Source organism: Micromonospora sp. NPDC049301 (genome assembly GCF_040678715.1).
Taxonomy (GTDB): domain Bacteria; phylum Actinomycetota; class Actinomycetes; order Mycobacteriales; family Micromonosporaceae; genus Micromonospora.
The window spans coordinates 56,712-171,260 of the sequence record NZ_JBFAQO010000008.1 but is presented as its reverse complement, the minus strand read 5'-3'; the positions used below and the strand labels follow the sequence as shown (position 1 = coordinate 171,260).

The 114,549-nt window shown below is 73.2% G+C and carries 101 protein-coding genes, 1 tRNA gene and 1 pseudogene (2 of these 103 running past the window's edge); 46 read left to right on the top strand and 57 right to left on the bottom strand.

From position 1 onward, the window contains the following. Both radA and disA read left to right on the top strand, forming a co-directional pair. Positions 1-198: the 3' end of a DNA repair protein RadA gene (radA, locus tag AB0K07_RS23805; RefSeq protein ID WP_363757649.1), read on the top strand. Its footprint begins 1,260 nt before the window's first position; only the last 198 of its 1,458 coding nucleotides appear in the window; its start codon lies off the left edge, out of view; the stop codon is at positions 196-198. 131 nt (positions 199-329) lie between these two features. Further along, positions 330-1,514, top strand: a complete 1,185-nt coding sequence (gene disA / locus AB0K07_RS23800) for a DNA integrity scanning diadenylate cyclase DisA (RefSeq protein WP_363757647.1) — start codon at positions 330-332, stop codon at positions 1,512-1,514. A gap of 6 nt (positions 1,515-1,520) precedes the next feature. Here disA and AB0K07_RS23795 read toward each other — a convergent pair whose 3' ends face one another. The 3 genes from AB0K07_RS23795 to AB0K07_RS23785 all read right to left on the bottom strand — a co-directional run bounded on the left by AB0K07_RS23795 (position 1,521) and on the right by AB0K07_RS23785 (position 3,461). Continuing rightward, positions 1,521-2,237 carry a hypothetical protein gene (locus AB0K07_RS23795; RefSeq protein WP_363757645.1) on the bottom strand — a complete coding sequence of 239 codons (717 nt, stop codon included), beginning with the start codon at positions 2,235-2,237 and terminating at the stop codon, positions 1,521-1,523. 118 nt (positions 2,238-2,355) lie between these two features. Then, complete coding sequence (locus AB0K07_RS23790; protein WP_363757643.1) at positions 2,356-2,952, bottom strand: peptide deformylase; 597 nt, start codon at positions 2,950-2,952, stop codon at positions 2,356-2,358. Next, positions 2,949-3,461 (bottom strand): ACT domain-containing protein, encoded by a 513-nt coding sequence (locus AB0K07_RS23785; RefSeq protein ID WP_363757641.1) that lies wholly within the window; start codon positions 3,459-3,461, stop codon positions 2,949-2,951. The genes AB0K07_RS23790 and AB0K07_RS23785 overlap by 4 nt, the downstream gene beginning before the upstream one ends. A 96-nt stretch (positions 3,462-3,557) precedes the next feature. On the opposite strand from AB0K07_RS23785, the gene AB0K07_RS23780 reads away from it, so the two are divergent. Continuing rightward, positions 3,558-4,469, top strand: coding sequence for an A/G-specific adenine glycosylase (locus AB0K07_RS23780; protein WP_363757639.1), 912 nt, complete (start codon positions 3,558-3,560; stop codon positions 4,467-4,469). A 254-nt stretch (positions 4,470-4,723) separates the two neighbouring features. Here AB0K07_RS23780 and AB0K07_RS23775 read toward each other — a convergent pair whose 3' ends face one another. The 3 genes from AB0K07_RS23775 to lysS form a co-directional block, all read right to left on the bottom strand. Further along, positions 4,724-7,255, bottom strand: coding sequence for an ATP-dependent Clp protease ATP-binding subunit (locus AB0K07_RS23775; protein WP_363757637.1), 2,532 nt, complete (start codon positions 7,253-7,255; stop codon positions 4,724-4,726). 517 nt (positions 7,256-7,772) lie between these two features. Next, complete coding sequence (locus tag AB0K07_RS23770; RefSeq protein ID WP_363757635.1) at positions 7,773-8,117, bottom strand: Lsr2 family protein; 345 nt, start codon at positions 8,115-8,117, stop codon at positions 7,773-7,775. Positions 8,118-8,226: 109 nt separating this feature from the next. Then, complete coding sequence (lysS, locus tag AB0K07_RS23765; RefSeq protein ID WP_363757633.1) at positions 8,227-9,735, bottom strand: lysine--tRNA ligase; 1,509 nt, start codon at positions 9,733-9,735, stop codon at positions 8,227-8,229. An 88-nt stretch (positions 9,736-9,823) separates the two neighbouring features. Between lysS and AB0K07_RS23760 the strand changes: the two genes are divergently transcribed. Beyond that, on the top strand, positions 9,824-10,567 hold the full coding sequence (locus tag AB0K07_RS23760; protein ID WP_363757631.1) for a class I SAM-dependent methyltransferase: 744 nt from the start codon (positions 9,824-9,826) through the stop codon (positions 10,565-10,567). Between the two features lie 10 nt (positions 10,568-10,577). On the opposite strand, the gene AB0K07_RS23755 is transcribed toward AB0K07_RS23760, so the two are convergent. Further along, positions 10,578-11,336 carry a type III pantothenate kinase gene (locus AB0K07_RS23755; protein ID WP_109820370.1) on the bottom strand — a complete coding sequence of 253 codons (759 nt, stop codon included), beginning with the start codon at positions 11,334-11,336 and terminating at the stop codon, positions 10,578-10,580. A 118-nt stretch (positions 11,337-11,454) separates the two neighbouring features. On the opposite strand from AB0K07_RS23755, the gene AB0K07_RS23750 reads away from it, so the two are divergent. After that, entirely contained in the window at positions 11,455-12,546 is a 1,092-nt protein-coding gene (locus AB0K07_RS23750; protein ID WP_363757628.1) for a DUF5919 domain-containing protein, read from the top strand. 16 nt (positions 12,547-12,562) lie between these two features. Here the strand turns inward: AB0K07_RS23750 and nadC are convergent, their stop codons facing one another. The 6 genes from nadC to AB0K07_RS23720 form a co-directional block, all read right to left on the bottom strand. Next, complete coding sequence (nadC, locus tag AB0K07_RS23745; protein ID WP_363757626.1) at positions 12,563-13,459, bottom strand: carboxylating nicotinate-nucleotide diphosphorylase; 897 nt, start codon at positions 13,457-13,459, stop codon at positions 12,563-12,565. Further along, entirely contained in the window at positions 13,456-15,150 is a 1,695-nt protein-coding gene (locus AB0K07_RS23740; protein ID WP_363757624.1) for an L-aspartate oxidase, read from the bottom strand. Before AB0K07_RS23740 ends, nadC begins: the two co-directional genes overlap by 4 nt. A gap of 108 nt (positions 15,151-15,258) precedes the next feature. Beyond that, positions 15,259-16,152 carry a septum formation family protein gene (locus AB0K07_RS23735; RefSeq protein WP_363757622.1) on the bottom strand — a complete coding sequence of 298 codons (894 nt, stop codon included), beginning with the start codon at positions 16,150-16,152 and terminating at the stop codon, positions 15,259-15,261. A 96-nt stretch (positions 16,153-16,248) separates the two neighbouring features. After that, on the bottom strand, positions 16,249-16,677 hold the full coding sequence (panD, locus tag AB0K07_RS23730; RefSeq protein WP_363757620.1) for an aspartate 1-decarboxylase: 429 nt from the start codon (positions 16,675-16,677) through the stop codon (positions 16,249-16,251). Positions 16,678-16,719: 42 nt separating this feature from the next. Next, positions 16,720-17,568: a pantoate--beta-alanine ligase gene (gene panC, locus AB0K07_RS23725; RefSeq protein ID WP_363757618.1), complete on the bottom strand. Its 849-nt coding sequence runs from the start codon at positions 17,566-17,568 to the stop codon at positions 16,720-16,722. Further along, positions 17,565-18,545: a Rossmann-like and DUF2520 domain-containing protein gene (locus AB0K07_RS23720; protein ID WP_363757616.1), complete on the bottom strand. Its 981-nt coding sequence runs from the start codon at positions 18,543-18,545 to the stop codon at positions 17,565-17,567. The genes panC and AB0K07_RS23720 overlap by 4 nt, the downstream gene beginning before the upstream one ends. A gap of 297 nt (positions 18,546-18,842) precedes the next feature. Between AB0K07_RS23720 and AB0K07_RS23715 the strand changes: the two genes are divergently transcribed. Together AB0K07_RS23715 and AB0K07_RS23710 are read left to right on the top strand one after the other, a co-directional pair. Continuing rightward, positions 18,843-19,955, top strand: a complete 1,113-nt coding sequence (locus AB0K07_RS23715; protein ID WP_363757613.1) for an SAM-dependent methyltransferase — start codon at positions 18,843-18,845, stop codon at positions 19,953-19,955. Beyond that, the gene (locus tag AB0K07_RS23710) at positions 19,952-21,139 is read left to right on the top strand and encodes an NADH-quinone oxidoreductase subunit D (RefSeq protein WP_363757611.1); all 1,188 of its coding nucleotides are present in this window, start codon (positions 19,952-19,954) and stop codon (positions 21,137-21,139) included. Before AB0K07_RS23715 ends, AB0K07_RS23710 begins: the two co-directional genes overlap by 4 nt. Before the next feature lie 15 nt (positions 21,140-21,154). Here the strand turns inward: AB0K07_RS23710 and AB0K07_RS23705 are convergent, their stop codons facing one another. The 4 genes from AB0K07_RS23705 to AB0K07_RS23690 form a co-directional block, all read right to left on the bottom strand. Further along, positions 21,155-22,933, bottom strand: coding sequence for a hypothetical protein (locus tag AB0K07_RS23705; protein ID WP_363757609.1), 1,779 nt, complete (start codon positions 22,931-22,933; stop codon positions 21,155-21,157). Between the two features lie 111 nt (positions 22,934-23,044). Beyond that, positions 23,045-24,049, bottom strand: a complete 1,005-nt coding sequence (locus tag AB0K07_RS23700) for a glycine betaine ABC transporter substrate-binding protein (RefSeq protein WP_363757607.1) — start codon at positions 24,047-24,049, stop codon at positions 23,045-23,047. 225 nt (positions 24,050-24,274) lie between these two features. After that, complete coding sequence (locus AB0K07_RS23695; RefSeq protein ID WP_363757605.1) at positions 24,275-25,012, bottom strand: ABC transporter permease; 738 nt, start codon at positions 25,010-25,012, stop codon at positions 24,275-24,277. Beyond that, the gene (locus tag AB0K07_RS23690; RefSeq protein WP_363757603.1) at positions 25,009-25,695 is read right to left on the bottom strand and encodes an ABC transporter permease; all 687 of its coding nucleotides are present in this window, start codon (positions 25,693-25,695) and stop codon (positions 25,009-25,011) included. The genes AB0K07_RS23695 and AB0K07_RS23690 overlap by 4 nt, the downstream gene beginning before the upstream one ends. 2 nt (positions 25,696-25,697) lie before the next feature. On the opposite strand from AB0K07_RS23690, the gene AB0K07_RS23685 reads away from it, so the two are divergent. Beyond that, positions 25,698-26,702, top strand: a complete 1,005-nt coding sequence (locus AB0K07_RS23685) for an ABC transporter ATP-binding protein (RefSeq protein ID WP_363757601.1) — start codon at positions 25,698-25,700, stop codon at positions 26,700-26,702. Between the two features lie 23 nt (positions 26,703-26,725). On the opposite strand, the gene AB0K07_RS23680 is transcribed toward AB0K07_RS23685, so the two are convergent. The 7 genes from AB0K07_RS23680 to folP form a co-directional block, all read right to left on the bottom strand. After that, the gene (locus AB0K07_RS23680) at positions 26,726-27,226 is read right to left on the bottom strand and encodes a hypothetical protein (protein ID WP_363757599.1); all 501 of its coding nucleotides are present in this window, start codon (positions 27,224-27,226) and stop codon (positions 26,726-26,728) included. Positions 27,227-27,282: 56 nt separating this feature from the next. After that, the gene (locus AB0K07_RS23675; RefSeq protein ID WP_363757597.1) at positions 27,283-27,591 is read right to left on the bottom strand and encodes a hypothetical protein; all 309 of its coding nucleotides are present in this window, start codon (positions 27,589-27,591) and stop codon (positions 27,283-27,285) included. A gap of 53 nt (positions 27,592-27,644) precedes the next feature. Further along, positions 27,645-28,859 carry an ABC transporter permease gene (locus AB0K07_RS23670; protein ID WP_363757595.1) on the bottom strand — a complete coding sequence of 405 codons (1,215 nt, stop codon included), beginning with the start codon at positions 28,857-28,859 and terminating at the stop codon, positions 27,645-27,647. A 117-nt stretch (positions 28,860-28,976) separates the two neighbouring features. Further along, positions 28,977-29,516, bottom strand: a complete 540-nt coding sequence (locus AB0K07_RS23665; RefSeq protein ID WP_363757593.1) for a DUF3180 domain-containing protein — start codon at positions 29,514-29,516, stop codon at positions 28,977-28,979. Positions 29,517-29,535: 19 nt separating this feature from the next. Then, positions 29,536-30,063, bottom strand: coding sequence for a 2-amino-4-hydroxy-6-hydroxymethyldihydropteridine diphosphokinase (gene folK / locus AB0K07_RS23660; protein ID WP_363757592.1), 528 nt, complete (start codon positions 30,061-30,063; stop codon positions 29,536-29,538). Then, a complete protein-coding gene (gene folB / locus AB0K07_RS23655; protein ID WP_363757590.1) occupies positions 30,060-30,425 on the bottom strand; it encodes a dihydroneopterin aldolase in 366 nt (121 codons plus the stop codon). The genes folK and folB overlap by 4 nt, the downstream gene beginning before the upstream one ends. Then, on the bottom strand, positions 30,422-31,297 hold the full coding sequence (gene folP, locus AB0K07_RS23650; protein WP_363757588.1) for a dihydropteroate synthase: 876 nt from the start codon (positions 31,295-31,297) through the stop codon (positions 30,422-30,424). The genes folB and folP overlap by 4 nt, the downstream gene beginning before the upstream one ends. A 355-nt stretch (positions 31,298-31,652) precedes the next feature. On the opposite strand from folP, the gene AB0K07_RS23645 reads away from it, so the two are divergent. The 7 genes from AB0K07_RS23645 to AB0K07_RS23615 all read left to right on the top strand — a co-directional run bounded on the left by AB0K07_RS23645 (position 31,653) and on the right by AB0K07_RS23615 (position 40,240). Then, complete coding sequence (locus tag AB0K07_RS23645) at positions 31,653-31,967, top strand: hypothetical protein (RefSeq protein WP_030327982.1); 315 nt, start codon at positions 31,653-31,655, stop codon at positions 31,965-31,967. A 12-nt stretch (positions 31,968-31,979) separates the two neighbouring features. Then, positions 31,980-32,342 carry a hypothetical protein gene (locus tag AB0K07_RS23640; RefSeq protein WP_007466101.1) on the top strand — a complete coding sequence of 121 codons (363 nt, stop codon included), beginning with the start codon at positions 31,980-31,982 and terminating at the stop codon, positions 32,340-32,342. Between the two features lie 49 nt (positions 32,343-32,391). Continuing rightward, entirely contained in the window at positions 32,392-35,793 is a 3,402-nt protein-coding gene (locus tag AB0K07_RS23635; protein ID WP_363757586.1) for an ATP-binding protein, read from the top strand. Positions 35,794-35,983: 190 nt separating this feature from the next. Then, positions 35,984-37,903, top strand: a complete 1,920-nt coding sequence (locus AB0K07_RS23630) for an MFS transporter (RefSeq protein ID WP_363757584.1) — start codon at positions 35,984-35,986, stop codon at positions 37,901-37,903. Beyond that, positions 37,900-38,457: a hypothetical protein gene (locus AB0K07_RS23625; protein ID WP_363757582.1), complete on the top strand. Its 558-nt coding sequence runs from the start codon at positions 37,900-37,902 to the stop codon at positions 38,455-38,457. Before AB0K07_RS23630 ends, AB0K07_RS23625 begins: the two co-directional genes overlap by 4 nt. Then, positions 38,454-39,641, top strand: a complete 1,188-nt coding sequence (locus AB0K07_RS23620; RefSeq protein ID WP_363757580.1) for a M23 family metallopeptidase — start codon at positions 38,454-38,456, stop codon at positions 39,639-39,641. The genes AB0K07_RS23625 and AB0K07_RS23620 overlap by 4 nt, the downstream gene beginning before the upstream one ends. Further along, a complete protein-coding gene (locus AB0K07_RS23615; RefSeq protein WP_363757578.1) occupies positions 39,638-40,240 on the top strand; it encodes a hypothetical protein in 603 nt (200 codons plus the stop codon). The genes AB0K07_RS23620 and AB0K07_RS23615 overlap by 4 nt, the downstream gene beginning before the upstream one ends. A gap of 2 nt (positions 40,241-40,242) precedes the next feature. Here AB0K07_RS23615 and AB0K07_RS23610 read toward each other — a convergent pair whose 3' ends face one another. Continuing rightward, on the bottom strand, positions 40,243-40,803 hold the full coding sequence (locus tag AB0K07_RS23610; protein ID WP_363757965.1) for a hypothetical protein: 561 nt from the start codon (positions 40,801-40,803) through the stop codon (positions 40,243-40,245). A gap of 194 nt (positions 40,804-40,997) precedes the next feature. Here AB0K07_RS23610 and AB0K07_RS23605 point away from each other — a divergent pair, with 194 nt between their 5' ends. Together AB0K07_RS23605 and AB0K07_RS23600 are read left to right on the top strand one after the other, a co-directional pair. Next, the gene (locus AB0K07_RS23605; RefSeq protein WP_363757576.1) at positions 40,998-43,559 is read left to right on the top strand and encodes an FtsK/SpoIIIE domain-containing protein; all 2,562 of its coding nucleotides are present in this window, start codon (positions 40,998-41,000) and stop codon (positions 43,557-43,559) included. Positions 43,560-43,587: 28 nt separating this feature from the next. Beyond that, positions 43,588-44,307, top strand: a complete 720-nt coding sequence (locus AB0K07_RS23600) for a hypothetical protein (RefSeq protein ID WP_363757574.1) — start codon at positions 43,588-43,590, stop codon at positions 44,305-44,307. A 55-nt stretch (positions 44,308-44,362) separates the two neighbouring features. Here the strand turns inward: AB0K07_RS23600 and folE are convergent, their stop codons facing one another. The 4 genes from folE to AB0K07_RS23580 form a co-directional block, all read right to left on the bottom strand. Beyond that, on the bottom strand, positions 44,363-45,028 hold the full coding sequence (folE, locus tag AB0K07_RS23595; protein ID WP_363757963.1) for a GTP cyclohydrolase I FolE: 666 nt from the start codon (positions 45,026-45,028) through the stop codon (positions 44,363-44,365). 35 nt (positions 45,029-45,063) lie between these two features. Next, positions 45,064-47,079, bottom strand: a complete 2,016-nt coding sequence (ftsH, locus tag AB0K07_RS23590; RefSeq protein WP_363757572.1) for an ATP-dependent zinc metalloprotease FtsH — start codon at positions 47,077-47,079, stop codon at positions 45,064-45,066. A 476-nt stretch (positions 47,080-47,555) separates the two neighbouring features. Further along, positions 47,556-48,131, bottom strand: coding sequence for a hypoxanthine phosphoribosyltransferase (gene hpt / locus AB0K07_RS23585; protein WP_074315138.1), 576 nt, complete (start codon positions 48,129-48,131; stop codon positions 47,556-47,558). A gap of 100 nt (positions 48,132-48,231) precedes the next feature. Further along, positions 48,232-48,420, bottom strand: coding sequence for a hypothetical protein (locus AB0K07_RS23580; protein WP_363757984.1), 189 nt, complete (start codon positions 48,418-48,420; stop codon positions 48,232-48,234). Positions 48,421-48,519: 99 nt separating this feature from the next. On the opposite strand from AB0K07_RS23580, the gene AB0K07_RS23575 reads away from it, so the two are divergent. Then, the gene (locus tag AB0K07_RS23575) at positions 48,520-49,482 is read left to right on the top strand and encodes a helix-turn-helix domain-containing protein (RefSeq protein ID WP_363757570.1); all 963 of its coding nucleotides are present in this window, start codon (positions 48,520-48,522) and stop codon (positions 49,480-49,482) included. Between the two features lie 105 nt (positions 49,483-49,587). Here AB0K07_RS23575 and tilS read toward each other — a convergent pair whose 3' ends face one another. The 3 genes from tilS to dacB form a co-directional block, all read right to left on the bottom strand. Next, a complete protein-coding gene (gene tilS / locus AB0K07_RS23570; protein ID WP_363757568.1) occupies positions 49,588-50,583 on the bottom strand; it encodes a tRNA lysidine(34) synthetase TilS in 996 nt (331 codons plus the stop codon). 10 nt (positions 50,584-50,593) lie between these two features. Continuing rightward, positions 50,594-51,664, bottom strand: coding sequence for a zinc-dependent metalloprotease (locus AB0K07_RS23565; RefSeq protein WP_363757566.1), 1,071 nt, complete (start codon positions 51,662-51,664; stop codon positions 50,594-50,596). An 81-nt stretch (positions 51,665-51,745) separates the two neighbouring features. Next, positions 51,746-53,152 (bottom strand): D-alanyl-D-alanine carboxypeptidase/D-alanyl-D-alanine-endopeptidase, encoded by a 1,407-nt coding sequence (gene dacB, locus AB0K07_RS23560; RefSeq protein WP_363757961.1) that lies wholly within the window; start codon positions 53,150-53,152, stop codon positions 51,746-51,748. Between the two features lie 618 nt (positions 53,153-53,770). Between dacB and AB0K07_RS23555 the strand changes: the two genes are divergently transcribed. Continuing rightward, positions 53,771-54,277 carry an inorganic diphosphatase gene (locus AB0K07_RS23555; RefSeq protein ID WP_328421261.1) on the top strand — a complete coding sequence of 169 codons (507 nt, stop codon included), beginning with the start codon at positions 53,771-53,773 and terminating at the stop codon, positions 54,275-54,277. Positions 54,278-54,308: 31 nt separating this feature from the next. Here AB0K07_RS23555 and eccD read toward each other — a convergent pair whose 3' ends face one another. Beyond that, a complete protein-coding gene (gene eccD, locus AB0K07_RS23550) occupies positions 54,309-55,712 on the bottom strand; it encodes a type VII secretion integral membrane protein EccD (RefSeq protein ID WP_363757564.1) in 1,404 nt (467 codons plus the stop codon). A 101-nt stretch (positions 55,713-55,813) separates the two neighbouring features. On the opposite strand from eccD, the gene eccCa reads away from it, so the two are divergent. From eccCa to AB0K07_RS23530, 4 genes are all read left to right on the top strand, one after another. Beyond that, complete coding sequence (eccCa, locus tag AB0K07_RS23545; RefSeq protein ID WP_363757563.1) at positions 55,814-59,785, top strand: type VII secretion protein EccCa; 3,972 nt, start codon at positions 55,814-55,816, stop codon at positions 59,783-59,785. 74 nt (positions 59,786-59,859) lie between these two features. Further along, positions 59,860-61,200 carry a type VII secretion-associated serine protease mycosin gene (gene mycP, locus AB0K07_RS23540; protein ID WP_363757562.1) on the top strand — a complete coding sequence of 447 codons (1,341 nt, stop codon included), beginning with the start codon at positions 59,860-59,862 and terminating at the stop codon, positions 61,198-61,200. Between the two features lie 52 nt (positions 61,201-61,252). Beyond that, a complete protein-coding gene (locus AB0K07_RS23535) occupies positions 61,253-62,038 on the top strand; it encodes a phosphatase PAP2 family protein (protein WP_363757561.1) in 786 nt (261 codons plus the stop codon). A gap of 37 nt (positions 62,039-62,075) precedes the next feature. Next, a complete protein-coding gene (locus AB0K07_RS23530) occupies positions 62,076-62,783 on the top strand; it encodes a phosphatase PAP2 family protein (protein WP_363757560.1) in 708 nt (235 codons plus the stop codon). A 12-nt stretch (positions 62,784-62,795) separates the two neighbouring features. Here AB0K07_RS23530 and AB0K07_RS23525 read toward each other — a convergent pair whose 3' ends face one another. The 6 genes from AB0K07_RS23525 to AB0K07_RS23500 form a co-directional block, all read right to left on the bottom strand. After that, on the bottom strand, positions 62,796-63,974 hold the full coding sequence (locus tag AB0K07_RS23525) for a MarP family serine protease (RefSeq protein ID WP_363757559.1): 1,179 nt from the start codon (positions 63,972-63,974) through the stop codon (positions 62,796-62,798). Between the two features lie 64 nt (positions 63,975-64,038). Continuing rightward, entirely contained in the window at positions 64,039-64,731 is a 693-nt protein-coding gene (locus tag AB0K07_RS23520) for a CoA pyrophosphatase (protein WP_363757558.1), read from the bottom strand. After that, on the bottom strand, positions 64,728-65,339 hold the full coding sequence (locus tag AB0K07_RS23515) for a TlpA disulfide reductase family protein (protein WP_363757557.1): 612 nt from the start codon (positions 65,337-65,339) through the stop codon (positions 64,728-64,730). The genes AB0K07_RS23520 and AB0K07_RS23515 overlap by 4 nt, the downstream gene beginning before the upstream one ends. Beyond that, positions 65,336-66,124, bottom strand: coding sequence for an endonuclease III (nth, locus tag AB0K07_RS23510; RefSeq protein ID WP_363757556.1), 789 nt, complete (start codon positions 66,122-66,124; stop codon positions 65,336-65,338). Before nth ends, AB0K07_RS23515 begins: the two co-directional genes overlap by 4 nt. A 40-nt stretch (positions 66,125-66,164) precedes the next feature. Then, positions 66,165-67,343: a CapA family protein gene (locus AB0K07_RS23505; protein WP_363757555.1), complete on the bottom strand. Its 1,179-nt coding sequence runs from the start codon at positions 67,341-67,343 to the stop codon at positions 66,165-66,167. Positions 67,344-67,399: 56 nt separating this feature from the next. After that, positions 67,400-68,062, bottom strand: a complete 663-nt coding sequence (locus AB0K07_RS23500; protein ID WP_363757554.1) for an adenosylcobinamide amidohydrolase — start codon at positions 68,060-68,062, stop codon at positions 67,400-67,402. A 143-nt stretch (positions 68,063-68,205) separates the two neighbouring features. On the opposite strand from AB0K07_RS23500, the gene AB0K07_RS23495 reads away from it, so the two are divergent. From AB0K07_RS23495 to AB0K07_RS23455, 9 genes are all read left to right on the top strand, one after another. Continuing rightward, a complete protein-coding gene (locus tag AB0K07_RS23495) occupies positions 68,206-68,883 on the top strand; it encodes a Crp/Fnr family transcriptional regulator (protein WP_007466162.1) in 678 nt (225 codons plus the stop codon). Positions 68,884-69,017: 134 nt separating this feature from the next. Further along, positions 69,018-69,761 (top strand): metallophosphoesterase family protein, encoded by a 744-nt coding sequence (locus tag AB0K07_RS23490; protein WP_363757553.1) that lies wholly within the window; start codon positions 69,018-69,020, stop codon positions 69,759-69,761. Between the two features lie 549 nt (positions 69,762-70,310). After that, positions 70,311-70,916 carry a TetR/AcrR family transcriptional regulator gene (locus tag AB0K07_RS23485; RefSeq protein WP_363757552.1) on the top strand — a complete coding sequence of 202 codons (606 nt, stop codon included), beginning with the start codon at positions 70,311-70,313 and terminating at the stop codon, positions 70,914-70,916. 39 nt (positions 70,917-70,955) lie between these two features. After that, complete coding sequence (locus AB0K07_RS23480) at positions 70,956-71,756, top strand: TIGR03084 family metal-binding protein (RefSeq protein ID WP_363757551.1); 801 nt, start codon at positions 70,956-70,958, stop codon at positions 71,754-71,756. After that, complete coding sequence (locus tag AB0K07_RS23475; RefSeq protein WP_363757550.1) at positions 71,753-73,432, top strand: acyclic terpene utilization AtuA family protein; 1,680 nt, start codon at positions 71,753-71,755, stop codon at positions 73,430-73,432. The genes AB0K07_RS23480 and AB0K07_RS23475 overlap by 4 nt, the downstream gene beginning before the upstream one ends. Continuing rightward, complete coding sequence (locus AB0K07_RS23470; protein WP_363757549.1) at positions 73,429-74,625, top strand: acyl-CoA dehydrogenase family protein; 1,197 nt, start codon at positions 73,429-73,431, stop codon at positions 74,623-74,625. Before AB0K07_RS23475 ends, AB0K07_RS23470 begins: the two co-directional genes overlap by 4 nt. A gap of 114 nt (positions 74,626-74,739) precedes the next feature. Beyond that, positions 74,740-76,341: a carboxyl transferase domain-containing protein gene (locus tag AB0K07_RS23465; protein ID WP_363757548.1), complete on the top strand. Its 1,602-nt coding sequence runs from the start codon at positions 74,740-74,742 to the stop codon at positions 76,339-76,341. 13 nt (positions 76,342-76,354) lie between these two features. Then, positions 76,355-78,367, top strand: a complete 2,013-nt coding sequence (locus tag AB0K07_RS23460) for a biotin carboxylase N-terminal domain-containing protein (protein WP_363757547.1) — start codon at positions 76,355-76,357, stop codon at positions 78,365-78,367. Next, complete coding sequence (locus AB0K07_RS23455) at positions 78,364-79,527, top strand: acyl-CoA dehydrogenase (RefSeq protein ID WP_363757546.1); 1,164 nt, start codon at positions 78,364-78,366, stop codon at positions 79,525-79,527. The genes AB0K07_RS23460 and AB0K07_RS23455 overlap by 4 nt, the downstream gene beginning before the upstream one ends. A 22-nt stretch (positions 79,528-79,549) precedes the next feature. Here the strand turns inward: AB0K07_RS23455 and AB0K07_RS23450 are convergent, their stop codons facing one another. Both AB0K07_RS23450 and AB0K07_RS23445 read right to left on the bottom strand, forming a co-directional pair. Continuing rightward, entirely contained in the window at positions 79,550-80,641 is a 1,092-nt protein-coding gene (locus AB0K07_RS23450; protein WP_363757545.1) for a hypothetical protein, read from the bottom strand. A gap of 95 nt (positions 80,642-80,736) precedes the next feature. Continuing rightward, complete coding sequence (locus AB0K07_RS23445) at positions 80,737-81,678, bottom strand: transporter substrate-binding domain-containing protein (RefSeq protein ID WP_363757544.1); 942 nt, start codon at positions 81,676-81,678, stop codon at positions 80,737-80,739. 221 nt (positions 81,679-81,899) lie between these two features. Here AB0K07_RS23445 and AB0K07_RS23440 point away from each other — a divergent pair, with 221 nt between their 5' ends. Further along, positions 81,900-82,190 (top strand): hypothetical protein, encoded by a 291-nt coding sequence (locus tag AB0K07_RS23440; protein ID WP_363757543.1) that lies wholly within the window; start codon positions 81,900-81,902, stop codon positions 82,188-82,190. On the opposite strand, the gene AB0K07_RS23435 is transcribed toward AB0K07_RS23440, so the two are convergent. The 7 genes from AB0K07_RS23435 to AB0K07_RS23405 form a co-directional block, all read right to left on the bottom strand. Further along, positions 82,177-83,703 (bottom strand): serine/threonine-protein kinase, encoded by a 1,527-nt coding sequence (locus AB0K07_RS23435; protein WP_363757542.1) that lies wholly within the window; start codon positions 83,701-83,703, stop codon positions 82,177-82,179. The two genes, AB0K07_RS23440 and AB0K07_RS23435, sit on opposite strands and share 14 nt — an antisense overlap. Positions 83,704-83,733: 30 nt before the next feature. Next, a complete protein-coding gene (locus tag AB0K07_RS23430; RefSeq protein WP_363757541.1) occupies positions 83,734-84,258 on the bottom strand; it encodes a hypothetical protein in 525 nt (174 codons plus the stop codon). A 138-nt stretch (positions 84,259-84,396) separates the two neighbouring features. Next, positions 84,397-88,017, bottom strand: a complete 3,621-nt coding sequence (locus AB0K07_RS23425) for an adenylate/guanylate cyclase domain-containing protein (protein ID WP_363757540.1) — start codon at positions 88,015-88,017, stop codon at positions 84,397-84,399. Continuing rightward, a complete protein-coding gene (locus AB0K07_RS23420; RefSeq protein ID WP_363757538.1) occupies positions 88,014-88,850 on the bottom strand; it encodes an MBL fold metallo-hydrolase in 837 nt (278 codons plus the stop codon). The genes AB0K07_RS23425 and AB0K07_RS23420 overlap by 4 nt, the downstream gene beginning before the upstream one ends. Positions 88,851-88,971: 121 nt before the next feature. After that, positions 88,972-89,433, bottom strand: coding sequence for a RidA family protein (locus AB0K07_RS23415; RefSeq protein WP_363757537.1), 462 nt, complete (start codon positions 89,431-89,433; stop codon positions 88,972-88,974). Beyond that, positions 89,430-89,585: a DUF4177 domain-containing protein gene (locus AB0K07_RS23410; RefSeq protein WP_007466198.1), complete on the bottom strand. Its 156-nt coding sequence runs from the start codon at positions 89,583-89,585 to the stop codon at positions 89,430-89,432. Before AB0K07_RS23410 ends, AB0K07_RS23415 begins: the two co-directional genes overlap by 4 nt. A 44-nt stretch (positions 89,586-89,629) precedes the next feature. Beyond that, the gene (locus AB0K07_RS23405; RefSeq protein WP_363757536.1) at positions 89,630-90,112 is read right to left on the bottom strand and encodes a hypothetical protein; all 483 of its coding nucleotides are present in this window, start codon (positions 90,110-90,112) and stop codon (positions 89,630-89,632) included. A gap of 698 nt (positions 90,113-90,810) precedes the next feature. Here AB0K07_RS23405 and AB0K07_RS23400 point away from each other — a divergent pair. The 3 genes and pseudogenes from AB0K07_RS23400 to AB0K07_RS23390 all read left to right on the top strand — a co-directional run. Then, positions 90,811-91,263, top strand: a pseudogene (locus AB0K07_RS23400) (hypothetical protein); the annotation flags it as partial. A 26-nt stretch (positions 91,264-91,289) separates the two neighbouring features. Further along, positions 91,290-92,267 (top strand): ArsA-related P-loop ATPase, encoded by a 978-nt coding sequence (locus tag AB0K07_RS23395; protein ID WP_363757535.1) that lies wholly within the window; start codon positions 91,290-91,292, stop codon positions 92,265-92,267. Positions 92,268-92,321: 54 nt separating this feature from the next. Next, positions 92,322-93,473, top strand: coding sequence for an ArsA-related P-loop ATPase (locus AB0K07_RS23390; RefSeq protein WP_363757534.1), 1,152 nt, complete (start codon positions 92,322-92,324; stop codon positions 93,471-93,473). A gap of 6 nt (positions 93,474-93,479) precedes the next feature. Here the strand turns inward: AB0K07_RS23390 and AB0K07_RS23385 are convergent, their stop codons facing one another. Further along, positions 93,480-93,800, bottom strand: a complete 321-nt coding sequence (locus tag AB0K07_RS23385) for a WhiB family transcriptional regulator (RefSeq protein WP_030328078.1) — start codon at positions 93,798-93,800, stop codon at positions 93,480-93,482. 405 nt (positions 93,801-94,205) lie between these two features. On the opposite strand from AB0K07_RS23385, the gene AB0K07_RS23380 reads away from it, so the two are divergent. Further along, on the top strand, positions 94,206-96,650 hold the full coding sequence (locus tag AB0K07_RS23380; protein ID WP_363757533.1) for a transglycosylase domain-containing protein: 2,445 nt from the start codon (positions 94,206-94,208) through the stop codon (positions 96,648-96,650). 145 nt (positions 96,651-96,795) lie between these two features. Here the strand turns inward: AB0K07_RS23380 and AB0K07_RS23375 are convergent, their stop codons facing one another. Beyond that, positions 96,796-97,251, bottom strand: a complete 456-nt coding sequence (locus tag AB0K07_RS23375) for a GatB/YqeY domain-containing protein (RefSeq protein WP_074315185.1) — start codon at positions 97,249-97,251, stop codon at positions 96,796-96,798. Between the two features lie 25 nt (positions 97,252-97,276). On the opposite strand from AB0K07_RS23375, the gene AB0K07_RS23370 reads away from it, so the two are divergent. From AB0K07_RS23370 to AB0K07_RS23355, 4 genes are all read left to right on the top strand, one after another. Then, the gene (locus AB0K07_RS23370; protein ID WP_363757532.1) at positions 97,277-98,170 is read left to right on the top strand and encodes a metallophosphoesterase; all 894 of its coding nucleotides are present in this window, start codon (positions 97,277-97,279) and stop codon (positions 98,168-98,170) included. 107 nt (positions 98,171-98,277) lie between these two features. Further along, positions 98,278-98,354: transfer RNA gene (locus AB0K07_RS23365), tRNA-Pro, on the top strand. Between the two features lie 115 nt (positions 98,355-98,469). Then, positions 98,470-101,061, top strand: a complete 2,592-nt coding sequence (locus AB0K07_RS23360) for an AAA family ATPase (RefSeq protein ID WP_363757531.1) — start codon at positions 98,470-98,472, stop codon at positions 101,059-101,061. A 75-nt stretch (positions 101,062-101,136) separates the two neighbouring features. Further along, positions 101,137-101,961, top strand: coding sequence for a class I SAM-dependent methyltransferase (locus AB0K07_RS23355; protein ID WP_363757530.1), 825 nt, complete (start codon positions 101,137-101,139; stop codon positions 101,959-101,961). A 27-nt stretch (positions 101,962-101,988) separates the two neighbouring features. Here the strand turns inward: AB0K07_RS23355 and AB0K07_RS23350 are convergent, their stop codons facing one another. Beyond that, entirely contained in the window at positions 101,989-102,462 is a 474-nt protein-coding gene (locus AB0K07_RS23350) for a hypothetical protein (protein WP_363757529.1), read from the bottom strand. 167 nt (positions 102,463-102,629) lie between these two features. Between AB0K07_RS23350 and AB0K07_RS23345 the strand changes: the two genes are divergently transcribed. Beyond that, positions 102,630-103,913, top strand: coding sequence for an MFS transporter (locus tag AB0K07_RS23345; RefSeq protein WP_363757528.1), 1,284 nt, complete (start codon positions 102,630-102,632; stop codon positions 103,911-103,913). A gap of 233 nt (positions 103,914-104,146) precedes the next feature. Here AB0K07_RS23345 and AB0K07_RS23340 read toward each other — a convergent pair whose 3' ends face one another. The 3 genes from AB0K07_RS23340 to AB0K07_RS23330 all read right to left on the bottom strand — a co-directional run bounded on the left by AB0K07_RS23340 (position 104,147) and on the right by AB0K07_RS23330 (position 107,600). Beyond that, complete coding sequence (locus AB0K07_RS23340; protein ID WP_363757527.1) at positions 104,147-105,853, bottom strand: bifunctional metallophosphatase/5'-nucleotidase; 1,707 nt, start codon at positions 105,851-105,853, stop codon at positions 104,147-104,149. A gap of 287 nt (positions 105,854-106,140) precedes the next feature. Continuing rightward, positions 106,141-106,809, bottom strand: coding sequence for a histone deacetylase (locus tag AB0K07_RS23335; protein WP_363757526.1), 669 nt, complete (start codon positions 106,807-106,809; stop codon positions 106,141-106,143). 11 nt (positions 106,810-106,820) lie between these two features. Then, positions 106,821-107,600, bottom strand: a complete 780-nt coding sequence (locus tag AB0K07_RS23330) for a phosphodiesterase (RefSeq protein WP_363757525.1) — start codon at positions 107,598-107,600, stop codon at positions 106,821-106,823. 199 nt (positions 107,601-107,799) lie between these two features. Between AB0K07_RS23330 and AB0K07_RS23325 the strand changes: the two genes are divergently transcribed. Beyond that, complete coding sequence (locus AB0K07_RS23325) at positions 107,800-109,221, top strand: sensor domain-containing diguanylate cyclase (protein WP_363757524.1); 1,422 nt, start codon at positions 107,800-107,802, stop codon at positions 109,219-109,221. Between the two features lie 42 nt (positions 109,222-109,263). Here AB0K07_RS23325 and AB0K07_RS23320 read toward each other — a convergent pair whose 3' ends face one another. Beyond that, positions 109,264-110,322 (bottom strand): aspartate-semialdehyde dehydrogenase, encoded by a 1,059-nt coding sequence (locus AB0K07_RS23320; protein WP_363757523.1) that lies wholly within the window; start codon positions 110,320-110,322, stop codon positions 109,264-109,266. 5 nt (positions 110,323-110,327) lie between these two features. Next, positions 110,328-111,593: an aspartate kinase gene (locus tag AB0K07_RS23315; RefSeq protein WP_363757522.1), complete on the bottom strand. Its 1,266-nt coding sequence runs from the start codon at positions 111,591-111,593 to the stop codon at positions 110,328-110,330. Positions 111,594-111,859: 266 nt separating this feature from the next. Here AB0K07_RS23315 and AB0K07_RS23310 point away from each other — a divergent pair, with 266 nt between their 5' ends. Together AB0K07_RS23310 and AB0K07_RS23305 are read left to right on the top strand one after the other, a co-directional pair. Continuing rightward, positions 111,860-112,639: a hypothetical protein gene (locus AB0K07_RS23310; RefSeq protein WP_363757521.1), complete on the top strand. Its 780-nt coding sequence runs from the start codon at positions 111,860-111,862 to the stop codon at positions 112,637-112,639. A 93-nt stretch (positions 112,640-112,732) separates the two neighbouring features. Then, positions 112,733-113,263, top strand: a complete 531-nt coding sequence (locus tag AB0K07_RS23305) for a nitroreductase family protein (protein ID WP_363757519.1) — start codon at positions 112,733-112,735, stop codon at positions 113,261-113,263. 13 nt (positions 113,264-113,276) lie between these two features. On the opposite strand, the gene AB0K07_RS23300 is transcribed toward AB0K07_RS23305, so the two are convergent. Further along, positions 113,277-114,266, bottom strand: coding sequence for a DUF5937 family protein (locus AB0K07_RS23300; protein WP_363757518.1), 990 nt, complete (start codon positions 114,264-114,266; stop codon positions 113,277-113,279). A 77-nt stretch (positions 114,267-114,343) separates the two neighbouring features. On the opposite strand from AB0K07_RS23300, the gene AB0K07_RS23295 reads away from it, so the two are divergent. Continuing rightward, a protein-coding gene (locus tag AB0K07_RS23295) for an MFS transporter (RefSeq protein ID WP_363757517.1) crosses the window boundary here: on the top strand, positions 114,344-114,549 show its 5' end (the start). The gene runs 1,066 nt beyond the window's last position; the window shows 206 of its 1,272 coding nt (coding positions 1-206); the start codon lies at positions 114,344-114,346; its stop codon lies off the right edge, out of view.

Below are 114,549 nucleotides of genomic sequence, written 5' to 3'. Positions count from 1 at the left end.
CTGACCGGCGAGGTGCGCCGGGTGGGTGCGGTGCCGCGCCGGCTCGCCGAGGCGGCCCGGCTCGGGTTCAAGGTGGCCCTGGTCCCGCCGGGCTGCGGCCCGGCCAGCACCGGCGCCGGCCCTGAGCAGATGCGGGTGACCGAGGTCACGGACGTCCGCTCCGCGCTGCACCATGCGGCCCGTGCGTCCGCGGAGTGACCGAGCGTGCCGACGGCGATGGCGATACCGGACAGCCCACCGCAAGCGGGAAACGGGTGGAGGGGCGGCATCGTGACACATCACAGTAACCACGACAGCACCCACCGCACGGCAGTCCGTAGACTGTGCCCGTGCCGATCGACCGCGATACCACCAAGCCTGCCGGCGCGCCGCCCCACGCCCGCACCGGCGGCGTGGGCTCGCCCGCGCGCCCGATCAGCGTGAGCGTGACCACGGGAGCCGCCGGGAGCGCCGGGGACCCGCTGCGGGCGAACCTCGCCCTGATGGCACCCGGCACCGCTCTGCGGGACGGGTTGGAGCGCATTCTGCGCGGCCGCACGGGCGCGCTCATCGTGCTCGGCTACGACAAGGTCGTCGAGGGCCTGTGCACCGGCGGCTTCCCCCTGGACGTGGAGTTCTCCGCGACCCGGGTGCGGGAGCTCTGCAAGATGGACGGCGCGGTCGTGCTCTCCAGCGACGGCACCCGGATCGTCCGGGCGGCCGTGCACCTGATGCCCGACCCGTCCATCCCGACGGAGGAGTCCGGCACCCGGCACCGCACGGCCGAGCGGGTGGCCCGGCAGACCGGCTATCCGGTCATCTCGGTCAGCCAGTCGATGCGGATCATCAGCCTCTACGTCAACGGTCAGCGGCACGTGCTCGACGACTCGGCGGCCATTCTGTCCCGGGCCAACCAGGCACTGGCCACCCTTGAGCGCTACAAGCTCCGGCTGGACGAGGTCTCCGGGACGCTCTCCGCCCTGGAGATCGAGGATCTGGTCACCGTGCGCGACGCGGTGGCCGTCGTCCAGCGGCTCGAGATGGTCCGCCGGATCGCCGACGAGATCGCCGGCTACGTGGTGGAGCTGGGCACCGACGGCCGCCTGCTCGCCCTCCAACTCGACGAGCTGATGGCCGGCGTGGACGCCGACCGCACCCTGGTCATCCGGGACTACCTCCCGGTCGGCCGCAAGTCCCGCACCCTGGACGAGGCGCTCGTCGAGCTGGACCTGCTCGGCGCCACCGAGCTGATCGACCTGGTGTCGGTGGCCAAGGCGATCGGTTACCCGGCCGCTTCGGACGCGCTGGACGCCGCGGTCAGCCCGCGGGGCTTCCGGCTGCTGGCCAAGGTGCCCCGGCTACCGGTGCCGGTGGTCGACCGGCTGGTGGTGCACTTCGGCAGCCTCCAGCGGCTGCTGGGCGCGACAGTGGAGGACCTGCAGGCCGTCGAGGGGGTCGGCGACGCCCGGGCCCGGGGCGTCCGCGAGGGGCTGTCCCGGCTCGCCGAGGCATCCATCCTGGAGCGGTACGTCTGACCCGGCTCAGCCGGTGATGGTGATCTTCACCGGTGCGCTGTGCTTGGTGCCGACCCGGGCGAACACCTGGTACGTCCCGGCCGGCGGGAAGGGACCGGCGGCCAGCCCGCTGCCGTCGCACCGGCTGGTGTCCCGTCCGTTCCAACCCACCTGGTAGGCGCGCTCGAAGCCAGGGGTGAACGACTGCACGTCCGAACCCTGGACCTTGCCGCAGGTGTCCGACGACCACACCTTCTCGGCCCCGGACTTGATGAAGATCTCCTGGAGGTCGGCGCCGACGTTCCGGCTGCACGTCCGGTCCGAGGTGTTTCGGATCTTGAGCTGGAGATCGACCACCGCCCCGCGCTGCACCGAGGTCGGCCGCGCCACCGACGTCACGCTGATCTCCGCATCGGTGCAGGTGCCGTCGTCGACCGACCCGGCAGCCGAGCCGGGTGGCGGCTCGTTGCTGGTGATCTCGGGACTCGGACTGCTGGTGTCCGGATCGGCGGAGGCCGGCGGAGCGCCCGTCTGCGGAGTCAGCACCGGCCCGCCGGGAGCCGGGGTCGCGGCGGACGTCGGAGTCGCCGTTGCGGACCCCCCCGCCTGCGGTCGGCCGCCGGAGCGACCTGACCCGGTGCAGGAGTAGAGCAGGACAATCAGGAAGAGAAGCCCCGCTCCGAGTACGACGACGCGACGCCGCCAGTACACAGCGGGTGGCAGGGGGCCGACCGTCAGACGCATGATGCCCCCCACCGTAGCGGCGCTGTGCCCGCCAGCCCGCCGCGACGCGCCGGAGCGCCATCCGGGCTACCCATGGTCCGTCCACTAAGGACAACGGAGCCGATCGCCCGGCGCATCGTCAGAGGTAGGTCTTGCGCTGGTAGACGGCGTGCGCGCCGGCCACCCGGTCGAGGAAGAGCAGCCCGGCGCAGTGGTCGATCTCGTGCTGCAACGCCCGCGCCTCGAAGCCGTCGGTCACCAGGCGGACCGGCTCCCCGCTGCCCGGCAGGTCGCCCTCCACCACCAACCGACTGGCCCGCTTCACATCCCCGGTCAGGTCCGGCACCGACATGCACCCCTCCCGGCCCGGCTTCCACCGGGTCGCCTCGACCAGCCGGGCGTTGCAGAGCACGAAGGTGCCGTGCACGGTGACCGCCTTCGGATGCCCGGTCACGTCGACGGCGAAGACCTGAGCGGCCACGCCGATCTGCGGTGCGGCCAGACCGACGCAGCCCGGCGAGACCCGCATCGTGGCGACCAGGTCGGCGGCCAGCCGCACCGTCTCCGCGGCGGTCGGATCGACCTCGCCCCCCGCCCGGCTCAGCACCGGGTGCGGGGCAGACACCACCGCCCGCACCTCGCCCGGCACCGCCAGCGACTCGGGCGTCCAGTCGCCCACGCCGACGTACGTCCCGGCGTTCCGGCCGGTGTCGGGGCCGCTCCGCTCGCCGGTCACAGCAGATCCGGATCCGCCGGCCGGAGGGTGACCTCGACACCCAGCTCGCCAGCCGTCCGGTGCAACCGGTCGGTCAGCCCGTCGATGACGCCCGCCGGCAACTCGACCTCGGCCAGCACCACGTAGAGCGAGCCGGCCAGCCGGGTGCTCAGGTCGGTGACGTTCCCACCCGCGTCCACCAGCACCCGGGTCATCGCCGCGACGATGCCCATCCGGTCCGACCCGTGCACCGCCAGCACGTACGGCTCCCCCACCGGGGCCACCTCACCGTCCGGGGTGACCGCGCGTACCGTCGCCAGCAGCTGGCCCTCGGCGGCCAGCGGCGCCAGCGCGGCCTCGACCTCGGCAGCGGCCGGACCGGTGCAGATCAGGGTCATCGCGAAATGCCCCCGCAGCCGGGTCATCGTGCTGTCGGTGAGGTTGGCGCCCAGTCGGGCCAGCACCTCGGCGACGTCGGCCACGATGCCCGGCCGGTCCCGGCCGATGACGGTGATCGCGAGCTCGTTCATCCGGGCATTCTGCCCGATCCGCCGGCTGCTGCCGTGACACCCCGCCCGAGCCGCCCATCCAGCGGGACTGCGCCCCGTGACATCATCGACGGCGCCATGACTCAGCCCGATTTCGCCACCCTGGTCAGCCGGTGGTACCGACAGCACGCCCGTGACCTGCCGTGGCGCGAGCCCGGGGTCAGCCCGTGGGCCATCCTGGTCAGCGAGGTCATGCTCCAGCAGACGCCGGTGGTCCGGGTGGTTCCCTCCTGGCAGGCGTGGTTGGCCCGCTGGCCGGACCCGGCCGCGCTGGCCGCGGACAGCCCGGCGGAGGCGATCCGGATGTGGGGACGCCTCGGCTACCCCCGCCGGGCGGTCCGGCTGCGGGAGTGCGCCGTCGCGATCGTGGAACGGCACGGCGGCCAGGTGCCGGACCGGCTGGAGCAGCTGCTGGCACTGCCGGGAGTCGGCACGTACACGGCGCGGGCCGTGGCCGCGTTCGCGTACGGGCAGCGGCACCCGGTGGTCGACACCAACGTGCGCCGGGTGGTCTGCCGGGCGGTGGCCGGCGAACCGGACGCGGGGCCGGTCACCCGGCCGGCCGACCTGGTCGCGACCGAGGAGCTGCTGCCGGCGGAGCCGGCCGCCGCCGCGCTGGCCAGCGCCGCGTTCATGGAGCTGGGCGCGGTGATCTGCACGGCCCGGTCACCGCGCTGCACGGCCTGCCCGGTCGAGTCGGTCTGCGCGTGGCGGGCCTCCGGCCAGGAGGCGCCGGCGGGGCCGACCCGCCGCCCCCAGCGGTACGCGGGCACCGACCGGCAGGTACGCGGGCTGCTGCTCGGGGTGCTCCGTGAGGCCACCGGACCGGTCCCACAGCAGCGGCTGGACCAGGTCTGGACCGACGACGTGCAGCGCGCCCGGGCCCTGGCGGGCCTGGTGCAGGACGGGCTGGTGGAACCGGTCGGGGCCGACGCCTTCCGCCTCGCCGGCGACGGACCGTCCCTGCCCGCCCCCGACCTGACCGCCTGACCCGCGCCGAACGCGGCCCAGGGCGGCATTGGCAACGAGCGTTATACCTCAGAGTCATATCTATGCCTCAGAGGTATAGCGCCCAGGACAGTGACCGCTATCGGCCGGGGGCTTGCACGCGGCCCAGAGCCGCTTCGGGGCGGAACACCGGCCACCGACGGTGGCAGCCACCCGCACTGCGGGGCACGGGACAGCGAAAAGGCGGGGCCCCGGTGGCTTTCGCCACCGGGGCCCCGCCCCTGTTGCTGCTGGTGCTACTCGTCCGCGCCCGCGGCGGCGGTGCCGCCGAGGTCGGCCGGCACGGCGTCCGGAACCTCGACCGGCTTGTCCGCGCCCCGGAAGACGAGCTTGGACTTGTCGATGTCGTTCGGGTCGCCCTCGCAGTCCACCACAACGATCTGACCCGGGGTCAGCTCGTTGAACAGGATCCGCTCGGAGAGGTTGTCCTCGATGTCGCGCTGGATCGTGCGACGCAGAGGACGGGCACCGAGCACCGGGTCGAAGCCCTTCGCCGCCAGGTACTTCTTGGCGTTGTCGGTCAGCTCCAGACCCATGTCCTTGTTGCGCAGCTGCGTCTCGATCCGCTGGATCATGATGTCCACGATCGAGAGGATCTCGCCCTGGCGCAGCTGGTGGAAGACGATGGTGTCGTCGATCCGGTTGAGGAACTCAGGCCGGAAGTGCTGCTTGAGCTCGTCGTTGACCTTCTGCTTCATCCGGTCGTAGTTGGACTCGGAGTCCTCCGACGCCTGGAAGCCGAGCGACACCGCCTTGGCGACGTCCCTGGTGCCCAGGTTGGTCGTCAGGATGATGACCGTGTTCTTGAAGTCCACGATCCGACCCTGACCGTCGGTGAGCCGACCGTCCTCCAGGATCTGGAGCAGCGTGTTGAACACGTCCGGGTGGGCCTTCTCGATCTCGTCGAAGAGAACCACCGAGAACGGCCGACGCCGCACCTTCTCGGTCAGCTGCCCGCCCTCGTCGTAGCCGACGTAGCCGGGAGGGGCACCCACCAGCCGGGAGACCGTGTAGCGGTCGTGGAACTCGGACATGTCCAGCTGGATGAGGGCATCCTCGCTGCCGAAGAGGAACTCGGCGAGCGCCTTGGACAGCTCGGTCTTACCCACGCCGGACGGGCCGGCGAAGATGAACGAGCCCGACGGGCGCTTCGGGTCCTTCAGGCCGGCCCGGGTACGCCGGATCGCCTTCGAGACCGCCTTGACCGCGTCCTCCTGGCCGATGACGCGCTTGTGCAGCTCGTCCTCCATGCGCAGCAGGCGCGAGGTCTCCTCCTCGGTCAGCTTGTAGACCGGGATGCCGGTCCAGTTGCCGAGCACCTCGGCGATCTGCTCGTCGTCAACCTCGCTGACGACGTCCAGGTCACCCGCCTTCCACTCCTTCTCCCGCTGCGCCTTCTGGCCAAGGAGCTGCTTCTCCTTGTCGCGCAGCTGGGCGGCGCGCTCGAAGTCCTGCGCGTCGATCGCGGACTCCTTGTCGCGACGCACCTGGGCGATGCGCTCGTCGAAGTCGCGCAGGTCTGGCGGCGCGGTCATCCGGCGGATCCGCATCCGGGCACCGGCCTCGTCGATCAGGTCGATCGCCTTGTCCGGCAGGAAGCGGTCGGAGATGTACCGGTCAGCCAGGGTGGCGGCTGCCACGAGAGCGGCGTCGGTGATGCTCACCCGGTGGTGCGCCTCGTAGCGGTCGCGCAGGCCCTTGAGGATCTCGATGGTGTGCGCCAGCGACGGCTCACCCACCTGGATCGGCTGGAACCGGCGCTCGAGAGCCGCGTCCTTCTCCAGGTGCTTGCGGTACTCGTCGAGCGTGGTGGCGCCGATGGTCTGCAGCTCACCGCGGGCCAGCATCGGCTTGAGAATGCTCGCCGCGTCGATCGCGCCCTCGGCGGCACCCGCACCCACCAGGGTGTGGATCTCGTCGATGAACAGGATGATGTCGCCGCGGGTGCGGATCTCCTTGAGCACCTTCTTGAGGCGCTCCTCGAAGTCACCGCGGTAGCGGGAACCGGCGACCAGCGCACCGAGGTCGAGCGTGTAGAGCTGCTTGTCCTTGAGCGTCTCGGGCACCTCGCCCTTGATGATCTTCTGGGACAGGCCCTCCACCACGGCGGTCTTACCGACGCCGGGCTCACCGATCAGGACCGGGTTGTTCTTGGTACGGCGGGAGAGCACCTGCATGACCCGCTCGATTTCCTTCTCGCGCCCGATGACCGGGTCGAGCTTGCCCTCACGAGCGGCCTGGGTCAGGTTGCGGCCGAACTGGTCCAGCACGAGGCTGGTGGACGGCGCGGCCTCACCCGGCGCGGCGCCAGCGGCAGCCGGCTCCTTGCCCTGGTAGCCGGAGAGCAGCTGGATCACCTGCTGGCGGACCCGGTTGAGGTCGGCGCCGAGCTTGACCAGCACCTGGGCGGCGACGCCCTCACCCTCGCGGATCAGACCGAGCAGGATGTGCTCCGTGCCGATGTAGTTGTGGCCGAGCTGCAGCGCCTCGCGCAGCGACAGCTCCAGCACCTTTTTGGCCCGCGGCGTGAACGGGATGTGCCCGCTCGGCGCCTGCTGGCCCTGGCCGATGATCTCCTCGACCTGCTGGCGGACGCCCTCCAGGGAGATGCCGAGGCTCTCCAGGGCCTTTGCCGCGACGCCTTCACCTTCGTGGATCAGGCCCAGCAGGATGTGTTCCGTACCGATGTAGTTGTGGTTGAGCATCCGGGCCTCTTCTTGGGCCAGGACGACAACCCGTCGCGCTCGGTCGGTGAACCGCTCGAACATGCCCTCGTGCTCCTCACGTGCCGTGCGCCTTGATGGTCAAGATCTTGGCGGGGCCGGTGCACGAACGTCCGGGACGGGCGTCCGTGCCTCCTTACTCTATCGTCGCTGACCGACTCAGCTGAGGTCGTGTGTCTCGGGTGCGGGTCGGTTCCACGTCGTTTTGCACAACCGTCCGCGCTCAGGAGGTGTTCCGGTAGCCCTGTCGCTACGCGCAGAGCGAAATCCGACCGGCGCGACGGAAGCCCTCTCCCGGCTCCTGAAGGCTCCGGGGAGGCTGGACCGGCGCTGGCGACTGACGCGCGCCCGGCCCTGGGGAAGGTTGTCCACAGGCTGTGGACAGCTGCTCCACTGGTTGTGGACAACGTCGGTCTCGCCCGAATGCTTCCCCGCCCCGGTGCCCGGCCTCCCGCGCCCGGCCGGCGGGCGGCGGGAATACGGCGACGCCGGCCCGGAGAGTGCTCCGGCCCGGCGTCGGTGTCGCCCTGCGGCGGCCGCTGGCCACCAGGCTGCTGACGGATCAGCGCTTCGCGTGGTACTCGTCGACGATCTCCTGCGGGATGCGTCCCCGATCCGAGATGTCCTTGCCGGCCTTCTTGGCCCACTCCCGGATCGCCTTGTTCTGCTCCCGGTCGGCGGTCGCGCCGCCCCGACCGCGGGCAGCCCGTCCGCCGATCACCACGCCGCCCCGGCCCACCTTCGTGCCGGCGCCCACGTACGGCGCGAATACGTCGCGCAATTTCGCGGCGTTGGAAGCCGACAGGTCGATCTCGTACTGAACGCCGTCGAGGGCGAACTTGACGGTCTCGTCCGCGTCCCCGCCGTCCAGGTCATCGACCAGCTTGTGAATGATCTGCTTGGCCACGTCCCACATTCCTTTCGAGCAGGGTGCTCCTGCTAACGAGAGCACAATAACCCGCGCGCCGCTCGCCCCGTCAATAGGATGCGGTATCGACGTGGCACGGGCCGCCGGACTACTCGGGGCGGACCAACGGGAAGAGGATCGTTTCCCGAATTCCGAGCCCGGTCAGGGCCATCAAGAGCCGGTCGATTCCCATTCCCATACCGCCGGCCGGCGGCATTCCGTACTCCATCGCGCGGAGAAAGTCCTCGTCGAGACGCATCGCCTCGTCGTCACCACGGGCGCCGAGCTGCGCCTGGGCCACCAGCCGCTCCCGCTGCACGACCGGGTCGACCAGCTCGGAGTACGCGGTGCCCAGCTCGAACCCGAGCACGTAGAGGTCCCACTTCTCGGCCAGCCCCGGCTCGCTGCGGTGTGCCCGGGTGAGCGGGCTGGTCTCCTCCGGGTAGTCCCGGACGAAGGTGGGCGCCACCAGGCCGGGGACGACCAGTTCCTCGAACAGTTCCTCGGCCAGCTTGCCCGGACCCCACTTCGGGTCCACGGCCAATCCCACCTTGTCGGCGTACTCCACCAGGCGGGACCGTTCGGTGCGAACCGTGACCTCCTCGCCGAGTGCCTCGGAAAGCGCCCCGAACAGGGTCACCGACCGCCACTCGCCACCCAGGTCGAACTCCTGCCCGTCGGCGTGGGTCACCACGGTCGAGCCGCTGACCGCGACCGCAGCCTGTTGCACGAGATTGCGGGTCAACTCGGCCATCGTGTCGTAGTCGCCGTACGCCTGGTACGTCTCCAGCATCGCGAACTCCGGCGAGTGCGAAGAGTCGACACCCTCATTACGGAAGTTGCGGTTGATCTCGAAGACACGGTCGACACCACCGACCACGGCGCGCTTGAGAAACAGTTCCGGAGCGATTCGCAGATACAGATCGGTGTTCAATGCATTGCTGTGGGTCACGAACGGTCGGGCCGCCGCGCCGCCGTGCAGCAGTTGCAGCATCGGAGTTTCCACCTCGATGAAGCCCTGCCCGTGCAGCGAATCGCGAAGGCTGCGCACCGCAGCGGCCCGGGTACGGACCATCTGCCGGGCCTGCGGCCGGACGATCAGGTCGACGTAGCGCTGCCGGACCCGCGCCTCCTCAGAGAGCGGCTTGTGCGCCACCGGCAGCGGCCGCAGCGCCTTGGCGGTCATGTCCCACCGCTCGGCCAGCACCGACAGCTCACCTCGGCGGCTGGTGATCACCTCACCGGTGACGCCGACGTGGTCGCCGAGGTCGACCAGGCGCTTCCAGTCCTCCAGTCGCTCCGGCCCGACCCGGTCCAGCGAGAGCATCGCCTGCAACTCGGTGCCGTCGCCGTCGCGCAGGGTCGCGAAGCAGAGCTTGCCCGTGTTGCGTACGAAGATCACCCGGCCGGTGACCGAGACCTGGTCGCCGGTGGCCGTATCGGTCGGCAGGTCGGCGTAGCGCTCCCGGACCTCGGACAGGGTGCTGGTGCGGGGGTACCCGACCGGGTAGGGCTCGATGCCGTCGGCCAGCATCCGGTCCCGCTTCTCCCGGCGGACCTTCATCTGCTCGGGAAGGTCGTCGGCGGGGTCCACTGGCACGGCGTTCTGCTCGCTCACGGCACGCTTCCTCGTCATGGAGATACGGGGGGTCAGGCCCGAGCGTACTCAAGCGTTCTGGGGGCCGTTACCGGATAACCTGCGCGTCATGGTCGATCACACTCACGCCCTCTCCTTCGGGGCCGCAGCGAGCGATTACGACCGGTTTCGACCGACCTACCCGGAAGAGGCCGTCCGGTGGGCGCTCGACGGGCTGAGCGACGCCGCGCAGGTCGTCGACCTCGGTGCGGGCACCGGCATCCTGACCCGCGTCGTACGGGCCCTCGGCCACCGGGTGCTCCCGGTGGAGCCCGACCCCGGCATGCGGGCCCAGCTGGACGCCGCCACCCCCGGCGTGACCGCCCTGACGGGCAGCGCCGAGGCGGTGCCGCTGCCGGCCGGCGCCGCCGACGCCGTGCTGGTCGGCCAGGCGTACCACTGGTTCGACAAGGAGCGCGCGCACGCCGAGATCGCGCGCGTACTCCGGCCGGGTGGGACGTTCGCCCCGATCTGGAACGTTCGGGACGACCAGGCGGCCGGCTGGGTGAGCGACCTGACCCGGATCGCTCACCTCGGGGACAACTCGGCCGACCTGCTCGAGCAGGTGACCGGCTTCGGCCCGGCCTTCGGGCCGGTGGAGATGGCCGAGTTCGCGCACCGGACGCTGCTCACCCCGGACGAGCTGCTCGGCATGCTGCACACCCGCTCCCACTGGCTCACCGCGCCGGCAAAGCAGCGCGAGGAGATCGACCGCGAGGTGGGGGAACTCCTCGCCAGCCATCCGGACCTCGCCGGGCGGCAGACGTTCGAGCTGCCGTACCGGACGCTGACCTTCCGCGCCCGGCGGCGCTGAGCCACCGGCGTCAGAGATTGCGGTCGTAGACCATCCGCAGACCGATCAGCGTGATCATCGGCTCGTGGTGGGTGATGCTGCGGCACTCGTTGATCACCAGCGAGGCGAGGCCACCGGTGGCGATCACGGCCTTCACCTCGCCCAGCTCCTCGGTCATCCGCTCGACGATCCGGTCCACCTGCCCGGCGAAGCCGAAGTACAGGCCGGACTGGAGGCACTCCACGGTGTTCTTGCCGATCACCGAGCGGGGCTTGGTGGCCTCGACCTTGCGCAGCTGGGCGGCGCGGGCGGCGAGCGCGTCGAAGGAGATCTCGATGCCCGGGGCGAACGCCCCGCCGAGGAACTCGCCCCGACCGCTGATCACGTCGAAGTTGGTGGTCGTGCCGAAGTCCACCACGATCGACGGCCCGCCGTAGAGGGTGTACGCGGCCAGGGTGTTCACCACCCGGTCGGCGCCCACCTCCTTCGGGTTGTCGATCGCGAGCTGAACCCCGGTCCGTACCCCGGGCTCGACGATCACGCTCGGCAGGTCGGCGTAGTAGCGGCCGAGCATGGTGCGCAGCGAGCGCAGCGCGGCCGGCACGGTGGAGCAGGCGGCCACGCCGGTGATCTCGACGTTGTCCCCGGCGAGCAGACCGCGGAACATCAGACCCAGCTCGTCCGCCGTCGAACGGGCATCGGTCTTGATCCGCCAGGAGTGCACCAGCTTGTCGCCGTCGAAGGTCGCCAGCACGGTGTTGGTGTTTCCGATGTCGATGCAGAGCAGCACGCACGCAGCCTAGACAACGACCGTCCGGGCGGGCGCGGACCGGCCGGCGGACCGTATCCTGGTCCCATCGCGACATGAACATAGGTCAATCCACGGCGCGGCCGGACGGGGAGCGGACATGTCGGGGACGTGGTGGGCGCGGGGGCGCAACACACTGCGCCGACGACGGCGGCACGTGCTGGTGCTGGTCGCGCTGGCCGGCGGCGCGATCTGGATGATCGTGCAGGCGTGGCAGGCGTCCCGGCGCGAGACCGGCAGCTTCGCCGGCGACCTCTACCTCAACATCGGCGCCGCGCTGATCATGACACTGCTGACGTACGTGGTGCTCAACCCGCTCTTCCGTGAGCTCCAGACCGTCAGCATCATCGAGCACCCCCGACTGGACCGGGACGCGCTGATCGAACGGGTCGCCCAGTGCCGGGAGGTCGTGGCCATCCTGGAGACCTGGACCAGCATGCTCGAGGGCCCGTACGCGGCCCGCTTCGTGGCCGCGCTGCGCTCCGCGCTCGCCAACGGCGCCACCGTCAAGGTGCTGCTGCTCGACCCGGACTCACCGGCGGTCCGGCTGCGCGGCGAGGAGCTGCGCCGACGGGACGCCTCGGTCGCCATCCTCAACAACCTGTGGCACCTGGCCCGGCTGCGCGAGGAGCTGCCGGAGGCGGCCCGGGCCCGGCTCCAGGTCCGCGTCTACAGCGCCGCCCCCTCGGTGCAGATGTACCGCTGGGACGGCAAGGCGTTCATCTCGTTCTTCCCGGTGCAGGGGAGCACCTTCGACACCCAGCAGATCGAGGCGTTCGTCTCCACCCCGCTGGGCGAGTTCGTCGACGACCGGTTCGCCGAGCTGTGGGAGACCGCGCCCCTGGAGGACCTGGAGGCCTGCCTGACCCTGCGGCTCTGCCTACGCCAGGCCGGCCGTGACCTGGAGACCTGCGAGGCGCTCTACGTACGCTCCGACGGCGACTGGTACATCGCCGGCACCGACCTGGTGCGCAACGTGGCCCGACACGGGCTGGCCGGGCTGAGCGTGGTGCTGGACCGGCCCGAGGCGGCCGGCGAGGTCTTCGCCATCGGCGAGGCCGACGAGCTGGCGCCCGAGGTCTACAACCGGGTGCTGGAGCTGTTCCGGGCCAAGTACGGCCTGGACGGCCGGCAGGACACCGAGAACCGGGTGATCTTCAACCTGGCCGCCACCTCGCTGACCACCGTCTGAGGGCCACCGGCATCCGTCATTCGACCCGCAGGTCCATCGCGATGTCCAGGATGGGCGAGGAGTGGGTCAGCCCGCCCACCGAGAGGAAGTCCACGCCGGTGGCCGCGTACCGGGCGGCGACCTCCAGGGTGAGCCCGCCGGTCGCCTCCAGCTCCGCCCGGTCACCCACGACGGCCACCACCTCGGCCAACGTCTCCGGGGTCATGTTGTCGCAGAGCAGGAAGGCAGCACCGGCCTCCACCGCCTCCACCGCCTCGTCGACCGTGGTCACCTCGACCTGCACCGGCACCTCCGGGAACGCCTCCCGGACCCGCCGGTACGCCGCCGTGATGCCTCCGGCCGCGAGCTTGTGGTTGTCCTTGATCATGGCCACGTCGTAGAGGCCCATCCGCTTGTTGGTGCCGCCCCCCGCCCGCACCGCGTACTTCTCCAGCGCCCGCAGGCCCGGCGTGGTCTTGCGGGTGTCCAGCACCATCGCCTTGGTGCCGGCCAGCGCGTCCGCCCAGGCCCGGGTGTGGGTGGCCACCCCGGACATCCGGCAGAGCAGGTTCAGCGCCGTCCGCTCGGCGGTGAGCAGGAGCCGGGTCGGCCCGGTGACCGTCGCCAGCACATCGCCGCGGGCCACCCGCTCGCCGTCGCGGGCCACCGGCGACACCTCGACGGTACGGCCGAACCCGGTCACCTCGCCGACCAGCTCGAACACGGCGGCGGCCACTGCCAGCCCGGCGACCACGCCGTCCGCGCGGGCCACCAGGTCGGCCGTGTCGGTCTGCTCGGCAGGGATGGTGGCCACGCTTGTGACGTCGACGAAGTCCGGCCCCAGATCCTCGACCAGCGCGTTCTCGATCACCCGCCGCACCTGCGCCGGGTCCAGTCCGACCGCCTGCAACGCCTGCTGCGTGGACTCCGTCATCGCCCTGCCTCCCACTGCTGCGTCAACCGACCCTGCGCCCCGACCGACCCGACCAGGTGGCCCAGCCACCGCTCGTCGGCCGTGGGGAAATCCTCCCGCCAGTGGCAACCCCGGGTCTCACCGCGCGCGTACGCGGCGGCCACCAGCGTCGACGCCACGGTGAGCAGGTTCGTCGCCTCCCAGTCGGCCGTGCGCGGCCGCCCGCGGGCGGCGCCCAGGTCGGTCAGCGTCCCGGCCGTCTCGGCCAGCGTGGCAGCCGAGCGGAGCACCCCGGCGCCCCGGGTCATGGCCCGTTGCAGGGCCGGCGTCGCCTCGGCCGGCAGCACCCAGCCCGCACCGCCGCGCCAGGCGCCGGTGTCCGCCGGTCGGGCCTGCTCGGGCAGGCCGGCCGCGATGTCGTCGGCGATCCGCCGGGAGAAGACCAGGCCCTCCAGCAGCGAGTTGCTGGCCAGGCGGTTCGCACCGTGCACGCCCGTGCAGGCGACCTCACCGCACGCGTACAGGCCGGGGATCGAGGTGCGGCCGCGCAGATCGGTACGGACACCGCCGGACGCGTAGTGCGCGGCCGGTGCGACCGGGATCAGGTCGGTGGCCGGGTCCACGCCGATCGCCAGGCAGGACGCCACGATGGTCGGGAACCGCCCGGCCAGGAACTCCCCGCCCAGGTGCCGGGCGTCGAGGAAGACGTGATCCGCGCCGGTGGCGAGCAGCACCCGGTGGATGCCCTTGGCCACCACGTCCCGGGGAGCCAGCTCGGCCAGCTCGTGCTGACCCACCATGAACCGCTTGCCGTCCGCGTCCACCAGGTACGCGCCCTCCCCGCGCAGCGCCTCGGAGACCAGCGGCTGCTGCGCGTGCCCCGCGCCGGGCACACCGGCGCCGGGCGGTGTGATCAGGGCGGTCGGGTGGAACTGGACGAATTCCACGTCGGTCACCGCCGCGCCGGCCCGCATCGCCAGCGCCACCCCGTCGCCGGTGGAGACCGCCGGGTTGGTGGTGGCCGCGAAGATCTGGCCCATCCCGCCGGTGGCCAGCACGACCGCGCGGGCCAGCAGTGCGCCGACACCGTCCTCGCTGCCCTCGCCGAGCACGTGCAGGGTGATCCCGCAGGCCGGGCCGAGCCCGTCCGGGCCGTCGCCGGGCGCCCGCAGCAGGTCCAGCACCAGGGCGTGTTCGACCAGCCGGATCCAGGGGTCACGCCGTACCGCCGCGTGCAGGGCCCGCTGCACCTCCGCCCCGGTGGCGTCCCCACCGGCGTGCACGATCCGGTCCGCCCGGTGCCCGCCCTCCCGGGTGAGCATCAGCGACCCGTCCGGGTTGCGGTCGAACTCGGCGCCGATCCGGATCAGCTCCCGCAGCCGGATCGGGCCCTCCTCGACCAGCACCTGGACCGCCGCCGGGTCGCAGAGCCCGACGCCGGCGATCTCGGTGTCCGTGGCGTGCGCCGCCGGCGTGTCCTTCGGGTCGAGCACCGCCGCGATGCCGCCCTGCGCCCACCGGGTCGACCCGTCGTCGATATTGACCTTGGTGACCACCGTGACGTGCAGACCCGCCTCACGCAGGTGCAGCGCCGCGGTCAACCCGGCCACCCCGGAACCCACCACGATCACGTCGGTGGTCTCCACCCAGCCGGGAGCGGGCGCGGCCAGCAACGGGGGCAGGGCCGGCAGGTCGACGGTCGGAAGGTCCATCCCCCCAGTCAACCCGAACCGTCCTCGTCCGGGGTGGCGGGGGCGGGACGAGTGGTATGGGCTACCCCGTCCGGCGCCGACCGTGCCGCGCCGACCGGCGGCCCGTGGTCACTTCGTCCGGACCGGCAGCCCCGCCGGGCCCGCGGCCCGCAGTGAGGCGGTCACCGTACGGTCGCTGAGCCACAGGTAACAGCGGACTCCCCGGTCACCGACCCGCCAGCGCCCCGCACCCGGCGGGCGGACCACCACCCCGCTGCGGAACGGCAGCTCCGCGTCGTCGGGCACCCCCACGTACCGGCCGAGGACACTGCGACAACCCGTGTAGAGCGGAGCCCAGTCGGCATCCCGGGTCGGGTACGGCCGGTCCGGAGCCCGCCACACCCCGACGAACTCGGCGTCGTGCCGAACGCCGCACTCCACCGGGACCAGCGTCTGCACACCCCGACCGGCCCCGCCACGGGTCTGCTGGCAACCCAGCCGCAGCCCGGCGGGCCCCTTCAACGCGTCCCGCAGGCTGCCCGACCGGACCACCACCGTGGCCGCCGCCTCCACCGTGGTCAGCTCGCTGACATCGCACCGGTACCAGCGGGACCCGGCAGCCCAGCCCGGCCCCGAGGGCAACGCCACCGACAGCCGCAGCCGGCCGGCCCGCCAGTCGTCGCCCACGTACCCGCTGACTCGGGTGTCGCACTCGGCGAACGCGCCCCGAAGCTCCGCCGAGCCGCCGGCCGGGGCGGTGGCCCACTCGGCGGGGAACGCCCCCACGTGCACGGTCTCCACCCGGTGCGGCCCGGCGCAGTCCATCGGCTGGTAGCTCGCCAGGGTCACCACGTCGGTGAAGTCGGCGGCCTGACACACCCCGGCCGCCGGGGTGAACGCCACCGGCGGCGGCAGCGCCGCCCAGTCGTCGGTCAGATCACCGTCCAGGTCGCCGGAGGCGCAGCCGACCAGCAGAACTGCCGTGACGGCAGCGGCGAGCAGGGTCGTCATCGCACGGCGCATCGCGGCCTCCCCCAGCCACCGACCAGCTTCCGACGGCGTGCCAAGGGTAACCGGAAATGACCTTCCGGTGACAGACCGGAATCGCCGCGCCTGGGGTCAGACGCTCGCCACGGCCAGCGGGCTGGGCACCGGGTCGCCGGCCGTGCCCGGTGCCGCCGCGGCCGGATCGGCGCCCAGCTCGACCACCCGGTTGTCGGCGTCCACGTGCACCACCCGCGGCCGGTACGACCGGGCCTCGGCGTCGTCCATCTGCCCGTACGAGATCAGGATGACCAGGTCACCGGGGTGGACCAGGTGCGCCGCCGCGCCGTTGATGCCGATCACGCCGCTGCCCCGCTGGCCTGGGATGACGTACGTCTCCAGCCGGGCCCCGTTGGTGATGTCCACGATCGCCACCTGCTCGCCGGGGAGCAGGTCGGCGGCGTCGAGCAGATCCTCGTCCACCGTCACCGAACCGACGTAATGCAGGTCGGCCTGGGTCACCGTGGCCCGGTGGATCTTCGACTTGAGCATGGTCCGCAGCATCGGGGTGGCCTTTCGCGAAAGTGGTGGAGGAGTGCGGCCGGATCAGGGGCGGGGGGCGAGGTGGATCGCCGCGTTGTCGATCAGCCGGGTGGCGCCCACCCAGGCGGCGATCACCAGCCGGGCCGGCCCGGACACCGGCCCCGGCTCCAGCTCGGGATCGGTGAGCACCAGGTAGTCGAGCCGGGCGCCGGGCGTACCCGCGCCGAACTCGGCGTGCGCGGCGGTCAGCACCGCCCCCGCGTCCAGGCCGGCGTCGGCGGCCTCCGCACCGGCTCGCAGCGCGGCGGACAGGCTCAGCGCGGCCGCCCGCTCCGGCTCACTCAGGTAGCGGTTGCGGCTGGACAGCGCCAGCCCGTCCGGCTCGCGGACGGTCGGCACGCCGACCACCTCGACCGGCACGTCCAGGTCCCGGGTCATCCGCCGGACCAGGGTGAGCTGCTGGTAGTCCTTCTCGCCGAAGAACGCCAGGTCAGGCCGGGTGAGCTGGAGCAGCTTCAGGACCACGGTGAGCACCCCGTGGAAGAAGCCGGGGCGGCTCGCGCCCTCCAGCTCCGCGCCGAGCGGGCCCGGGTCGAGCCGCACCCGGGGCTGGCCGTCCGGGTACATCTCGGTCACCGACGGGGCGAAGACCAGGTCGGCGCCCGCCCGCCGGGCCACCTCCAGGTCCGCGTCCAGCGTCCGCGGGTAGCGGTCGAAGTCCTCGTTCGGCCCGAACTGCAACGGGTTCACGAAGATCGTCACCAGCACGTGGTCGGCCTGCTCCCGGGCCGCGCGCACCAGCGTCTCGTGCCCGGAGTGCAGGGCACCCATGGTCATCACCACGCCGACCGTGCCCTTCAGGGCGGCCCGGGCCTCGGCCAGGTCGGCGCGGGTGTGCACGAGCTGCGTCATGCCGCCACCTCTCTCCCGCTGTCGGCGAGCACCCCGAGCAGCGACTGCGCGTCCACCGGCCGCAGCCGGCCGGCGGCGATCGCCCGGTCGGCGGTACGCCGGGCCAGCGCCAGGTAGGCGGGGACGGACTCCGGGGCGGTGGCCGCCAACCGGGCCAGGTGCCGCTGGACGGTGCCCGCGTCGCCCCGGGAGACCGGACCGGTCAGCGCGTCGTCGCCGAGCCGCAGCGCGTTCTCCAGCGCGGCCCGCAGCAGCGGGGCGAGCACCTTCTCCGGCCGGGCCACCCCGGCGTCACGCAGCCGGTCGGTCGCCTCGTTCACCAGGGTCACCAGGTGGTTCGCGCCGTGCGCCAGCGCGGCGTGGTACAGCGGGCGGTCCGTCTCGCCCACCCACTCGGGCACGCCGCCCAGGTCGGCGACCAGTCGGGCGGCCAGCGGACGCAGCTCCGTCGGGGCGGTCACGCCGTACGAGATGCCGGCCAGCCGGGCGAGGTCGTCCGGCGTACCGGTGAAGGTCATGGCGGGGTGCAGGGCGAGCGGCCGGGCGCCCACCGCGGCGGCGGGCGCCAGCACGGCCAGCCCGTGCGCGCCGGAGGTGTGCGCGACCACCTGGCCCGGGTGCAACGCGCCCCGGTCGGCGAGGTCGGCGACCACTCCGGCCAGCGCGTCGTCCGGCACCGCGATCACCAGCAGATCGGCGGCGGCCTGGGCGACGGCGGCGGCCGGGCGGCGGGGCACCTCGGGCAGCAGCAGGGCGAGCCGGGCCCGGCTGGCTCCGGAGCCGCCGGCGACGGCGACCACCTGGTGGCCAGCGGCGGCGAGTGCGGCGCCCAGCACGGCGCCGACCCGGCCGGCGCCGACGACACCGACGGTGAGCACGCGGGGGGTGACGGCAGCCGGGGCGCCGGTGACGGCGCGATCCCGCGGTGCGGCGGGCCCGTACGGGGCGGCCGGACGCGGGCGCAACGGTGCGCTCATGACGACGATCCAGTCCTCGAGAAGGGGTACCGGTCGATCGCAAGTATGCGCCCGGCCCGCCGAACCGGGACAAGCATTGTGAAAACCTTCACCACCGAAGGAAGACCCCCTGGCACCACGGCGGCCCGGCAACCTCCCCGGGCCGCTCCAGGCGCTCCCGCCTTGATCAAATGACGAAAAGTAGGTGCCGGGATCGTTTCTGACCTACTTTTCATCAATCGATCACCGCGCACCCCTCCGGTGCCGAGCGAGATGCCGCAGATGATCGTGACGCACCCTGGACTCGGAGTGAACCGAATGTCGATCGCCTGGCGGGACGCCATGGCCAGAGCCCTTTACGGGCCGGGCGGCTTCTTCGTCGCCGGCACCGGGCCAGCCGACCACTTCCGCACCAGCGTGCACGCCTCGCCCGCGTTCACCAGCGCACTGCTGCGCCTTCTCGCGCAGGTCGACTCGGCTCTCGACCATCCGGACCGGCTCGACGTGGTCGACGTCGGCGCTGGACGCGGGGAACTCCTGCACGGCCTGATGCGCGGCGGGCTCGCGATGGGGGACGCCCGCCGCTCGCCCGACGAGCCGTCGCCGGTCGCCGTTGGCCCCACGCTTGCCGAACGGGTGCGATTCACGGCAGTCGAGTTGGCACCCCGACCCGAGCATCTGCCCGAGGAGATCGGCTGGGTGTCCGAGATCCCGGCGGGGATCAACGGACTGTTGATCGGCACCGAGTGGTTGGACAACGTCCCGCTGGACGTGGCGGTGCACACCGAGGACGGCTGGCGGTACGTGCTGGTCGACCCCGAGAGCGGCGCGGAAACGATCGGTAAGCTGGTCCGCCCCGATGATCTCGACTGGCTGACGACGTGGTGGCCCACAGCCCGGCCGGCGCAGGGATCGAGCCTGACCGCCCGGAGCCGGCCGGGCTGCCCGGAAACCCCCCACAGCGACCACGTGCGAGCCGAGATCGGGCGGACCAGGGACGACGCCTGGGCGCGCGCGGTGAGCAGCATCGAGCGCGGCATGGCGCTGGCCGTCGACTACGGGCACCTGCGGGAGGCGCGACCGGTGGACGGGACGTTGACCGGGTACCGGGCTGGGCGGCAGGTGCCGCCGGTGCCGGACGGGTCGGCCGACGTGACCGTGCACGTGGCCATGGACTCCGTCGCCTCCGCCGGTGCGGCGGTCGCCCGGTGTGCGTACTCCCTGGTCTCGCAGCGGGAGGCGCTGCGGGCGCTCGGGGCCGACGGCGGCCGACCGCCGCTGAGCCTGGCCGGCACCGACCCGGCGGGGTACGTGCGGGCGCTGGCCGCCGCGTCGGCGGCGGCGGAGCTGACCGACCCGGCCGGGCTCGGCGGGCACTGGTGGCTGCGGCAACCGGTCGGCATCCCGCTCGGGCCGGCCGTGGCACGATGACGGGCATGACCACCGACGCCGGGGACCTCCGTGAACTGACCGTCGGCACCGGGGCCGGCCTGGTCGCCGGCACCGGCGGTCAGCAGCTCGGCACCGACATGGTGCTGAACATCGGCCCGCAGCACCCCTCCACGCACGGCGTGCTGCGGCTGAAGCTGGTGCTCGACGGCGAGCGCGTGATCGCCTGCGAACCGATCGTCGGCTACATGCACCGGGGCGCGGAGAAGCTCTTCGAGGTGCGCGACTACCGGCAGATCATCGTGCTGGCCAACCGGCACGACTGGCTCTCGGCGTTCTCCAACGAGCTGGGTGTCGTGCTCGCGGTGGAGCGGCTGATGGGCATGGAGGTGCCGGAGCGGGCCACCTGGCTGCGGATGGCCCTCGCGGAGCTCAACCGGGTGCTCAACCACCTGATGTTCCTCGGCTCCTACCCGCTGGAGATCGGCGCGATCACGCCGGTCTTCTACGCCTTCCGGGAGCGGGAGACCATCCAGGCGGTGATGGAGGAGGTCTCCGGCGGCCGCATCCACTACATGTTCAACCGCGTGGGCGGGCTCAAGGAGGAGGTGCCCTACGGCTGGACCGGCCGGGCCCGTGCGGCGATCGGCGAGGTACGCCGGCGGCTCCCCGACCTGGATCACCTGATCCGGCGCAACGAGATCTTCCTGGCCCGGACGGTGGGCGTCGGGGTGCTCTCCGCCGCGGACGCCGCCGCGTTCGGCGCGTCCGGGCCGGTGGCCCGGGCCTCCGGGCTCGACCTGGACCTGCGCCGCGACGATCCCTACCTGGCCTACGACCAGCTGGACGTGCCGGTGGTCACCCGCACCGCCGGCGACTGCCACGCCCGCTTCGAGGTGCTGCTCGACCAGGTGTACGCCTCGCTGGACCTCGCGGAGCAATGCCTGGACCGGGTGGACCGGCTGACCGGGCCGATCAACACCCGGCTGCCGAAGGTGCTCAAGGCGCCGGAGGGGCACACCTACGCCTGGACCGAGAACCCGCTCGGCATCAACGGCTACTACCTGGTGTCCCGCGGTGAGAAGACGCCCTGGCGGTTGAAGTTGCGCACCGCCTCGTACGCCAACGTGCAGGCGCTGGCCACCCTGCTTCCCGGCTGTCTGGTGCCGGACCTGATCGCCATCCTCGGCTCGATGTTCTTCGTGGTGGGCGACATCGACAAGTGAGCCGGACGGGCAGGGTCAACGCCACCGGTCGGTGACCGGGGCGCCGCCGGCGCGCGGCACGTCGTCCTGCGGCGGGTAGCCGTACCGCTCGTCGACCCGGCGCCGGCCGGCCCGCTCCGGTGCGGGCTCCGCCTGGTGGCCGCGCTGGCGTGGCGGGCGCCACTCCTCCGGCACCGGCACGCCGCCCACCGGCAGCGCCGGCCGGCCCGCCGGTTCGTCCCGCCACCCGCCGTCGCGGTCGTGCCGGCGCGCCGGCTCGTCCCGGTGGTACGGCTCCCGCTCGTCGTGCCGCCGCGACTCGTCGTAGCGGCGCGCATCCTCGTGCCGGCGCGCATCCTCGTGCCGGCGGGGCTCCTCGTGCCGGACGGAGGCCCAGCGGTCGGCCACCCGGTACTCGGTGCCCGTGGCGTCGGCGTGCACCTCCGCGCGGCGCTCCCCGACCCGCAACTCCCGACCGTTGTCGTCGTCGCGTACGGCCGCCCACCGGTCACCGGCCCGCAGCTGCGACCAGTACTCACCGGTGTCGTCCGCCCGCAGGGCCGGCCCCGGTGTGGCGGTCGCCCGGTCGGGTTCCCGCTGCTCGGACCAGCCGCGGTCGTCGGGGTCCTCCCACGAATCCGGCTGCGGCCGATCCGCGACGTGCTGCGGCCGGGCCCCCCAGCCGGGCTCGTCGGGCTGGGCGTACGCGTCGCGTGGATCGGTCCACTCCGGCTCGTCGCGGCGGGCCGTCCAGCCGGGCTCACCCCGGGTCGCGGGCTGCGCGCCCCGGAAGCGGTCGTCGGTGGGGCGGGCACGGTCGTCGGCGTACCCCGGCTCCTCCGGCTCACCCCAGGAGCGGTCCGCCGGGCGGGAACGCTCCTCCGCGCCACCGCCCCGGGTCCACTCCTGCGCCGGCGCGGTCCACTGGCCGGCGTACCCGCCGCCGTACCGCCCACCCGGCTCGGCCGGACCGCCGTCCACGACGGTGTGCCGGGTGGTGACGTGCACCGTCTCGGTGTGCCGCACCACGCCGACCGGGCGGTGCACCGACTCGGGTCGGTCGTGCTCACGAGGGCGGGGCACGGAGCCGTACCCGGCGGCGGCCGGTCGTTCCGCGCCGTACCCGGCGGCCGGTCGCTCACCGCCGTACCCGGCGGCCGGTGGCTCCGCGCCGTAGAGCCCGCCGCTGGCCGGCGGCTCGGTGCCGGCGTCGGGGGCAGCCCGGTGGTACGCCGGCTCGTCGTCGTCCGCGCGCTCGGGGCGGCTCCACCGGGCGGCGGCGTCCTCCGGGCCCGACACCCGGCTTCGGCCGGCAGGAGCGTCGCCGGGCACCGACACGCGGCTCCGGGCGACCGGAGCATCGCCCACCGGCTCGCCGGCCGACACCCGCGCCCGGCCGGCGCCCGCCGGTTCGGCGGCGGGGGCGGCACCAGCGAGCGCGGCGCCGCTGGCGTCGAGGCGGCGGCGGACGGCGACGACGCCCTCCTGGGCCCGCTGTGCCTGGTCGAGCGCCTGGTTACCGCGCTGGGCGGCGGCGACGATCTCGGCGCGCAACTCCCGGCGGAGCTCCTCGATCTCGTCCAGCAGCTCATCGGCCCGCGCCGAGGCGTCCTCGCCGTCGGGCCGCAACGCGATGGAGAGACCGATCAGCACCACCGCCAGGATGGCGAGCACCGCCGCGAAGCGCAGCGGGCCGTTACCGTCCGCGACCAGCAGGATCAGCGCCGCCACCGGCGCGAGAGCCACGCCGGCCCAGAAGAGCATGGTCAGCAGCGGCGGTTGACGCCGGGCATCGGGGGCGACCGGGGCTGGCATGGCTCTGCAGCCTACCGAGGATCCCCAGCCGAGGGAACGGGGTCCCGGGACGCGCGGACGCCCCCGCCCCCGGGTGGGGGCGAGGGCGTCGTCAGCACGCCACGAGGTGGCTCAGCTGGTGGCGAAGGCGCCGTCCGACGAGAAGATCAGGCCGACGCTGATGGTGCCGGTGCGCAGCCCGTTCTTGGTCAGCGGCCCGCCCTGGTCCAGGGAGGAGAACGAGCCCACCGAGAGCCCGTACGTCTTCTCGAGGCCCGGCTTGCAGAACGCACGCTGCTGGCACTCCGGCGGGCCACCCAGCACGGTCGCCTTGCCGGAGCACTTCGCGGCCAGCTCGGACAGGGTCCGCACGCCGTACTTGTCGGCGAACGCCTGCGTGACCGCGAAGGCGTTCTGGTCCTGCGCGGCGGCCGGGGTGCCGAAGGTGATGCCCACCTTGTCGCCCTCGGCCTTGAGCGCGGTCACCGTGGTGTTGATGTCGGGCGAGGAGACCGGCGGGGGGTTGGCGCCGTTGGCCTTCGTGTTGAGGAACTCCGCCATCGTCGCCGCGTACTCCGGGACGACCTGGATCTCGCCCTTCTCCAGCGCCGGCTCGTAGAGCTCGCGGTTGCCGATCTGCTGCACCTTGACCTGGTAGCCGGCGGCGGTGAGCGCGATCCGGTACAGCTCGCCCAGCGTCTGGCTCTCGGCGAAGTTCGCGGCACCCACCACGATCTCGCCGCCCGGACCCTTGGCGATGCCCGCGGTGAGGTTGTTGGCGGAAGCGAACTCCTCCGCCGCCACCTTGGGGGTCTTGCGGTCGTCGTTGACGGCCTTGTTGAGCTGGATCAGCTTCGGCGTGTCGAGCGCGGCCGAGACCTTGTCCAGTGCGGCGATCAGCTGCGGGTTGGCCGCCTTGCTGTTGACCGCCGGAATGACGTTGTCGGAGTTCTGGAGCTTCTTGTCGTCCTGGAGAGCGATGAGCTGCTGCCCGGCGACCGGGGCGCACCCGGCGCCCGAGGCGCCCTGCTGGGGCGCGTCGGTGCCGGACGAGCCGGCGTCCCCGCACCCGGTCAGGAGCCCTGCCGCGGCGACGGCGCCGATCGCACCGATCGCCAGACGTGTACGTGCGCGCATGTGCCCGCCTTCCGTGTCCCGGCGCGACCCGTCCCGGGCCGGCCGCGTGTCCGACGGGCGATCCTGACTGTCGGACGCCCGCGAATGTCCACCCAACATCCTCCGCAACCGACCGACAACCTGAGATGGACTTCGTCACCCCATCGTCACCGAACGACCCGCCGCCGATCGGTGCTTCCGCGACGGCTCACCCGGACGGATCACCCGCCGAACGGGCGGGGCGGGTCAGGCTCGGCCGGTGGCGTCGGCGGGCCGGGGCCGCCCGGTGTGCTGCCGGCCGCGCCGCAGCGGACGGGGGGTGACCAGCCGTTCGACGCTGCCGAGAAGGACCTCGGCCAGCAGCGCGAGCCCGGCCACCAGCACGCCGCCGGCCAGGATCTGACCGCCGCCCGCGGCGATGCTCAGGCCGAACCCGGTGCGGATGATCTCGCCGAGCCCGCCGCCGTTGACGAACGAGGCCAACGCAGTGGTGGCGATCACCTGCACGGCGGCGGTCCGGAATCCGGCGGCCAGGTAGGGCACCGCGAGCGGCAGCTCCACCCGCCGCAGCACCTGCCCGCCGGACAGGCCCATCCCGCGGGCCGCGTCGAGCGCCTCCAGGTCCGCCTGGCGTACACCGGTGTACGCGTTCGCCAGCAGCGGCGGGACGGCGAAGACGGCCAGCGCCACCACCACCGGCGTACGGCCGAAACCGAGGAAGGTCAGCGGCAGGATGGTCAGCAGCGCGAGGGTGGGGATGGCCAGTGTGGCGTTGGACACCAGCACCACCAGGCCACCACCCCGGCCGGTGTGCCCCAGCCAGAGCCCGAGCGGCCAGGCCACCAGGCAGCCGAGCGCCACCGCCGCGGCGGAGATCGTCAGGTGCTCGCCGAGCCGGTCCAGGATGCCGCCGGGGTTGGTCCAGTTCAGCGGGTCGTTGAGCCACTGCACCGCCTGCTGGACCGGGCTCGCCGCGACGCTCATCGGGCACCCCGGGCGGACCAGGGGGTGACCAGCCGGCCGACCAGGACGAGCAGCAGGTCCAGCAGCACGGCGAGCGCCACGCTGAGCACCGTGCCGGTCATGATCTCGGCCTTGTAGAGGTTGTTCTGGAAGCCCGCGAAGATCAGCTGACCGAGCCCGCCGTGCCCCACCAGCACACCCACGGTGACCAGGGCGACCGTCGACACGGTGGCCAGTCGCACCCCGGTCATGATGCCCGGGATCGCCAGCGGCAGGTCGATCCGGAACAGCCGGCCCCACCGGCCGTAGCCCATGCCCTCGGCGGCCTCGCGGACCTCGGGCGGCACCTGGTTCAGCCCCGCCACCACGTTGCGGACGATCAGCAGCAGCGCGTACAGGACCAGGCCGACCAGCACGGTGGTGGCGCCGGTGCCCAGGTAGGGCGCGATGAACGCGAACAGCGCCAGCGACGGGATGGTGTAGATCACGCCGGTGACGCCGAGGATCGGCCCGGCCAGCGGGCGGAACCAGTACGCGACCACGGACAACGGCAGGGCGATCAGCACCGCGATCAGCACCGCGCGCCCGGTGAGGGAGGCGTGTTCACGCACCGCCGCGAGGATCGTGTCAGAGTTGTCCCGCACGTACTGCCAGGAGAACCAGGGGTTACCCGGGTCGGCCCGGTAGCTCAGGCGGAAGGACATACGTGGACGTTACCCCGGAGGCTGCCAGCGGGGCCCAGGCCCCTCGCGCGGCGTCGATCTCCCTTCAGGGCATCCAGAAGCGCTACCCGAACGGCACCGAGGCCGTCCGGGATCTCAGCCTGGAGGTGAAGGCCGGCGAGCTGGTGGTGCTGATCGGCCCGTCCGGCTGCGGCAAGTCGACGGTGCTGCGCATGGTCAACCGGCTGATCGAGCCGACCGCCGGGCGGATCATGCTCGGCGACGAGGACGTCACCGACGTCGACCCGGTGCGGCTGCGCCGCCGGATCGGCTACGTGATCCAGAACGTCGGGCTGTTTCCACACCAGACCGTCCGGGCGAACGTGGCCACCGTGCCCGGGTTGCTGGGCTGGTCCCGGGAGAAGACCCGGGCCCGGGTCGACGAGCTGCTCGACCTGGTCGGGCTGGATCCGGCCCAGTTCGGCCGCCGCTACCCGCACGAACTGTCGGGCGGGCAGCGACAGCGGGTCGGAGTGGCCCGTGCGCTCGCCGCCGACCCGGTGGTGCTCCTGATGGACGAGCCGTTCTCGGCCGTCGACCCGATCGTCCGGGCCCGCCTCCAGGAGGAGTTCCTCCGCCTCCAGGCCGAGGTCCGCAAGACGATCCTGCTGGTCACGCACGACCTCGACGAGGCGGTCCGGCTCGGCGACCGGATCGCGGTGCTCTCCCAGGGCGGTCACCTGGAGCAGTACGACACGCCGGCCGCCCTGCTCGGCGCGCCCGCCACCCCGTTCGTGCGTGAGTTCGTCGGCGCCGACCGGGGCATCCGCCGGCTGGCCGTCACCCAACTCGACCGGGACGCCCTGGAGCCGGTGCCCGGCGACGCGGCGGCGGACCTGCCCACCGTGCCGCTGGACGGCTCCGCGTACGACGCGCTGGCGGTCCTGCTCACCTCGGGACGGGACCGGCTCGTGGTGACCGACGGCGGTCGACCCGTGGGCGCGCTCAGCCGGCAGAGCCTGCTCGACCTCGGCCGCGTGCCGAGCTGACCCACCCGGCCAACGCGGTCGGGTCAGGCCCGGCCGCCGAGGCTCGCGGTCCCGATGATCCAACCGGAGAGGAAGCCGTAGCTGGCGCCCGCGCTGGCGTCCTGCAATGCGCCCAGCAGCGACGGGTCCGGGCCGAACGGCGTCGCCAGCACGGCGGCGAGCCCACCGGCCAGCACGTACGCGGCCCAGCCGGAGAAGAACTGGCTGACCGGGCTGGGCACCCGGGCCACCTGGGCGGCCGGCAGCAGATAGAGCAGCGCCACCGCGAGGACCACCAGCATGACGGCCCGCAGGTCGCCGGCGAGCAACCCGCCGGGCTGCCCGTCCGCGTCCAGCCGCCAGGCGGGCCAGGCGAGCAGGCGCAGGTAGTAACCACCGGCCGAGTCCGGGGTGGCCGGCGTGCCGGCCCAACCGGTGTACGCCGGGCTGCCACAGATGCCGACCAGCAGCAGTACGGCGAGCGCGCCGGTGCCGGCGGCCGTCCCGTAGCGGCTGACCGGGCCGGTGCGGTGGAAGAGCCCCATGACCCGCCCAGGGCGCGAGCCGACCGATCGGGCGGACCTGGGCTGCCTCGACCGGCTCAGTGTTTCACCAGGTAGTCGATGAAGGCGGCCCGCAGCAGCGGCGCCGACTCCTCGTAGCCGTGACCGGTCAGCTCCCGCCACAGCGCGTTGGCCTCGTCGATGATCGGACCGATCGAGTTCGGCGCGCCGTCCAGCACCGCGGCCTCGTCCGCGTTCGGCAGGTGTCGCAGCACCGACCAGTAGAACTCCACGTCACGGCGCTCCCGGGCCAGGGCGAACGCCCGCTCCCGCAGTTCCTCGGTGGACAGCGCGTCGAGCTCCTCGAACGAGGATCCGCCGGGGGTGGCGGCAGGTGTGTCGGTCATGCCGCCGAGCCTAACGGTCGAGATCAGCTCCGGCCCGGCGGACGCGGCACGGCTCACCGCTCGCCGTCGTCCCACCGGCGCGGGCTGTCCTCCCAGCGCGGATCCCGCCACGGTTCGACCGGTTGCGGCGCGGCCGGCGTCGGCAGGGTGGAAGGCCAGTTGTCGACCGGCTGCGAACGTGGCACCGCCCAGCCCGTGCTGATCGCGCCGTCGCCGACCGGCTCGGGCGTCTCGGTGCTGCCCGCCCGGGGCCGTCCGAACGTCTCGACCAACCGGGTGACGAGCAGGCCGACGCCGAGCGCGACCCCGCCGACCGTCCAGTGGTCGAACGACCAGCCGCGCACCCTCGCGTACGCCTGGAAGACGCTGACCAGGCCCACCGCCAGCAGGGTGCCGAACAGTCCGCCCCGACGGCCGTACGCGCTGGTGCCGGCGAGCAGGGCCACCCCGATCGCCAGCACCGTCCAGTCCAGCCCGGGGTCGGGTGCGACCGGGTCGGGGCCGTTGGCGGCGAGCAGCACGCCGGCGAGCGCGGCGAGCACCGTGGAGCCGACCAGCGCGAACGCGGTGACCACGGCGGCCACCACGCCCCGGCGACGGGCCGGATCGGCGATCGGCCGGTACCGGCCGACCAGCCGGCGGATCGCCCGGATTGCCCCGAACAGCCCGCCGAGGACCGCCACCGCGGCGAACCCGGCGAACAGGTAACCAGCGCTCCGCCCGGGGTCGAAGTCGCCCTGCACCAGCACGGGCGCCGACCGGCGTTCGATGTACACCACCACCCCGGCCGCACCGGCGAGACTGGCCGCCCAGCCCGGCACGTGCAGCACCACCACGACCAGCGCCAGCGCCAGCCCGCCCAGCGCGGCGACCGCGACGGCCGGCCCGACGGACGCCGCCAGCCCCTGGTCGCCCTGCTCCGCGTAGTGCAGGGCGGCGGCGACCGCGACCGGCCCGACAGCCAGGTTCGGCGCGGCGGTACGCAGGCTCAGCCCGGCGGCGAGGGCGAGCAGCCCGAGCCCGACCACGTCGACCAGCAGGGTGCGCAGGTTGTCGCCGCGCAGCACGTCCGAGTCGGCCCGCCAGAGCAGCCAGCCCAGGGTGGCGAGGCCGGCCAGCAGCAGGATCTCCCATCCCAGGTGCACGCCGACCCGGTCCCGGCCGGGCTCGCCCTGACTGGGGTCGTCGAAGACGTTCTCGAGAACGGCGGCGGGCACCCCGGACGAGGGCTCGAGGAGCCCGTCCCGGCCCGCTTCTTCGTACCCCATGACGCCGCCTCCCCAGTGGCCGGCCGTCCCCGGTCCCGTGCGGGGACGGACCGGGGCGGCCGTTGCTCTCCGATCGCAGGCACCGTACCCGCGCCCGGAGCCGGGCGTAACCCCCTGTCAGCGCTGGCCGGGGTGGCTCTCGCGCTGGTCGGGCTCGCGCTCGTCGTCCGGGCGCTCCGGCACCCGGCAGGAACGCTCGAGCCAGAGCGCGGCGCCCACCAACGCCAGCGAGGCGAGGAGGCCGAACCCGGCGGCCGGTCGATCCTCCGTGGCGGCCCGGGTGGTCTCGACGAAGAGCCAGCCGGTGAGCCCGGCATAGAAGCCGGCGAAGATGGCCGCGGCCAGGGCCGACGCCTTGGCCAGCACCACGAGCCGGGCGACCAGCAGCGGGTTGACCGGATCGCGGCCGGGCTTGCGCTCGATCCGCCCCCGCGTGTTGATCGCGGCGTACGCCTCCAGCACGGCGAGCGCGGCGAGCGTCACCACCGGCAGCCAGGGCAGCCGCGGGATGCCGCTGTAGTAGAGGGTGCTGATCAGCAGCCAGGCCACCGCCGCCGCGGCCAGGGCGGCCACGACCAGGGTGGAGATCCGGGTGGGGCCCATCCGTGACCGGTCGGGGCCCGGCCCGCCCGGTCGTGGGGACTTCGCCTGCGTCATGCCGGCCGGCTCCGCTCGGTCATGCCGTCGACTCTAACGCCAGTTCCGGTCGGGGGCGCAGATCCAGCGCGTCGTCCGCGGCCGGACCGGTGGTGAGCAGGTCGGTCAGCCAGCCGTGACCGGGCAGCCGTCCGTACGGCTGGATGTCGATCCACGGTCGCAGCACGAACGCGCGCAGGTGCGCCCGGGGGTGCGGCAGGGTCAGCTCGGGATCGTCGCTGAGCACCGGCTCGTCGTCGTCACCCCAGACCGCGATCACGTCCACGTCGAGGGTGCGCGGCCCGAACCGCCGCTGCGGGTCGCGGACCCGGCCGGCCGCGCGCTCCGCGGCCCGCGCCCGCTCCAGCCAGTCGCGTGGGGTGGCGGCGTCGTCCTGGGCCAGCAGCACCGCGTTGAGGTACGCGGGCTGATCGGCGTCACCCCACGGTGGAGTCTCGTACACGCCGGATAGGACCAGCACGCTGTCACCGAGCGTGGCGACGGCGGTACGCAGGTGGCCCAGCCGGTCGCCCAGGTTGCTGCCGAGCGAGAGCACGGCCCGGGTCACCGGGCACGCGCCCGGGTCATGGTGACGGCCACGTCGGTGAAGGTGTGCGGCACCGGCGCCTCCGGCTTGTGCACGGTGACGGTGGCGCTGGCGACCCGCTCGTCGGCCAGGCACACCGCGAGCAGCCGGTCGGCGAGGGTCTCGATCAGGTTGACCGGCTCGCCGGTCACCACCGCGACCAGGCGTTCGGCCAACTCGCCGTAGTGGACGGTGAAGGTGACGTCGTCGGTGGTGGCGGCCGGGGCGAGGTCCATCTCCAGCACGGCGTCGACGACGAAGTCCTGTCCCTGGACCCGTTCGAAGTCGTACACCCCGTGCCGCCCCCGGGCCCGCAGGCCGGTCAGCTGGATCCGGTCGGTCATCGCTTCCCCTCTCGCTCGTGACCAGCACAGGCGGCGGCCATCCGCGGTCTGCCGGTGGCGACCCAGACGGCGAGCGCGTCGGCGGTGGCCCGCACGTCGTGCACGCGTACCCCCCAGGCGCCCGCCGCGACCGCGAGCACGCTGGTGGCGACGGTCGCCGCCTCCCGCTGCGCGGTGGATCGCGGCGTCCCGTCCGGTGCGGCGAGCAAGCGGCCGAGGTAGGACTTGCGGCTGGCGCCGAAGAGCAGCGGATACCCGAGGTCGAGCAGCTCCGGCAGCCGGGCGCTGAGCTCCCAGTTGTGCGCCGCGGTCTTGGCGAAGCCGAGGCCGGGGTCGATGACGATGCGGTCGGCGGCCACCCCGGCGGCCAGCGCCGCGTCGATCCGCTGGGCCAGTTCGGCCCGGACGTCGGCCACCACGTCGGTGTAGCTGGCCAGGTCGCGCATCTCGCGGGAGTGTCCACGCCAGTGCATCAGCACCCAGGGGCAGCCGGCGTCGCGGACCACCCGCGCCATGTCGGGGTCGGCCAGTCCGCCGGAGACGTCGTTGACGACGACCGCGCCAGCGCCCAGCGCGGCCTCGGCCACCCGGGCGCGGCTGGTGTCAATGCTGACCGGCACGCCGGCGGCGGTCAGCTCGCGGATGACCGGCAGCACCCGGTCGGCCTCGGTCGCCGCGTCGATCCGTTCGGCGCCCGGGCGGGTCGACTCACCGCCGACATCGACCAGGTGCGCACCGGCGTCGCGCAGACGGACGCCATGTCCGACGGCAGAGCCGAGGTCGGCGTACCGTCCGCCGTCGGAGAAGGAGTCCGGCGTGACGTTGAGGACGCCCATCACCACCGGGCCCGGGGCCCGCACCAGATCGGTCACGACTAGACGGTACCGGTGGTCGCGGCGGACCCGACCAGCCCGGGTCGACCCTCGATCACCATCCCTGACGTGCGCATTGGAACAGGTGTACGATCGGTCGTCCAGGCAGTATCAGGCAGTCCCTTCGCGGCTTGTCGCAATCCGGGGCGGCCCGTACGCTTTGGAATTGGCCAGCATCGAGATGGCGAAGCCTGGAGGGAGGGCCGAAGCGGGGAAAAACCGCCCAAAGCTCACCACTCTCCGTGGTGAGTAACGAACACAGGGTCGAGAACGCTGCGCCCTGTGAGCACATTTCCCGCCAGGCTTGCCTACTGCACCGCCGCGGCACCGCCGGCCGCGATATGGGGAGGTTCCAGTGATCGCCTTCGAGCTCATGGAGACGGCGTCGTCCGGCGTCGCCCACGCGCTCTCCACCCTGGCGTCAGCTCCGCTCGCCGAGCCGGCACCGAAGGGGATCGACACCAACAGTGTGGTCACCTTCTTCGCCAGCAAGATCGCGCCAATCCTGCTCGCCGTCCTGGGTGTCATCTTCATCGGGCGGGCCAGCCGGGGCGAGATCTCCAAGGTGCTGACCAGCTCCGCGATCGCCATCGTCGGGCTGGCCTTCATCGCCGGCGCGGCCACACTCTTCTTCGTCGGCGATTACCTGATCGATCTGATCTTCGAGTAGGCGCGTTCCCAGATGCGGCTGCGCACCGACGACGACATCTACCGGGCCCGCCTGGTCTACCTCGGGCCGCCCGGCTACACCCTTCCGGTCCACCTGCCGTACGCCCAGTACGGGCTCTTCATGCTGCTCGTCCCCCTCTACATGTTCATCCACTGGCTGTTCACGCTGACGGTCGAGCTCTTCCCCGCCTGGGAGATCGCGCTCGCCATCGTGACCACGTCTTTCATCTTCCGGCACGTCGACCCGGACCGGCCTGCGCGGGTGGTCATCCGCACCGCGCTGACCGACTGGCGACGCACCCGGGAGCCGGCGATCGAGCAGCGCGATCCGCGGCTGGTCGGCAGCCGGATCAGGATCCGGGAGGAGCTGGCATGACCGGGCGTACGCCGATCGGTCCGTCGCACGACGCGGGTGAGGCGGTCGCATGAGTCGCTCTTCCACGCCGGGTTCCCCGGCCGGCCGTCCGGCCGCGCCGGCTGGTCACCGTGCGCAGTCAGTCGACTACACCGACCCCGAGGACGAGGTGGCGCTCGATCCCGCGCTGGTGACCTCGCCCGGGCACGGTTCGGTCGGCGTCTTCCAGGCCCCCCGACCGGTGCCCCGCCGCACGCCGCCCGCCGAGCCCAGCGCGGTGTCGGCCGGCGAGAACGCGGACATCGACTCCCCGTTCCTGGATCTCTTCGGCGCGTCCCGGCCCGGCACGACGCGGGCCGTGCCGGCGGGCCCGCCCCGCGAGCAGCCGGCGATCCCGCAGCAGCAGCCGTCCGCTGCCGCCCCGCCCCGGCCGGCCCGCCGCGCACCGGACCGGGCACCCGAGCTGGAACCACCATGGACCTCCGACGACGCGCCGGCCAGCGGTGCACGGCCCGTCGAGCCGAGGCGCGCCGGCGGCAATCCGCCCAGCGAGTCCCGGGTGCCGCACCAGGCCGGCGACCGGCTGCCGATGCTGCTCCCGGCGAACGAGCCGGCCCCGTCCACCGGCGCGCCGACCGCCTCGAATGGTCCGGCGGCCCAACCGGCCGGCGGCGCACCGCTCTCCCGACCGACGGCCGGGGGGCCGGCGGCCCCGGCAGGTCGGCCGGCCAGCGCCGCACCGACGGACCGGCCGGCTCTGGAGCGTGCTCCGCGCCGCGGCACCGGCGCGGACCGGTCCGCGCCGGGCGGCGCCCCGCCGGCCGGGCGCGACGTCGTCGCACCCCGGCAGCGCGCCGCGAGTCGGCAGGACCGGCCGACCCGCCCGACCCGGGTCCGCGCCCCGAAGATCAAATTTGGGGACCGGGACCCGTCGGTCGAACTGGCCATCACCGAGATCGCCGGCCACCTCACCTTCACCCCGAACACGGTCACAGCCTGGTACTGGCTGCCCGAGGTGCGCTGGGCCTTCCGGCCGGACGCCGAACGCGAGGCGCTGCTCTCGGCGATCTCCGAGCAGTACGCCGGCCTGGCCGGCTTCCGGCTGCACCTGCGCCGCACCACCCGGCCGTTCCCAGCCGACGAGTGGGCGCGCACCATCGACGCGCACACCCCGGCACCGCTGCCCGACGTGCCCGGCACCACCGGCTGGGCCGACCACCTGGTCGCCGCCCAGCGGCACCTGATGGCGGTCAACCACGCCGAGGGGCAGACCTACCTCGGTGTCACCTTCGCCCGCCGTTCCCTCGGCGACTCGCTCACCGAGCGGCTGCTGCGCACCTTCGGGCGGGGCACCGCCGACGGCGAGCGCCGCAAGCTGGGCCGCACCGTGGAACAGTTCGACGAGGTGCTCGGCGCGTTCGGCATGCGGGGCCGACGGGTCACCGCACAGGAGCTGGAGTGGTTGCTCTACCGCTCGGTGGCGCTGTGCATGGCACCTCCGGGCACGCTCTCCCCGGTGACCAACGGGCAGTGGGAGCGCGGTGACCTGCTCGCCCTGACCGAGCAGGTCGAGCGCTACCGCACCCCGTACGGCTCGACCGTGAAGCTGGTCAACCGGATGACCGGCGAGGAACGGCACGTCGCCGTGCTCGCCGTCGGTCGGATGGAGCCACTGGAGATCCCGGAACGGCACGAGCCGTGGCTGCACTTCCACGAGCGGCTGCCCTGGCCGATGGAGATCTCCACCCGGGTCGACATCCTCGGCTCCGGCGACTCGTTCCGCAATCTCGAACACCGGCTGCGGATGATCCGCTCCCAGCAGCTCGACTACGCCGAGCACGGCATCGACGCGCCGCCCGAGCTGGAGCGGCTGGCCAAGCGGGCACTGGTGATCGGCGACGAGATGACCACCGGGCTGCCGGTCGACTCGGCCCGCGCCCACGGCTGGCACCGCATCGCGGTCGGCGGCCGGACCAGGGAGGAGTGCCTGGAGCGGGCCCGCCGGCTCATCCAGCTCTACTCCCGGGAACTGCGCATCTCGCTCCAGCACCCCAAGAACCAGGACTGGCTGGCCCGCGAGTTCATCCCCGGCGAGCCGATCGCCAACACCGGCTACGTCCGCCGGATGCCGGTGCCGCTGCTCGCCGCCGCGCTCCCTCAGGCCGCCTCCAACGTGGGCGACCGGCGGGGCGACCTGATCGGTCGGACCGCCGGCACCTGCCGCCGCCCGGTCTTCCTCGACCTGCACTTCCCCATGGAGGTACGCGAACGCTCTGGGCTCGCGGTCTTCGTGGCGGAGCCGGGCGGCGGCAAGTCGACCCTGCTCGGCGCGCTGGGCTACCTGGCCGCCCGACGAGGGGTCCAGGTGACCCTGCTCGACCCGTCCGGTCCGCTGGCCCGGCTCTGCGCCATGCCGGAGCTGCGGCCGTACTCCCGGGTGCTGAACCTGACCGGCTCCGAGCACGGCACCCTGGCTCCCTACTCGCTCATCCCGACGCCGCTGCGCACTGAGTTCGGCGCCGGCGCGTCCGGTGACCGGGAGTTCGAGATCGCGGTCTCCAACGCCCGGGCCGAGCGGCGGATGCTCGTCCAGGACATCTGCATGATGCTGGTGCCGCCGCAGGTGGCCCGGGAGGCGTCCACGGCCACCCTGTTCCGGCACGCGGTCCGTCAGGTTTCCGCCGAGGAGACCTCCACACTGGACGACGTGGTGAGCTGCCTCGGGCAGCTCGACGACGACGCCGGCAAGGAGCTGGCCAACCTCCTGCTGGACACCGCCGAGATGCCGCTGGCCATGCTCTTCTTCGGTCGGCCGCCGGAGGGTCTGCTCGGCGCCGACGCGGCGCTCACCGTGATCACCATGGCCGGTCTGCGGCTGCCCGACCTCAAGATCGAACGGGAATACTGGTCCGCCGAGGAGGCACTCGCCCTGCCGATGCTGCACACGGCGCACCGGCTCGCCGTCCGCCGCTGCTACGGCGGGTCGATGTCGTCACGCAAACTCGTCGGCCTGGACGAGGCGCACTTCATGGAGGGCTGGCGGTCCGGGCGATCGTTCCTCGTCCGGCTCGCCCGGGACTCCCGCAAGTGGAACCTGGCCGCGCTGGTCGCCTCCCAGAACCCGCGCGACATCCTCGGCCTCGACGTACAGAATCTCGTCTCCACCGTCTTCGTCGGCCGGATCGCCGAAGACGCCGAGATCGCCTCCGAAGCGCTGCGGCTGCTGCGGGTGCCGGTCAACGACGGGTACGAAGCGACCCTGGCCTCGCTCTCCGCCGCCGACACCAGCTCGGCCGCCCGCCTCGGCTTCCGCGAGTTCGTGATGCGCGACGTCGACGGGCGGGTGCAGAAGGTCCGGGTCGACGTCTCGTACGTCGAAGGGCTGCTGGACCACCTCGACACGACGCCCGCCGCGATCGCCGCGGCGGCCGGAGTGCTCCCGAGCATCCCCCTGCCGGATCTGGAGGCGTGACATGGCTAGGGCCTGGGTCAGGGTCCTCGGTCGAGCCGAGGCGAAGTCCAGGCCGCGTCCGGCAAGGCGGAGACTCGGCCGGATACCGGTGTTGTATCCGGCCGGATCTCCAACGCAGCCGGTCGTCGCCTGGGCCCGCCCCAGGCCGACTAGGGGCCCTGACCCAGGCCCTTGGGCACGGGCACGGATCATGGCGTTCCTGCTCGCCCTCGGCGTACTGGCCGGGGCCACCCTCACCTGGCCGCTGATCGGCGCGGAGGCGGCGGCCGCCGCCCCGCCCGCCGCCCAGGCTCGCGCCGACCTGTGCACGACCCAGGAGTGGCAGGCCGACTTCCGGGCCTGCGTCAAGAAACTTCAGCAAGTTGCCGAGTCAGAGGCGAACTGCTGGCGGCCACCAACTCCCACCGCGCCAGATTCCGGGCTCGCTGGATGGTTTGCCTCGCGACCGGAGTCCTCGAAGCAGCCCGGCCCGAAGGGCTACTACAGCGATTACGGCTACGCTGGCTATGGCTACACGACTTACCGTGTCGAGGGCGGATGTGCGTCCTCGGTGCTTCACCCGGACTACAAGTTCAGCAACACCGTCGCCAATGGAGAGTTCATGGTCGCCACTGCGATTGTGGGCGCTTCGAATGCGCTACGCGAACGTGCTTGGGACCCACGTTCAATGTGGAGTTGGGCCGACCCCCTAGTCGATCAGGCGACCAAGGCCGTCTATCAGAAGGTATTCAGCGTCTTCGGAATCATCACACTCTGCGTGGTCGGCCTCTACCTGCTCTGGCGATCGCGCCAGTCGGACATGAGCAACGCCATGACCACAGCCGGCTGGGCGTTGCTGGTAATGGTGGCAGTGACCGCGTTGGCCGCGTGGCCCGTTAAGTCAGCGAACCTCGCCGACGGCACACTTATCACAACTCTCGGCGTGGTACACGATGCAGTCGGCCCCGCATCCAAGGACATTCCCGCCGACAAGTGTGCGGTTCCGAACCCGGATGCTTGCATCGACAAGCGCGCACCCGCCGTGCGAGCCAGCGATACGGCCACCGAGGCGATGCTCTACCGGAACTGGCTGCGGGGCGCCCTCGGCTCGGCGGACAGCGAGACTGCAAAGAAGTACGGTCCGGCGCTCTACGACGCGAAATCGCTGACTTGGGACGAAGCGGAGTCCATCCGAAAGAATCCCGCCACTCGCGACGTGATCATTAAGGCCAAGCAGCAGCAGTGGATGACCGTCGCCGCGCAGGTCGAGCGGGAGGATCCGGAGGCCTACGAGTATCTCCAAGGGGTCCGAGACATGGACCGAGTCGGCGCCGGCTTCATCGCGGTGCTGGCGTCTCTGCTCTTCGCGATGTTCGACCTCACTGCATCGGTCCTGGTGCTGCTCGGGTTCCTGATCTTCCGATGGGCAGTGATCGCCGCGCCGATTCTCGGAACGGTGGGCCTGATGCGCCCGGCCAGTGCCGGGTTGCGCCGACTGGCGAACGCAGTGGTGGCGGCCGTCTTCAATATCGCCATCTTCGGCACCGGTGCTGCAATCTACCTGTTTGCAGTCGATCTGATCATGAGCACGGCCACGTTGCCCGGCTGGCTCCAAGTGGTGCTGGTCTGGCTCTGTGGCGTGGTCGGCTGGCTGCTGCTCCGCCCCTACCGGCGGATCACCCAACTCGGCGGAAAGGACAGCAGCGAGGCGGTCAGCTCGGCGGGCTCCTGGCATCGTCGATTTTTCCGTGACATGCGCGCCGCGGCCCGCCTAGACGTGGCCGAACCGGGTGGGACCGCTGAGCCCGCCATGGATCGTCGGAGAGCGATCATGGCCGAGCAGACCAGACTCCGTCCGGAGGCACGGCATGAGGACCCGACGCACGCCAATAGCAGCGATACCTTGCGGCAGCGGCCCGGAGGTCGCGAGCGGGCGGAGGAGGCGCCAGCGACTGAGGAACAGAGCGGCGCCGCCCGCCCGGTCGCACCTCAACCCCGCCGCCGCCAACCGGCTACCTGGACCGAGCCGGACTTGCCGGACGAGAAGCCGTCGTTCGTCGTCTACCGGCCAGGCTCGGTAGAGAGCACACCGGAGAGGTCCACTCCACGAATGCGCACCGAGGCGCGGTGAGTGCGATGCGTCGGGCACTGGAGTTCCTGGTCACCCGAGTGCTGAAATCACGGCTCGGGATTGCGCTTGCCCTGGCGGTGGTGGTGTTCGGCATCATCGGGGCGGCACGGCTGGTCGCCGGGTCCGACGACTCGATGTCAGGACTGAGTAACCGGCCGAACGAACCCATCACCACCGTCGACCCCCGGACGGGCGATGACGGTGCCATCTCCACTCCCACACCCCCGTCCCCGAATACTCGCGCAGGTGCCCTGCCCCCGGAGCGAATCGCTGACAGATTCGTCAAAGCGTGGCTTGGTGAACCAGATATGTCCACAGAGCAATGGCATGCTGGCCTGCGTCCGCTCTCCACCGAGGCACTGACGGAAAAGCTAACCGGAGCCAACCCTGCCGAAGTACCAGCAGGGCGAGTGACTGACAAGCCCACCCTTCGGCCACGTACGGAAGCGTTTGTCGAGGTGCTCATTCCGTTCGACACTGGTCGCCTCCGGTTGGAACTGGTGTCGCCTGATGGGCAGTGGCTGGTTGACGCAGTGGACTGGGAGCAGCAATGAGCGATGGGAGCCGTCCACGGCGGTGGCAGCTACGCCGCAACGCCGTGGCTGGCGCACTCACCACAGTGCTAGTCCTCGTGTGCTGCACCGGGGGTACGGCTGCCTTCTTCCTCACCGAGCTGGGTGGGGAGTCGGCGGAGGTGATGAGTCCGATGGGGCTGACCTGCGGAAAGGACCACACCGTCAAGGTGATGGGCGACATGCCCCGGTTGGCCAGGTATGGAGAACGCCAGCTACGCAATGCGGCTGTGATCATCAGAGCCGGCCAGGACATGGAGGTCCCGCCGCGCGGCTGGGTCATCGCCGTAGCAACCGCCATGCAGGAATCCGGACTACGGAACCTCGCAAATAGCACGGTCCCACAATCGCAAGGGTTGCCTAATGAGGGCGTCGGCGCCGACCACGACTCCTTGGGTTTGTTCCAGCAGCGAGCCTCGTGGGGCAGCGTCTCGCAGCGGATGAGCCCGGATTACACAGCGCGCAAGTTCTACGAGAAGCTTCTCACGGTCGAGGACTGGGAGCGCATGCCGCTCACCCTGGCGGCGCAGAGGGTTCAGGTGAGCGCCTTCCCGGACGCGTACGCCAAGCATGAGGGCGTAGCCACCCAGATCGTCGATGCCCTCGCTGGCGGAGCGGCCCGGACGGTGCAGATCGAGAATCGGTCGGTCTGCAACGCTGCGGCGGACGGCAAGATCGCCGCCTCGGGCTTCACTGCCCCGATTCCGGGCGGCGTCGGCTCCGGCTTCCGGACCGCCAGTCGCCCTTCCCACAACGGGGTGGACATCGGAGCCGCGAAAGGCACCCTGATCCGAGCCGCCGCGGCTGGTCGGGTACTGGTTTCCCGCTGCGACCCCGACAGCAGTGGGCGACTCAACTGCGACGTGGACGGGTATCCAGGCAAAGGTGGCTGCGGATGGTTCGTTGACATCCTGCATGCCGGAGGAATCATCACCCGCTACTGCCACATGATCACCAAGCCGAGGGTCGCCGTCGGACAGGTGGTACTGGCTGGCGAGGTGATTGGCGAGGTTGGCAGTAGCGGCAACTCGTCGGGTCCGCATCTTCACTTTGAGGTTCATCAGGATGCCGACCGGAGCAGCGCAGGCGCCATTGACCCTGTGACCTTCATGCAGCAACGTGGCGCCCCCTTGAACGGGGCGGGGGCAAGGCATCCTGCACGATGACGGACCCGCTTCCTGATCCCTTTGCCGAACAGCCAGACTGGGCGCCGCTTCCACCCCGCCCCATTGAGTTCGTGCCGGCCACCAGCCGCGTGGACCTTCGCGGGCAGCGAGTAATTATCGGACTACCCGGGCTCGGCTGGCGGAGCGAGCTGCGCGCCGATGAGAAAGTGGTACAGGGCAGTCGCACCTACGTTCCGGTCATCCCGGAGCATGAGTGGTACCGCGCCGAGTCAGAGCAGATGGAGGTCTTCGCTCCCCTGGTCCCCGTCGAACGAGTATGGGTGGAGACGATTGGGCCCCGTTCATCCGCTGGCTCAAAACCCCGCGGGAGCATAGTCCGGCTTGTTTCGCTCGACGGCCCCGCGCATCCAATCCCGACGCCGGTGTTCGAGGCTGATGCTGTGACAGGACGGCGGGTGGTCCAGATGGTTGACGGAGTTGAGCGACGGGACCTGCGGGCGGTGACTGAGACCTACTCGGGCGCTGACGGGGACATCTGCGTTCGAGTCACGCCAGAGATGGAGTGGTACCGGTGGGCCTGGGGCGGACAAGCGCCCACCACCTTGGAAGTACCCGTGCATCTGTTGTGGATCGAGTGACATCACCTGCCCACGCGTGCTCCATCGCAGAGCCTCCAGTCCGCGCCCCGCTGCGCAACGAAACTCCACAGTTGCCGATCGCTCTGGGTGATTCCGTCCACTATCGCGGAAATAATCAGCTCAACTTGGACCACTGCTCTGTTGCCCTCGGCCTGTACGTCCAGAGGGCCCCAGCTCACGGAAATCGAGACGCCGAACCGCTCTTCGCGAGCAACAAGGTCATCTCGCAGTGCTCGAAGCTGCTCGAGCTTCGCAACGCCCTCGCAGGTGAACTGGTCGGCTCGCACGTCGTTCCGGTCGACGAGGAAGGCTTGGATGTAACTAGCCACCACCACGTCGGGGGCGCTGCGGTCCGGGGTGGAGGCGCGGTCGTACAGCACGTATGCCGTGGCCGCGGCGCCCAGGATAAGCAGAGCGAGCACCCCACCGACCACGGTGAGCACGGTCCGCGCCCGGCGGCGTGGCCGCTGCGGTGCTGGCGCGGGCGGGGCCGGCGGCAGCTGCTCGGACGGCGTCCGCTGGGCCGGTACGCGGGAGACCTGGGAACCGGCGGGGGGCTGCACTGATTCCACCCCCTGAAGTTAACGGCTGGGGGCCCCGGAGCCAATGCCTCAGATCCAGCGGATCGTGACGGACCCCTCCCCACCGGTGAGATCCACGACAACACCGGCGCACCGCCGCGGCACCTCCCGGAGGAGCGGCCCCGGCTGGGATACCGTCTCTGCTCGGGAGGGGTTGCCAACCTCGGGCAGAGGGGGTGGACGCGGTGGCCGGTCCGAAGGCACGAACGAACCGCGCCGCAGCCCTGCACCGTCGGGCCGCGGCCGTCGCGACCGCTGCCGCCGGCATCCTCGACGAGACTCGGCCGGCCCCCGCTGACCAGCGCCGTCAGTACGAGGCGGCCGACCGTCTGCGGACGGTCGCGGCGCGGCTCGCCCCGGGTTGGGCAGGGGCGCCCCTGGATTCGCTCACCGTGGACTCACCGGCTGGCGACGGTCCACCGGCCTTCGTCCGGGTCGGCACCGCGGCGCCCCTGGACGACGCCCGGTTCCCCGCGCTGGTGCCCCTGGTCGGCACCGGGCACCTGAGTGTGGACGCCGACGCCCGGGAGCCTCGGGTGGCCGGGTTGCTCCGGGCCGTACTGCTGCGGTCGCTGGGCGCGGCGCCGGCGGGTGCCCTGCTGGTGCGTGCCGTGGACGCCACGGCCGGGGTGCTCACGCCGTTCGGGGCGCTGGCCGACGCCGGCCTGCTGCCGCCACCGGCGGTGGACGTGGCGGGTCTGCGCGCGGTGCTGACCGAGGCGGAGCAGTGGGTCACCCCGGGGGCGAGCGGGCGGCGCCGACATGACCGGACGCTGCTGCTGGTGGTCGCCGCGCTGCCGGAGTTGACCGGTCCGACCGACCTGGCGCGGATCGAGGCGCTGGCCGAGCAGGGGCCGGCGGCCGGGCTGCACCTGGTGGTGGCCGGTTGGCCGCCCGCCGGCCCGTACGCGGCCCGGGGGCCACTGCCGCGCGCGACCCCGCTGGTGCTGCGCAACGCGTACGCCCTGCTCGGCGATCCACCGGGGGCGTCCTTCGCCAGCCCGGGCGCGGATCCGCCGGGCGGGCTGAACTCGCCGGTCTTCGTCGAGGCGGACCCGCCGGCCGATCTGGTCGACGCGGTCTGCCGGCGGCTTGCCGCGCAGGTGGAGGCGGGTTCCCGGTTGGCCCTGGCGGATCTGCTGCCGGCGACGGGTGAGCGGCTGTGGGAGTCGGATTCCGTGGACGGGTTGACCACAACGGTCGGTGACGCCGGGGGGCGGCCGGTGCCGCTGGGCTTCACCGAGCTGACCCCGCACTGGCTGGTCAGCGGCCGGTCCGGTGCCGGTCGCGCGGCGTTCCTGACCACTGCGCTGCTCGGGCTCGCCGCGCGGTACGGCCCGGACGAGCTGGCGCTCTATCTGGTGGATCTGGGCGACGGCGAGTCCTTCGTGGAGTTTCTCCAGACCGAGCGGGACCGGTCGTGGATCCCGCAGGTGCGGGCGGCGGCGATGGCCGCTGATCGGGAGTACGTGCGGGACCTGCTCGATCAGTTGACGGTCGAGGTGCAGCGCCGGGCCGAGGCCGGCGGGCGGGCCGGTGGGCAACGTTTCGCGGAGCTGCGTCAGCACCGGTCGCTGCCCCGGATCGTGTGCGTGCTGGACAATCTGCCGCTGATCTTCGCCGAGCGGGACCGGCTGGCCGCCGAGATGGCCGCCCAACTGGACGGGCTGGCCCGCGCCGGTCGGGCGTACGGCGTACACCTGGTGCTGGCCGGCGCTGGTGAGCTGGGGCTGAGCGGCCGGTCGGACAGCGGGCACCGGGATTCGGTGCTCGGCCAGTTTCCGGTGCGGGTGGCGCTGCCGGGCGGCGGCCCGGTGCTGGAACCGACCAACGACTCGGCCGCCGGTCTGCCGGTGGGCAGCGCGGTGGTGAACACCGCCGGCGGGCTCGGTGGCCCCCGGGGCGCGATCCGCGGTCACGAACGGCTGATCCGCCACCCCGATCCGCAGGACCACCCGGCGGTGGTGGAGCGGCTGCGGCATGAGCTGTGGTCCGCCCGGCCGGCCGGCTCGGTGCCGCCGGTGGTCTTCGCCGGGTACGCCCGTCCGTTGCTCGGCAACGACCCCCGGCACCGGGCGGCGTTGGCCGGACAGGCGCACGGCCCGGCGGCTCTGCTCGGCCGTGCGGTGGACGTGGCCCGCTCGACGGTCGCCGTACCGCTGGGGCCGGCGGCGGGGCGCAACCTCGCGGTGCTGGGATCCGGCCCGGCGGCGGGCGGCCTGCTGGCGACGGCGGCCCGGAGCACCGCGGACCACCATCAGCCGGGCACGGCCCGCTTCCTGGTGGCTGCGCCGGACCCGGGTTCCCGCCCGCTGGCCGAGGCGTTGACGGCCGAGCTGGCCGCCCGCCATCGGGCCGAGATGGTGGACCTGCCGACGCTGCTCGCGGACACGGACGGGGAGCTGCCGACCTACCTGGTCGTCTTCGGGCTGGACCGGCCGGGGCCGCGCGAGCTGCCGGTGGAGCGACTGCGGGCGCTGCTGCGGGACGGGCCGCCGTCGGGTCGGCACCTGCTGGGCTGGTGGCGGGCCGTGCCGCCGTTCGCCGCGCTGCTGGAGCCGGAGGGCGAGGTGGACAAGCTCGCGGCCGTGGCCGTGCTCGACGTGCCGGCCGCGCAGCTCGCCGCGGTCTTCGGGCGACCGGTGGAGTGGCGGGCCCGGCCGGACCGGGCGGTGCTCTGGGATGGTCCGGACGAGCGGGGCACGGTCCTGGTGCCGTTCGCCGACGAGGCCGGGTGATCCGGCGGTGCGCGCGGGAGGTGTCGGGATGGGTCCGGACGCGACGGTGACCGGGCCGGGACGGCAGCGGGCCGCCGAGCCGGACGGGGAGGTCGCCCCCGTTGGCGTGGAGCCCACCACGGCCTGGTCGGAGTACCTCGCCGCGGCCCGTCAGCTGGATGGGGTACGCCGCAGCGCGGCGGCCGCCGCCGGTGAGCAGGCCCGCTCGGCGGAGGCCGCCCGCGAGGAGCTGACGGTGGTCCGCACCGGGCTGGCGAGCCAGCAGGAGCGGCTGCGTGAGCTGGGCGTACCGGCGATCTCGCTGGTGCCGTCCCCGCCCGAGCTGACCGAGGCGGCCCGGTCGATGGCGGGCGGCCCTGCGGCCGTGCTGGCAGCGCTGCGAGCCGCGCGGGGGCGGGCCGAGGCGGCGGACGATGCGCTGGCCGCGCGCGGCCGGTTCCGCCCGGGGTCGTGGCCGGCGTGGGTACGCAATTTTCTGGTGTACGGGCCCCTGGCGCTGCTGGTGCCGCTGATCCAGGTCGGGGTGTTCGTGGCGACCGGGGTAGGCCCGGCCAGTGTGGCGGCGTTGATCTGCGGGCTGCCGATGCCGGCGGTCGCCTTCGTCGCCGGCTGGGTGGGCATCGGCCGGGTGTTCCGCGCCGACCAGGGCGAGCGACTGGACCGGACGGTGCGTTTCGGCGCGTTGGTCTGCCTGGTGCCGGCTGTGCTGGTCACAGCCGGCCTGTTGCTGGCCCTGCTGGCCGGCTGACGCAACGACCGGCCGTCCCGTGAGCGGGTCGGCCGGCCGTTGAGGCGTACGGAGGTCAGCGGGGGATGATCAGCGCCATCGCCTCGGCCCGCGACTTGGAGTCCGATTGCAGGATGCCGCGTACGGCCGACGTGATCGTCTTAGCACCCGACTTCTGGATGCCGCGCATCGCCATGCACATGTGCTCGCACTCCAGCACGACGACGACGCCGCGCGGCGCGAGTTTGCTCATCAGCAGGTCGGCGACCTGCGAGGTGAGCCGCTCCTGCACCTGGGGCCGACGGGCGAAGACCTCGACCAGTCGGGCCAGCTTGGACAGGCCGGTGATCCGCCCGTCCGGGCCGGGGATGTAGCCGATGTGCGCGCTGCCGCGGAACGGCAGCAGGTGGTGCTCACAGAGGCTCATCACGTCGATGTCCCGGACGATCACCAGCTCTTCGTGGTTGGCCTCGAAGGTGGTGCTGAGCACCTGGGCCGGGTCGACCCGCAGGCCGGCGAAGAGTTCGGCGTATGCGCGGGCGACCCGGGCAGGGGTCTGCTGGAGCCCGTCGCGGTCCGGGTCCTCGCCGACCGCGATCAGGATCTCGCGGACGGCCTTCTCGATCCGGCCCAGGTCGACCGCGTCCTCGACCGGGCGGCCGGTCAGCCTGCCGCTGATCAGCCGCGCGGCCACGTAGTCCAGGACGTCGTCGCCGTCGGGCTCGGTCGCGGAGACGGCCAGCTCCCGGTGGGGGGAGCTGGCCGTCGGGTCGCTACTCAGTGTGTGCCGTCCGAGTTGTTGGACGAGGCGCCGCCAACCGACGCCTGCGCGCCGTCGGCCTCGGCCTGCGCCTTCAGCTTGTCCTTCTCGGCCGGGGTGAGCACGGGCGGCTCGGTCGACGGCTGGCGCTTGCCGAAGCCGTTGTACGGAGCCAGCGGCGGGCGCTTGACCACCCGCGCGCAGATCCGGGCCATGTCGGCGGTGGAGAGGGTCTCCTTCTCCATCAGCTCGAGCACGATGTTGTCCAGGACGTCCCGGTACTCGACCAGGATCTCCCAGGCCTCGTCGTGCGCCAGCTCGACCAGCGCCCGCATCTCGCCGTCGATCTCGGCGGCCACCGAGTCCGAGTAGTCCCGCTCGTGGCCCATGTTGCGGCCGAGGAACGGCTCGTCCCCGCTGGTGCCGTACTTGATCGCACCGAGCTTCGAGCTCATGCCGTACTGGGTGATCATCGCGCGGGCCAGTTGGGTGGCCTTCTCGATGTCGTTCCCGGCGCCGGTGGTCGGCTCGTGGAAGACCAGCTCCTCGGCGGCCCGACCACCCAGCGCGTACGCCAGGGTGTCGATCATCTCGGCGCGGGTCTGGGTGTACTTGTCCTCCGTGGGGAGCACCAGGGTGTGGCCCAGCGAGCGGCCACGGGACAGGATCGTCACCTTGTGCACCGGCGCGGCGTGCGGCAGCGCCCAGGCGACCAGCGCGTGCCCACCCTCGTGGTACGCGGTGATCTTCTTTTCCTGGTCGCTCATGACCCGCGTGCGTCGCTGCGGACCGGCGATCACCCGGTCGATCGACTCTTCCAGCGAGTCGTTGGTGATCGCCCGCTGGTCCTTGCGGGCGGTGAGCAGGGCCGACTCGTTGATCACGTTGGCCAGGTCGGCGCCGCTGAAGCCCGGGGTACGCCGGGCCACCGAGTCGAGGTCGACGTCGGGCGTGAACGGCTTGCCCTTGGCGTGCACCCGCAGGATGGCCTTGCGGCCCTCCATGTCGGGGGCGTCCACCGGGATCTGCCGGTCGAACCGGCCCGGGCGCAGCAGCGCCGGGTCGAGGATGTCCGGCCGGTTGGTGGCCGCGATCAGGATGACCCCGCCCTTGGTGTCGAAGCCGTCCATCTCGACGAGCAGCTGGTTGAGCGTCTGCTCGCGCTCGTCGTGACCGCCGCCCATGCCGGCGCCACGGTGCCGGCCGACGGCGTCGATCTCGTCGACGAAGACGATCGCTGGGGCGTTCGCCTTGGCCTGCTCGAAGAGGTCACGGACCCGGCTGGCGCCGACACCGACGAACATCTCCACGAAGTCGGAGCCGGAGATGGAGTAGAAGGGCACCCCGGCCTCGCCGGCGACCGCGCGGGCCAGCAGCGTCTTACCCGTGCCGGGCGGGCCGAACAGCAGCACGCCCTTCGGGATCTTGGCGCCCAGGGCCTGGTACTTCGCCGGGTTCTGCAGGAAGTCCTTGATCTCGTGCAGCTCCTCGACGGCCTCCTCGGCACCCGCGACGTCCGCGAAGGTCGTCTTCGGAGTGTCCTTGGTGATCATCTTCGCCTTGGACTTGCCGAAGTTGAGCACCCGGGAGCCGCCGCCCTGCATCTGCGACATGAAGAACAGCAGCAGGAGCACGAGCAGCGCGATCGGCAGCAGGTTGACCAGCAGGCTCACCCAGATGCTGTCCGACGAGACCTTGGCGTCGGCCGGGCCGGTGACCCGGTTGGCCGCCTTGGCGTCCAGCACCTCGTTCCAGACCTGGTCGCCAGCCTGGTACGGGAACTGGGCCTCGATCTTGTTGGTGCTGGTCTCGCCGAACTTCGTCTTCTGGGCCAGGTCGAGCTGGAGCGTCTGCTCCTTGTCCTGGAAGACGACCTTATTGATCTTGGCGGTGTGGAGCTGGTCGAGCGCAACGGAAGTGTCCACGCGGTGGTAGCTGGGACCAGCGGTGAACAGCTGACTGAGCACAACGGCGCCGAGGATGACCAGGATGATCCAGACCACCGGTCGGCGGAAGAAACGCGTACGTTCCATACTGTTGTCGAGCGCCGGAGCGCCCGCATCCTCCTGATCGACGTCCTGACCGTCTGATGGTGTCGCCGCGGTTGAGCGGCGGCCGGAGCCGCCGTGCGGGCCGGCCTCGACCCCGAGGCGCGAAACTGCCGCGCCGCGGTCATTCGACGGTACACCGTGTACGCGAGGAGTGAGCTTGCGAGCCCCGCACTCGGCACACCTTCGCCATCGACGAGGCGCACCGTGGGCAGGCTCGCCAGCCCCGCACCGGAACGTACGGCGGGTCCGGGCTGAAGCCGGCGTGGCGAGGAGTCCGGCCCGACCACCCGAACGCCCGGTCACGCGGTCGAGGGGGTCGGGTGCGGAGCAGCCTCCGCGCCACCGGGCTCCACGGTAGCCCGAACAGCTGAGAGCGCGCTGAACGTCGGCTTGACGGATGCCGATGTGAGTTGATCTCACACGGCCGCCGAACCAGGCGGGTGTGGCTGCGGCCGGCGTCAGGACCGGGCGTAGACCTCCGGCTTGAGCACCCCGACGTACGGCAGCTCGCGGTAGCGCTCACCGAAGTCCAGGCCGTACCCGACCACGAACTCGGTCGGGATGTCGAAGCCGACGTACTTCACCGGGACCGGCACCCGGACGGCGTCCGGCTTGCGGAACAGCGCGACCACCTCGACGCTCGCCGCGGAGCGGGACTCCAGGTAGCGCAGCAGCCAGGAGAGCGTCAGCCCGGAGTCGACGATGTCCTCGACGACCACCACGTGCCGGCCGGCGATGTCCCGGTCCAGGTCCTTGAGGATGCGGACCACTCCGGAGGAGGTGGTGCCCTGGCCGTAGGAGGAGATGGCCATGAAGTCGAGCTCGGCCGGTGGGCCGTTGCGGCCCAGTGCCCGGGCGAAGTCCGCCATGAACATCACCGCACCCTTGAGCACGCAGACCAGCAGCAGTCCGTCACCCACGTGGGCGTAGTCGGCGGAGACCTGTTTGGCCAGTTCCGCCGTCTTCTCGCGGATCTGCGCCTCGGAGATGATCACGTGGTCGATGTCGGCGTCGTACCAGGAGCCGTCAGCCATGACTCCTAGCCTGCCGTACGTCTGATGGCCCTCGTCGGCGGGGCCGCACCTTTTGGCGCGGTCCCGCCTGGGATTTTCATCGCAAAGGCCACCAAACACATCAGCTGGTACGGGACCGCCAGCGGCGGCCGTCGTCGCTCGGCTTCCAGTCGGCCGAATCGCGGCTGTCCGTGGTGAGGCCGGCCGCCGAGGCGCCGGCGAGCAGGACGAGGAACAGAAGGAAGAGCAGGAACTCCATGGCGGCGCTCACTTTCGCGTGGTTGCTGTCGGTTTCGCCGCCGGTGCGCACCGGACTGAGACCAGTCTGCGACGACTCGCGCCGACCGGACAGTGGCAGTGATGCCACTGGGCATCGATTTCCTGCCACCTGTCGGGTTACCCTCGTCACATGCTTCGTTCCGTGGCCGTCCTCGCCCTCGATCAGGTCGCACCGTTCGAGCTCGGCGTGCTCGCCGAGGTGTTCGGCACCGACCGGACGGCCGACGGGTTCCCCGGGTACCGCTTCCACGTGTGCAGCCCGGACGGGGCGCCCGTACGCACCTCGTCCGGCTTCCACCTCACCCCGCACGCCGACCTCGGCCCGGTCGAGGACGCCGACCTGGTGGCCGTGCCCGCGCACACCCAGGGCACCACCGTTCCCGGCCCGGTGCTCGACGCCCTGCGCCGGGCCGACGCGCGCGGCGCACACCTGTTCAGCGTCTGCTCCGGCGCCTTCCTTCTCGGCGCCGCCGGGCTGCTCGACGACCGGGAGTGCACGACCCACTGGCGGTACGTGGACGAGCTGCAACACCGGCACCCGCGCGCCCGGGTGCGCTGCAACTCGCTCTACGTCCAGGACGGTCGGCTGCTCACCAGCGCCGGCACGGCGGCCGGCATCGACGCCTGCCTGCACCTGATCCGTCAGGAACACGGCTCGGCCACCGCGACCCGGCTGGCCCGGCGGATGGTCGTCCCGCCGCACCGCGACGGCGGCCAGTCGCAGTACGTCGAGGCGCCCATTCCGAAGGCGCCCGAGGCGCCCACCCTGGAGCCGGTGCTGGAGTGGCTGATGGGGCACCTGGACCAGACGATCACGGTCGAGGAGCTTGCGGCGCGGGCCGGCATGGCACCGCGCACGTTCGCCCGCCGGTTCCGCGCCGAGACCGGCACCACACCGCACGACTGGCTCACCAACCAGCGGGTGCTGCTCGCCCGGCGGCTGCTGGAGGAGACCCCGTTGAGCGTGGAGGCGGTCGCCGACCAGGCCGGCTTCAGCGACGCTGCGGCGCTACGGCACCACTTCAGTCGCCGGGTCGGTGCCACCCCGCACGGCTACCGGACCACCTTCCGGGATCGCGTGCACGCCGACTGAGAAGGGCCGGCCCGATGCACCACTCGGAGAGCCTTTGCTCTGCTTCACTCCACGCAACACCCGACCAGCCGCTGTGTTGCGCCGGTTGAAGCAGAGCAAAGGGGCTCAGTCGGGTGGGTCCACGGGCACCAGCCGGTCGGCGCGGCGCAGCACGCGCTGACCACCCGGCAGATCGGCCGGGCCCTGACCGTGCCACCGGGTGACCAGGGCGTCCAGCGCGTCGACGTGCCGGTACGAGAGGGCACCGGCAACCGCACCCAGCTCACGCGCCCAGGCATGCAGCACCCGGCCGCGTACCGCGGGGGCCAGATCGGCCAGCGCCGGCACCGAGAGCCCACCCGCGGGGTGCCGGGCCACCACCAGGGCCGTCTCCGCCAGGTCGTCGAGGGCGGCGTTGTCGGCCGCCACCAGCCGGGCGGTACGCGCCAGGTTGTCCACCACGCCCGGGCCGAGTGCCCGCACCAGCGCCGGCAGCACGTCGGCCCGCACCCGGGACCGGGCGTACGACGGGTCGGTGTTGTGCGGGTCCTGCCACGGGCTCAACCCGAGCGCCGCACACGCGGCGCGGGTCTGCTCCCGACCGATCTCCAGCAGCGGGCGCAGCAGCGGCACCCCGGCCAGGTCCCGCCGGGCGGGCATCCCGGCCAGCCCACGCGGGCCGGCACCCCGGGCGAGCGCGAGCAGCACGGTCTCCGCCTGGTCGTCGCGCGTGTGCCCGGTGAGCACCGCGACCGCGCCGTGCCGCCCGGCGACCTGGGTCAACGCCTCATAGCGGGCCTCCCGGGCGGCCGCCTCGGGTCCACCCGGCCGCCCGGCCACCTCGACCCGGACCACCGTCGCCCGCGTGAACCCGGCCTCCCGGGCCCACGCGGCCACCGCCTCGGCACGCTGCGCCGAGCCGGCCTGCAGGCCGTGGTCGACGGTCACCAGACTGGCGGGCCGACCCAGCCGGGGTGCCACGAAGACGGTGGCCGCCGCCAGGGCGAGCGAGTCGGCGCCGCCGGAGCAGGCGACCAGCACCGGCCCACCGGACGGCAGGCCGGTCAGCGCGCGGCGGACGGCCACCCGGATCGCGGCCACCGGCGGGGCGAGCGCGGCCACCGGCGGACGGTCAGCCGGCGGCCGGGAAGGTGCCGGCCGGACCATGCACCCGGGCCACCCAGGCGTCCGGATCGCCCAGCTCGGAGAGCCGGGGCAGGGTCAGCGGCGAGTTGAAGATCGAGTTGAACCCCTCCATGCCGACCCGCTCGACGACGCCGTGCACGAACTTGCGCCCCTCGGCGTACTGGCGCATCTTGACGTCCACCCCGAGCAGCCGGCGGATCGCCTTCTCCAGCGGATTGCCCGCCTCGCGGCGCCGGTTGAACGACGCCCGGATCCGTTCCACGCTCGGGATCACCTGCGGGCCGACGCCGTCCATGACGAACTCGGCGTGGCCCTCCAGCAGCGTCATCAGCGCGGTGAGCCGGTCCAGCACCGCGCGCTGCGCCGGGGTCTGCACGATGTCCAGCACGCTGGTCCGGCTCTCCGGGTCGCGGATCGCCTCGGACAGGGTGGCCACCCCACGCCGCAGCCGCTCGACCAGGTGCTCGCCGCCGCTGGACGAGGCGTCCACGAACGCCTGCACCTCGCTCAGGAAGTAGGCCCGCATCCACGGCACGGCGGTGAACTGGGTCCGGTGGGTGACCTCGTGCAGGCACACCCAGAGCCGGAAGTCCCGCGGGTCGGCGCCGAGCTTGCGCTCCACCTCGACGATGTTCGGCGCCACCAGCAGCAGCTGGCCCGGGTCGGCGGAGAAGACCTCGTACTGGCCGAGGACCCGGCCGGACAGGTAGGCCAGCACGGTGCCGGCCTGCACCCCGGTCAGCCGCGACCCGATCGCCTCGGTCAGCGCGCCGGGCTGCTTGTCGCCGGAGAGCCGGCTGACCAACGGGGTGATCACCTCACGGAGCCCGGCGATGTTGGCGGCGGCCCAGTCGCGGCGATCGACCACCCGCACCGGCGGGTGTGCCACCTGCGCCCGCAGCCCCGTGTAGTCGGCGACGTGCCCGGCTGCCTCGTCGGTCAGCCGCCGCAGGTCGCCGACCACGTCGGTGGCCTCGGTGTACGACACCCGGGGGCCCGACTTGCTCAGCGCCCCCGCGGTGGCGGCGGCCAGATCCCAGTCCACGAACTGCGCCATGGACCCACCGTACCCGCGCCGCAACACCCCGGCCCGGGCTCGCGACGGCGGGCGCCGGCCGCACCCACCGGCAGGCGACGGTCAGCGGCAGCCGCAGCCGGCCAGGGCGGCGGCGATCCGGTCCAGCGCCGGTTGGGCCGTTTCCCTCCCGCCCGGCACCCGGTCGGTGAGCACCGCGAAGGTGAGCAGCCGGCCGTCGGCCGTGGTGACCAGGCCCGCGATGGCGTGCACACCGGTCAGCGTGCCGGTCTTGGCCCGCACGGTGCCCGCGCCGGCACCGGTGCCGGGAGCGTCGCGGTAGCGCTCGTCCAGGGTTCCGGACCAGCCGCCCACCGGCAGGCCGCCGAAAATACCGGCGAGCTCCGGTTGGTCGGGGCTGGCCGCCAACCGGAGCAGGTCGGTCAGCAGCGACGGGCTGATCCGGTTGCTGCGGGACAGCCCGCTGCCGTCGGAGAGGGTGATCTCGTCGGCGGGCAGACCCAGCTCGGCGACCTCCGCATCCATCGCGGCGGCGGCACCGTCGAACGAGGCCGGCTGGTTACGGGCCAGCGCGACCTGCCGTGCCAGCGCCTCGGCGAGCAGGTTGTCACTCTCGCTGATCATGACGTCGACCAGCCGGATCAGCGGCGGGGACTGCACCACGCCCAGCTCGGTGCCGGGTGCCGGGGCGGTGCCGCCGGCGGCCGCGGCCGGGGCCGTGCCGCGCTTGACGGCGCTGGTCGGTACGCCGAGCAGCCGCGCGAACGACCGGCCGGCGGCGAGATCCGGCTCAGGGACCCGCTCGGCGGCGCCCTGCGCGACGCCCGGGTCCTTCCGTGCCCCGTCGGCCATCAACGCGGTGACCGCCCCGCCGGACCCGCCGGTGGGGATGTCGTCGTCCCAGCCCGGGCCGTAGACCGGGCCGGAGTAGATCGAGCCGTCGACGGTGACGCTGGTCGGGGCGACGCCGCCGAGCGCGGTGCGCACCTGGGCGGCCAGGTCGTCGAGGCGCGCCGCGCCCGGGTAGTAGCCCTTCTTGTCGACCGCGAGGGTGGGGTCGCCGCCACCGACGATCACCACCTCACCGGGCTGCCCTCCCGCCACCGCCCGGGTGGGGATCCGGTAGCCGGGCCCCCGCGCGGCCAGCACGGTCACCGCCGTCGCCAGCTTGGTCACCGAGGCGGGCACCGTGCCGTCATCCGCCCCCTTGTCGAACAGCGTCTGGCCGGAGGTCACGTCGGCCACCGAGACGTTCACCCGGTCACCCAGGTCGGCCGCCGCGACCAGCGGGTCCAGCGCGGCCCGTACCCCGGCGGGGGTGGGCAGCGGGGCGTTCGGGTCGGGACCGGCCAGCACGTCCGCCGGGTCGGGCTCCGGGGCCGCGCCGGCGGCCGTCCCGGCGGGCCCGGCGTCGTCGCCGAGCCAGCCGGCGACCGGGCCGGGCCGGGTCACCCCGACGCCGACGCCCGCGAGCACCAGCAGCAACACCAGGGCCAGCACCACTGGCAGCCGCCGGCGCCGACGCGGCGCGGCGGGCGTGGGGAGCGGTCCGGCGCCGGTGGGCGCGGGGGGCGACGCGGCGACGCCGGGCGCGGGCAACGCGGAGATCGGCGGGCCCAGCGGTGGAACGCCGGTCGGGATCGGGATAGTCGACTCGCCACCCGACGGCGGGCCGCCCGCGGCCGGGCTGGTCGGGATCGCAGCGCTCCCGCGCGGCGGAGCGCCCCGGTTGCCGTCGAGGGTCGGGAAGAGACCGGTGTTCGGGCCCGGAGACGTCGGCCCTCCGGACGGGCGCCAGGGCGGCGGCGGGGGACGCTCGGAGACCGCCTCCGGCGCCGGAGGCGACGGCTCCACCGCCCGAGGGAGGTGGGCGTCGGGCACCGGGACCCGACCGCTGGCACCACCGGAGCCGGATGGTCCGGTACCGCGCGCGGCGCCCCCGTCCGGGCGGTAGTGTGAATCTTCCCTCCCCACGACCCCCTCCTCCCCCAGCGAAAATCGGCTTGGGTGACACTACTTCGGTCCGAAGACTATGCGGTGGTCGGAGTCGGCGGGTGGGCATTCGCCTGTCCGAGGGGCCGCCAGTGGTTTCCGTTAGCCAGCGTGGGCAGACGAGGGAGCGTGCAGATGGATTTCGACGTGACGGTTGAGATCCCCAAGGGTCACCGGAACAAGTACGAGGTGGACCACGCGACCGGCCGGATCCGGCTGGACCGCACCCTCTTCACGTCCACCCAGTACCCGGCGGACTACGGGTTCATTGAGGGCACCCTCGGCGAGGACGGCGACCCGCTGGACGCGCTGGTGCTGGTCCCCGAGCCGACCTTCCCGGGCTGCCTGATCCGCTGCCGCACCATCGGCATGTTCCGGATGACCGACGAGAAGGGCGGCGACGACAAGGTCCTCTGCGTGCCCTACGAGGACCCCCGCCAGGAGCACCTGCGCGACATCCACCACCTCGGCGAGTTCGACCGGCTGGAGATCCAGCACTTCTTCGAGGTGTACAAGGACCTGGAGCCCGGCAAGTCGGTGGAGGGCGCGACCTGGGTCGGCCGCACCGAGGCCGAGGCCGAGATCCACGCCTCCTACCAGCGGGCCCGGGACGCCGAGGCACGCGGCGAAGCCGCACACTGACGAACGCTGACGTACCGGGCCCGGGGGCCGCTCAACCGAGCAGCCCCCGGGCCCGGTCGTACAGGTCGAGCACCGCGCAGGCGACCGGCACGACGGCGACCACCAGCGCCGTGTCGGTCAGGTCCGCGATCCGACCCAGGTACGGCGAGACCGGCCGGCGGGCGTACCCGGTGCCGGCCGTGACGGCCACCAGGGCCAGCGCCGCCCCACCGAGGACCAGCGCCAGCCGCCCGGCCTCGTCGGCCCGGTCGACCAGCACCGCGCCCAGCACCGCGTAGCCGGCCAGACCGGCGAGCACCGTCGGCACCCGGTGCCGCAGCGCCACGAACAGCCGTGACCGCAACAGCAGCACGGCCGAGGTCACCGCAACCAGCACCCGGCCGGCCGTCCCGCCGACCATCCCGAGCACCGTCGCCGCGGCCACGGCCAGCAGGGCGTGCCCGAGCAGCATCCCGGTGAGCATCTCCTCGGTGCGGGTCACCGCCGCGTGCACCCGCCCCCGGTCGGGCAGGTCCCGGGCCCGCTCCGGCTCGGCGGCGGAGGTGGCGGCCGGCAGGGTGATCGGCGGCAACGGCAGCTTGCCCAACCGGATGGCCAGCAGCGGGATCGCCCCGACGGCGAAGACCAACGTGCTGAGCAGTACCGCCGCCGTGCCGGCCGGGGTCAGCAGCAGCCCGCCGAGCGCCGCCCCGGCGCCGACCAGCCCCACCGTGACGCCGGCCACGAAGACCCGCAGCCGGCTGGCCACCCCGAGCAGGCCGAGCAGCGCGACGAGCAGCAGGGCCACCGAACCGGCCAGCAGTTCGGGGGCGCCGACCCACCGGGCCGGCCCCAGCAGGCCGACCGGGTCGCCCGAGCCGACCGCGAGGGCGCCGGCCAGGAACGCGTACGGCAGGGCGTAGCCGCCGAGCGTCGCCCCGGCGGCGCCGTCGCCGTTGGCCCGCGAGGCGACCGTGCCGGCCAGCGTGAGCAGCAGCGCCACCACGGCCGCCGCCGGCCAGCCGCCCCGGTGTGTCGGGCCGCCGGTGAGCAGGGCGAGCAGCCCGACGGCGAGCGGCACGGCGGCCCCGGCCAGGGCGGCGGTACGGGTGGCGGTGGGCGTCGAGGCGCCGCCGCGTCGACGGGCGCCGTCGGCGATCGCCTCCACCACGTCGTCGTACTCCAGTTCGGGCCAGTGGGCGCGGGCCGGCACCAGGTGCAGCACCTCACCGTCGCGGACCCCCTGCGGCAGCAGCGCCTGAGCGGTCGCCAGCAGCGCGCCGTCGGTGCGGCGCAGCACCCAGCCGCCGTGCCGTTCGCCGTCGTCGGCCAGCCCCTCGCCGGCGTGCCGGAGCACGTCGGGCAGCAGCTCAGCCAGGGGCACCTGCTCCGGCAGGGCGACGTCCACCCGCCGTTGCGGAGCGCTGATGGTGACGCGGGCCAGCCCGGTTGTCATCGACTGATCTCCATATCGAGGGGGGTCGGAGGCTGCGCGGACGACAGGACTTTACCTACCATGAGCCAGGCTCGGGTTACCCAGCGCAGTCAGGAGGCCGAGTGTCCACCGTCGTCATCAAGCGCCCGCCCCGCCGGCCGGCGCCGGAGATCCCGGCCGGCGAACTGCCGGTCGAGGCGCCGCCGGAGATCCCCGCGGTGACCGGTGGACGGTGGCAGCAGATGCTCATGCTGCTGCCCATGCTCGGCGGCACGGTGGCGATGGCGATGATGTTCGGCCGGGGCGGCGGCGCCTACTCGTACGTGGTGGGCGGGATGTTCGGGCTCTCCTCGTTGGCGATGCTGGTGACCTCCTGGGGCAGCGCCTCCGGCACTCCGAAGAAGTCCGAGATGATGGCGGCACGCCGGGAGTACCTGCGGCACCTGGCCACGCTGCGTCGCCGGGTCCGGCAGACCGCCGGACAGCAGCGGGCCGGGCTCTACTACCGGCACCCGGACCCGGGCCGACTGTGGTCGACGGTGGACAGCCACCGGGTCTGGGAGCGGCGCCCCGCCGACCCGGACTTCGCGGTGGTCCGGGTCGCCGTCGGGCCGCAGACCCTGGCCACCCCGCTCGTCCCACCGGTCACCCGGCCGCTAGAGGAGCTGGAGCCGATGACCGCGGGCGCGTTGCGCCGCTTCCTGGACGCGTACTCCGTGGTGCCGGACCTGCCGGTGGCGTTGTCGCTGCGCAGTTTCGCCCGGGTGTACGTACGCACCGGCGGCGGCCGGGTCACCGGCGGGCCGCCCACCGGTGACCCGGCGGCACAGGCGCTGACCCGGGCCGTGCTCACCCAGCTGGCCGTCTTCCACGCCCCCGACGAGCTGCTGGTCGCGGTCTGCGCCGGGCCGGAACGCCGGGCCGCGTGGGAGTGGGTGAAGTGGCTACCGCACGCCCACCATCCCGGCCGCACCGACGCGCTCGGCCCGGTCCGGCTGGTCACCAGCTCCGCCGCCGAGTTGGAACGGCTGCTCGGTGACGTGCTGGTCAGCCGGTCCCGGTTCAGCCCGGCCGGCCCGGCCACCGACGGGCCGCACGTGGTGGTGGTCCTCGACGGCGGCGACCTCACCGGTGCCACCGACCTGACCGGGGACGGCGGCATCGACGCGGTCACCGTCCTGGATCTGGACACCCCACCCCCACGCCTGCTCGACCGGTACGCGCTGCTGCTGGAGCTGCGCGGGCGGAGGCTGCACTCCTGGTCGCTCGACGGGCATGCCGAGGTGGGCACCGCCGACCAGCTCGACCCCGCCGACGCCGAGGCGGTCGCCCGTCGGCTGGCGCCGTTGCGGCTGGCCGGCGCGGCGCGCGGCCCGGACGCCCCGCTCCAGGCCGAGCTGGGCCTGCCCGAGCTGCTCGGCATCGGTGACCCGGAGAACTTCACGGCCGAGCAGGGCTGGGCGCCGCGCTCGGCCCGGGACCGGTTGCGGGTGCCGATCGGGGTGGGTGCCGACGGCGGCGCCATCGAGCTGGACCTCAAGGAGTCCGTTCAGGACGGGATGGGCCCGCACGGCCTCCTCATCGGAGCGACCGGCTCCGGCAAGTCCGAGCTGCTGCGCACGCTGGTGCTGGGGTTGGCCGCCACACACAGCTCGGAGCAGCTCAACTTCGTGCTGGTCGACTTCAAGGGCGGCGCCACCTTCGCCTCGTTCGACCGGCTGCCGCACACCGCCGCCGTGATCACCAACCTGGCCGACGCGCTGCCCCTGGTCGACCGGATGGTGGACGCGATCAACGGTGAGCTGGTCCGCCGCCAGGAGCTGCTGCGGCGGGCCGGCAACTTCGCCAGCGTGCGCGACTACGAGCGGGCCCGGGCGGCCGGCAGCCCGCTGGCCCCGCTGCCGTCCCTGCTGCTGATCTGCGACGAGTTCTCCGAGCTGCTCTCCGCCAAACCCGACTTCATCGACCTGTTCGTGCAGATCGGCCGGCTGGGTCGGTCACTCGGCGTGCACCTGCTGCTCGCCAGCCAGCGCCTGGAGGAGGGGCGGCTACGGGGGCTGGACACCCACCTGTCGTACCGGATCGGGCTGCGGACCTTCTCCGCCCTGGAGTCCCGGACCGTGCTCGGGGTGCCGGACGCGCACGAGCTGCCCCGCTCGCCGGGCCACGGCTACCTGCGCGCCGGCACGGACCCGCTGGCCCGGTTCCGGGCCGCGTACGTCTCCGGCGCGGTCCGCCGCCGGGCCGCGTCGGCCGGTGCCACCGCCGGTGGCGGCGCCCGCCTGCTCACCTTCACCACCCACGTCGTGCCGGTGCCCGAGCCGGTCAGCCCGGCCGTGCCCGTCGTGGCCGAGGAGGAGAGCGGCCGGGAGACCCTGCTCGACCTGCTGGTCGACCGGCTCGTCGGGCAGGGCCCGCCCGCGCACCAGGTCTGGCTTCCGCCGCTCGGCGAGCCGCCGGCCCTGGACGACCTGCTCGGCCCGGTCGAGGTGGACCCGGCGCGCGGGCTCACCGTGGGCAATCCGGAGCTGCACGGCGCGCTCGGGGTGCCGGTGGCCGTGGTGGACAGGCCGTTGGAGCAGCGCAGGGACCTGCTCTGGCTGACGCTGGACGGCGCGGCCGGGCACGTCGCGGTGGTCGGCGCGCCGCAGAGCGGCAAGTCCACCGCGCTGCGCACGCTGATCTGCGCGCTGGCGCTCACCCACACTCCGGCCGAGGTGCAGGTCTACTGCCTCGACTTCGGCGGTGGCGGGCTGGCGGCGCTGCGCGACCTGCCGCACGTGGGCGGGGTGACCGGCCGCGCCGACCCGACCGCGGTACGGCGCACCGTCGGCGAGATGACCACCCTGCTGGCCGAACGCGAACGTCGCTTCGCGGAGCTGGGTGTGGAGTCGATGGCCGCGTACCGGCAACGCCGGACCGCGATGGGGACGGCCAGCCAGCCGGGCGCCGACCCGTTCGGCGACGTGTTCCTGGTGATCGACGGCTGGAGCACGGTGCGTGGCGAGTACGACGACCTGGAGCCACTGGTCACCGAGCTGGCCACCCGGGGCCTGTCGTACGGGCTGCACGTGGTGGCCACGGCGCTGCGCTGGCTGGACTTCCGGCCGGCGATCCGGGACCTGTTCGGCTCCCGGCTGGAGTTGCGCCTCGGCGACCCGGCCGACTCGCTGGTGGCCCGGCGGGCGGCCGCGAACGTGCCGGAGCGGTCCGGCCGGGGGGTGACCGCCGAGAGCCTGCACTTCCTCACCGCGCTGCCCCACCTCGCCGCCGCGAGCGGGGACACCGCCGACCTGGTCAAGCGGGTCGCCGGCAGTTGGGCGGGTCCTCCGGCGCCCCGGGTGCGGCTGCTGCCGCCGGTGCTGCCGTACGCCGAGCTGGATCTCGCCGCGACGACCGGGTTGCGGCTGCCGATCGGCATCGCGGAGGCGGACCTGCGTCCGGTGCTGCTGGACTTCGCCACCGAGCCGCACTTCGTGGTCTTCGGGGACGCGGAGTGCGGCAAGTCGTCGTTCCTGCGCGCGCTGGCCACCTCGATCATCACCCGGTTCACCCCGGAGCAGGCCCGGGTGATCCTGGTCGACTACCGGCGCAGCCTGCTCGGCGCCATCGAGACGCCGCACCTGATCGGCTACGGCACCGCCGCGGCGCACACCGCCGACCTGGTCGAGTCGGCCGCCGGCTACCTGGAGCGGCGGGCCCCCGGGCCGGAGGTCACCCCGCAGCAGCTGCGCGACCGGTCGTGGTGGTCCGGGCCGGAGCTGTTCGTGCTGGTGGACGACTACGACCTGGTGGCGGCCGGGCCGGCGAACCCGTTGCGGGCCCTGGAGGAGCACCTGCCGCACGCCCGCGACGTCGGGCTGCACCTGGTGCTCGCCCGCCGCTCCGGCGGCGCGGGTCGGGCGCAGTACGAGCCGATCGTGCAGCGTCTGCGGGAGCTGTCCACGGCCGGTCTGGTGATGGCGGGCAGCCCGGAGGAGGGCGCACTGGTGGGGCCGGTCCGGCCCGGGCCGCTGCCACCGGGCCGTGGTCGGCTGGTCACCCGGCGGGAGGGCGTACGCCTCGTCCAGCTCGCTCAGCTGCCGCCACCGTGACCTGTCTCCCCGGTTCCTCCCGTGACAGGTGGGGAAACCGGTAATCTCCGATCGTCATGGTTCCGTCGGGATGAATGGCAGAGGATGTGACTGGGGTTCGGCACAGCGGTCCGGCAGCGGCCCGACGGGCAACCGGCCGGGTGCTGCTCGGTGTGGCCGCGGTGCTCGCCGTCGTGGCCCCGGCCGCGGCCGCCGCGCCGGTCGCCGTGCCCGCCACCGGCGGACAGCTCGCCGGCGCACCGCTGGCGTTCGCCCCCGGTGACAGCGTGAGCCGCACCGACCAGGTCCGCGACGAGCAGTGGCAGCTCGACGAGTTGCGCGCCGAGACGGCCTGGCGCACCTCGACCGGGCAGGGCGTGACCGTCGCGGTGGTGGACTCCGGTGTGGACGCCAGCCATCCCGACCTGGCCGGTCAGGTGCTACCCGGTCTCGACCTGGTCGGCCCGGACGGGGGCGCCGGCCCGGATCCGGTGGGGCACGGCACCACCGTCGCCGGCCTGATCGCCGGCCGCAAGGACGACAAGCGGGGCGTGGTCGGCCTGGCGCCGGACGCCCGGATCCTGCCGGTGCGGGTGCTCGATGACGAGAACCGCTACGACGACGCACTGATCGTCGCCAAGGGTGTGCGCTGGGCGGTCGACAACGGCGCCCGCGTGATCAACCTGTCGCTGGGTGGCAGCGGTGACAGCCCCGCCCTGGCCGCGGCGCTGGACTACGCGTTCGCCCGCGACGTGGTGGTGGTCGCCTGCACCGGCAACCTGGCCACCTCCAGCAACTCCAAGGTCTGGTACCCGGCCCGCGAGCCGGGCGTGATCGCGGTCGCCGGCCTGGAACGCAGCAGCGACAACCTGTGGTCCGGTTCGATCACCGGCCGGGCGACGGTGCTCAGCGCCCCCGCCACGGGCCTGGTCGGCGCCCGTCCCCCCGGCGGGTACTGGCGGGTGCAGGGCACCAGCTTCGCCGCGCCGCTGGTGACCGCCACCGCCGCGCTGGTCCGGTCCCGGTACCCCGGGATGCCCGCGGGCGAGGTGGTCAACCGGCTGCTGGCCACGGCCCGTGACCTCGGCCCGACCGGGCGCGACGACCGCTTCGGGTACGGGGTGGTGGACCCGGTGGCCGCGCTGACCGCACAGGTGCCGCCGGTGACCGCCAACCCGTTGGACGACCTGACGTCGCCGGGCGTGGTCGGCTTCGGCCCGGCCCCCGGTTCCGCCGACGACGACCCGGTGACCGGTGCCGGCAGCGACCCGCTCGGTCTCGCCGCGCCCCGGCAGCAGACCCGGTGGACGGCGCGGGCGGCCGGCGCGCAGGCCGATTCGACGCCGGAGCAGTTGTGGACCGGGGTCGCGCTCTTCGTCGCCCTGATCACCGGCGCGGCGTTGGTGGTGCGGCGGTTCCGTCAGCGGGCCCGCTAATCCCTACCGGTCACAGGGCTGAGCGCACCAAAGGTGGGGTAGAACCGTCCCCATGAGCACGCCCGGCCCGCGCACCCTGAACCCTGACCACCCGTCCTGGCGGCGCCGCCGGCTGGACCCGGACCATTCGCTGGGCCTGCGGCTGACGCTGGCCGCGACGGCGGCGTTCCTCCTGGTGCCGTTCGCGCTGCTCGCGCTGCTGGTGCTCGGCGTGTGGGCGCCGCTGCACCGGCTGGACGCGACGATCACCGACGCGCTGCACGGCTACGCGCTCGACCATCCGGCCTGGGTGACGCTGATGCGGATCTGGACCGAGGTGTTCGCGCCGATGCCGCTGCGGGCCGTCGCCCTGCTCCTCGTGATCTGGCTGCTGCGCCGGGGAGCCCGCCGGCTGGCCCTGTGGGTGACCACCACGATGGTGGTGGGCGGGTTGATCGGCCCGCTGCTCAAGCTGCTCGTCGGCCGGGACCGGCCGGACCTGCTCGACCCGGTCGCCCGCGCCGCCGGCTACTCCTTCCCCTCCGGGCACGCGCTGAACGCCACCCTCGCGGCCGGGGTGCTGCTGCTGGTCCTCCTGCCGTACGCGGGGCGCGGGGCGTGGCGGGTCGCGCTCTGGGTGGCCGCGGTGCTGGTCGCCGTGGTGACCGGCCTGAGCCGGGTGGCACTCGGCGTGCACTTCGCCAGCGACGTGTTCGGCGGTTGGCTCCTCGGTGCGGCGGTGGTCGCGGCCACCACGGCCGCCTTCACCAGTTGGCGGGCACACACCGGCAGGCGGCCCGTCCGGGCGACCCGGGACGGCGTCGCACCGGAGGTGAAGCGGGACCCAGGAGCGGCCTGAGGCGTGCCGACGACCACGACAGGGTACTGGCGGGCTCATGTCCGACACCGTGGTCCAGATCGTCCGGCGGGTGCTGCTGCCGATGTCCCTGCTGCTCGGCGTCATGGTGCTGCTCGGGGTGCTGGTCACCCGGGTGTTCGCCCGGACCTGGCCGTTCACCGTTGAGGACGCGGTGAACCGTGAGCTCGCCGCTGATCGCACCCCGGCGTGGAACGACGTGTCGCTGGTGTTCAGCACGCTGGCCAGCACCCAGATGATCGTCGTGGTCACCGTGCTGGTGGCGCTGGGGCTCCGGCTCTGGCTGAAGCGCTGGCGGGAGCCTCTGTTCCTGTGCGCTGCGGTGACCGCCCAGGCGCTGGTGTTCCTGCTGACCACGCTCGCGATCGACCGGCGGCGGCCGGCGGTGGAGCACATGGACGTCTCGCCGCCCACCTCCAGCTTCCCGTCCGGGCACACCTCGGCGGCGATGGCGCTCTACGTCGGCATCGCGGTCCTGCTGGCGCTACGAACCCGGAGTACGGGGGCGAAGGTGGCCTGGTGGACGCTGCTGCTGGTGGTGCCGTTGGGCGTGGCGCTGACCCGGATGTACCGGGGGATGCACCACCCGAGCGACGTGGTGGCGTCCTTCCTCAACGGCGGCACCTGCGTGGCGATCATGGCGCGCAGCGTGCTCGACCGAGGGGTGCGGTGGGGACGGGCGAAGCTGCCCGGCGATCGCAGGCCCGCCGCGCCAGCCCGGACTTGACCGGGGCGCCGCTCAGGTGCACTCGCCCGTGCCGACGCGCCGGTTGCGCTCCGCGCCGGCCAGCGCCACCGGGCGCGCCTCCGCGGCGGTCACCGCGAAGCCGGTGTTCGGGTCGTCGGCCGCCGCCGCGAAGATGACGCCGAGCACCAGGCCGTTGGCGGAGACCAGCGGACCACCGGAGTTGCCGCTGCGGACCAGCGCCCGGATCGTGTAGATCTCGCGGGTGACGTCCCCGGACGCGTAGATGTCCGGGCCGGTGATCCGGTCGACGTCGCGCACCCGCGCCGACTGCGCGTTGTACGGGCCGTCGAGCGGGAAGCCCAGCACGATGGCGTCCGTACCGCTGCCCGCGTTGCCGGCCGCGAACCGCAGCGACGGGCCGGGCAGTCCGGGTACGAGCAGCACGGCCAGGTCCCGGTCCGGGTCGTAGACCACCACCTCCCCGTCGTACCGGTCGCCGCCCAGCTCGACCGCCACCGAGCGGGTGCCGGCCACCACGTGCGCGTTGGTCATCACCCGGTCGTCGGCGTACACGAAGCCGGAACCCTCGATCCGGCGCGAGCAGCCGGGCGCGGAGCCGAGCACCTTGACCACCGACCGCTGGCCGTTGACCACCACCTGGGAGCCGGCGAGCGCCGGGTCGGGCGGCTCGACCTGCCGGGCCCGGGTCGGTGCGAGGTCACCGAAGACGTCCGGGAAACCGTCGGTGTCGACGGTGTCCCGCAGTGCGGTGGAGAGCTCATGGGCCTGCTCCGGCAGGACCTGGTTCACCACGGTGATCAGTGCGCTGTTGCGCACCGAGGCGGCGAGCCAGGGCACCGAGGACGAGCCGAGCGGCACGGCGACCAGCCAGGCGAGCAGGAGCACGGCGAACAGCGAGACGAAAGCCCCGCCGACGTCGTCGACCTGCTTGCCGACGTCACTGGTGATCGTCTTGCGCAGGTGCGAGCCGAGCCAGCCGGCGAGCGCCTGCCCGACCACGGCCAGCCCGAACACCGCGACCAGCGAGATCAGCACCCGGACGCCGGGGTCCACGAACTGCCGGGCGAACAGTGGCCCGACCTGGAGGCCCAGCAGCAGACCCAGGAAGAAGCCGGAGAGCGACAGGATTCCGATGACGAAGCCCTGGCGGTAACCGCTGATCGCGAACACGAGCATGAGCAGCAGCAGGACGAGATCCACGACCGACACGGGGTCCAGCGTACGGGCAGGGCGCCTGGCGGATGACCATCGCTTGCGGAAGGTGACCGCGCGGTCAGCGCAGGGCGGTCTCGTCGACCTCGTCGGTGCCGGCCGAGGGCGCGGGCGTCGACCCCGTCGGGGGCAGCTCGACCACCCGGCCCCGTGGCCACGGGCGGGCCCAGCCGCCCATCTCCAGCAAGGTGGCCAGCACCCCGGCGGTGAAGCCCCAGACCAGCATGCCGCGCGCCGAGAACGCCGGCCCGACCCAGCCGCTGGGGTGGCGGACCCGCAGCCGGTTGGCCGGGTCGACCAGCTCACTGACCGGCAGCCGGGCGACGTGCGCCACCTCGGCGGGCTCCCGCGGGTGCACCGGGTGCGGGTCGTGCCACCAGGCCAGCACCGGGGTGACCACGAAGTCGCTGACCGGGATCCACAGCTTCGGCAGCTCGGCCAGCACGGTCACGCTCGCCGGGTCCAGACCGACCTCCTCGTTCGCCTCGCGCAGCGCGGTGGCGCGGACGTCGGCGTCCTCCGGGTCGGCCGCGCCGCCGGGGAAGGCCGGCTGGCCGGCGTGGTTGCGCAGGGTCGCGGCGCGTTGCAGGACGAGCACGTCGGGGCCGGCGCCGGGCTGCTCACCGAGCAGCACCAGCACGGCGCTCTCCCGGCCACCCTCGGCCGGGGTGGTCAGCCGGGTGAAGTCCTCCGCGCGGGCGGTGCCCAGCCGGGTCAGCAACGGCTCGATCCAGGCCGGCGGTCGACGGGTCACGCCGGCACCGCCAGATCGAGGTGCTGGCGGACCAGCTCGGCGAGCCGGGCGTCGTCGAGCGCCCCGGTGGCGTCGACGTGCCGGATCCGGCCCTGGGCGTCGACGAAGAGGGTCAGTGGGATGGCGTTGCGGTTCAGCGCCCGTTGCAGGGCCTCGCCCTGGTCGACCAGGATCGGGAACCGGACGCCGAAGTCCTCGCCGATGGACTGGGCGCCGTTGCGGCTGTCCCGGCTGTTCACCCCGACCACCTGGAGTCGCCCGGCGGCCCGCTCGCTGAGCCGCTGGAAGGCGGGCAGCTCCTTGCGGCAGGGCGGGCACCAGGACGCCCACACGTTGATCACGGCTGGCCCGGCCACGTCCCGCAGCGCGACGGGCGCACCGCCGGTGAAGCAGGCCAGGGTCAGCTCCGGCAGGGCTTCCCCGCCGGTGGTGGGAGCGGCCGTGGCCGCGCTGGCCGTGGGTGCCGTGCTCAGCGCGGCGCAGTCCCGGAACGGCGATGGGCGTTCGGCCGCCGCCGGCCGAGGTGCCGGGGCGTCGCCGGTGGCCGTGGTGCACGCGGCGACGGCCAGTAGCAGCGGCAGGACCAGCAGGGCGAGGCGACGGTTCACGGCACCTCCGCGGCGACCGCCTGGGCGGGCACGAGCTCAGGGTCGACCCCGGCGGCAGCCGCGAGGTCGCGCGCCCGGGGCCCCTTGAGCAGCTTGGCGGCGGCGGCCGGCTCGGTCGGCCCGGTGCCGTACGAGGGGCAGAGCTTCGCCAGCGTGCACGCGCCGCAGGCCGGCTTGCGGGCGTGGCAGACCCGCCGCCCGTGGAAGATGATCCGGTGCGACAGCATCGTCCAGTCGCGCTTGTCGTACAGCGCGCCGATCGCATGCTCGATCTTGACCGGGTCGGTCTCGGTGGTCAGCCGCCACCGGTGGACCAGCCGCTGGAAGTGCGTGTCGACGGTGATGCCGGGGACGTCGAAGGCGTTGCCCAGGATGACGTTGGCGGTCTTGCGGCCGATCCCGGGCAGCGTCACCAGGTCGACGAGCCGGCCGGGGACCTGGCCGTCGTACCGGTCGAGCAGGGCCTGACCGAGCTTGAGCAGTGAGTCGGTCTTGTTGCGGTAGAAGCCGGTGGGCCGGATCAGCTCCTCCATCTCGCCCCGGTCCGCGCTGGCGTACGCCGCGGCGGTCGGGTAGCGGGCGAAGAGCTTCGGGGTGACCTCGTTGACCTTCTTGTCCGTGCACTGCGCGGAGAGGATGGTGGCGACGGCCAGCTCCAGCGGGGTGGAATGATCCAGCTCACAGTGCGCGTCGGGGTGCGTCTCGGCCAGCACCCGGCCGATCTTGCGGGCACGACGTTTGCGCCCGAGGTCGGTCTCGCTGGCACCGGGAGGGCTACTGGTCACGACGGTCAGCCTACGTCGCGCCCCGGACGTTCCCGTCGGGTCAACCGCCGGCCGGGGCGGAGATCTTGCCCTGCCCGTCGAACCGGGCCCCGCCCTTCGGGAAGTCGGTGCGGCTCAACTCGGTGACCAGGCCCAGGCCACGGTCGTCCGGGTCCATCGTCGGCTTGCCGACGGAGTTCATGTACGTCGAGGTGAAGGAGCCACCGGCCCAACTGCCGTCGGGCTTGAGCGACACCTTCAGCACACCGCCCCAGCCCAGCCGCCCGGTATTGATCAGCGAGTTGGCGCCACCGGCGAAGTTGCCCAGGCTGTACGCGATCAGTCGGCCCTGGTAGAACTCCATCCCGCGCAGCACGTGCGGCCCGTGCCCGACGATCAGGTCGGCACCGGCGTCGATCATGGCGTGCGAGAACTTCACCGGGTCCCCCCGGTTCTCACCCAGGAACATCTCGGTGCCCGGCTTCACCCGGGTCTGGTCCGCCCCCTCGCCGCCCATGTGCACCTGCACCACGACCAGGTCGGCCATGGTGGCCGCCTTGGCGACCACCGTCTTCGCCTTGGCGATGTCGACCAGGCTGTTGGACCAGACGTACGACGAGAAACCTGCCACGGCGACCTTGACGCCCTTGACGTCGACCACGGTGATCTGGTTCGGCGCCCCGGTGTGCTTGAGGTCGTACTTCTCCAGCGCCTTCTGGGTGTTCTCGTAGCCCTTCGGCCCGTAGTCGTAGCCGTGGTTGTTGGCCTGGTTGAGCACGTCGAAGCCGGCGTCGCGCAGGTGCGCGGCGTACTCCGGTGGGGCCCGGAACTGGAAGCAGCGGGTGGAGTTGGGCCCGCACTTGCCGGTGCCGGTGTCCACCGTCAGCGGCTCCTCCAGGTTGCCCATCACCAGGTCGGCCTTGAGAGCCTCGGCGACCGAGGTGAAGAAGCCCTTCCCACCGGCGGCGGGCAGCCGGCTCGGCGCGTTGCCCATGATGATGTCGCCGGTGGCGGAGAGCGAGATCGCGCCGCCCGCGCCGGACGCCGAGGGGCTGCCGCTGCCCTTCGGGCCGGCCGTCGACACCGGCGCGCCGGTGCCACCACCGCCGGCGCCCGGCTGCCAGACCGGGGCCTCTCCCGAGTCGGCACAGCCGGCGACGAGCAGGGCGGCCAGCAGCGCGGCGAGGCCGAGGGCGACGCGGCGGCGCGGGCGGGGTGTGAGGGGCTCGGGAGCGTACATCGTTCGCGACCCTACCGGTCGTCAAACGCGCCGACGAGGGCCGATCGGTCGGAAGTTCAGCCGGTGAGCTGGTCCGACCAGGGCACGACCGGCCGGTCGCCGCCGGCGACCACCGCGGCGTGCACCGCCCGGGCCAGCGGAGCGCCCCAGGCGGAGCGTGGCCCGCCGTACGCGGCCTCCGGCCCGTCCACCGGGCAGAGCACGGTGACCGAGTCGGTAGGGGTGCCGGTACCCGGCAATCCCAGCTCCGTGATCGCCTGGGTCTTCGCCTCGGTAGCGGTGGCCACCGCGTTGACCAGGGCCGAGTCGGCGAGCCGGGCCGGCACGTACACCACGATGTTGACCGTGCCGACCCGTTGGGTGAGCGCGGCCGGGGCCGGCGCGGCGGCCGGCACCGGGATGCCGAGCCCGACCGTCGCCCAGGCCCGGACCCCGGTGTCGGTCCGGGCCACCACCTCGGCCACATCGACGCCGGTCAGCAGGCCCACCCCGGGCCCGTCGAGGGCCAGGTCGGTGGCGAGCGCGGCCAAATGGGCGGCGGGGTCGTCCCGGTCGTACGACATGGGCACAGTCGCGTTCAGCACCCAGCGCCGGACGCCCATTCCGCCACCCAGCGGGCCGCTGCTGACGGCCCGTAGCGGCCCGTCCGCGCGCCAGACGAGCAGGGGGATGTCCCGCCCGTCCTCGGTGCGGCTGGTCAGAGTCGGGTCGCTCAGCACGTCGGGCAGGTTACGCCCACCGATCAAGATTCCAGGGGCGACCTCTGATTCATGCTCACGTGCGCCTAGACTTGGCGGCGCGCGAGGGGATCAGCGGACGGCGGACCCGGCCGACGGACGGCACGCGCAACCGGAGGTGCGCGATGGACGAGGTACTGGCCCGCAGCGGGATCTTCCAGGGTGTAGACCCGGAGGCTGCCGAGGCGCTCGCCAAGGAGATGGAGACGATCGAGGTCCGCAAGGGCGAGATCGTCTTCAATGAGGGCGAGCCCGGTGACAGTCTCTATATCCTGCTGTCCGGAAAGATCAAGGTCGGCCGCCGCGCGGCGGACGGCCGGCAGAACCTGATCGCGGTGATGGGCCCGTCGGACATGGTCGGTGAGCTGTCGCTCTTCGACCCGGGTCCGCGTACGGCGACCGCCACCGCGGTGACCGACACCCGGCTGGTGCGGCTGCGCAAGCAGGCGCTGCGGCCGTGGCTGAACAACCGCCCGGAGATCGCCGAGCAGTTGCTCCGGGTGCTCGCCCGGCGGCTGCGCCGGACCAACGACTCGCTCGCCGACCTGATCTTCACGGACGTGCCGGGCCGGGTCGCCAAGAACCTGCTCCAGATGGCCGGCCGGTTCGGCACCCGCGACGGCGGCGTGCTGCGGGTGACCCACGACCTCACCCAGGAGGAGATCGCCCAGCTCGTCGGCGCCTCCCGGGAGACGGTCAACAAGGCGCTGGCCGACTTCGCCTCGCGCGGCTGGCTGCGGCTGGACGGCAAGAGCATCATCATCCTGGACCCGGAGCGCCTGGCCCGCCGCGCCCGCGTCTGAGCAGCACGTCCGTCCCCGCCCGCCGTCGTCGACGGTGGGCGGGGACGTCTCGTTGCGGGCTGGCGCTCACCGCCCCGCCTCTGCCCGGCGCAGAATCGCTGGACGGGGTGCCGGTCCGAGGCGAGGGTGGAGCGATGCTGAACCGAGTCGCCGTCCTGTCCGACATCCACGGGGTACTGCCCGCGCTGGAGGCGGTGCTGGCCGAGCCGGATGTCGCCGCCGCCGACCTGATCGTGCTCACCGGCGACATCGCCGCCGGCCCGCAACCGGTCGAGGTGCTCGACCTGCTCGCCAGCCTCGGCGACCGGGTCTGCTGGGTCGGGGGCAACGCCGACCGCGAGCTGGTCGAGGCCCGCGCCGGTCGACCCGCCTCGATCGAGGTGTCGAACTGGGCCGCCGGGCAGTTGCGCGAGGACCAGGTGGCCCGACTCGCCGTGCTGCCGCCGACGGTCACCCTGGAGATCGATGGCCTCGGCCCGACGCTGTTCTGCCACGCGACCCCCCGCGACGACGAGGAGATGGTGCTCGTCGACTCCCGGATGGAACGCTGGTCGGAGGTGTTCGCCGGCCTCCCGCCCGAGGTCGCGACGGTGGTCTGCGGTCACACCCACATGCCCTTCACCCGCCTGGTCGACCGCCGCCTGGTGGTCAACCCGGGCAGCATCGGCATGCCGTACGGCGGGACGGGCGCGTGGTGGGCGCTGCTCGGGCCGGGGGTGCAGCTGCGTCGCACCGCGTTCGACGTGGACGCGGCCTGCGCCCGGGTGGCCGCCGGGTCGACCTTCCCCGATGCCACCGCCTGGGCCGACGAGTACCTGCGCTCCCGGCACAGCGACGCCGACGCGCTGACCGTCTTCGGCCCCCGCGACGGCCGCTGAGCCGGCAAGCATCGACCGCGTGCCCGCCATTGGGCACAGTTCGAGCCCAACGAGGGCTGCGGATCGGGGTCGGAGCGCGCGGGTCGGGCGCAGGGAAGGGTCCATGCTTGCTGCCTGTAGAGCTGCCCCAGATCTGGGGCGATCCCGGTCCGGCCACCCCGCCTTCCGTCCCGTACCGAGCTACGCGATCTGGGCTGACCCGTGATGACGGATGAAGAGCGGACGATCCTCGCCCCTGTCCTGAGGACTCAAAGGACGGATCTCAGCCAGGCCACCAAGGAGGGCTGACCTCGGGTTGGCGTCCAGCCACGCCGGTCCCGTTACCTCGGCCCGGTCATCTCGGTCAGGCGCCCGGGAGTTGCCACGTGCGTCGGCCGGACAGGCCGGACCTGGCCTGCCCCACCGACGGGGCAGCTCTACAGGAACTGCTGGGCACAGCGCCGGTAAACCCCGTCCCGGTCCGGGCCGCCGCCACTGACGGCCCCAGGCCCAGGCCCCTAGAAAAAGTCAGTCTTGACTGTTTGTTTCTGGGGCGGCAGGCTGTGCTCCATGTCAGCTCCATCGACGCGTGTCCCTCAGCAGGAACGCAGCCGCGCCACCCAGGCCCGACTGCTGGAGGCGACCATCGACTGCCTGATCGAGCACGGCTGGTCCGGCACCACGACCACCGTCGTCGCGGCGCGGGCCGGTGTCTCACGGGGGGCGCAGCTACACCACTACCCGACGAAGGCGGCGCTGGTGACGGCCGCCGTGGCGCATCTGGCCGAGCGCCGGGCCGACGAGTTGCGCACCGAAGCCGAGGCGCTGCCGGCTGGCCCGCAGCGGTTGGACCGGGTCGTCGACCTGCTCGCCGTGGCGTTCACCGGGCCACTGTTCGTGGCCGCGCTTGAGCTCTGGGTCGCCGCCCGGACGGATCGGGAGCTCCGGGACGCCCTGGTGCCGCTGGAGGCGACGGTCGGTCGGGAGATGCACCGGCTCACCGTCACCCTGCTCGGCGTCGACGAGCGCCGCCCCGGTGTCCGCGAGGCGGTGCAGGCCACCCTCGACCTGCTTCGTGGGCTGGGCGTGGCGAACCTGCTCAACGACGACTCGGCCCGGCGTACCGCCCTGTTGACCACCTGGAAGCGCCAGCTCGCCACTCTGCTCACGCCCTGACCGCCGGCCGCACCGGCCCACACCGACCGGAGGCACACCATGGTCGACCTCACCGACCTGCTCACGGACCTGGCCGACGAGTCCGCCCAGCTGGACGCCCTGGTGGCGCCGCTGCCGGCGGCCGACTGGTCGCGGTCGACCCCCGCGCCGGGGTGGAGCATCGGGCACCAGATCGCCCACCTCGCCTGGACCGACCACGTGGCACTGCTGGCCGCCACGGACGCGGCGGCCTTCTTCGCGACGGTGAGCGCCGCGCCCGACCCGGCCCGCCTGGTCGATCACGGCGCCGAGCAGTTCCTCGCCCCGCCGGCGGAGCTGCTGGCCCGGTGGCGCGCCGGCCGGACGGCGCTCGCCGACGCGCTGGCCGCCGTCCCGGTCGGAGAGAAGCTGCCCTGGTACGGCACCCGGATGTCGGCCACCTCGATGGTCACCGCCCGGATCATGGAGACCTGGGCGCACGGCGAGGACGTGGCCGACACGCTCGGCGTCGCCCGTACCGCCACCGACCGGCTGCGACACGTGGCGCACCTCGGCGTCCGTACCCTCGGGCACGGCTTCGCCGCGCACGGCCGGCCCGCACCGACGGCGCCGGTCCGGGTCGAGTTGACCGGGCCCGACGGCGACACCTGGAGCTGGGGTCCGGCGGACGCTGCCGACCGGCTGACCGGCCCGGCCCGGGACTTCTGCCTGCTGGTCACCCAGCGCCGGCACCGCGCGGATCTCGCTCTGCTGGCCACCGGGCCGGTCGCCGACGAGTGGCTCGACGTGGCGCAGGCCTTCGCCGGCCCGCCGGGCGCCGGCCGGGGCCCCCGGGCCGCGGGGAGCGAGGTGCTGGCGTGATCCGGATCGGCAACGCCTCCGGCTTCTACGGTGACCGGTTCACCGCCTGGCGGGAGATGCTCGACGGCGGCGAGCTGGACGTGCTCACCGGCGACTACCTGGCCGAGCTGACCATGCTGATCCTCGGACGGGACCGGCTGCGCGACCCCGACCTCGGCTACGCGAAGACGTTCCTGCGCCAACTGGAGACCTGCCTCGGCACCGCCCTCGACCGGGGGGTGCGGATCGTGACCAACGCCGGCGGGCTCAACCCGGCCGGCCTGGCCGCCGCCATCGAGCGGCTCGCCGGCCGGCTGGAGCTGCCGGTGAAGGTCGGGTACGTCGAGGGCGACGCGATCCAACGGCCCGACGCGCTCACGGCGAACGCCTACCTGGGCGCGTTCGGGATCGCCGCCTGCCTCGACGGCGGGGCGGACGTGGTGGTCACCGGGCGGGTCACCGACGCGTCGCTGGTGGTCGGCCCGGCGATCGCCCGGTACGGGTGGGGCCGCGACGACCTGGACCAGCTCGCCGGTGCGACCGTCGCGGGGCACCTCGTCGAGTGCGGCGCGCAGGTCACCGGCGGCAACTTCAGCTTCTTCACCGAGCTGCCCGACGGCGGGCACCGGCCCGGCTTCCCGATCGCCGAGGTGCACCCGGACGGCTCCACGGTGCTCACCAAGCATCCCGGCACCGGCGGTGCGGTCACGGTGGAGACGGTCACCGCACAACTGCTGTACGAGGTCGGCGGGCCGGCGTACCTGGGGCCGGACGTGGTGACCCGGCTGGACACCGTGACGCTGCGCCCGGACGGGCCGGACCGGGTCCGGGTCTCCGGCGTCCGGGGCACACCGCCGCCGCCCACCCTGAAGGTGGGCGTCAACAACCTCGGTGGCTTCCGCAACTCGATGACGTTCGTGCTCTGCGGGCTGGACATCGAGGCGAAGGCGGCCCTGGTCCGGGGGCAGGTCGAGGAGGCGGTGGGCAAGGACGGGCTGGAGTTCGTGCTGGCCCGGACCGACCATCCGGACGCCACCGACACCGAGGCGGCCAGCGCCCTGCTCCACGCCCACCTGCGCGACGGCGACCGGGGGCGGGCCGGTCGGGCCTTCTCGGCCGCCGCCGTGGAGTTGGCGCTCGCCTCGTACCCGGGCTGCACCCTGACCACCCTGCCCGGCGACGCCACCCCGTACGGCGTCTTCACCGCGGACACGGTGCCGCAGGACGCGGTGGCGCACGTGGCGGTGCTGCCCTCCGGCGAGCGGGTGCCGATCGCCCCGCCGCCGACCACCGGTTCGCAGGAGCCGGTCGCACAACAGAATCCGACAACAGGGGTCACGTCCTCGCCTCGGACCCGGCGGGGGGCGCTCGGCGAACTGATCGGCGCGCGTTCCGGGGACAAGGGCGGGGACGCCAACCTCGGTGTCTGGGCGCGCTCCGACGCCGGGTACGCCTGGCTGCGCGGATGGTTGACCGTCGAACGGCTGGTTGAGCTGCTGCCGGAGACCGCGCCGCTGACCGTGCAGCGGTACGAGCTGCCGAACCTGCGAGCGGTCAACTTCGTGATCGAGGGCCTGCTCGGGGCCGGCGTGGCCGCGTCCACCCGGTTCGACCCGCAGGCCAAGGCGCTCGGCGAGCTGCTGCGCGCCCGGATCGTCGACCTGCCGTCCGACGTGCCGTCGGGGGTGGCGGCGTGAGCATCGTGGACACCCCGGAGCGGCGACAGCTGCGCGAGCTGACCCGGGCCTTCGTGACCCGGGAGGTCCTGCCGCACCTGGACGAGTGGGAGCGGGCCGGCGAGGTGCCCCGGGGACTGCACGCCACCGCCGCGAAACTCGGCCTGCTCGGCATCGGCTTTCCCGAGTCGGTCGGCGGCAGCGGCGGCGACCTGCTCGACTCGATCCTCGTGACCGAGGAGCTGATCCGCTCCGGCGGCTCGTCCGGCCTGGTCGCGGCCCTGTTCACGCACGGCATCGCACTGCCGCACATGGTCGCGGCGTCCGGCGCCCGTACCGGGGGGTCGCTGGGTGGCCGGCTCGGCGCCGCGTCGACGGCCGGTGACGACGACCTGATCGAGCGGTACGTCCGGCCCACCCTGGCCGGCACGATGATCGGCGCGCTGGCGATCACCGAGCCGGACGGCGGTTCGGACGTGGCCGGCATCCGCACCACCGCCCGCCGGGACGGTGACCACTACGTGGTGAACGGGTCGAAGACCTACATCACCAGTGGGCACCGGGCCGACTTCGTGACCACCGCGGTCTGCACCGACTTTCCGGGCAGCGGCCAGCTCAGCCTGCTGGTCATCGACAAGGGCAGCACCGGGTTCACCGTGGGGCGGCGGCTGGAGAAGCTGGGCTGGCACTGCTCGGACACCGCCGAACTCTCCTTCGTCGACGTACGGGTGCCGGTCGGCAACCGGATCGGCGCGGAGAACACCGGCTTCCTGGCGATCATGCAGCACTTCGCCGCGGAGCGGCTCTCGCTGGCCACCCAGGCGTACGCCACGGCGCAGCGCTGCGTCGAGCTGGCGGTGCGCTGGTGCCGGGACCGGGAGACCTTCGGCCGCCCGCTGGCCAGCCGTCAACTGGTCCGGCACCGGCTGGCCGAGATGCACACCCGGGCCGAGGCGGCCCGGTCGTACGTGCACGCGGTGGCCGTCCGGGTGGCGGCCGGCGAGCCGGTGGTGACCGAGGTGGCGATGGCCAAGAACGTCGCGGTGGCCGCCTGCGACCACGTCGTCGACCAGGCGTTGCAGCTGCACGGCGGCTTCGGCTACCTGCGCGACGCCGAGGTGGAGCGGCACTACCGGGACGCGCGGATCCTCGGCATCGGCGGCGGCACCACCGAGATCATGAACGAGATCATCGCGAAGGGCATGGGTCTGTGAGCGCGAGGAGTGAGCCGGGCCTGCGAGCCCCGCAGTCGCGAGCGGAGGAGGCACTGTGAGCGCGAGGAGTGAGCCGAATTTGCGAGCCCCGCAGTCGCGAGCGGAGGAGGCACGGTGAGCACCCTGGACAGCGCGATCGACCCGGCCGCGCCCGGGTACACGGCGAACCGGGCGGCGTTGCTGGACCGGCTCGCCGAGCTGGACGCCGCACTGGACCAGGCGCGGGCCGGCGGCGGCGAGAAGTACGTGGCCCGGCACCACGCCCGCGGCAAGCTGCTCCCCCGGGAGCGGATCGAGCTCCTGGTGGACGCCGACAGCCCGTTCCTGGAGCTGTCCCCGGTCGCCGCCTACGGCACGGACTTCCCGGTCGGGGCCAGCGTCGTCACCGGCATCGGCGTGGTCGAGGGCGTGGAGTGCCTGATCGTCGCCAACGACCCGACGGTCCGCGGCGGCGCGGTCAACCCGTGGTCGCTGGCGAAGACCCGGCGGGCCGGGGAGATCGCGCTGGCCAACCGGCTGCCGATGGTCAATCTGGTCGAGTCGGCCGGGGCCGACCTGCCCACCCAGGCCGAGATCTTCATTCCGGGCGGCCGTGTCTTCCGCGACCTGACCCGGCTCTCCGCGGCGGGCATCCCCACGGTCAGCGTGGTCTTCGGCAACGCCACGGCCGGTGGCGCGTACGTGCCGGGGATGTCCGATCACGTGATCATGATTCGGGACCGGTCGCAGGTCTACCTGGCCGGGCCGCCGCTGGTGAAGATGGCCACCGGGGAGGTCACCGACGACGAGTCGCTGGGTGGCGCGGCGATGCACGCCGGCACGTCCGGGCTGGCCGACCACCTGGCCGAGGACGAGCGTGACGGCATCCGGCTGGCCCGGCAGTGCGTCCGCCGGTTGAACTGGCGCAAGCAGGGCCCGCCGCCGCGCACCGCCGTCCCGCAGCCACCGAAGTACGACCCGGAGGAGCTGCTCGGCATCGCCAGCGCCGACCTCAAGGTGCCGTTCGACCCGCGCGAGGTGCTGGCCCGGATCCTGGACGGCAGCGACTTCGACGAGTTCAAGCCGGCGTACGGCGGCGCGCTCGTCACCGGTTGGGGTGAGCTGCACGGGTACCCGGTGGGCGTGCTGGCCAACGCGCGGGGGGTGCTGTTCAGCGAGGAGGCACAGAAGGCGGCCCAGTTCATCCAGCTCGCCAACGCCGCCGACACGCCGCTGATCTTCCTCCAAAACACCACCGGCTACATGGTCGGCACCGAGTACGAGCAGCGCGGCATCATCAAGCACGGCGCGCTGATGATCAACGCGGTGTCCAACTCGAAGGTGCCGCACCTGACGGTCAACCTGGGCGCCTCCTACGGAGCCGGCAACTACGGCATGTGCGGCCGGGCGTACGAGCCGAGGTTCCTGTTCACCTGGCCGAACGCCAAGTCGGCGGTGATGGGCCCGGCGCAGCTCGCCGGCGTCCTCTCGATCGTGGCCCGGCAGGCCGCCGCCGCGCGCGGGCGCGACTACGACGAGGAGTCCGACGCGGCGATGCGGATGATGGTCGAGCAGCAGATCGAGTCGCAGTCCGGGGCGCTGTTCCTCTCCGGTCGGCTCTACGACGACGGGGTGATCGACCCCCGGGACACCCGGACCGTCCTCGGGCTCTGCCTCTCGGCGATCCACAACGGACCGGTGGAGGGCGCCGACGGCTTCGGCGTCTTCCGGATGTAGGGGCGGAGCCAACATGATCACCCGACTTCTCGTGGCCAACCGGGGGGAGATCGCCCGCCGGGTCTTCGCCACCTGCCGGGCGCTCGGTGTGGAGACGGTCGCCGTGCACTCGGACGCGGACGCCGCCGCGCCGTTCGTCGCCGAGGCCGACCAGGCGGTCCGGCTGCCGGGGGACACTCCGGCCGAGACGTACCTGCGGGTCGACCGGATCCTGGACGCGGCCCGCCGCAGCGGCGCGGACGCCGTCCACCCGGGTTACGGCTTCCTCGCCGAGAACGCCGAGTTCGCGGCGGCGGTGATCGACGCCGGGCTGACCTGGGTGGGCCCGCCGGCCAAGGTGATCGCCGCGATGGGTGACAAGCTGGCCGCGAAGGCGCTGCTCGCCGAGGCGGGCGTGCCGATGCTGCCCAGTTGGACCGACACCGACGAGGTCACCGACTTCCCGGTGCTGGTCAAGGCGTCCGCCGGCGGCGGCGGGCGGGGCATGCGGATCGTCCGGGACGCCGCCGGGCTGGCCGAGGCCGTCGCGTCGGCGCGCCGCGAGGCGGCCTCGGCGTTCGGCGACGGCACGGTCTTCATCGAGCGTTACGTCGAGCGCGGCCGGCACGTCGAGGTGCAGATCTTCGGCGACACCCACGGTACGGTCGCCGCTCTCGGTGTCCGCGAGTGCTCGATCCAGCGCCGGCACCAGAAGATCATCGAGGAGGCGCCCGGGGTCATCGGCTCGGAGCTGCGGGAGCGGCTGCACGAGGCGGCGGTGGCCGCCGGGCGCGCGGTCGACTACGTGAGCGCCGGGACGGTGGAGTTCCTGCTGGCACCGACCGGGGAGTTCTACTTCCTGGAGATGAACACCCGTCTCCAGGTGGAGCATCCCGTCACCGAGCTGATCACCCCCGTCGGGCTGGACCTGGTGCGGCTGCAACTGCTGGTGGCCGAGGGCGCGCCGCTGCCCGAGCACGGCTACTACCCCGCCGCGCGGGGTTACGCCATCGAGGTGCGCCTGTGCGCCGAGGAGCCGGCGCAGGGCTGGCGGCCCGCCACGGGCACCCTGCACCGATTCGACGTGCCCGGGGTGGATCGCGAGTTCGGTTGGCTCCAGCGGGCGGGCCTGCGGCTGGACTCCGGCGTGGTGGCGGGCTCGGTGGTGGGCGTGCACTACGACTCGCTGCTGGCCAAGCTGATCGCGGTGGCACCGACCCGGTCCGAAGCGGCCCGGGCCCTGGCGGGCGCGCTGGCCCGTGCCGAGCTGCACGGGGTGGCCACCAACCGCGATCTGCTGGTCCGAGTGCTGCGCAGCCCGGAGTTCGCGGCGGGCGAGATCGACACGGGTTTCCTGGACCGGCACCCGGAGGTCTTCGTCCCCCTGCTCCCCACCGACCAGCGCCCGGTCACCGCCCTCGCCGCGGCGCTGGCCGGCGCCGCCCAGCGCCGGGCGACCGCACCGGTGCTCTCCGGGCTCCCCTCCGGCTGGCGTAACGTGGCCGCCTTCCCCCAGGTCACCCGCTTCGCCGGCCCGGACGGCGACGAGATCGAGATCCGCTACCGCCTGGACCGGACCGGCCGGCTCGCGGACTGGTCCAGCACGCCGGAGACTCCCGGCGGGGTCGAACCGGCTGGCACGCCCACCGTGGTACTGGTCGAGGCCACCCCGGACCGGGTGGTGCTCGACGTCGACGGCGTGCGGCGCGCGTACCGCGTACACCGGGTGGGGTCGCAGATCTTCGTGGACGGCCCGGACGGGGCGGCGAGCCTGGTCGAGCTGCCCCGTTTCCCGCTGCCCACCGCGGAACTGGCGGCCGGGTCGCTGCTCGCGCCGCTGCCCGGCGCGGTGACCCGGGTGCACGTCCAGGTCGGCCAGCACGTCGCGGCCGGCGATCCGCTGCTCACGCTGGAAGCGATGAAGTTGGAACATCCCGTGCTCGCCCCGACCGACGGCGTCGTCGCCGAACTGCCGGTGCCGGCCGGCGGTCAGGTCCGCACCGGCGCCGTGCTGGCCGTGGTCACCACCGAGGAGGACCCCCGATGACCTTCGACCTCACCCCCGAACAGGACCAGCTGCGCGACGCCGTGCGGGCGCTGGGCCGCCGGTACGGCCACGGCTACTTCGTCGAGAAGGCGAAGGCCGGCGAGCACACCACCGAGCTGTGGGCCGATGCCGGCCGGCTCGGCTACCTGGGGGTCAACATCCCCACCGAGTACGGCGGCGGGGGCGGCGGCATCACCGAGCTGGCCATCGTCTGCGAGGAGCTGGCGGCGGCCGGCTGCCCGCTGCTGCTGCTCGTGGTCTCCCCCGCCATCGCGGCCACCGTCATCAACCGGCACGGCACCGAGGAGCAGCGCAAGCGGCACCTGCCCGGCCTCGCCGACGGCTCCCAGAAGATCGTCTTCGCGATCACCGAGCCGGAGGCCGGCTCCAACTTCCACCGGCTCGGCACGGTGGCGCGCCGCGACGGCGACGGCTGGCTGCTCTCCGGCCGCAAGTGCTACATCTCCGGCGTCGACGAGGCGGACCACGTGCTGGTGGTGGCCCGCACCGAGGACGCGTCGAGCGGCAAGCTCAAGCCGGCACTGTTCCTGGTCCCGACCGACGCGGCCGGGCTGACCAGGTCCAAGCTGGACATGGAGATCCTGTCCCCGGAGAACCAGTTCCTGCTCTATCTGGACGACGTACGGGTGCCCGCCGACGCGCCGGTCGGCGAGTCGCTGGACGCCGGGCTGCCGGCGCTCTTCGCCGGCCTCAACCCGGAGCGGATCACCGTCGCCGCGATGGGCGCCGGCACCGGCCGGTACGCCATCGAGCGGGCCAGCGAGTACACCGCCACCCGCAAGGTGTGGGGTGGCCGCAGCATCGGCTCCCACCAGGGGGTGTCGCACCCGCTGGCGCACGCGGCGGTGCAGGTGGAGCTGGCCCGGCTGATGATCCAGAAGGCGGCCACCCTGTACGACGCCGGCCGCGACCTGGAAGCCGGGGTGGCCGGCAACATGGCCAAGTACGCCGCCGGAGAGGCCGCCGCGCTCGCCGTGGACACCGCCGTCCAGGTGCTCGGCGGTGCCGGCATGACCACCGAGTACGGGGTGGCCACCCTGCTCGGGGCGGTACGCGCCGGTCGGATCGCTCCGGTCAGCCGGGAGATGATCCTCAACTTCGTCGCCCAGCACGTCCTCGGCCAGGACAAGTCCTACTGAGCCGCCCGGACGGGTCCGGCCGTCAGCCGGGGGCGCGGCAGGCGGCGTCGATCCGGTGCACCGGGCGGACCCGGCGGCCCAGCCCTTCCAGCAGCGAGTCCTCGACGTGGAAGTCGTGGACGCGCAGCCGGTGTCGGGGCAGCTCCTCCTCGCTGGGGCAGAGCACCTGGGCGCGGACGAGGTCGACCGGCACGTACCGCACGCCGCCCCGCTCCTGGAGGATCACCATGTTGACGTCGTCGGTGGTCACCACGTGCCCCCGTACGTCCTCGGTGGGCCCGTTCTCCACGCCCACGGTGGTGACGGTCAGCGGCAGCACCGGTGTGCTAATCACCGGTAGCGCGGCCCAGACCAGCATGGCCAGCACCGCCACCTCGGTCACCGACGCCAGCGGCCGGATCACCAGCCCCGGCAGCGGCCCGGCGATGAAGAGGGCCAGCAGCGGAGGCACCACGAGGAGCGCCAGCACCAGCCACTCATCGCCCTGCTGCACCGCGTCACGCAGCGTTGGCAGCATCAGCCAGCCGTACCCGGCGAGCACCGCGCCGATCAGCAACAGCCGAGGCACGAGCCGCTCATGCAGTCGCCCGGGGCGCAGCTGGAACGCGGCCGCGAACGCCGGCAACAGCAACGGAAGATAGAGCAACGGCCAGGTGAGCAGGGCGAGCAGGAAGCTGGCCAGCACCACCCAGGCCGGGGTGATGTCGGCCCAGCGGGCGAAGAGCGGGCGGCGACGGGTGCCCGGCGGGAGTCGATCCGCGCTGACCGCCAGCACCGCGCCGAGCGCGAAGACGGCGACCAGCCCGGTGGAGAGCAGCCGGGCCGCCGTGGTCAGGAAGCCGGCGAGCAGGTTGACCGGCCCGACGTTCGCCACCAGCAGCAGCGTGGTCTGGAGTTCGCCGCCGGCCTCCACGCCGAGGCGGAGCACCGAGAAGATCGCGGGTACGCCGACCACGGCCGTCCAGAACGACTGGCTGGCGCGGGCACGCCGCTCCGCCGGATCCCAGCGGACCCGACCGGGCTCGACCTCGGCGACGACCGGCTGGGCGGGTGCGGCGACCGGCACCCCGGCCGGCCAGGCAACTCCGGCCACACCCTGATCGGGCGACGACACTGCGGCCGTACCGTCGATTGTTGGTGCGTCGGCGGGCGCGGACGCGCGGGGCGGCGGGACCGGCCCGTCACCTCCGGTGGCGGTCGGTGCCGCGCTCACTTCGCGGGCGCCTTGTCGTCGAAGTCGACCAGCTTCGGCACCTCCAGCGGCTGCGGCTGCCGCTTCTCGGCCCGCAGCCACGGGCCCAGCGTCCGGTTGTACGCGGTCTGCCAGGGGCTCGCCTCCCCGTCGCGGCCCTGCTCGTAGCTCTTTTGCAGGAAGAACGCGACCAGGTCCCGCAGCGCGGGATCGCCGATCGGCACGCCGACGCCCAGCAGTTCGCTGGTGCCGAACGGCATGTCCACGATCTCGAACTCCTTGGGGAAGCTGGCCAGGAAACCGGCGAGGATCGACTCGTCGGAGCTGACCGCGTCGTACCGGCCCTTCCGGATGCCGTCGACGCAGTCACCGACGTCCTTCACCACGAACGTCCTGACCTGGTGCTTCTCCAGCTCGGCCTCGGTGGTGGAGCCGCCGCTGGTGCAGACCTTGTAGGCCGGGTCGCGCAGGTCCTCGATCGTGCGGATCTTGTCCTTCAGTCGGGTCGGCACCATCACCTCCTGCGTGGTGACGAGGTACGGCCCGGCGAAGCTGACCAACTTCTTGCGGTCCTCGGTCATGGAGAAGCTCGACACCACCAGGTCGACCGTGCCGCCCTGGAGGGCGGGGATCCGGTCCTCGGTGGACACCGACACGAACTCCACCCGCTGGTCGCCCTCGTAGCCGAGCGAGGCGGCCACGTACCGGCCGATCTCGACGTCGAAACCGACGTGCTGACCGTTGCGCAGCTCGCCCATCAGCGGCTCGTTGGTGGCGACGCCGATGCGTAGCTTCGTCTGGCCGTAGATGTGCGTCTCGCGCAGCTTCTCCTGCACGGACGGCAGGTCCGGCTCCTGCCGGCTGTCGCAGCCGGCCGCGGCGGCCAGGGTGAGGGTCAGGGCGACCGCCAGCGTCGTCGCGACCGAGCGGAGCCGGGACTGGGCACTGCTTGCGTTCATGGGCGACCTCGCTGACGGAACCGGCCTGGGGGACACCGAGAGTAGCGGCTTCGGGCCACTCCGTGTGGACGCCGATCGGCCATGTCGGCTGGTCCGGCTGGTGCCGTCGACCGGCACTCCTGGGGCGGCTCCGCGGTTGACAGCGGGCCCCGCGACGACATGCTGGAGGGGTGAGTCGATTGCCCAGGTCCGACGCGCGGACAGTAGCGGTGGTCGCGGGGGTGGGAGCCCTTGCGCTGCTGGTCATGCTGGTCGTCTGGCGCCGGCAGGATTTTCTCGGCGTGGTCCTCGCGTTGCTCTGTGTTCTGCTGACCATGGTCGCCGGGGTGTCCGTGTCCGCTGCCCGGCAGGGCGACGACCCCGAGCCGGTGGACCGTCCGTTCCCCGCCGGGCCGCCCGAGTTGATGCCGTACGGGATCGACGCGGACACCCTCGAAGCCCTGGACAGCCGGGACGCGTTGCGTGCGGTGCGTGACCGGCGGCGCGGGTCGGGCGGGCTCAGCGACCGGTGAGGGTGGGCGCGGTGAGCGCGTCCACGCCCCGCCCGGCCAGGCACCGGTAGGTCCGGTCGACGCTGCCCTCCACCGGCGGCAGCACTTCCAGGTGCCAACCGACCGGCTCGCTGATCCCGGCGGTCAGTCGGAACGTGGTCGCGCTGCACACCTGCCGCACCGGCTCGGCGGCGACCACCTCGTCGTATTCGGCGCCGACCAGCGACACCGGCAGGATGCCCTCGGCGTACGTCTCCCAGGTGTGCCGCCCGTCGCAGGGGACGCGGGCCGCCTCGGCCCGGGTGCCGCGGATGCGCACCGGGCCGAAGCACTCCAGCTCGGGCAGGCACCGGGCACCCTCGGGTAGACCGGTCGGCGCGCCGGCGCCGGTCGTGCAGCCGGGCAGCGGCCCGGTCGCGGGCGCGGCGACCTGGCTGACCGAGGGGGACGGGCCGGGTGGTGGGCCGCTGCCCGCCATCCAGGCGCCGGCGCTGGCGGAGGCGGCCAGCGCGAGCGCCCCGGCACCGCCGAGGAACCAGCGTCGCCAGCGCCGACCGCTGGGCACCGTCGGGTGGACGTCCTCGACCGGGGGGCGGGGCGCCGGCTGGCCGGCGGCGTACGGGCCGGAGTGGACGGTGCCGCCGCCGACCGTTCCGCCGCCGACCGTTCCGCCGCTGATCGGGGCGCCGCTGACCGGGGCCGACGGCGGGCCGAGTGGCAGGCTGGCCAGCAGGTCGTGCAGTTCGAGGGCGGAGGGCCGGTCGGCCGGATCGTTCGCCATGCCGACGCGGAGCACGTCGATCAGCTCGTCCGGCACGCCGGGCAGGTGGGGGACGGGCTGGTTGAACATCTCCAGCACGGTGACGAGGCTGGGGTTGCGCTCGGACTGCCAGCGCGGGGGCCGCCCGTGCATCACCGCGTAGAGGGTGGCGCAGAGCGCGTACACGTCGACGGCCGGCGACGGTGGGCTGTGGTTGAACATCTCCGGCGGCGCGTACGCCGGGGTGAGCACCTCCAGGGTGACCGAGGCGTCCCGGGCCTCGGCCAGCACGGCCAGCCCGAAGTCGGCCAGCACCGCGGAGTTGAAGTGCGAGTAGAGGATGTTCGCCGGCTTCACGTCGCGGTGCAGCACCCCGGCCGCGTGCGAGTGGGCCAGCGCGTCGGCGATCTTCAGGCCGAGGTCCCGTGCCTCCACCGGGCCGAGGGGCGAGGTGCGCATCCGTTCGGCGTACGAGCCGTCGCACAGCTCCATGATCAGGTAGGGGTGCTGGTCGACGGTGACCCCGACGTCGAAGAGGTCCACCACGTGCGGGTGCGACGACATCCGCCCGGCCGCCCGTGCCTCGCGCAGGAAGCGGGCCTGGTCGCGCTCGCTGTCCAGCGTGCGGTTCTCCACCTTGACGGCGACCTCACGGCCCACCGAGATCTGGGTGGCCCGGTAGACGGTCGCGTAACCGCCCCGGGCAAAGACCCGCAAATCAGTCAGACCGGGCACGATCGGCACCGGCAAGCCGCCGGTCGGGGTGTCGGTCACTGCTCGAAAATACCCAACCCTGCCGATGACTCAGCGCACCGCGTCCGCCGGAGCGGCACCGGCGGCGCCAGGGCCCTCCCCGACGTCGCCGGCCACGGCGGTGCCATCGGCCGTCGCAACGGTGGGCTCCGGCGTCGCGCCGAGGCCGGTCGACGCGCCGGCACGGGCGTCCAGGCGCAGGCCGACGGCGGTGGCGAGCGCGCCCAAGCCCTCCCAGAGGGCCACCCCGAAGAACCGGTCGGGGGCGATGTCGGCCAGCACGGCGATGCTGAAAACGGTGAACGTGACCAGCCGGAAGACCACCGTGAACCGGTAGAACGCCCGCCACTCGGTCACCGTGGCGAGCAGGTAGTAGACGCCCATGTTGAACGACGCCATCGAGGACGCCAGCAGGAAGGTGCCGGTGTGGTCACCGACGGCACGGGTGGCCGGCACGTCCAGCCCGAGCATGCGCAGCATCGCCTCCGGCCAGAGCAGCCCGAGCGCACCCATCAGCAGCGCCAGCACGCCGAAGACCGCGATGGTCCAGCCCGCGACGGAACGCGGCAGCTTCATGCAGGCCTCCCCAGGCGCGGCGACGGTCACACTGTGGACCTCACACGGTGTTGACACGCTAGCCGCTCGCTCCGACCACCACATCCCCGAAACCGCCAAAACCGGAACCCCGTCCTGCCGGCCGTCGCACCGTCGTGCCTAACCGGCGGCGAGCCGGGCGCGCAGCGCGTCCGCCGCGGCGCGTTCGCTGCGCTGCTCGGTGGCGTACGCGAGCCGGACCGCCTCGTCCGCCCAGGACAGGGCCTCCGTCGGGCGGCCGCAGGCAGCCAGCGCCTCGGCCAGCACGCTGGCCGCGATCACCTGGCTGCGCACGTCCTCGGCCGGCGCCGTGACCGCCCGCCGAGCCCAGTCCAGCGCCTGATCCCGCTGGCCGTGGGCGAGCAGCGCCGACGCGTACCGGGCCATCGTCTGACGGCGGGAGAAGAGCAGCGACGGCGCGCTCGCGGCGACGGTGGCCACCGGGGCGAGCAACCCGACCGCGGTCGCCGAGTCGCCGGCCGCCAGACGGGCGGTCGCCAGCAGCACCCGAGGTGCGACCTGCGCCGGAGCCTGCGGGTTGTGCGGCTCCACGGCGGTCAGCACCGCCCGGGCCGCCTGCTCGGCGGTCTCGCAGTCGCCCATGTCCAGCGCCACGAACCCCCGCAGCGTGCCGGCCATGCCGGTGAGCAGTGGGTGCGAGGTCCGCTCGGCGTACGCCAGCGCGTCGGTGAGCAGGTCGGCCGCGTGCTCCGGCTCGCCCAGCCCGCGCGCCACCACGGCCCGGACCACCAGCGCGAACCCGCGCCCCCAGTCGTCGGAGGCGGCGGCGAACTCCCGGTACGCCCGGCGGGCCTCCCGGTCCGCCTCGGCCAGGTCGCCCAGCTCGGCGGTGGCGAACGCCGCCACGGCCCGCAGGGTGCCCACCGCCCACGCCTCGCCGACGCGCTCACCGAAGGGCAGGAAGACCCGCGCCAGCCGGCCCGCCTCGCGCAGCCGGCCCGCGAGGAGCCGGGCGAACGCCGTCGTGCCCCGCAGCCACGCCCGCCCGTACGGGTCCTTCAGCTCGGCGAAGAGCCGGGCGGCCCGGCCGAGCACCGCGTCGGTGCCGGCGAAGTCGCCTCGGGTGGTGGTCACCCAGGCCAGGTTCTGCAACGACCAGGCCTGCCCACGCCGGTCCTGCGCGCTGAGGCTGACCTGGTAAGCGGCGGCCAACCGGCTGCTCGCCTGGCTCAGCCGCCCCTCCACGAAGTCGGCCATGCCGAGCCGACGCATCGCCGAGGCCCGCAGGGTGGGCAGCCCGCCAGCCGTGGCCACCTGCAACGCCTCCTGCCAGGCGGCGACGGCCCGCCCCTGGTCGCCGAGGGTCTGCTGAGCCTGCCCGGCGAGCAGCATGGCGCTGGCCCGAGTGGCCTCGTCCCCCGCGTTCGCGGCGATCTTCTCGGCGTAGGCCAGCGCGTCGACGACCCGGCCGATCTGGAGCAGCGCCCGGGCGTGCACCACCCGGTCGGCCGCCGGCACCCCGTCGCGCGCCAGTTCGCCGGCGCGCTCGGCGTACTCCACGGCCAGCGCCGGCTCGCCGGCCGACAGCGACCGGCGGGCGGCCCGGCCCAGCGCGGCGACCCCGAGCGGGACCACCGCGCGGGCCGGAGCGTCCGGGCGCAGCTTGACCGCGTCCGCGAGCGTGGCGGCCCGCTCGACGTGGGTGGCCACGAAGTCGTCGCGGGCCTCGTCGGTGAACCCGCCGGGCGAGCCGGCTGCGGCCTCGTCCCGTGGCGCGGCCCAGTGGGCCAGCGCGGCGTGCCGCTCGGCCAGCTCCGCCTTGCTCACCCCGGCGTACGCGGCCTCCCGCATCAGCGGGGTGGCGAACGCGTAGCCGGTGCGGGTGCGGTGCAGCATCCGGCGTTGCAGCAGCTCCTCGACGGCCCGGTCGAGCTCCACGGCGGCCACCGCCGAGGGCCTGCCGTCGTGGCCGCCGCGCTGCTCGCGCAGCGCCTCCAGCGCGCCGGTCGGCACCGTGTCGCCGATCACCGCGGCGTCGCGCAGCACCGAGCGGGCGTCCGGCGGCAGCGCGTCGATCCGGGCGGCGAGCACGGCGGCGAGGTCCCGGGAGAGCAGCCGGCTGCCCAGCGAGCCGGGCACCAGCCGCCAGCCGGCCGGTGAACCCTGGTCGCGCTCGCCGGAGGCGGCGCGGACGCCACGCGCCGGCTCCACCGTGGTGAGCGCCCCGCGCTCGATCAGCAGGGTGACCAGCTCGGCGAGGTAGAACGGGTTGCCCTGGGCGGTGGCGAGCAGCCGGTCCGCGTCGGCCTGCGGCAGCTTGCCGCCACCGAGGTAGCTGGTGAGCAGCCGGGCCGCGTCGGCGCCGCGCAGCGGCGGCAGGGAGTGGACCTCGGCGTCCGCGACCCGGGTCAGCGCACCGGCGGTGCGGACCAGCTCGGGGCGGCCGAGCAGCAGCACCAGCACCGGGCCGGTGAGCCGGGACAGGGTCAGCCCGAGGGCGCGGATCGTCTCGCCGGTCGCGTCGTGCAGGTCGTCCACCACGATCACCAGCGGCGCCTCCGCAGCGAGCCCGCTGAGCAGGTCGGCGACCGCGTTCGGCACCGCCTCGGCGTCGGCGGTCGGCGCGCCCGCGCCACCCCACTCGCCGTTGTCGGTGCCACCGTGCGCGGCGAGATCGGCGTAGCCGAGCAGAGCGAGCAGCTGGTCGGTGGCGATCGGCGCCGCCTCGCCCCCAGCGCGGGCGAGCCGCTGGCCGAGCCGGCGGAACCGTTCCTCGACCGCCGGCCGGGTCAGCGCGGTGGCCGCGTCGCCGGGCAGACCGACCGCAGCACGGACCAGGTCGGCCAGCGGCGCGAGCCGGCGCCGCTCGCCGAAAGCGGCGCAGCGCACCGAGAGCACCCGGGCGCCGGTGTGCGCGGCGTACCGGCCGGCGCCCACGTCGTACCCGGCGGCGAGCCGTTCCACCTCGGCGGCGAACCGGGACTTGCCGATGCCCGCCTCGGCGGTCATCAGCAGCACCCGCGGGTCACCCTGGTCGATCACCTCGGCGAGCCGGCCCGCGACCCGACCGATCTCGGTCTCCCGGCCCACGTAGGGCGCCTCGTCGCCGAGCCCCGAGCGGGTGCCCGGCGCGTCCAGCAGACCCAGCAGTTCGTACGCCTCGACCGGTTCGCGCTTGCCCTTGAGCCGCAGCGGACGCAGCGCCCGCCACGAGGCCACGTGCCGGGTGGCCGCGGAGGTCCGCCCGCCGGCGTAGACCGCGCCGACCGCGGCGGCGTCGGCCAACCGGGCGGCGGTGTTCACCGTGTCCCCGATGACCGTGTACTCGATGGCGGCCTGGATGCCCGCGATGACGTCACCGGTGTTCAGCCCGACCCGCAGCCCGAGCGGCGCGCCGCCACCCCGCTCGTCGTCGAGCACCCGGCGGACCGCCCGCTGCATGGACAGGGCGGCCCGGACGGCCCGCTCGGCGTCGTCCTCGTGCGCCACCGGCGCGCCGAAGACCGCCATGATCCCGTCACCGGTCAGCTTGTCGACGTGCCCGCCGAAGGTCTTCACCGCTCCGGCGAGGGCGGCGAGCACCCGGTCGGTGACCGCCCCGACGCGTTCCGGGTCGAGATCCTCCGACCAGGAGGTGAATTCCGAGAGGTCGCCGAAGAGCACGGTCACCACCCGGCGCTCGGCCGCCGGCAACGTCGCGGCGGCCGGCAGCGCGGCACCGCAGTTGTGGCAGAACCGCGCGCCGGGAACGGCGACGGTTCCGCACACGGGGCAGGTCACATGTGCTCCAACCCACTGACCCCCGGCTCGGATTCCCCGGTGCCGACCCCCAGGTACTCGAGTTGGGCGCGGACCGACCACTCGGCGGCCCACCAGAGCGAGCGGTCGACGTCCGCGTAGACGGCGGCGACCACGTCTGCGGGGGTGCGGGCGCCCGCGTCGACAGCCGCCCGGACCTGGTCGAGCCGGGCCCGGCGGTGCGCGAGGTAGAACTCGGCGGCGGCGGCGCAGTCGGCCAGCGCCGGGCCGTGCCCGGGCAGCGCCGGGATCCCGGGGTACGCGGTGAGCAGCTCCAGGCTGGTCAGGTAGTCGCCGAGGTGCCCGTCCGGGTGCGCCACCACGGTGGTGCCTCGGCCGAGGATGGTGTCACCGGTGAGCACCACTCGCTCACCGCCGTACGCGACGTGCAGACAGACCGAGTCGGCGGTGTGCCCGGGGGTGGGCACCGGCCGCACCGCGAGGCCGGGAAGGTCCAGCGGCGCCCACGGGGTGGCCAGCGGCTCCGCGCCGATGCTGTGCGCGGGGTCGACGGCGCGCACCGGCACCCCGCCGAGCAGCTCGCTCAGCCGCGGCGCGCCCTCGGTGTGGTCGGGGTGGCCGTGGGTGATCAGAATCAGCCCGATCGGGCCGTGCCCGGCGATCCGGGCCAGGTGCCCCTCGTCCGCCGGCCCCGGGTCGACCACCACGCCGTACTCCGCCGTCGGGGCGCGCAGCACCCAGGTGTTGGTGCCGTCGAGGGTCATCGGACCGGGGTTCGGCGCACGCAGCAGCGTCACCCAGCTCGGCAGCTCGTCGGCGAGCGCCGCCGCCGGCGCCGTCACGTGCCCGCTCATGGCTGCGATCGTACGGCCCCGCCCGCCACACCCCGCGATCTTGCACGTGCGGCCCGTGATTCGTCCCTGTTCTGGGCTTTCATCCGGCCAGGACGTGCACGACCGCGGGGGCGGCGACGCGTCAGGCGACCTCGACGATCAGTTCGATCTCCACCGGGGCGTCCAGGGGCAGTTCGGCCACCCCGACGGCGCTGCGGGCGTGGCGGCCGGCCTCACCGAAGACGGTGCCGAGCAGGTCGGAGGCACCGTTGATCACGGCGGGCTGGCCGGTGAAGCCGGGCGCGGAGGCCACGAAGCCGGTCAGCTTGACCACCTTGACCACGTTCTCCAGGCCGACCAGCGAGTCGACTGCCGCAAGCGCGTTGAGCGCGCACCGCTGGGCCAGATCCTTCGCCTGCTCGGCGGAGATCCCGGCGCCCACCTTGCCGGTCGCCAGGAGCTTCCCGTCGGCGATCGGCAGCTGGCCGGAGACGTACACGTGCTGCCCGGACTGCACGGCCGGCACGTAGCTGGCCACCGGCGGCACCACCTCGGGCAGTTCGAGGCCGAGCTCGGCGAGCTTCGCGTGGGGACCGTTGCTCATGCCTTGGGCCGCTTCAAGTACGCGACCAGCTGGTCCGGGTTGGGCCCAGGGACCACGGCGACGAGTTCCCACCCGTCCTCGCCCCAGTTGTCGAGGATCTGCTTGGTCGCATGGACCAGCAGCGGGACCGTGGAGTATTCCCACTTCTGCATCGCTGAAGGGCTCCCTCTCGGTGCGGACGTATTCGAGGCACAGCCTACGGTCCGCTGGCGGGGCGAGGTGCGGGACGCTGCTCCGGCGCGGCCGGCAGCTCCCCGCAGGGCCCCTCGTGCTCGTACCCCTGGGGGCATCGGGAGCGGTCGGGCAGCAGCAGGTCACAGAAGACGCGGTGCCGGTTGTTCTGGTCGTCGGCGTTGGACACCGTGGTCTCGCCGGCGTCCAGCTCGGGCAGGAAGCCGAGGGACACCGCGACCCGGCCGGCCAGCGCGGTCGCCGCCGCCAGGTCGGGCACCCGGATCGGCAGGTGGATGACGAAGCCCGGCTCCTCGTCTTCCCTCGCCCGCTCGGTGGGGCGACTCGACGTCAGGACCACCTCCGTCGGCTCCGGCACCCGGCGGTACGACCGCTCGTTGACCGGCAGGCTGCCGACCGGCCCGTCGGCCTCGCCCCGGGCCCCGGGCCGGCGCGGCCGGTCGTTGGTCGGGAACTGGGTGCGAGGGATGTTGTCCACGTCGCGCATGCACTTGCCTCCGGTCGTACCTGTCGGATCACGCTTCCGGTTCGGACCTTTCGTCCGCCCGGCCCCCCGCACCCGGGTCGAAGGTAGGTCCGTGGCAGCAGTCCCACCAACAGGACGCGCACGGCCGGTAACCCGGAGTCACATATGCGACACATCGCAGGTGGGAGGCCCGACGGAGCACCCCGCGGGCGATCCCGCCGGCCGGAGCCGTGGCCCACACGGCCCGGCAGGGGCGACACCGACCCGGGGGTTGACCGCTACCCTTCCGGTCGGACGGTCGCGCAGTGCCGGCCACCCGCTCGATCACGCTCGGCGCCAGGGGTGGCGACGGGCGCCGCACCCCCCGGGGGAAAGACATGACCCAACCGCCCAGCGGCGACCAGGCCGGCACTCCCGCGCTCCCGTCGGCCCACCCGGATTCCGCCGGCCCGACCGGCTCGCCGGCCATCCCCGGCCAACCCGCACCCGCAGCGCAGCCCGGCCCGCTCGCACTCCCCGCCGAGCCCACCCGCCCGGCGTCGCCGGCAGGGCCGACCTTCCCCACCCAGGAGGCCTTCCCCGGCCAGCCCGGCGGGGCCGGTGGCGCCGCTCAGCCCGAGGTTCCCGCCGGCCCGACCGCCGCACCGGCCGCGCCGGGCACCTCGGACCCGTCGGCGATCCCGCCGCCCCCGCCCGGCTACCCCGCGTACCCCGGCACCGCTCAGCCCAAGAAGAAGCGCGGGCTGCTGATCGCGGCGATCGCGCTCGTCGTGATCATGGTGCTCTGCGTGGGCGGCGGCGTGGTGGCGTTCCTGACCCTGCGCAACGCCGAGACCGGCGAGGGAGCCAAGGAGCCGGCGGTCGCCGTCGACGAGTTCCTCACCGCGGTCTACAAGGATCGTGACGCGACCAAGGCGGCCAGCCGCGTCTGCGCCGCCTCCCGCGACGACAAGAAGATCGCCGCGAAGGTCGCCGAGGTGCAGAAGTACGCCGCCGAGTACCAGAACCCGCGCTTCCGGTGGACCAGCCCCAAGGTCGACAACCAGACCGGCGAACGGGCCACCGTCTCCACCCGGGTCACCATGACCACGGCCGACGAGAAGGTGGCCGACCAGGATCTGCGCTTCACGGTGGTGCAGAAGTCGGGTTGGTGGGTCTGCGAGGTCGCGTGACCGGCGGGCCTGGATAGGCTCGACGGGTGCGTGCAGCTGAGCGGCCGACCGACCCGGCCGGTACCGGATGGTCGGCCCGCCTCCACGTGGTGACCGGCAAGGGTGGCACCGGCAAGACCAGCGTGGCGGCGGCGCTGGCTCTGGCGCTGGCCGCCGGCGGCCGGCGCACCCTGCTGGTGGAGGTCGAGGGGCGGCAGGGCATCGCCCAGCTCTTCGGCATCGACCCGCTGCCGTACGAGGAGCGGCATCTCGCTGACGCACCGGGTGGCGGCGAGGTGCGCGCGCTGGCGGTGGACGCCGAGGAGGCGTTGCTCGAGTACCTCGACATGTTCTACAAGCTGGGTGCAGCGGGTCGGGCACTGCGCAAGCTCGGGGCGATCGACTTCGCCACCACCATCGCACCGGGCCTGCGCGACGTGCTGCTCACCGGCAAGGTGAAGGAGGCCACCACCCGCACCTCGGGCCAGCGGCGCGCGTACGACGCGGTGGTGCTGGACGCTCCTCCGACCGGGCGGATCGGCCGGTTCCTCAACGTGACGGCCGAGACGGCCCGGCTGGCGAAGGTCGGCCCGATCAAGACCCAGAGCGAGGGGGTCGCGGCGCTGCTGCGGTCCCCGATAACCGCGGTGCACGTGGTCACGCTGTTGGAGGAGATGCCGGTGCAGGAGACGGTGGACGCCATCGCCGACCTGACCGCACTCGGCTTCGGGATCGGGCGGGTGATCGTCAACGGCACGCGGCCGCCGGTGCCCGCCGGTCGGGCGGTCAGCGCGGCCGACCTGAGGCGTGGGCTGGTCGCCGCCGGGCTGCCGGCCGACCGGGACACCGTCGCCGGCCTGCACGACGAGGCGCGCGACCAGCTCATCCGGCGTGAGTTGGAGGATTCACTCCGCGCCGAGCTGGTGGAGCTGGGGCTGCCGATGACAGAGCTGCCGTTGCTGCCCGACGGGGTGGACCGGGCGGGGCTCGCGACCCTGGCCCAGGCTCTCCTGCACGCGGATTGACTCACACCTGAGGTCGGCACCGGCGCACGGACCCACCCGGCCCGATACGCTCGATTGGTGCCTTCCGAAGACGCGGCGCCGCAGCTGGACGTCGACAAGATCCTCGCCGACCCGGGCGTGCGGATCGTCGTGTGCTGCGGTGCCGGCGGGGTGGGAAAGACGACCACGGCCGCCGCGCTGGCGCTGCGGGCCGCCGAGCACCACGGCCGGCGCACGGTGGTGCTCACCATCGACCCGGCCCGCCGGCTGGCCCAGTCGTTGGGCCTGACCGAGCTGGACAACACGCCCCGCCAGGTCAAGGGAATCGACGTCGAAACCAGCGGCGGCGAACTGCACGCCATGATGCTCGACATGAAGCGCACCTTCGACGACGTGGTGCTGCAGCACACCGATCCGGCGAAGGCGGCGGAGATCTTCGCCAACCCCTTCTACCAGGCGATGAGTTCGACCTTCGCCGGCACGCAGGAATACATGGCGATGGAGAAGCTCGGCCAGTTGCACGCCCGGGGCGAGTGGGACCTGATCGTCGTGGACACCCCGCCGTCCCGCTCGGCGCTCGACTTCCTGGACGCACCGGCCCGGCTCTCCCGCTTCCTGGACGGTCGCATGCTGCGACTGCTGCTGGCCCCGGCGCGCAGCGGTGGGCGGAGCATGTTCAGCCTGGTCACGGCCTCGTTCGGGATGTTCTCGAAGGTCGTGCAGAAGGTGCTCGGCGCCCAACTGCTCACTGATCTGTCCGGCTTCGTGGCCGCACTGGACTCGATGTTCGGCGGTTTCCGGCAGCGGGCCGAGCAGACGTACCGCATCCTCCAGGCACGGGAGACGGCCTTCGTGCTGGTCGCGGCGCCGGAGCCGGACGCGGTCCGGGAGGCCGCGTACTTCGCCGGCCGGCTGCGGGAGGAGAACATGCCGCTGGCCGGCCTGGTGCTCAACCGCGTGCACCGGCCGGCGGTGCCGCAGCTGGACGCCGAGCAGAGCCGGGTCGCCGCGGAGCGGCTGACCGAGCTGGGTGGGCACGAGGCCACCGCCGACGTGCTGCGGGCGCACGCCGCACTGGCCCGCCAGGCGGTACGCGAGCAGGAGGTGGCCGCGCGGTTCACCGAGGCGTTCCCGGCGGTGCCGGCGGTGTCGGTGACGGCGCAGCCCGCCGACGTGCACGACGTCGACGGGCTGCGGACGATCGGCGCGGCGATCAGCCGGCCGTGACCGGCGTCAGTTGGCCGCGCTGACGAGAATCTTGTCCTTGCCGGCCTTGTCCTTGCTGTTCTTCTTCATCGCGGCCTCGAACATCTTGCGCCAGCTCGTCACCTGCGGATGACGACGCAGCAGCGCACGCCGTTCGCGTTCGGTCATGCCACCCCACACACCGAACTCGATCCGGTTGTCCAGCGCGTCGGCCAGGCACTCGTACCGAACTGGGCAGCTCCGGCAGATCCGCTTCGCCACGTTCTGTTCGGCGCCCTGTACGAACAACGCGTCCGGGTCCCCGTTCTGACACGCCGCCAGCGACGGCCAGTCAGTGATCATGCCCATGTGTACACGTCCCCCCTTGCAGTACCTACCGACCTCGTTGCACGTCAGCCGGCAATTCCCCCCGATCGCCCGGCTCGCCTTCCCCAAGGCGGCACGAACGACATGTGGCGCTGTCGCCGCCCCCCATCATGCTCTGTAGTCGACTGATTACGCAACGTTGTCGGCGAAATCCATCATTCCGGACACTCCCGGCTTCCCGGGCTCTCGACCGCCGGTTACCCCGCCGAGGTCGACGAAAACGCTGCGCCGCCTCCTTCGATCGGAGGAAACTCACGCCAGGTCACACGCAACCACGCACCGGGGGTCGTGCGTTTAGCACAACGAGGGCAGCGCGCGCAGGAAATGGGGAAACAACGCCCCAGCGCCCCTCGTTCCCTACTCGCGTACCCTGTCGAGGTGACCTGGATGCGGAAACGTGACCACAATGTGCTGACCAACGCCGCATCGCTGCTCGTTTGTGGCCTGTTGGCCGGCGTGGTGGTCGCAGCGGCGGCCTTCCCCGCGGTGGCGATGTCCGGCTTGGCTGCTAAGGCCGGCGCCGAGACATTCGGCGCCCTGCCCACGGAGCTGACGGTGGCCCGCGCGCCACAGATCAGCTACCTGCTGGCCGCGGACGGCAAGACACCGCTAGCGACGATGTACGACGAGAACCGGCGCGACGTGAAGCTCGCCGACATCTCGCCGTACATGCAGAAGGCCATCATCGCGGCCGAGGACCATGACTTCTACAAGCACAACGGCGTCGACATCAACGGTGTCGCCCGCGCGTTCGTGAACAACCAGAACGAGAGCGCCGGCCGGCAGGGCGCCTCGACGCTGACCATGCAGTACGTCCGGCTGGCCATCGCCTACTCGGCCACCCACCCGGCCGACGTGGTCGCGGCGACCGAGGACACCAGCGCCCGCAAGCTCCGTGAGATGCGGCTGGCCCTCCAGGTCGACAAGGAGTTCTCCAAGGAAGAGATCCTCACCCGCTACCTCAACCTCGCCTCGTTCGGCAACGGCGCCTACGGCATCTACGCCGCCAGCCAGGTCTACTTCGGTAAGCCGCCGAGCAAGCTCAAGATCGAGGAAGCGGCGCTGCTGGCCGGCATGGTGAAGGCGCCGACCACCAACGACCCGACCACCAAGGCGGGCTTCCCGCTCGCGCTGGACCGGCGCAACTACGTCATCCAGAACATGCTCGACATCAAGGCCATCACCCAGCAGGAGGCCGACACGGCCAAGGCGACCAAGCTGGTGGTGAAGGACAAGCGCACCCCCAACGGCTGTGTCGCCGCCAACGTCAACGAGTGGGGCTTCTTCTGCGACTACTTCTACCGCTGGTGGATGCAGCAGGAGACGTTCGGCTCGACCTCGTACGACCGGGAGCGGCGGCTGAAGAGCGGCGGCTACACCGTCGTGACCTCGCTCGACGTCCAGGCGCAGAACGGTGCTGACCGGGCGGTCCGCAAGGCCAAGAGCGTGACCAGCAAGGAAGCCGCCATGGTCGCGGTGGTGGAGCCCGGCAGCGGCCGGGTCCGGGCGCTCGCGGTCAACCGGCAGTTCAAGCTGGACGACCCGAAGAACCCGAAGAACAAGATCTCCAGCGATCCGGCGAAGAGCAGGAAGGGCATCCGGGGCAACTACCCGGCGACCGTCAACCCACTGCTCACCGGCGGTGACGGCATCGCCGGCTACCAGGCCGGCTCGACCTTCAAGATCTTCAGCATCGTGGCTGCGCTGGAGAAGGGCATCCCGCTCAGCTACACGATCAACGCGCCGCAGCAGTTCAAGTCGGAATACATCATCGACAGCAGCAGCCCGGCGGCCTGCAAGGGGACGCACTTCTACTGCCCGACCAACTCCGGCCTCAAGGCCGGAGGCGTGCAGACCATGTGGAGCGCCTTCGCCCAGTCGGTCAACACCTACTTCGTGCCGCTCCAGCAGCAGGTCGGCGCGGAGAACGTGGTCGACGCCGCCAAGCGGGCCGGCATCCAGTTCCGGGCCAGCAGCGACGCCAAGTTCGCCGCCACCAAGGACGCCGCCCACCAGTGGGGTGCGTTCACCCTCGGCGTCTCCTCGACCACCCCACTGGACCTGGCCAACGCGTACGCGACCCTCGCGGCGGACGGCAAGTACTGTGAGCCGATTCCGGTGCAGGAGATCCGCGACCCAGAGGGCAAGAAGCTGGACATCGCCAACCCGCGCTGCGAGAAGCGGTTCAGCACCGAGGTGGCCCGGGCCGCCGTCGATGCCGCCCGCTGCCCGGTCGGCGACAACTCCAAGACCAGCAAGTGCGGCGGCAGCCGCACCGCCGCTGTGGTGAAGGGCATCGTCGACGCGCCGGTGGCCGGCAAGTCCGGCACCACCGACTCGGAGAAGACCGCCGCCCTGGTCGCGATGACCAAGCAGTACGCGGTGGCCGGCATCATGGCCGACCCGGACTGGCCGCAGACGAACGTCAAGATGAAGCACAAGGAGAAGGACGGCATCAACCCGCCGGTGTACGAGACGCTGCGGGACGCGATGAAGAACAAGCCGCGGATCCAGTTCGAGCCGCCGGGCCAGAAGATCACCGAAGGTGATCAGCGCAGCATCCCCGACGTGAAGTGCCAGTCGGTGGAGACCGCGCAGTCCCGGCTCAAGGGCGCCGGCTTCGACCCGGTCGTCTCCAGCACGAAGGTGACCTCGACGTGCCCGGCGGGCACCGCGGCCGGCACCAGCCCGGACGGGCGCACCATCAAGGGTGGCGTGGTCACCATCCAGGTCAGCAGCGGCGGCGGAGCTCCCCCGGCGGGTAACACGCCGGGCAACCCGAACCAGCCCGGCGGCCCCAACCGACCCGGCACCGGCCGCCCCGGCGGCTGAGCGACGAGCAGGACGCACGAAACGGGCGGGCACCCTCGGGTGCCCGCCCGTTCGTCTGCCCGGCCACGTCTGTGGTGTCGGGACCGGGGCCATGCGGTGTCAGGATCGCGCGATGTCGGGACCGCGCTGGTCCGGGTGCCGCCGGTCAGAGACCGAGCTGCCGGCGTACCTCGGCGGCCACCCGGCCACCCTCGGCCTGGCCGGCCACCGCGGCCTGGGCCGCCTTCATCGCCGGGCCCATCTGAGCCTTGCCGGTGAAGCCGCCCGCAGCGAGCGCCCCGGACACCAGCTCGGTCAGTTCCGCATCCGAGAGCTGCTTGGGCAGGTAGCGGTCCAGCACCTCGCCCTCGGCGGTCTCCTTCGCGGCCTGCTCGGCGCGGCCGGCGTCGGCGAAGGCGGTGGCCGCCTCCCGGCGCTTCTTGGCCTCCTTGGTCAGCACCGCGAGCACCTCGTCGTCGGTGAGCTCGCGCTTGGCCTTGCCGGCGACCTCGGCGGTGCCGACGGCAGCCAGGGCCATCCGCAGCGTGGAGGTGGTCAGCTCGTCGCGCGCCTTGAGCGCGGAACGCATGTCGGCGGTGAGGCGGTCCTTCAGCGTGCTCATGGACGGTCAAACTACCCTGAACGCCATGCGAAAGCGCACACTATTCCGGCTCGCCGCCGGAACCGCCGCGGTCGGCGCGGCCACCCTCGCGTACGCGTCGCTCGTCGAGCGCAACATGTTCACCCTGCGGCGGTACGACGTACCGGTGCTGCCGGGCGACGCGGAGCCGCTGCGCGTGCTGCACCTGTCGGACCTGCACATGATGCCTGACCAGGCGCGCAAGCAACGCTGGGTGGCGTCGCTGGCCGCCCTCGACCCGGACCTGGTCGTGGTGACCGGCGACAACATGGCGCACCCCGGCGCGGTGCCCGGTGTGCTGCGGGCGCTGCAACCACTGCTCGACTACCCGGGCGCGTTCGTGTTCGGTTCCAACGACTACACCGGGCCGGTGTGGAAGAACCCGTTCACCTACTTCCTGCCGGACCGGGAGTACACCGAGGGTGCGGACCTGCCCTACGAGGAGCTGCGCCAGGTGTTCACCGGCGCCGGCTGGGTGGACCTGAACAACGCCCGCACCACACTCAAGGCCGGCGGCCGGCAGATCGACCTGGCGGGCGTGGACGACCCGCACATCGAGCGGGACGACTACGGCGCCGTGGCCGGCGCGGTCTCGTCCTCGGCGGACCTGTCCATCGCGCTGGCACACTCCCCCGAACCGCGGGTGCTCGACCAGATGGCCGCAGACGGCTTCGGGCTGCTGCTGGCCGGGCACACCCACGGCGGGCAGGTCTGCGTACCGGGCGTCGGGGCGCTGGTGACCAACTGCGGTCTGCCCCGCTCGATGGCCCGGGGCCTGCACCGGTGGCCGGGCTCGGACTCCTGGCTGCACGTCTCCGCCGGCCTGGGCACCCACCCGACCGCCCCGGTCCGCTTCGCCTGCCCTCCCGAGGCCAGCATCCTCACCCTGATCCCCCGCTGACCCCGGGTCGCTGTCCTCGGATCTTGGCTGCTCCGGGCGGGGTCCGGCCCGCAGGGGTACCGAGTTTGACCATCGGGGCGGGTGGGCTACTATTTGTCGGCACGCCTCGGGGTGTGGCGCAGCTTGGTAGCGCGCTTCGTTCGGGACGAAGAGGTCGTCGGTTCGAATCCGGCCACCCCGACCAGAGGTAAGTAAAGGTCAAGGCCCCTCCACCGAGGGGCCTTGATTCGTTTCCGGCGGATGAGACCGGCCTCCCGGCTGAGGTCGTGGCGGTGCCCCGCTGACTAGCATCGACGGGGATGGAGCTGCTGGAGCGTGCGGACGCGCTCGCCACCCTCAACGGGCTGCTGGCCTCCCCCGGCGGCGCGATCGCGCTCGTCGCCGGCGAGGCGGGTGCCGGCAAGTCCGCCCTGGTCAGCGCATTCGCGGCGAGGGCCGGGGCCAAGGTGCTCTGGGGCAGTTGCGACCCGCTGCTGACCCCACGGGCGCTCGGCCCGCTGCACGACATCGCCCGCCAGGTCGGCGGTGTGCTCGCGGAGCGACTGACCGCGCTGCACGCGGGGGCGGAGGCCGAACGTCGCGGCGCGGTGTTCGACGCGCTCCTCGACGAGCTGACCGACTCCCGGCCCGGATGCCGGGCGGTGATGGTGGTGGAGGACGCGCACTGGGCGGACGGGGCCACCCTGGACCTGATCGCCTACCTGGGGCGGCGGCTCCCCCGCCAACCGGCGCTGCTCGTGCTCACCCTGCGCGACGACGAGGTCGGGGCGGAGCACCCACTGCACGCCGTGCTCGCCGGCCTGCCCCAGCCGCTGGTGCGCCGGCTGCCGCTGCCGGCCCTCTCCACGGACGCCGTCGCGGCGCTGGCCCGCCGTGCCGGCCGTACGTCGGACGGGTTGTACCAGGCCACCGGCGGTAACCCGCTGCTGGTCACCGAGGTGCTGGCCGCGACCGGACCGGGTGTGCCGCCGACCGTACGGGAGCTGGTGCTGGCCCGGCTGGCCGCGCTGTCGCCGCCGGCCCGGGAGGTTGCCGCCCTGGTCGCGGTGGTTCCGTCCCGGGCCGAACCGTACCTGTTGGACGCTCACCCGCCGACCGCCGTGCAGGAGTGCCTGGACGGGGGCGTGCTGGTGCCGGCGGGCAACGCGGTGGCGTTCCGGCACGAGCTCCTGGGTCGGGCGGTGCGCGAGTCGCTGTCCCCGGTGCGCCGGGCCGCGCTGCACGCCACCGTGCTGGCCCGGCTCGCGCCACGGGCGGACGTGGACGCCGCCCGGCTCGTGCACCACGCGCACCACGCCGACGATCCGGCGGCGGTGCTGCGATGGGCGCCCGTGGCGGCACAGCGTGCCAGCCGGGCGGGCGCACACCGGCAGGCGGCGGACCACTACGCCGTCGTGCTTCCGCACGCCGCCGGCCTTCCGGCGCCACACCGGGCCGAGTTGTTGGAGGCGTACGCGACCGCCGCGTACCTGGCCGGGCTGGGCGCGCAGGCGCTGGACGCCCGGCGGGCGGCGCTGGCCCTGCGCGAGGCCGACGGTGATCCGCTGCGGATCGGCGAGAACCTGCGCTGGGTGTCCCGGCTGTGCTGGTGGAACGGGGACAGCACGGCAGCCCGCGCGGCGGGCACCCGCGCGGTCGAGGTGCTGGAGTCCGCGCCTCCCGACAGGCAGTTGGCGATGGCGTACAGCAACATGTCGCAGCTGCTGATGCTCGCCGACGACAACCGCCGGGCCATCGACTGGGGTGACCGGGCCCGCCAGCTGGCCCGCCGGCTCGGTGACGTGGAGACCGAGGCGCACGCCCTGGTCAACGTCGGCTCGGCCCGCCTACAGGGCGGGGACGTCGCCGGCATCATCGAGCTGGAACGCGGCCACAACCTGGCCGTCGCCCACCATCTCGACGACCACGCGGCCCGGGCGCTGGTCAACCTGGCGACCATGGCGGTGGAGTGGCAGCGGATCGCACCGGCCGCCGAGGCGCTGGACCGGGCGTTGCGCTTCACCACCACCCGGGACCTCGACGGGTACTCCCGGCACCTGCTCGGCTACCGGGCCCGGCTGCGGCTGGCCACCGGAGAGTGGGCCGGCGCCCGGGCCGACGCCGAACGGGCGCTGACCGGCACCGCGCAGCCCGGAGGGAGTCTGGTCCCGGCCCTGGTCGCACTGGGCCGGCTCGGTGCCCGCGTGGGTGAGCCGTCCACGGCGGAGCACCTGGACACGGCGGCGCGGTGGGCGGTGCGGAGCCGCGAACTCCAGTTCGTCGTGCCGGTCGCCGTGGCGCTGGCGGAACGGCACTGGCTGGCCGGCGAGCCCGAGGCGGCGGTCGCCGAGCTGCGCCGCGCGCACGGGCTCGCGGTCGAGGCGGGCCAACCGTGGTTCGCCGGGGAGCTGGCGTACTGGCTGTGGCGGGTTGGCGAGACGGTCGGGGACACCAGCGCGCTGGCGTCGCCGTACCGGCGGCTGATCGAGGGTGACTGGGCCGGTGCGGCCGAGGAGTGGCACCAGCTCGGCTGCGCGTACTCCCGGGCGGAGGCGCTGGCGTGCGGCGACCACCGGGCAGCCGGCGCGGCGCTGCGGGTCCTGGACGGGCTGGGTGCGGTCGCCGTGGCCCGACGGATCCGCGCCGAGCTGCGCGGACGCGGGATGGCCCGGGTGCCGCGGGGGCCGCGCCCCGCGACCGCCGCGCACCCGGCGGGCCTCACCGCCCGGCAGCGGGAGGTGCTGGCGCTGCTCGCCGACGGGCTGAGCAACGCCGAGATCGCGGCCCGGCTGTCGCTCTCCATCCGGACCGTCGGCCACCACGTGTCGGCGGTGCTGGACAAGCTCGCGGTGCCCAACCGGGGCCAGGCGGCCGCCGCCGCCCGACGGCAGGGCCTGGTGCCGCCAACATAGGTGTTTCTGCCGATCCCTCTCGATGGTGCGCCGCCTAGCGTCGGTGACACAGCGAACCGTTCGAGGGGGACCACGATGACCACTTCAATCGATCTCGGCGCCGTGAAGGCACGCCAGCAGCTGACCTGGGCCAGCGGCGACTACGGCGCCGTCGCCGCGCTCATCCACCCGATCGCCGAGTGGCTGGTGGCGGCGGCCGACCTGCCGGCCGGCGCCCGGGTGCTGGACGTGGCGACCGGCACCGGCAACGCGGCCATCGCCGCCGCCCGCTGCGGCTGCCTGGTGACCGGCGTCGACTACGTACCCGAACTGCTGGAACGCGGCCACGCCCGGGCGGCGGCGGAACGGCTGCCGGTGACCTTCGTGACCGGTGACGCGGAGCGGCTCGCGTACCCCGACGGGTCCTTCGACGCGGTGCTCTCCGTGGTCGGCGTGATGTTCGCGCCCGACCAGGAACGGGCGGCTGCGGAACTGCTCCGGGTCTGCCGACCCGGCGGCACGGTGGCGTTGGCGTCGTGGACGCCGCAGGGGTTCATCGGCGACCTGTTCCGCACGGTGGGGCGGCACGTGCCGCCGCCGGCGGGGCTGCGCCCGCCCGTCCAGTGGGGCGACGAGGGCCGGGTCCGCGAGCTGCTCGGCGCGGCCGTGGGCGACCTGCGGGCGGTACGCCGGGAGTTCGTCTTCCGTTTCGGCACCCCCGAGGAGTTCGCCGACTTCTTCCGTGCCAACTACGGACCGACGTTGAAGGCGTTCGAGGCGCTGCCCGAGGAGCGGCGCCCGCACCTGCACGCCGACCTGGTGGAGCTGGCCCGGACGCACAACCGCGCCAACGACGGCACGGTACGGATCCCGGCGGAGTACCTGGAGGTGGTGGCGCGACGGACGCCCGAGCCGGCCTGAGCCGGGGCAGCCCCATCGGCCGTGGCGTCAGTCCTGCCGTTCGGTGCGCTCGATCTCGGCGAACGCGGTGGCCAGGTAGCCGTCGAGCGGCCGGCCGGCGGCCGACAGCAGGTCGGCGACGAGCAACGGGGCGTGCCGGGCGACCGCTGCCGGGCCCGGCGGGTTGTCGTCGTCGCCCGGGTCGTACACGCCCAGCGCACCGGCGAGCAGCACCAGCACCACGTGCGGGTCGACCTCCGGAAGCCACTCAGCCGCCGAGCGGACGCAGCCCTCCAGCACCTGGCGGACGTCGTCGCCGTCCAGCCCGTCCGGATGTGTCTCCTCTAGCAGCAGCCGGACCGCCGCGCCGAGCACCAGGCCGGACCGGTCGGCACCGGTGAGCCGTTCGACCGCCGCCTCGTACGCCGTGGGGTCGCGCTGCTGTGCGGCGGCGACGGCCTCGCCGGCCGCGACGGCGATCTCACGGGCCGGTGCGGGCAGGTGTCGCCAGGTCACGCTCACCGGGCCAGCATGGCAGAGCGCACCGACAGCCGGCGCGCGCACCAACCGGGCAGCCCGCCGGGCTGGACGTTCGTGTCGTGGGCTCCGTCACGGACCCGTCGACGGTCGTGCGCCGGCAGCGGTTAACGGTTCGCCAATCGTCATACCCGGCGAACAGAATGCCGGACATGCTGCGACGCTCCCTCCCCCGCCGACCAGAAGCTCGCCGGATCCTCCTCGGCACCCTGCTGTCGGCGATCGGGCGTGGGCTGACCCTGCCGTTCCTGTTCATCTACCTGACCGACGTGCGCGGGCTCACCGACACCCGGGCCGGCCTGGTGATCGGCTGGTACGGCGCGGTCACCCTGGCGCTGTCGCCGCTGGGCGGGACGCTGATCGACCGGTTCGGCGCCCGCCGCGTGGTGGTGCCGTGCCTGCTGATCGAGGCGGTGGGCACCGGCTCACTGGCGCTGGTGCACTCGACCGGCTCGGCGCTGCTGGTGATGACCCTGATCGCGATCGGCAGCTCGGCGATCTGGTCCGGGCAGAACACGATCCTCGCCTCGCTGACCGACGACGGCGAGCGGCAGCGGGTCTTCGGGCTGAACTTCGCCCTGCTCAACCTCGGCATCGGCGTCGGCGGCATGACCTCCGGCGCGATCATCGACACCGCCCGACCCGGCACCTTCCAGGTGATCTACCTGCTGGACGCGGTGAGCTACCTGATGCCGGCGCTGATCCTGCTCACCCTGCCCGGCGTCGGCCACCGGCTCGGCCGCCGTCGCACCGACGACGAACCGTCGCCCGGCGGCTACCTCACCGTGCTCCGTGACCGTCCGTTCCGCCGGCTGGTGATCTTCGGCCTGGTCCTCACCACCTGCGGGTACGCCCAGATCGAGGTGGGCTTCGCCGCGTACGCCGTGCGGGTCGCCGAGGTGAGCCCCCGGGTGGTGGCGTGGGCGCTCGCGGCCAACACCGTGATGATCGTGCTCGCCCAGCTGCTGGTGATCCGCCGGATCGAGGGGCGCAGCCGCACCGGTGCGCTCGTGGTGGTCGGCGCGGTGTTCGCCACCGCCTGGCTGGTCCTCGGGGCCGCCGGCCTGGTCAGTACGGGTAACGCCCTCGTGGCCGCCCTGTGCGTGGTGGCCTGCTCGGCGATCTTCGGCTTCGGCGAGACGATGCTGTCGCCGGTGATGCCGGCGCTGACCAACGCGCTGGCCACCGACGAGCTGCGCGGCCGGTACAACGCGATGAGCTCCATGATCTTCGGGATCAGCGGCGTGATCGGCCCGGTGACCGCCGGCCCGCTCATGGCTGCCGCCGACGGCAGGGTCTGGGTGGCGACGGTGGTCGGCGGCTGCCTGGTCGCCTCGCTGGTGGCGCTCTCCCTGCGCCGGCTGCTCACCCCCGGGCAGGACGGGCGCGTGACGACCGGCTCGACCCTCCCCGAGCCGGCACCCGCCCCCGCCTGACCGCGCCCCGCGCCCCGCGCCCCGCGCAACATCGTGCTCGATCCTGGATGTAGTGGCATCGACACGCGCAGAGGCCACTACATCCAGGTTCGAGCGTGATCATGGCGCGGTCGCCCGGCGGGCGGCGCGCCCGACGACGGCGCGCGGGACGCGCGGTGGCGGCGCGGCCTACGCCGGGACGGGCCGGGCCCCGGAGCGGGTGCTCCGGGGCCCGGTCGTCGCGGGGTCGTCCGTCAGGCGGCGGGGACCTCGGCGGTGGTGCGGATCCGGTCCAGCGTCGGAGCGGAGACCGGCGACTGCGCGGTCAGGTACGCCACGAACGCGTCCAGGTCGATCATGCCGGTGACCAGGTTCGTGCCCGCGGTGAGAGCGCTGAACCCGTCGCCGCCGCCGGCCAGGAAGTTGTTCACCGTCACCCGGTAGGTGGCAGCGGTGTCGACCGCGGTGCCCCCGAGGGTGAGGCTGCCCCGGACCACGCGGGTGCCGGCGCACGGGTCGGCGGCGGTGCCGGTGGTGCCGGCCGGGTCGACCACGTAGCCGACCGTCGCGGACGGGTACAGAGTGCGACCGGTGACGAACTGCTGCTCCAGTACGCAGTAGAGCTGTGCGCCGGTCAGGTCGAGCGTCACCAGGTTGTTGGCGAACGGCTGCACCGTGAACGCCTCCTCGTAGGTGACCGGGCCCGCGTCGAGGTCGGCCCGGACCCCGCCCGGGTTCATGAAGGCGGCGACCGCGCCCTGCTCGTCGTCGGTGGCGGCGAGCTGCGCGTCGGCGATCAGGTTGCCCAGCGGGGACTCACCCATGGTCGTACCGAAGAGGGTCTCCTGGCTCCGGGTGATCGCCTGGGTGGTCTCGCCGACCTGGCGGCCGGCGACCGGGCCGAGCACGGTCTTGTACCGGTTGATCAGCTCGGTCTGCTTCGGGTCCTTGGCCACGTCGCGGGTGACCACGACGTTCTCCGCCCCGGCGGAGAGCACGTCCCCGGTCCGACGGTCGATCTTGAGGTCGATGTCGGTGACCAGGCGACCGAACGAGCTGGCGCTGGTGACCAGCTTGCCGTTGATGTCGCAGTTGTACGCCTGGTGCGTGTGGCCGCTGACCACCACGTCGATGGACGGGTCCATCCGGTTGGCGATGTCCACGATCGGGCCGGTCATGCCGACGCAGTCGTTGATTCCACCGGTCGAGGCCTGGGCACCACCCTCGTGCAGCAGCACGACGATCGTTTCCACGCCCTTGCTGCGCAGCTCGCGGGCGTACCGGTTGGCGGTGACCGCCTCGTCGGCGAAGGTGAGCCCGGCGACGCCCTGCTGGCTGACGATCTCCGGGGTGCCCTCCAGGGTCATCCCGATGAAGCCGACCTTGACGCCCTGCACCTTGTGGATCGCGTACGGGGGCAGCAGCGGACGACCGGTCTCGGTCTTGAAGGCGTTCGCGGAGAGGTACTGGAAGCCGGCGCCGCGGTACGGGGTGCCGTCCCCGCAACCGTCGACCGGGTGGCAGCCGCCGTTCTGGATCCGCAGCAGCTCGGCGGCGCCCTCGTCGAACTCGTGGTTGCCGACGCTGGCGTAGTCCAGGCCGGCCATGCTCAGCGCCTCGATGGTCGGCTCGTCGTGGAACGCCGCGGAGAGCAGCGGCGACGCGCCGATCAGGTCACCGGCGGCGACCGTGATGGTGTTCTTCTTCTTGGCGGCCGCACGCAGCTCGGCCAGGTGGGTCGCCAGGAACTCGACGCCGCCCGCGGTCTGCCCGGCGATGGTGCCGCTGGACCCGGTCGGGGGTTCGAGGTTGCCGTGGAAGTCGTTGAGGGCCAGCAGGGTGACGTCGACCGGCTTCGGCCTCGCGTCGGCCTGCTCGGGGGTGGTGGCGAGCGCGCCGAGCGCGGCCACCGCGAGTGCGGTCAGGCCGACGGCGGCCCGACGCATCCCGGGGATGGACATGGAACTCCTCGTGAGAATCGGCGCGTGCGGTGCCCGGACTGTGGGTCGACCGGGCCGCCGACCGACGCCGTCGGAAGGGTCGATCGCGGATGCCGGCGGCTGGGGATCGCCGCCCGCCCGGACAGCTTCTCATCCGGACGCCCGCCGGTCGACCCGGCGGCACATCAGAGCTGCGGATACACCGGGTCGGGCCCCGGGCGGCAGCCGGATGGAGCCGACATGACGTCGATTGACGGGGTCCGCCAGACATGGTCGGACACGCGGTCCAGAGAGGACGGGCCCGACGGTCAGCCGCCGGCGATCGCTTCGGTGACCAGCGCCGCGACGACGTCGGGTGGCCAGCCCTCCGCGACCCCGGGACGCTGCGCCAGGTAGCCCGCGATCCGTTCGGCCGGCCAGCCGTGCGACTCGTGCAGCCCGCGGGCGATCATGCCGAGGTAGACCGACGCCGGTGGCCGGCAGCGCACGGCGGACGCCGGCGCCGGGGCCGTGAAGGTGAGCATCGGAACGCCTGCGCGGTGGCCCGGGCAGACCAGCGTCTCGTAGCGCCCCGGGCCGAGGGTGGCCCGCCCGTCGACGACGGCCGCGTCGATCGCCGCGTCGGTCGCCGGCATCAGGTCTGCGGTGTGGCCCGCCGGCCGGTACATCTCCTGGGCGGCGATGTCGGTGAACTGCTCGAGGGTGACCAGGTAGGCGCGGGCGGCGGCCTCGCCCGGCAGTTGGGGGTCGTAGAACGCCATCCCGCCGGTCCAGGCGCCGGACTCGCCGGCGAAGTAGATCCCACCGGGCAGCGACACCGGCACCGACCGGCTCGGTGGGCGGCGGTCCCGGCAGCCCGGGTAGGTCCGCCGCCCGCCGGGCGGGCAGCCACCGCCGATGTACCACGCCAGCCGGGCGGCGTGCATGTTCGAGCCGTACGCGACGTACCAGACCAGCCGCTCTTCGGTGCCGAGCACGACGGGCGGCCTCAGAAGCCGCACGTCTGGCCGGCGGAGTGGCTGACCTGCACCGTGTGCGTCACGCAGCCGCCCGGCTCGATCGCGTGCAGCAGGAAGGCGGTCGGCTCGGCGACCCAGCCGATCAGCTCGTCGGCGCTCATGGTGAGCGTGCTCTGCCGCCAGGTGCTGGGCGCAACGGTGAGCACGGTGCCCGCGTACCCCGTGGTGACCGGGCGGTGCAGGTGCCCGGCGGCGACCCGCACGACGTGCCGGTGCCGGCCGACCACCTCGGCGAACGCGTCTCCGTCGGCGAGCCGGATGGCGTCGGCCGCCGGGATGCCGACCGCGACCGGTGGGTGGTGCAGGCAGACGATCGCGGGCACCTCGGGCCGCCCGGCCAGCACGCCGTCGAGCCAGCCGAGCTGCTCCTCACCGAGCTGACCAGCCCCGCTGCCGGGGACGAGCGAATCGAGCACCACGACCGTCGCCGTCTCGTGATCGACGTGGTAGTAGGCGGAGAACCCGCCGCCGAGCCAGGGTGTACCGCCGAAGGTGTCGAGCAGCGACTCCCGGTCGTCGTGGTTGCCGGCGACCAGGTGCACCGGCAGCGGGAACCGGCCGACCAGCTCGCGGAGCGCGACGTACTCGTCGGGCCGGCCGTGGTCGACCAGGTCACCGGTGATCACGACGCAGTCCGGTCGGGGTCGCAGCGCCAGCACCCGGCCGAGCGCGCGGTGCAGCCCGGCGGCCGGTTCGGCGGCGAGCAGGCCGGTGGTCAGGTGGGGGTCACTGAGCTGGGCGATGAGCATCGGCTCGCCTCCTCGGTGCCGGGAACTCCACGCTATCGCCGGCCGACGCCCTCCGGGGGCCCGCACCCCACAGGCTGCGTCCACAGCCTGTGGATGGCACATGTGTACGAAGCTCGGCCGGCCACCGGCGGCCGTGAGTACCCTTGATCGTGCGGCTTCGCGCCGGCCGGCCCCTTCCCCTACCTGGAACGACGTGCGAGTGGATCATCAGCGAGTCATCCGTGACGTCACCGTCCGCCTGCCGATGGCGTCGAGCGCGCAAGAGGCCTCCCGGTGGATGGTCACCGCGCTGTCCCGCTACACCCCGGCGACCATCTCCGTGCTGCTCCAGGTCCACGACCGGCTGCGCTGCGTCGCGGCGACCGGCGCCTGGCAGGTCTTCGCCACCGTGCCGCCGGGGACCGGCATCGTCAGCCGGGTGTACGAGACCGGTGGCGCCGCCGTCGTCCCGGATGTCGCCGCCGATCCGGACTACCTGCCGGTACGCCCGGACGTGACCGCGGAGCTGTGCGTGCCGGTGCTCGATCCGGCCGGCCGGGCGGTCGGCGTGCTCGACCTGCAGTGGAGCGAGCCGGTCGACCTGGAGCCGTGGCGGGAGACCGCGCAGCGGCTGGCCGCCCGGCTCGGCGCGCGGATCGTCGCTCTCGGTGGCCCGCCGGCGGAGAGCCGCAGCGAGAAACTGCTCCGGCATGCCGCGGCGCTCTCCTCCGCGCCGACCGAGTGGGATCTGCTGGGCGTGGCGAGCTGTGCCGCCCGGGAGGTCTCCGCCCTCTCCGCCGCGGTGCTGCTCATCGCCGGCCCGGAGGGTGCCCTGCTGACGCCGTCCCCGCTGGTGCCGGGCGAGCTGGAGACCCGGATCCGGGCCGAGCTGACCGAGGCGGGTCCCGCCGCGCTCGCGCGGATCATCGACCGGGTGCACCGGTACGGCGCCGGGTACACGCTGGGCGAGACGGGTCAGCCACCGACCGAGGACTACCAGCCGCTGACCCGGGCCGGGGTACGCACGCTGGTCGCCGTACCCGTCGGGCCGGCGGACGCGGGCGGGGTGCTGCTGGTCGCCGACGAGCGGTTGCTGCGTCCGGACCCGACCACGGTCAGCCTGATGGAGTTGCTCGCCGGGCAGGCGTGGACCAGCCTGGACCGGCTGCGCACGCTGGCCCGGCTGCGGGAACAGGCCAGCTCCGATCCGCTGACCGGGCTGCGGCACACCGGCCCGTTCGGGCAGCGGATCGCGGCAGCCACCCCGGGCCGTACGGCGCTGCTCGCCATCGACGTGGACGGCTTCAAGAACGTCAACGACACGTACGGCCACCAGGCCGGTGACCGGGTGCTGGTCGGGCTGGCCCGGGCGCTGGAGGGTGCGCTGCGGCACGGCGACGAGCTGTACCGGATCGGCGGCGACGAGTTCGTCGCGGTGATCGAGGTGAGCCGCCCGGAGGAGGCGGTCCGGATCGCCGAGCGGCTGACCGAGGCGGCTCGGCGCACCGGCCGCACGATCAGCGTGGGAGTCGCGCTGCCCCGGCCCGGCGAGTCCCCTGATCTCACCCTCCGCCGGGCCGACCAGGCCCTCTACGCCGTGAAGCGCCAGGGCCGCGACGGCGTGCACCTGGCCGCCGCCTGATCCGGTCCCGCCCGGCCCGGGCGGGAGGGTCGGCGGCGCGGCTCAGGCGGTCAGGTCCTTGGCCAGGAGTTCGGCGATCTGGGCGGTGTTGAGGGCGGCGCCCTTGCGCAGGTTGTCGCCGGTGATGAAGAGGTCCAGGGCGCGGGGGTCGTCCAGGGCGCGGCGGATCCGGCCGACCCAGGACGGGTCGGTGCCGACCGCGTCGATCGGCATCGGGAACTCACCCGCGGCCGGGTCGTCGACCAGGATCACGCCGGGAGCGTTGCGCAGCGCCTCGCGGGCACCCTCGGCGTCCACCTCGGTGGCGAAGACCGCGTGCACGGCCACCGAGTGGCCGGTCACCACCGGCACCCGGACGCAGGTGGCGGAGACCTTCAGGTCGGGCAGGCCGAGGATCTTCCGCGACTCGTTGCGGACCTTCATCTCCTCGGACGACCAGCCACCGTCGGCCGGCGAGCCGGCCCAGGGCACGACGTTGAGCGCCATCGGCGCGGGGAACGGCCCCAGGTCGTCGCCGACCGCCTGTCGCACGTCGCCGGTTCGCGAGCCGAGCCCGCGGCCTCCGGCGACCTTGGCGAGCTGGTCGTGCAGGATGTCCACGCCGGCCTGACCGGCCCCGGACACCGCCTGGTAGGAGGCGAGCACCAGCTCCCGCAGGCCGTACTCGCGGTGCAGCGGTGCGACCGCGACGATCATCGCGAGGGTGGTGCAGTTGGCGTTGGCGATGATGCCCCGGGGCCGGTTGCGGACCTGCTCGGGGTTGATCTCCGGAACGACCAGCGGAACGTCCCGGTCCATCCGGAAGGCACCGGAGTTGTCCACCACGATGGCGCCACGGGCGACGGCTACCGGCGCCCACTCGATGGAGACCTCGTCGGGTACGTCGAACATCGCCACGTCGACGCCGTCGAACGCCTCCGGGGTCAGCGCCTGGACGACGAGGTCCTCACCCCGGCAGCGCACCCGACGCCCGACCGAACGTTCGGAGGCGAGCAGCCGGATCTCACCCCAGACGTTGCGACGCCCGGTGAGCAGTTCGCACATCACGGTGCCGACGGCACCGGTCGCTCCGACCAGGGCGAGGGTGGGCAGCCCCGTCATCGGCGCTACCTACCCGTCCCCGCGTAGACCACGGCTTCGGTGTCGCCGCCCAGCTCGAACGCGTCGTGAATGGCGCGGACGGCGGCGTCGAGGTCGGTGTCCCGGCAGACCACGGAGACCCGGATCTCGGAGGTGGAGATCATCTCGATGTTGACCCCGGCCGCGCCGAGGGCGGCGAAGAAGCCGGCGGCCACACCGGGGTGCGAGCGCATGCCGGCGCCGATCAGCGAGACCTTGCCGACGTGGTCGTCGTAGAGCAGGCCCTTGAACTTGACCGACTCCTGGATCTTGCTGAGCGCTGCCATCGCGGTCGGGCCGTCGGTCTTGGGCAGGGTGAACGAGATGTCCGTCCGGCCGGTGCCCTCGGTGGAGACGTTCTGCACGATCATGTCGATGTTGATCTCGGCGCCGGCAACCGTGTCGAAGATCCGCGCGGCGGCACCCGGCTCGTCGGGCACCCCGACGATCGTGATCTTGGCCTCGCTGCGGTCGTGCGCGACCCCGGTGATCAGTGCCTGCTCCACGGAAAGGTCCTCCATCGATCCGGTGACCATCGTGCCGGTGTTGGTCGAGTATGACGAACGGACGTGGATCGGCAACCCCGCCCGCCGGGCGTACTCCACGCTACGCAGGTGCAGAACCTTCGCGCCGCACGCGGCCAGCTCCAGCATCTCCTCGTAGGTGATCAGCCGGATGTGGCGGGCGTTGGGCACGATCCGCGGGTCGGCGGTGAAGATGCCGTCGACGTCGGTGTAGATCTCGCAGACGTCGGCGTGCAGCGCGGCGGCCAGCGCCACGGCGGTGGTGTCGGAGCCGCCCCGGCCCAGCGTGGTGACGTCCTTGGTGTCCTGCGAGACGCCCTGGAAGCCCGCCACGATGACCACCGAGCCCTCGTCGAGCGCGCCCTTGAGCCGCCCGGGGGTCACGTCGATGATCCGCGCGCGGCCGTGCACCGAGGTGGTGATCACGCCGGCCTGCGAGCCGGTGAACGAGCGGGCCTCGTACCCCAGGTTGTGGATGGCCATGGCCAGCAGGGCCATGGAGATCCGCTCCCCGGCGGTGAGCAGCATGTCCAGTTCGCGGCCGGGCGGCAGCGGGCTGACCTGGTTGGCCAGGTCGAGCAGCTCGTCGGTGGTGTCCCCCATCGCGGAGACCACCACCACCACGTCGTCGCCGGCCTTGCGGGCGGCGACGATGCGCTCGGCCACCCGCTTGATCCGCTCGGCGTTGGCGACGGAGGACCCGCCGTACTTCTGCACCACGAGTGCCACGACGGTGCACTCCCTCCCAGTCACCCTGAGCGTGCCGACGCCGCCGGAACCGGGGCCGGCGGCGCGTGTCAGACCCCTTGAGGGTATCGGGCGGGTCACGACGGCGGGTCGGGTGATCCCACCATCCGGCGCGCCCGGGCCTCGGGCAGCGCGGGAGCGGCCGGCACGCCGGGTCGGGCGGTACGTCGGCCCGGCCCGGCCCGACACGCCGGGGGAGCCGGGTACGGGTGGCCCCACCGACCGCCGGAACCCACCAGAATGGGCCGGTGCCCGTCCTCATCCGCTCGGCCGGCCGTGTGCTCGGGCCGCTCGCGCTCGCCCTGCCGGCCCTCCTGGTCGCCTGCACCAGCGAGCAGCCATCGCCCCCGCCACCGACCGATCCCGGACGGGTCGAGGTGGACGCCGCCCGGGACGAGCTGGCCGCGCTCGCCGCCGCGGCCCAGGACCGCCACCTGGTGACGCAGTACACGTTCAGCCGGGCCGGCCAGCCGGACCGCACCATCGTGTTCACCAGCGCCAACGACGGCAGCTGGCGGGTCGACGTGCCGGGCGGCGCGCTGGGCGGCACCGCCGACGTGTCGCTGGCCGCCACCGCTGACGGGTTGTTCCAGTGCGCGCTGCCGTCGGCCGGGCGGCCGGAGCCGGCGCGCTGCGTACGCCTCGGGGAGCGCGACGACGCGCTCCCGCGCCGGCTCGACCCTCGGGTCCAGCACCCGCTCACCGACTGGCTGGACGTGCTCACCGACCGGCGGGCACCGCTCGCGGTCGCCCCGGCCGACACGCCCGAGGGCCTCACCGGCACCTGCTACTCGGTGGACACCACCTCCGCCTCCCTCAACGCCCCGCTGGACATCGGCATCTACTGCTACGACAAGGACGGCACGCCGACCGGAGTCCGGACGGCTACCGGGACGCTGAAGCTCGCCGCCCCGCCCGGGCCGGCGCCGGCCAGCGTGCAGCTCGCCGGCCCGGTGGTGGTGGACGAGGAGCCGCTGGACACCGCGGCTCCGCCGACACCCGACCCGTCCGCCAGCCCGAGCGCGTGAACGCCCTGATCTTCATCCCGTTACGGGTGCGTTTGCCCACATTTGGCAAGCCCGCCCTGAGCGGCGAATCACCCATACAAGACGATTTTCGGCATGGCTCACCTGACCCCACTGCTCGCCTTCCGCTGGAGCCCTCGGGCCTTCGACCCGAGCGCCACACTGACCCCGGACGAGGCGGCCTCGCTGCTGGAGGCCGCGCGGTGGGCACCGTCGGCGGACAACGGGCAGCCCTGGCGGTTCGCCCTCGGCCACCGGGACGACGAGAACTGGAAGCGGATCCTGAACAGCCTCCCGGGCAGCGACCAGGGCTGGGCTCGGCACGCGGCGACCCTGGTTGTCGGCGCGCACACCGGCGGCGACGCCGAGCGGGCGGCGTACGACCTCGGGCAGGCGATGGCCCACCTGACGTTGCAGGCCACCGCGCTCGGCCTGCACGTACGCCAGCTCATCCGCTTCGACCAGGCCGGCCTCGCCACCGAACTCGACCTGCCCGGCAGCGTCCGACCGCTCGTGGTCGCCGCCGTCGGCCGGTTGGGGGACCCGTTCGCTCTCCCGGCCGAGCTGCGCGCCCGGGAGACCGGCCTGCGTCACCGCCGCCCGGTCGCCGACCTGCTGCTCGCCTGATCGCCCCATCGGGTCACCCGCCCCGGCTGGCCCGGAGCAGGACCCTCGCGGCGTCGGTGTTGCGGTAGAGGACGTGCCGGCCCTGTCGGGACCGGGAAACCAGGCCGGCGGCGTGCAGCGCGGCCAGGTGCTGGGAGACGTTCCCGGCGGACATCCCGGTGAGTCGGGCCAGGTCGGTGGTGGTGGTACCCGCCGTGTCGAGCAGATGCAGCAGGGCGGCCCGCCCGGGGCCGATCACCCGTGCCAGCGGGTCGCCGGGCGACGGCGCCTCCGTCTCCCAGAGCGTGCCGAGGGCACGGACCGGGTACGCGCCGGCCGGCAGCGAATCCTCCAGCAGGTTCCACAGCACATGCCGCTCGGTGAACACCGTCGGGTTCAGCGCCAGCCCACGACCGCGGAGGTCGAAGTCCCGCTCGAACGTGTCGTCGCTGATCACCCGGTCGCCGTGCCAGCGCAGGCTCGGGTGGAGCTGTTCGAAGAACCGACCGGCACCACTCTCGGCGAGCTGGGCGGCCCGGTACGCCACGTCGGCGTCGAGCAGAGCCCGCATCCGCGGCCAGTCCGGGGCGATCGCCTCGTCGTGCCAGACCCGCACCGCCTCGACTACCTGCGGCAGCAGCCCGGCGGGGTCGGCGAGCAGCGCCTGCCCGAACGGGCTCAACGGACGTTGCCAGGTGGTCGACAGCAGGTCCTGGACCACCACGGCCGGCGGCGTCGCGGCGATCTGGTCGAGCTGCTCGGCCAGCTCCACATTCGGTCGGGCCGCCGGGGTGAGGAAGTCGGGCAGCCAGCGACCCGGCACGACCAACCCCACCAGAGGCCGGACCCGGTCGGCCACCTCGGGACGACGCAACGTCACCCGGGCCCGGTCGATCCAGGGCAGGTGCACCGCGTAGCGGACCGGTTTGGCCAGCGCCCACATGCTCATGACCGTCTCGTTGACCGGTGACACGGCGAGCCGCACTCCCGCAACGTCGGCCAGGCTGAACCGCAACTCGGACACGCGCCCCCCAGGACCAGGATTCGGTCCAGCCTAAAAGACTCGACCGAGGTCATGGGGACCCGATTCACTCACCGACCATGGGGACCAGAGACACCATCCGTACCGCCGTTCGAGACGTCGTACCGCCGGCCGGGCTGACCCGCGCCCTGGCCGTGCAGGCCATGGTCGCGGCCGTCGGCAGCGGCCTGTTCCACGCCGGCAGCGCCGTCTTCTTCACCCGGGCGCTGGGGCTCAGCGCCGCCCAGGTGGGGCTGGGGCTGTCCATCGCGGCGGGGGTGTCGCT

Bases quoted from the DNA above. Each gene is read 5' to 3' on its own strand.
- eccD (WP_363757564.1), bottom strand. From the start codon at position 55,712: ATGACAACCGGGCTGGCCCGCGTCACCATCAGCGCTCCGCAACGGCGG.
- AB0K07_RS23485 (WP_363757552.1), top strand. From the start codon at position 70,311: ATGTCAGCTCCATCGACGCGTGTCCCTCAGCAGGAACGCAGCCGCGCC.
- AB0K07_RS23455 (WP_363757546.1), top strand. From the start codon at position 78,364: ATGACCTTCGACCTCACCCCCGAACAGGACCAGCTGCGCGACGCCGTG.
- panD (WP_363757620.1), bottom strand. From the start codon at position 16,677: ATGCTGCGGACCATGCTCAAGTCGAAGATCCACCGGGCCACGGTGACC.
- ftsH (WP_363757572.1), bottom strand. From the start codon at position 47,079: ATGGAACGTACGCGTTTCTTCCGCCGACCGGTGGTCTGGATCATCCTG.
- AB0K07_RS23740 (WP_363757624.1), bottom strand. From the start codon at position 15,150: ATGGACCTTCCGACCGTCGACCTGCCGGCCCTGCCCCCGTTGCTGGCC.
- AB0K07_RS23600 (WP_363757574.1), top strand. From the start codon at position 43,588: ATGGGTCCGGACGCGACGGTGACCGGGCCGGGACGGCAGCGGGCCGCC.
- AB0K07_RS23760 (WP_363757631.1), top strand. From the start codon at position 9,824: ATGGTCGATCACACTCACGCCCTCTCCTTCGGGGCCGCAGCGAGCGAT.
- folB (WP_363757590.1), bottom strand. From the start codon at position 30,425: ATGACCGACCGGATCCAGCTGACCGGCCTGCGGGCCCGGGGGCGGCAC.
- AB0K07_RS23665 (WP_363757593.1), bottom strand. From the start codon at position 29,516: ATGACGCAGGCGAAGTCCCCACGACCGGGCGGGCCGGGCCCCGACCGG.
- AB0K07_RS23775 (WP_363757637.1), bottom strand. From the start codon at position 7,255: ATGTTCGAGCGGTTCACCGACCGAGCGCGACGGGTTGTCGTCCTGGCC.
- AB0K07_RS23620 (WP_363757580.1), top strand. From the start codon at position 38,454: ATGAGCGATGGGAGCCGTCCACGGCGGTGGCAGCTACGCCGCAACGCC.
- AB0K07_RS23735 (WP_363757622.1), bottom strand. From the start codon at position 16,152: ATGCGCCGTGCGATGACGACCCTGCTCGCCGCTGCCGTCACGGCAGTT.
- AB0K07_RS23670 (WP_363757595.1), bottom strand. From the start codon at position 28,859: ATGGGGTACGAAGAAGCGGGCCGGGACGGGCTCCTCGAGCCCTCGTCC.
- AB0K07_RS23705 (WP_363757609.1), bottom strand. From the start codon at position 22,933: ATGCCAGCCCCGGTCGCCCCCGATGCCCGGCGTCAACCGCCGCTGCTG.
- AB0K07_RS23675 (WP_363757597.1), bottom strand. From the start codon at position 27,591: ATGACCGACACACCTGCCGCCACCCCCGGCGGATCCTCGTTCGAGGAG.
- AB0K07_RS23305 (WP_363757519.1), top strand. From the start codon at position 112,733: ATGGCTCACCTGACCCCACTGCTCGCCTTCCGCTGGAGCCCTCGGGCC.
- AB0K07_RS23340 (WP_363757527.1), bottom strand. From the start codon at position 105,853: ATGTCCATCCCCGGGATGCGTCGGGCCGCCGTCGGCCTGACCGCACTC.
- AB0K07_RS23615 (WP_363757578.1), top strand. From the start codon at position 39,638: ATGACGGACCCGCTTCCTGATCCCTTTGCCGAACAGCCAGACTGGGCG.
- AB0K07_RS23420 (WP_363757538.1), bottom strand. From the start codon at position 88,850: ATGAGCGGGCACGTGACGGCGCCGGCGGCGGCGCTCGCCGACGAGCTG.
- AB0K07_RS23345 (WP_363757528.1), top strand. From the start codon at position 102,630: ATGCTGCGACGCTCCCTCCCCCGCCGACCAGAAGCTCGCCGGATCCTC.
- AB0K07_RS23360 (WP_363757531.1), top strand. From the start codon at position 98,470: ATGGAGCTGCTGGAGCGTGCGGACGCGCTCGCCACCCTCAACGGGCTG.
- AB0K07_RS23555 (WP_328421261.1), top strand. From the start codon at position 53,771: ATGGATTTCGACGTGACGGTTGAGATCCCCAAGGGTCACCGGAACAAG.
- AB0K07_RS23640 (WP_007466101.1), top strand. From the start codon at position 31,980: ATGCGGCTGCGCACCGACGACGACATCTACCGGGCCCGCCTGGTCTAC.
- AB0K07_RS23505 (WP_363757555.1), bottom strand. From the start codon at position 67,343: ATGTACGCTCCCGAGCCCCTCACACCCCGCCCGCGCCGCCGCGTCGCC.
- AB0K07_RS23690 (WP_363757603.1), bottom strand. From the start codon at position 25,695: ATGTCCTTCCGCCTGAGCTACCGGGCCGACCCGGGTAACCCCTGGTTC.
- AB0K07_RS23680 (WP_363757599.1), bottom strand. From the start codon at position 27,226: ATGGGGCTCTTCCACCGCACCGGCCCGGTCAGCCGCTACGGGACGGCC.
- AB0K07_RS23445 (WP_363757544.1), bottom strand. From the start codon at position 81,678: ATGAACGCAAGCAGTGCCCAGTCCCGGCTCCGCTCGGTCGCGACGACG.
- AB0K07_RS23575 (WP_363757570.1), top strand. From the start codon at position 48,520: ATGCTTCGTTCCGTGGCCGTCCTCGCCCTCGATCAGGTCGCACCGTTC.
- AB0K07_RS23490 (WP_363757553.1), top strand. From the start codon at position 69,018: ATGCTGAACCGAGTCGCCGTCCTGTCCGACATCCACGGGGTACTGCCC.
- AB0K07_RS23535 (WP_363757561.1), top strand. From the start codon at position 61,253: ATGAGCACGCCCGGCCCGCGCACCCTGAACCCTGACCACCCGTCCTGG.
- AB0K07_RS23710 (WP_363757611.1), top strand. From the start codon at position 19,952: ATGACGGGCATGACCACCGACGCCGGGGACCTCCGTGAACTGACCGTC.
- AB0K07_RS23405 (WP_363757536.1), bottom strand. From the start codon at position 90,112: ATGCGCGACGTGGACAACATCCCTCGCACCCAGTTCCCGACCAACGAC.
- AB0K07_RS23370 (WP_363757532.1), top strand. From the start codon at position 97,277: ATGCGAAAGCGCACACTATTCCGGCTCGCCGCCGGAACCGCCGCGGTC.
- nadC (WP_363757626.1), bottom strand. From the start codon at position 13,459: ATGACGGAGTCCACGCAGCAGGCGTTGCAGGCGGTCGGACTGGACCCG.
- AB0K07_RS23565 (WP_363757566.1), bottom strand. From the start codon at position 51,664: ATGGCGCAGTTCGTGGACTGGGATCTGGCCGCCGCCACCGCGGGGGCG.
- AB0K07_RS23495 (WP_007466162.1), top strand. From the start codon at position 68,206: ATGGACGAGGTACTGGCCCGCAGCGGGATCTTCCAGGGTGTAGACCCG.
- mycP (WP_363757562.1), top strand. From the start codon at position 59,860: ATGGCAGAGGATGTGACTGGGGTTCGGCACAGCGGTCCGGCAGCGGCC.
- AB0K07_RS23780 (WP_363757639.1), top strand. From the start codon at position 3,558: ATGACTCAGCCCGATTTCGCCACCCTGGTCAGCCGGTGGTACCGACAG.
- AB0K07_RS23320 (WP_363757523.1), bottom strand. From the start codon at position 110,322: ATGACGGGGCTGCCCACCCTCGCCCTGGTCGGAGCGACCGGTGCCGTC.
- AB0K07_RS23355 (WP_363757530.1), top strand. From the start codon at position 101,137: ATGACCACTTCAATCGATCTCGGCGCCGTGAAGGCACGCCAGCAGCTG.
- AB0K07_RS23385 (WP_030328078.1), bottom strand. From the start codon at position 93,800: ATGGGCATGATCACTGACTGGCCGTCGCTGGCGGCGTGTCAGAACGGG.
- AB0K07_RS23410 (WP_007466198.1), bottom strand. From the start codon at position 89,585: ATGCAGAAGTGGGAATACTCCACGGTCCCGCTGCTGGTCCATGCGACC.
- AB0K07_RS23635 (WP_363757586.1), top strand. From the start codon at position 32,392: ATGAGTCGCTCTTCCACGCCGGGTTCCCCGGCCGGCCGTCCGGCCGCG.
- AB0K07_RS23695 (WP_363757605.1), bottom strand. From the start codon at position 25,012: ATGAGCGTCGCGGCGAGCCCGGTCCAGCAGGCGGTGCAGTGGCTCAAC.
- AB0K07_RS23700 (WP_363757607.1), bottom strand. From the start codon at position 24,049: ATGCGCGCACGTACACGTCTGGCGATCGGTGCGATCGGCGCCGTCGCC.
- hpt (WP_074315138.1), bottom strand. From the start codon at position 48,131: ATGGCTGACGGCTCCTGGTACGACGCCGACATCGACCACGTGATCATC.
- AB0K07_RS23715 (WP_363757613.1), top strand. From the start codon at position 18,843: ATGTCGATCGCCTGGCGGGACGCCATGGCCAGAGCCCTTTACGGGCCG.
- AB0K07_RS23750 (WP_363757628.1), top strand. From the start codon at position 11,455: ATGTCGGGGACGTGGTGGGCGCGGGGGCGCAACACACTGCGCCGACGA.
- AB0K07_RS23460 (WP_363757547.1), top strand. From the start codon at position 76,355: ATGATCACCCGACTTCTCGTGGCCAACCGGGGGGAGATCGCCCGCCGG.
- AB0K07_RS23430 (WP_363757541.1), bottom strand. From the start codon at position 84,258: ATGAAGCTGCCGCGTTCCGTCGCGGGCTGGACCATCGCGGTCTTCGGC.
- AB0K07_RS23785 (WP_363757641.1), bottom strand. From the start codon at position 3,461: ATGAACGAGCTCGCGATCACCGTCATCGGCCGGGACCGGCCGGGCATC.
- AB0K07_RS23380 (WP_363757533.1), top strand. From the start codon at position 94,206: ATGCGGAAACGTGACCACAATGTGCTGACCAACGCCGCATCGCTGCTC.
- AB0K07_RS23720 (WP_363757616.1), bottom strand. From the start codon at position 18,545: ATGAGCGCACCGTTGCGCCCGCGTCCGGCCGCCCCGTACGGGCCCGCC.
- panC (WP_363757618.1), bottom strand. From the start codon at position 17,568: ATGACGCAGCTCGTGCACACCCGCGCCGACCTGGCCGAGGCCCGGGCC.
- AB0K07_RS23530 (WP_363757560.1), top strand. From the start codon at position 62,076: ATGTCCGACACCGTGGTCCAGATCGTCCGGCGGGTGCTGCTGCCGATG.
- AB0K07_RS23630 (WP_363757584.1), top strand. From the start codon at position 35,984: ATGGCGTTCCTGCTCGCCCTCGGCGTACTGGCCGGGGCCACCCTCACC.
- AB0K07_RS23330 (WP_363757525.1), bottom strand. From the start codon at position 107,600: ATGCTCATCGCCCAGCTCAGTGACCCCCACCTGACCACCGGCCTGCTC.
- AB0K07_RS23795 (WP_363757645.1), bottom strand. From the start codon at position 2,237: ATGCGTCTGACGGTCGGCCCCCTGCCACCCGCTGTGTACTGGCGGCGT.
- AB0K07_RS23375 (WP_074315185.1), bottom strand. From the start codon at position 97,251: ATGAGCACGCTGAAGGACCGCCTCACCGCCGACATGCGTTCCGCGCTC.
- AB0K07_RS23480 (WP_363757551.1), top strand. From the start codon at position 70,956: ATGGTCGACCTCACCGACCTGCTCACGGACCTGGCCGACGAGTCCGCC.
- AB0K07_RS23415 (WP_363757537.1), bottom strand. From the start codon at position 89,433: ATGAGCAACGGTCCCCACGCGAAGCTCGCCGAGCTCGGCCTCGAACTG.